This is a genomic window from Lentisphaera marina (assembly GCF_028745505.1).
GTDB lineage: Bacteria > Verrucomicrobiota > Lentisphaeria > Lentisphaerales > Lentisphaeraceae > Lentisphaera > Lentisphaera marina.
Map to the genome: position 1 here is coordinate 519,045 of NZ_JAQZZL010000001.1, position 115,343 is coordinate 634,387.

Below are 115,343 nucleotides of genomic sequence, written 5' to 3' on the forward strand. Positions count from 1 at the left end.
ATCCCGATCGCATTGCTGCAGGCGGAGGATCTGCAGGTGGTCATGTCGCCGCTGCGACTGCTACCACAACTAAGTTTGAGGATCCCAATGATGATCTCAGCGTAAGCTCTCAGCCTAACCTTCTTCTGCTCTTTAACCCAGTTGTCGATAATAGTGACAAGGGCTACGGTTATAGTCGTGTTAAAGATTACTGGCAAGACTTTTCTCCACTTCATAACATCCATAAAGACACCCCCGCGAGTATATTTTTCCTCGGCTCCAAAGACAAGCTTATTCCCGTATCAGTCGCCAAAGACTGGGACGCAAAAATAAAAGCCCAAGGCAAAGATTCTGAATACCATATTTGGGAAGGTGAGAAACATGCTTTTTTCAACTATAAAGGCAAGGATGGTGGGGAAATTTACGGCGAAATTATCGAAAAAATGGATGCCTTCCTCAAAAAGCATGAATATATCAAGTAGTGTATCAAATGTAATTTTCTCATTGAATTATATTTCCTAGTAAGCTTGAAGCTTGAAATCTATTTAAGTTCTTTAATAATTCTGTAACAATTTAGATTGACTATTGTTTTAAATAAAAACTTGGAGTTCTCAATGAAAAAATTACTTGCCTGCCTTATCGCACTTACATCCAGCTTATCGGCCCAGCATCAACTGATGGAAATTGGACCTAGCTACTACACAGAAGCCGAAAAAATCATGTTGGAAAAAGTTAAAGAGCAAAAATCTCTTTACCAAATTTGGCCCGATGATGGTACTCGCGCAGACGATCCCTCCAAGGAACTAAAGGAAGTCGGTGAAGTCAAAGGCATCCTTCGTATTAAAAATGTTAATCGTCCCACACTCACTTGGATTAAGCCCAAGAATCCAGATGGTCGAGCGGTTCTGATCTGTCCTGGTGGCGGCTATCATATTCTAGCAGCAACTCACGAAGGTTCAGATGTGGCTTCCTGGCTTGCGGCTCAAGGTATTACACCCTTCATCTTAAAGTACCGTGTGCCTCGCCGCAAGGGGCTTCCTAAGCACAAAGTCGCCTTAGAAGATGCGCAACGCGCCATGAGTCTCATTCGCTTCCATGCCAAAAGCTTTGGCATCCAAAAAAATAAAGTTGGTATCTTGGGCTTCTCTGCTGGGGGACACCTTTCCGCACTCACGGCTGTACAAGATCGCTCCTATAAAAATATTGACGAAGTTGACCAGCAAAGCTGCCTTCCTAATTTCGCTGTTCTCATTTATACGGCTTACACTGGAGATAAAAACACCCGTCAAATTGACCCTTTACTCAAGCCTACTAGAAAAATCCCCGTATATTCCGTCATTGGTGCCAAAGACACCAACTTCCTCCCAGGACTCGATATCTACATAAGACATTTACAGAAGAATAATGTTCCCGTTGAGCACAGTGTCTACGATGGCATCGGCCATGGCGTTGGCCTCGTGGGAAAAGCTTGGGAAAAAGATTGCGAGGCTTGGTTAAATAATCTAAAACTTCCTTAATTCATCCAAGCTTCGAAGTTTTACAGAATCTGAATCAGGGAAATCCTTTGGGATTTCCTTCAGTTCTAAATTAGATAAATACCTAAGGGCACGAATAAAAGAAGTCTGAAAGGCCACACAACGCACTCCCGCTGGATCTTGCTTTAAACCATGCCAATAATGCCCGTATGTGGAATTATAGATTTCTCCCTCGCCATATTTGACGAGCCAATCTATGGGAAAATCTTTACCCGTCTTTTCATCTTTACCATAAGATAAAACCCTTAGGTTTTTAGCGGGTCCCCTGGCGTAGCGATACACTTCCAAATCGGCCGCGCTCCAAGTTTGCGGATAGTCTCGATTAATCGGATGTGAGCTAAATTTATGCACCAAAACATCGCGACGTTTCCCATGCCCAGTATTTTCGCCTTCACCTTTGGGAATGTAAGTGAGTTGCTTGCCATCAACAATAATCGCTTTCCCAAAATTTTTATTTCTCCAGCCTAGACCAATCATTTCATTGTATGCTTTCCATTGCGGGAAGGCATTATTTGCCGAGTGAAATACCAACATCCGACCTCCCTCGAACATATATTTTTCAAAAGCTTTCTCCGCTGCTAAGGGCCAGCTTGATCCATTATTTATATCATTAGTATTTTGAATCACTAAAGTATATTTTTTGAAATCTGGTTTCCAACTTTTCCAAGCCTCACTCTCCTTCATTGGTATCGTTGACACAGTCAAGTCTATATCTTTTTCATTTTGTAATAAACGCTGAATTAAGTGAGTCGTTTTCTCCCAATCGTGGTTACTAAAACCATCCACAATTAAAACCTGTACTTTCTCCTGCGACTTATCACTCGTACACGAAAAGAAGCATGACAAAACCATTAAAGTAATCAACTGAAAAAGGCACTTCACCCTCTTCTCCCTAAAATTTAATTTCTTAATTGATGCGCTGCCTGAAAAAGTACCACTGCCGCGCAGTTTGATACATTAATGGAGTTTTTTAAGCCATGAGCACTGAGGCGAATAAAGTCATCACAAGCTGCGAGGGTTTCTTCTTGTATACCCAAGGCTTCATTACCAAATACAAAAGCACATTTCCCTGTGAATTTAGCCTCATGTATATCTATAGCCGTTTCTATTGTATCGACTCCGTAAACTCGAAAGCCATTAGCCTTCAAATCTTCAACGGCATCCACCGCGTGATCAAAGTGGCGACAATGAACAAACTGATCTGTTCCCATTGCGGTTTTCTCTAACTTGGGATGAGGAGGGCTGGCCGTATAACCACAGGTATATATGGCTTCAATATGACTCGCATCTGCCAAACGAAAGATATTGCCGACATTATGCGCTGATCGCAAACGGTCCAAGACAACGATAATTTCTACTTTTTCACTGGCGGCGGTTTCGCGGTCACCTGTCGTAATAGTGGGCATTAAAAAATCATCTTTCTTTTGGAAGCGGAAGAAAAACCTGCCGCTTCACGGTATTTTGCGACTGTACGACGGGCAATTTTTATCCCCATTTCTTCGAGTTCCTCTAAAATTTTTCCATCGCTAATAGGTTTTTCGGGATCTTCATCGTTAATGATCTCACGTATGATTTCCTGGATTCCTTCGGCCGTCATTTCCTCCCCTTCACTGACTTTAACCGCGTGATTAAAGAAAGAACGCATGGGGAAAATTCCTTTGGGGCTATCGAGGTACTTGCCTGCTACTGCTCGCGAGATTGTCGTTTCATGCAGTTCCAATTCACCCGAAATTTCACGCATAGTTACGGGAGTTAGACTAGATGACTTCCCTGTGAAAAAGTCCTTTTGGTCACGTGCCACCAAGCGACTAATGCGTAGCAAGGTACTTTCGCGCAAATCTAAACTCGCTAACAAAGAGCGACTCTCGGCTAACTTTTCCCGTAAATAAGTTTTTGTTTCTGGATCCGTCTTGGGGTCCTCTAACATTTGCATAAAATTATCTGACAAACGCAAGCGGGGGACAAAGTCTTTTGAACTGCTCACTTCTATTTCATCACCCTTCAAATCAAAAATCACATCGGGAGAAATAAAATCGGGGCGTTTATTACTGTAAGCTAAACCAGGGGCGGGATTTAACTTTTGAAGTTCATCAATTAAGTCTTGCACGTCTATAGGGCTAATTTTTAAAGCTTGTGCAATTTCTTTAATTTTATTTTTTTCAAGATTTTCGAGGTGCTTATCGACCAACTTATAAATCAAAGATTTCTTATCGACTTTGAGCTGCAGCAGGAGGCATTCTCGTAGATCCCTCGCAGCAATTCCGGGTGGATCAAAAGTTTGTAAAAGTGCTAAAACTCTCTCGGCATCTTCAAGCGAACACATGGCATTAAAAGCAACTTCTTCGATATTCGCATTTAAGTAGCCTCGATCGTTGAGTAAAGCAATTATAACGTTGGCGATCTCGATATCTGCTTCAGAGATCTCACCTTGGTGAATTTGCGAAAGCAGAAAACTCGATAAGTCCTGTTCACTACTCAATGAATCAAAATAATGCTGCCGTTTCTTATCTTGATCGGGGTTGAAGGCACTATCACCGTAGTAGGACTCGAGTTGTACCATGCCAATGAGTGATTCGTCTTTATCTACGGCACTCATTGCCTCACTACACATTTCCGTACTTTCACTCAGTGGATCGCCAGCAAGATTTTCCCCGAGGGCTTTGTCCAATTCTAGCGTGGGGTTTAAAGCCAATTCTTCATTAATTTTTTGCTGTAATTCCATCACGGGCAAACTCAATATTTCCAAAGACAGCAACTGATGGGGCGCGAGCGTTTGCTCTTGCCTCATTGACTGATTTTGAAAAAATGCGTGCTCCATTACAATACCTTAAATTGACATTAGTTAAGATGAACATGAACAGAACTAAATCAAGTAAATTAGTCTAATAAATCTTTTTACTTTTATACTTATAATATTTGGTTTTTCACTCTCGAAGAAATTCTTTAAGTTTAGAACAAGTAAATGAGGTTATATCCCTGTGCCCAAATGGCTCCAAGCTGGAGAAGCTAAAAAAATTTCTCCCCTAAGTACCCAACATGGTTTTTGCGATCAACGCAAAGATATTCTCCGCTTGAGCACCTTTAATATGGCTCATGGTCGAGGACGTTCGCTTAGTCATTTCACCATGAGACGCAAAAAAATTGAAGCCAACCTCATTTCTACCGCACAACAAATTCAAGTCTCCCCAGTGGATTTACTTGCCTTACAGGAAGCTGAAGCCGAAATGACCTGGCATAAAAATTTACATCAAAGTCAATTTCTCGCCGAACATGCAGGCTTCTCTCAAGTCGCACAAGGGGAACACGTTCGTGGGAAACGTTATTCCTATGGTACCGCGATTTTATCCAAACTGAAAATTGTCCACTCGGAATCCCATGTTTTCCCACGTTCAAAATTCACCTTCCCAAAAGGTTTTGTCTGTGCAGAAGTGATTAGTCACTGCCAAAAACATTTTCGCGTCATTTCCCTTCACTTGGACTTCCTGCACGAAAAAACTCGGCAGCGTCAAATCCATATGTTGTGTCAATACATACAAAAGCAAACCAAGTTACCGCTCATCATCATGGGCGACTTTAATTGCCAATATCGTAAAAATGGCGTCTTAGAAAAACTGGCCCAAGAACTCGAACTTCAAGTTTGGAACCCTCAAGAAAAAATCATCAGCTTTCCCAAGCTGGGCTTGCGATTGGATTGGATCCTTATTTCCAAAGAAATGCGTTTCAATAGCTACGAATTGTGGGATGATTTAGCGAGCGATCACCTCGCAGTTCGCGCCGAGCTCGAATTTATTTCATAAAAACTCATTAATTCCTCATTTTTAAAGTGGATGAAATGCTCGAAACGAGGTCATTTATTCCTCAATGAAAATAGGGAGTTAATCATTCATGCGTACAAAAGGCAATGAAAAGGCCGAGAGTTGGGACAAAATTTATCGTGAAGGCAAACCCGGTTGGGATATAAATAAGCCCGCACCTCCCTTCGAAGATCTTTTTCAGAACAAACACGATTGGCTCAAGACAGCTTCTTTAATCAGCTTTGGCTGTGGCGGTGGTCACGATGCCAACTTTTTTGCTCAGCAGGGCTTTGATGTCACCGCAGTTGATTTCGCTTCTGAAGCCATCAAATTAGCCAAAAATAATTACCCCGAACTCAAGCTCATTCAAAAGAACATTCTCGAGCTTAGCCCTGATTATGATCAGCAATTTGATTATGTCCTCGAGCACACTTGCTTTTGCGCTGTTCCCATCGAACATCGTAGATCCTATATGGAGAGTGCCCACAATTTATTAAAAGCTGATGGCTACCTCTTTGGGCTCTTTTATCGTTTTGATCCACCAGATCAAGATGGTCCCCCCTATGCACTCTCTATGGAAGAACTCGAAAAAGCTTACGAAGGCCTTTTCACTTTAGAGGACAATTACATACCCAAACGCTCACATGGGCGCCGCAAACAACGCGAACGCTTTATCTTACTCAAAAAAATATAAGGACCCCAAGATGAAAAAATTTCTTCTTCTCTTAATCACCCTCAGCTCCATTTGCTACGCTGAATTCTCTAATGATGACTTTGCCATCCAACTTCCACAAGCGAATAAAGCTGTAGCTCAAGGTGGGCCACAAGTCGCCATTTTTTTCCTACCTCCCATGGATAACTTCCAAGCCAATGTCAACGTTCAAAAGCAAGCCTTTAAAGGCACCATGGAGCAATACAAAAGTATCTCATTAGGGCAATTCGAAAAGATGAAGTTCACCCTTGTAAAAGAATCTCTCCTCAACGGAGTCTTAACTGTTGAGTACACAGGCAACATGCAAAATCGTGATTTCCATTGGTACGTCAAGGCCACAAAAAAAGGTGATTCCGTTTACCTCGTTACTGGTGTCGCACCTCAACGCACTTGGCAGTATCAAGGAGATACCTTAAAATCCTCCGTCGATAGCTTTAAACTAAAATAATTTAAGGAACTACATCTCGAGTAATCTTATAGGTCTTAAAAAATTAATCCTTGCTTAATCATGACCAAATTAGGCAAATATGACCTCATAAAGCCCCAGTAGTGAACTTGAATTATTGCATGCAAATTACACCTGTATTTTATGCAAAACATTTTTATTAGCCTTATTTTTTTCGTATTTTTGAGCTCTCCTTTGAGCTCAAAAGAAAACTATGGGGGCTTTATTGAAACAGATTTTCCCTTTGTTCAATCTGCTTTAATTGCGGATTCTAAAGCTCCTTTCCCTAAAATAAACACATCATCACGAGCTGTCCTGATTCAGCTTGGTGAGCAGTCTTGGGCTAGTTTCGATACCGAACTTATGCGTGTCTCTGCCATTTGGAATGGGGACTTCGAATTAAATTCTATGGCGCAAATATCCTACCCCTATACAGGGAAAAAATCTTCACAATTCCCCAAGCTAAAAGGTCACTTACTCTTTGCTAATGGGATGGCGCGAGGCATCAGTTTAAATTCCAAGCATATGGATAATAGATCAAAACCTTTAGGAGTCCATCCCGACTTAACTTGGAAAGGCTTATACACTAATGAACAGAAACTTATTTTATCGTATCAAATTCAAGATATTGAGATAAAGGAATGTCTCCATAAAAGTTCCAAGGATGTTTACACACGCAATTTTAAAACATCCCGCGCCCAAAATCTTTCTATCCTCTTGTTTCAAAAGCAATCTCTAAAAAAACTAAAGAAACATGGGCAAATTTACTTAATTGATGATGCTAAAAAGCAAATGGCTCTCCATAGCTCACATGGTGAATTTGTTCTTGATGAACAAGGCCGTGTCTTTTTGCGAAATCCGCAAGCAAAAGAATTTGTACTGAAGTTTTCATACAACAAAGATCAATTGTTAGAGGATCTACAGACCTCAAATGAAGCAAGCCCCTTTCTACTTTCGGAAAATTTGCGATGGCCACAAAAAGTTCATAGCAAGGCCAAGTTATCATCAAAAGACAAGGCCTATGTCGTCGATAAAATAGAACTTCCTTTAAAGAATCCATGGAATCGCGCCATTCGTTTAGCGAGTCTCGATTTTTTTACTGATGGCCGGGCCGCAGCAGTGACTTTTGATGGTGACGTATGGATCATTGATGGGCTAAAAGGCGACATGGAAAAGATCACTTGGAAGCGCTTTGCTTCTGGACTCTATGCACCTCTTTCTCTAAAGGTTTCTAAGGATCAAATTTATATCCTCGGTCGTGATCAAATTACGCGCCTGCATGATTCCGATGCTAATGGTGAAGCTGATTTCTACGAGAACTTTTCTAACATTTTCAATCATAGCTTAAACACCAGGAACTTTGCTATGGATATGCTTTTTGATCCAGAGGGAAATCTCTATATTGCTCGAGGAGGTATACCCAATAAAAAAAGTGGAAGTCTTCATAAAAGCTTCCAAGATTTAGAGCACGTAGGGACCATCTTAAAAATCAGTCCTGATGGTAAAAAAGTGAAGGTCTTTGCCGATGGCTTACGCGAACCTTTTTTAGCCTACAATCCACTAAGCAAACAGTTGTACGCTAATGATCAACAGGGGCACTTTGTTCCCTCTAGTCCCTTTATCAAAATTCAAGAATGCGATTTCTGTGGCTTTCAACCTGCAAACCACAAGAAAAAACTTGATCTTCGTCCCCCTTTTGTCTGGCTGCCACACAAAGTTGAACCTTCCTGCGCTGGAATGAATTTTGTTGATTCGAGTACGATGGGACCACTGAATCAGCGTATGATTAGTCACTCCTACAGCAAGAGTCAATCCTTTTTACTTTATGAAGGCACAGGCTTTGGTGCGGCGACCCCCCTGCCCTACCAAATGGATTTCCCTTTATTGAAGGGAGTACTCAATCCAATTGATGGTTCCCTCTTTCTCAGCGGTTTTAAAATTTACTCAAATAACCTCCCTCAAAACACCGGTCTTGCACGCGTACGGCATACACACCAAGCAGTGAATTTCCCCCTTGAAGTCAAAGTATTCAAAGAAGCTGTTGAACTCTCTTTTGATGAAGTACTCGATTCAAATTCTGCCGAAGAGCTCAAGTCTTTCACTATCAAGCGCTGGAAATACAAACGTAGTCCGAGGTATGGTTCTGGACATTTCCAACTTGATGGCAATCCTGGAGAAGAAAATTTATTAGCTTCTCGCGCCATCCTCAGCAAAAACAAAAAAAGTATCACACTCATCATTCCTGGCATGACAAGCGTAGATCAAATGGCCATTCAATACCGTTTACAAAAAGCTGGTAAAGCGGTCACAAATACCCTTTATCTAACGCTTGATAAATTACTGCCCATGGATTCAAATCATTATGCCTTCGCTGAGCTTAAAAATCACGATTTATCAGAAGCAAAATTTGCGATTAGCGCAAAGGGGAAAGTGAGTGCTAAATATGGCGAAGAACTCCTAAAAAAGAATGCCTGCATTGCCTGTCATTCTTTAGACGGAAGCCAAGAAGGTAAGTTGGGACCAAGTTTTAAAGGTATGTTTGGCTCAATAAGACAGTTCGAGAATTCCTCCGCCACAAAAGCGGATGAAAAGTTCATCCATGAATCATTAATCTTTCCCAATAAAAAGGTCGCCAAAGGTTACGCCGTGGCCATGGCTTCCTACGCAGGCGTCTTATCTAAGAGTGATATAGAATCTATTGTACTCTACTTAAAAAAGCTGAAATAACTTTCCTCTTGGCTTTCTACTACGCTCTAAAACTTTAGGGCATTCAACAAAAAAACCTAAGTTTTTGTCCCTCCCAAGTAGGCGTATCTTGTTTTAATTGATAATATCAAGACTAAGGAAAATCAGGAGGCCTTAGATGAAAATTATTTACTACACACTCAGCTTAATCATAAGCTTATCTCTTTTTGGAGAAAAACACCGCACGGGAAAATACTCTGTCACAGATAAAGCAATCCCAAGACCTTATTATGAGAGTGTACACAATCGTTGGCCAGGAACCAATGAAAAAATACCTGATGGCGAGCGCATTCCTGTGATGACCATTAAAGATAAAAAGTTTGATGAAGTCACTTGGGACATAGAGGTCCCCGAATCATATGATCCTAACATTCCTGCTGGAATCATTTCCTACATCACACCTGGATCTGGGAAAGCCTTCATTAGTTTACTGGAAAAGTATAATTTGATTTTGATTACGGCAAAAAACTCTGGAAATGATACCTATACCTATGCACGAATTTCCATGGCTTTATGGGGCGTCGATAAATTGAAAGAATCCTACAATATTGATAGTGACCGAATTTTCATTAGTGGCATGTCGGGCGGTGGTCGTGTTTCTAGCATAGCTGCAGCTCTGTTCCCTGAAGTCTACAAGGGTGCAATCTATCAATGTGGTTGTAACTTCGTGCACAATAACGAAAAAAGTCGATTGAATGAAATGAAAGAGAATTACTTTTATTTCTTAACTGGTGATGGCGATTTTAATTTAGAAGATACCCAAAGAGTACTTAAAAAATACACTGATGCAAAAATTCCAAATACAAAAATTCATGTACAAAAAAATCATAAGCACCGCACTTTACCTACTGACATTTTAGATAAAGCTCTCGCCTACATAGACACGCCTCGTGTCGCGAAGTTAGATGCACTTTACACTAAAGGCATGAGCGCTCTTAATAAAAAACAATTTCCCGAGGCCTTTAAATCTTTACAAATTGCCGCCTCAGCTGGCCATGAAAAAGCAATTAAAGAATTTGATAAATTGAAAAAATCTCATGACCAGCTCAAAGAAAAAATCACCCTATCCCACAAAGAAAATGATTATGTAGAGGCCTACAAATCTATTCAAGAATTTGTTTCTACTTATGGTAAAGAGATGGCCAAGGACGAGCTACTTATCATTGAGCAATACAAAAAGAATCCAGCTATCCTTAAAGAATTCAAAGCTGATGCCTACCTCCAAAAAATAAAAATCGCCATGAAAAAGAAGGGCTCTTCCAAAGATAAAATTGAAGCCGGACTCAAAAAGATTTTAGAGCAATGCCCCAATACAAAAACAGCTGAACGAGCCCAGGAATTACTAGATCAAAAAGTTAGTAGTTAAGATAAATCTGATCTTATTAACACTACTATTTCAGCTCCCCTGCTTTTATCCATTCAGGTTTATTTAAACGTCTATCAAATAAAAAGGGCGTCTCTTTATCCTCAGTAACAATTACCTGCATTGGGGGATAATAAGGTCCCTTTTTCTCTTCACTTTTTGAATGAATTAGATCTAACTGAACTCGAGTATAATTGGGTGGCCCATCAGAAGGTAAATACCGCCATTTATGTAAGTTCGCATTAATGTATAAAACGGGTTTTTTGTATGACTCTACCAAAGCAAAAATTTTCTCTTCGTGCAACTTATTACTCGTTCGCGCATGGGCAAGAATAACGGCTGCTTTGCTATTGGGGTACGTTTGAAATTGTTGTGCTATCCATATTTCAGCGTCTTTTCTAGTCTCCTTCCAATAGGCTTCTCCCCCATCTTTCCCTCCAATTTTATGAATGCCAATGATCAAGACATCATCTAGCACAAAAGAGAAATTTTCAGGTCTATGTTTTTGGCGGTTAATTTTAAATGCAAACACTTCGTTAGGCTCTAGAAGATGTTTCTGCCAAAAAGAAAACGCGCGCGCTGAATCTATCTGATCTCTAGTTTCATTATCCCCTATTAAGAAGAACGACGGGATGGTATTATTCTCATAGAGCAAAGAACGCATTTCACTAAATACACTTTCTCCTCCATCAGCTGCTTCATGCATTTGTTTGGCGTCTTTACCGGAACAAATATCTCCTAAATGAGCTATAAATTTGCTGGATTTCTCTTTGTTATCGAGTTCTACATACTGCTTGATAGCTTTTTTAACTTTGGGGTGATAGGGACCACAGCCCATTACCGTGAACTTTAGTAGGGGTTTTAGTTCATTGCCGAGCTTTGTTTCGTCTGGATAATCTGCTCCATAAAGTATCGAACAGACTGTAAATAAAGAGAGCCATTTAATCATATTTTCAGTCCTAGTCATTATTTAATAAGCTATTCGTTACAGAAGTAAAATCATGTCATGCCAAACATATAAAAGTCCCAAATTTTATTTATCATGCTTTTGGCTAGGGGATATTTGTTCCAAAGAATTGCTTTTTGAGCAAGACTTGGCATTGTAGGAAGGAATTTTTAATTAATGCAACTACTTAGGAGTCAACATGGCTGTAATCGGCGTCGAGCAACTTAAGAAAAACATCAAGCTCAAAATTGATGGTCAACCTCACACAGTAACAGATTTCACTTTCACTAAGCCAGGTAAAGGCCAAGCCGTTTACCGCTGTAAACTCAAAAACCTTATCACTGGCAATACTTTCGACCGCTCTTGGCGCTCAGGTGATAACGTTGAAAAAGCTGACCTCTCTACAAGACAGCTCATTTTTTCTTATATCGAAGACAACGCTTTTGTCTTCATGGATGGCGAAACTTATGATCAAGTCATGCTCAGCAAAGACGTCGTTGGCGATAACGCGCACTACCTCATCGATGATGGCGAAGTCGAAGTTCTCTTTTTCGAAGACAACGCTATTGATATCCAACTCCCTAACTTTGTGATCAAGCCTATCCATAAGTCTGATCCAGGCGTAAAAGGTGATACAGCCACAAACGTAACTAAGCCAGCTTATACTGACACAGGTCTTGAGCTTCACGTTCCTATCTTCATCAACGAAGGTGACCTCGTGAAGATTGATACGCGTAATGGCGAATACGTTGAGCGAGTTAACGCTAAGAAGTAGTTTGTCTCGTTTAAACTCACTCAAGCAGCGCAGTGACCTTCTACAGGCTCTGCGCCGTTTTTTTTGGCAGAGGGACTTTATCGAAGTCGAAACTCCCATTCGCCTCATTACCCCTGCACTCGAAGATTACATAGATGCGATTCCCGCAAATGGAAAGTTTTTGCGAACCTCGCCAGAACTGCACATGAAGCGTTTGCTCTGTGAAGGCGCAGAGAAAATCTTTCAAATTGGTGCCTGCTTCCGCGAACATGAACATGGTGAACGCCACCGCGAAGAATTCACTATGCTCGAATGGTATGAAGCTCATTGCGATTACCGCAAAATTGCCGGTGACTTACATGAACTCTTTAAATTCTGTTCAGTAGAACTGAATTCACGCCAAGAATATTTTTCTCAAGAATTAGAAGTTCTCAGCCTCGAAGACGCCTTTGCTAAGTACGCAAAAATCAGCCTAGAAGAAAGTATCGAAAACAATAATTTTGAAGAGACCCTCTGCTTTGAAGTTGAACCTCATTTGGGTAAGGAACGACCCACACTGATTAATGATTACCCAGCCTCCATGGCAGCGCTATCTCGTAAAAAGCAAAATGCACCGCATTTAGCTGAACGCTTTGAAGTATACGTAGATGGACTAGAACTCGCCAATGCTTACTCCGAGCTGACAAATGCCAATGAGCAGCGTCAACGCTTCCAAGAATGCCGTGATTTGCGGAAGTCGCAAAAACGCATCACTTATGATTTGGATGAAAATTTCCTGCAAGCTTTAGAAAATGGCATGCCCGAAGCAGGTGGAATTGCCCTCGGTGTCGATCGCTTAGCTATGGTCTTGTCTGGCGCGAAAGATATCAGCTCGGTTTTAGCTTTTGGCGATGAGTAATCGTTTCATGACCCATTATAAGTCATGCCCATTATTTATAGTTATAATTGATCACGCAGAGACGCTAAGACGCAGAGTTTTTTGCTGGGAGCGCAGGAATCCTTCCTGCTTTGAAAAAGTGAACAGTTACCCCTTGGCAATTTTATCTGTGTTAATCTATGGATGATTTTTTTCTCTATATCGTACCTTTATTTATAGTTATAATTGATCACGCAGAGACGCTAAGACACAGAGTTTTTTGCTGGATAAGGGTAGGGAAAGCTCCTTGCGGAGCCTCCCCTCCTTCCGAACCGTACGTGCGGATCTCCCGCATACGGCTCTCCGGTCAATGCTTACTCCGAAGAGACTGAGATTCCAGTAACCAGGCCTCTTCCAGTGAAAAGAACCCTAGTTCTACAAAGTATTTCTTGGTATATTTCTTGTTATCGATAATCCGATGAGTACCTCTCTTACGGTTGTACTTAGCGATGATACTGCGCAACCTTCTTCGAAAGAAAGCATCAACTTCGAGCATGGTCCAACGATTGGAATGCTTGAAGTACTCATACCAACCTTTGAGACTAGGCCTGAGGGCTTTAATAATTTCTTCTATGGATTGCCAATGACAACGCCTCGTACGCTTGCGTATAGTATCCTTAATTTTAGCCATACTCTGTTTTCGGGGCCACCTATTTATTCTGCCCGTCCTTTTCGAACGCTCAAAGTGATAACCTAGAAATTCAAAGTACTCATCTTGCTGATTCATGTCGGCAATTCGGGTTTTATCGGGGTGAAGATTCAGACCATGGGCCTTCATCCAACGCTTTATCTTGCGCAAGCCCCGTTTAGCCGATTTTGCATTATCGCACATCACCAGAAAGTCATCCGCATACCTCACTATTTCAAAACCAGCGTCTCTCATCCTATGGTCGAATTCATCGAGATAAATATTGGCGAGCAGTGGGCTAATTACGCCTCCTTGCGGAGTCCCTTTCTCGGGTTCCCACTCCTTGATTCCGTCGAATATCCCCGCTTTGAGGAAAGCTTCTATAAGGTCAAGGACCTTGCCATCACTTATTTTCTCTTTGACTCGTGCCATGAGTTTGTCGTGCGGTATCATATCAAAGTAACTTTGAATGTCCGCATCAACGACATAGAGCTGTCCTTGCGTAAGTAGATGATGAACCCGCCTAAGCGCGTCTTTACATCCCCGTTGCGGACGAAAACCAAAACTCTGTGCAGAAAATTCCGCATCATATATCGGTTCAATAACATTCTTGAGCGCAGTCTGAACAACTCTATCTCGCACGGTTGGTATTCCCAATGCACGCGTTTTACCGTCGGCTTTTGGGATCTCTACCCTGCGAACGCATTGCGGAAGGTAAGTCCCCGCCTGTAATTGCTTCATCAATTGTTCAGTATTGTGCTCTAACTCTGATTCATAACGATCCAAGCTCACCATATCCACCCCGTGACTCCCGCCGTTTGCACGAACAGATTCCCAGGCTTCTACAAGGTTCACTTCTCGCGCTACTTTATCTATTAAGCTATACCATTTCCTACCTTCAACTCTTGTTTCAAGAGTTCCCAGCATCTGATCTGTCCAGACTGAAGTTGAGGCCCACGCACGAATCTCTTCGGTGCGCCCTAACTGCTCCCATGAATGTTTAGTCGTCTCTGACAATTGTTTCATTCCTTCATTCTTTTCTTCTCAGTTTCATCTTCCTACTCTCCTTCGCTCTGACGGCTTTCACCGCCTTCTTTACTACTATGAGAGCTCTGACTTCTGCATGCCTTATTGCACTGCACATGCAGATCTCCCTGATTAACGTCACACAACCTTCACGGCATTCCGTCTCCAACCACCCTATAGACTTCCTCTACTGCTTTGCTACTCGCTGATATTCAGCATAGAGGATTTTCAGAACTACCTTTTTTTTTTTTCTTTCTGTTCCAAGCTTCGCCAAGCGCACGCAGGCTCGCCAGTACTATAAAGCCGAATCGAGTTCGTCATCCTACGGACTGCTGTTTCGTCTTGCCTTGCTCTCCACCCCGCCTCACGACAACGCAGTTAGGTTCGACTACAACATAATCAGCCTTTGTTGATGAGGACTTTCACCTCATTGATTGTGTGCGCTCTCAGGCGCACGAGCGCAGGAATCCTTCCTGCTTTGAAAAAGTGACCAGTTATCCCTTGGCAATTTTATCTGTGTTAATCTATGGATGATTTTTTTTCCTTCATTATGGCAAGGCCATTACACTTTAAATAGCCTGGGATGTCAATCCCAGGATTTATCCGTTAAAAATGATTTGCAATGCCGATAGGTTTTGTACCCAAGGGCACAATTAATTTTTCAACATATTCTATACCCACATTTACATGTGGGCCTAATTAAAGTGCCATCGCTTGGCGATGGAATTTGATGCAGCTTTTGCGAAGTCCGCAATTATTGTCGACTTAGCAGCTTTTGGCGATGAGTAATAAGCTCTGGATTAACGGCACTAATCGGATCCATGTGGACTAGGCAATCAGAATTTTCCCAGCGTGCTTGAACTTTGTCTTCAATGCGATCCGCCACTTCATGGGCATCCATGAGTAAAACATCATCCTCAAATTCTAAATGTACTTGAAAGAAAAGAGTTTTGCCCGAACGTCGCGTCCGTACATCATGAAAGCCTAAAATATTCTGTTCTGCTTGGATAATCGCCTCGAATTCTTTTACATCTTCTTCTGGAAGTTCATGATCCAATAACATTTCTAAGGCATGCTCAAAAACTTCCCATGCTGCTTTCACAATTAAAAGAGCCACAATAATTCCACCAATCGCATCTGCATAAGGAATGCCTAAGTAAGCTAGGATCAAAGCAACTACCGCCCCTACATTCGCCCAAATATCAGAAACAAAATGCGCACGATCAGCCTTTACTACTAAAGAGCCCGTGATATTATAAACTTTTTGCTGATAAGTAATGAGCGCTAAAGTTAAAGCCAAAGAAAAAAGCATAATCCCAATCGCCAAGCCCGTTTTCTCCATAGGTGCTGGATCAAATAGGCGTTCACCTGCTTGATATAAAACACTTAGCCCCGCAATCAATACAATGCCCGATTGGAATAGAGCCGCCAAGCCCTCGGCCTTTCCATGACCAAAACGATGATCATCATCTGCAGGTTTTAAGGAATAGCTTAGGATGGCAAAACTTAGGAGAGAAGCCAAGAAGTCTAAACTTGAGTCTGTTAAGGAGGAGAGTAGCGTGGCTGAACCCGTAAAATTCCAGGCTATAAATTTTGAGATAAGTAGAATAAGCCCCGTGGCCATCGAAAATTGAATCGCCCGCCGACTGAGTTTGCTATATTCATCATTTTTATCCATAAATGAATTTGGTCTTGCTAAGTAAATTTTACAAGCGAATAAATCATTCCTGTATTTTGAATACTCAAAAACGCTTAGTCCCATTGAAACAGCTTCCACCACCGATGGTGTAGAAGACTCCGAGAATTAATCCACAGATGACTCAGATTAATATCGAAGAAAGATTTAAGATTATACGATTATTTATGCGCCGTTCCGTCAGAACGAGATGTGACGTGAAATTAAGATCCTATGCTTAAAGAAGCTGTGTGAAAAATACATTTTTCAGGTGCTAGACACCGACATGGATTAGCCTGTGGCGTGAGCCACAGAATATGAGTTAAAATCTCAACAAGGGCTCACTTGTGAGTTCGGCATATAGTGTCGGACCCCAAATGGGGCCCTTGCTGATTATTGCGAACATGGTACATGCACCTCACGGTAGCATGCTAGAATTTGTCGGGCTTTCAGCCCTAATGTGGGCTGTTTTTCACACAGCCTCTATATCCATGGACTGAGTTATGCTTCGGCACGGTCACATTTTCATTCAAAATAAAGAACTACATCGTTAAATGGATAATAGAATAAGATTAAACTAAGTTCGCTAAATATTATTTATTAATCTGTGATTGTCTGCGAAATCTGTGGATAGAAACTCTTTCTATAGTGTGCTCAATAGCTAAGTCATGCTCTATGCCATGGCCTCGGCATTCTATACACATTTTCTAGCCAAACGAGGTACTTGCTTGATTAATAAACATTGGGATTCTTGAAGATGTGCCTCTAGCAAGTAAAGTGGGCGGAATAAAATAATTAATTAGGTCCTTATAGATGAAATTTCTTCACACTATGATTCGCGTCGGCAATCTCGAACGCTCCATCAAGTTTTACACTGAAAACTTCGGCATGAAACTCATTCGCCAAAAAGATTATCCCGGCGGAAAATTTACCCTCGCATTTATTGGCTATGGGGATGAAGCTGACAACACTGTAATCGAGCTCACTCATAACTGGGAAACTGAGTCCTACGATATTGGCGATGGCTTTGGTCACTTTGCTCTTGGCGTTGAAGATATTTATTCCGTTTGCGACAAGCTTCGCGAAGACGGCGTTATCATTACTCGTGAACCGGGCCCCATGAAGCATGGCACAACTGTGATTGCCTTTGTGAAAGATCCCGATGGTTATAGCATTGAATTGATTGAACGGAAAAGCCTTTAATGAGTTTTACCCTCCACAAAAAAGATGGTGAAGCACGCCTCGGCACCTTAAAAACTTCACACGGCGATGTTCCCACTCCCATTTTCATGCCCGTAGGTACTGTAGGTTCAGTCAAAACTATGGACTCCGAAGATATGATGGAGCTCGACGCAAAAATCATCCTCGGCAATACTTACCACCTCTACCTCCGTCCCGGCCTACGCATTATTGATGAAGCGGGAGATCTGCACAAATTCATCAATTGGGATCGTCCGATCTTAACTGACTCTGGTGGTTACCAAGTTTTTAGTTTGGCCAAATTGCGCAAGCTCAAGTATGATGGCGTTGAGTTTCGATCACACATTGATGGTGAAAAAATCTTTATCGGCCCAAAAGAGTCCATGGAAATCCAAAAGAGTCTAGGCTCAGATATTGTGATGATCTTTGACGAATGCACGCCTTACCCAGCAACTTATGAGCAAGCCAAAGAATCCCTAGAAATCACTCAGCGTTGGGGCGACGAATGTGCCAAAGTTGAATTGCACCCACATCAAATGCTCTTTGGTATTGTACAAGGATCAACCTTCGAAGATCTACGCATTGAATCGGCGCGTTATTTAGCTGATATGGATTTACCGGGCTACGCAATTGGCGGCCTCTCTGTGGGTGAGCCCGAAGAAGAAATGCTCAAAACACTTGATTGGGTTTTACCTGAACTTCCCGAAGATAAACCGCGCTACCTCATGGGAGTCGGCACACCCCCGCAGTTAGTGGAATCAGTGGCTCGTGGAGTCGATATGTTTGACTGCGTTCTCCCCACGCGTGTCGCTCGTCACGGAACGGCTTATACTTCTAGCGGACAAGTACAGATCAAAGCCTCTAAATGGCGCAATGATTTTGGTCCCATTGATGACGAATGTGACTGCAAAGTTTGTACGGGCTATAGCCGTGCCTATGTTCGTCACTTACTCAGTACCAACGAATTCTCTGGCATGCGTTTGATGACTTACCACAACTTGCACTTTTACCTGCGCCTTATGGAACGCATTCGCTTGGCCATTAAGGAAGATCGCTTCGAAGAGTTCCGTCAAGACTTTCACGCTCGTTACCAACGTGGACAGGGCGAACGCGAAGAACGCCAAGTCAAGCGTAACAAAGCTCTGGATAAAGAAATCCTTGAAGAGAAACGCGCCCGTAAAAAAATGCGTACTCAGCAAAAGAAGAAAGGGTGAAGACTCTATTTATCACCGGTACGGGAACTGGCGTGGGCAAAACCATTGCCAGTGCTTGGCTCTGCCGTGAACTCAGTGAGCAAGGCCATAAAGTTGCCTACGTAAAGCCTGTGCAAACCGGCGGTATTCCCTGTGGAGAAGTTTTACTCTCGGTTGATTTAGAATACGTCAAAGCCTCGGCACCCAAAATGGTGGGCACACTTTGTTGCATGAACTTTCATATCCCCGCCTCACCACACCTGGTTGCTCAAGAAGAAAATCGTCCCATCACCCTGGCTCACTTGATTGAAAAGATTGATAAGTTTGCCCAGGAATACGAGCCCGATTACTTAATCGTCGAAGGCGCGGGAGGCATTGCCGTCCCCCTAAATGATGAAGATGAAATGCACGACCTCTGTAAAGCTTTAAATGCGCAAGCCATTGTCGTCAGTTCCACTGCTTTAGGAACGCTTAATCATAGCAAGCTGACAATCAATTATCTCCAACAGCATGGCATTGATCAGATTTCGACTATCCTTATGAGGCCAGAAGAAGAATTAGAAGTCATTGAGAATGATAATCTTTTGCGACTTGCGCAAATGGCACCGAATCTCGCTTGTCTGCCCTACTACCCTGGGCTCGATTCGGAAAAAGGTTCTCTCCCTACTGATTTTCATGCGTCCGAAACCCACTTTGAGTTGATGCCATGGACTACTTAGTTTCGAAAAGCGTTAAAGTTTTGGTCAATATCGAGGGTTCCTTGCGTGAGCTGCCCGCTTCTTTACAATTTTACTCAAACTACCTACTTCTGGTCATGGCTGATCGCGATGTTCGCATTCCCTTGAGCGATATAGATACTCTTCAGCTGCAAAATAATGAATTGCGTATCCGCATCCATTCTCCCCAGGGTCCACAAACTTTTGCGATGGTCTTTGAAAGTAAGGAAGAAGCAAAGGACCTCATGTCTTACTTGCCTCTTCAAAAAGAGGCTCAAGAAAGCCAAGACTTCATGCAAAACCTTGATTACAGCGCAAAGAAAACACCTGTCACCACGGTAATCATTGCCCTCAATATTTTGGTTTTTGTCCTCATGTATGGAGGCGAAAAACTGAATATTATTAACCCTCAAAATCTAGATGTATTCATTAAATGGGGCAGTAACCGAATTTTTGAAACTATTGATCAGCCTTGGCGCCTCTTCACTTGTGCCTGGCTTCACTTCGGTATTTTGCATATTGCCTGCAACATGTATTTCCTGCACGCCATTGGCCGACTCAGCGAAAAACTACTTGGCCCAGTTTGCTACATCATCATTTACATCTTTTCGGCCTTTATGGGCAGTTTGGCGAGCCTCCTGTGGAATGCTGATGGCATCATAAGTGCAGGTGCCTCTGGAGCCGTATTTGGCGTAGTCGGTATGATTTGTGCATTCTTAGTGATGCGCCGCAACGAAGTTCCGACAACTGCCTTTAAAAGCCTTAAAAATAGCATGATGCAAATCGTTGTTCTCAACTTCTTATTCGGCATGTCAGTTCCTGGCATTGATAATGCGGCCCACTTTGGCGGCTTACTCGGCGGTTTTATCGGAGCTGCAATTATGAGCCGCTCGCTTGATCCCAAAAAACGCCGTGCACAATTTATGCCTAAAGTTTTCTTGGGGCTAACTTGTCTGCCACTCATCTGTATGGGTGTTTGGAAAAGCGGTTTGATTCACTCAAAACCAATAATTGTTTTTGAACAGCTCACTCAAAAAATAGCTGATAATCAAGATAAAGAATGGATAAATAGTGATCACTTAATCCAAGCCTACATTGATAAAGTCATCAGTGAGGAGGAGTTCAAAGATGAGGTTAATAAGGAGAAAGAGTTTTGGCAAGAACAATTGAATGCCATGACTAAAATTGAACTCGATAAAGAATCCCGTTTTTTAAATCATTATCAGAATATCCTAGCTCGTTGCCAATTCCAAATTGACTACCGCCAAGAACTCATTTCTAGAAAAAGAAACAAACAAGAATTAATCTTTTTCTATATGCAGAAAAAGTTAGAATGGAAGGAACTCATTAAGTAATTTCCCATGACTTATATCAATGAAATCATCTTTGCTTTAATTGGCCTTAGTCTTTTCATTGCTCTTGTTTATTTCATAAAAACTTCCACTCGTCGCAAACTCTTCAAATCCATAAAAACGAATGTCGCAAAAGGCGACTTGCGCCAAGCACTTATTTCTGTCTACCTCTTGCTGAAAGCAAAAAACTCTTCGCATGAGATTTATTCCCTTAAAATCCTCATGCGAGATAAACAAAATAAAGCACTCTGTAGTCAAATTTTAGCCCTTCAACATGCCATTATTAATGAGCGCACCTTCAATGCTGACTTGCTCTTGATTGAGCTCAAAAAGTTTAAATAAGGCAAAGAATGCCTCACTAGCTTTAGTTTATGTTAAAGAATGGTTAATTTCCTGTTTTTGAAGCACAAAACATTACTACTTCACTCGAGCTTCGGATACCTTTAGTAATCCTAAAATTAAACAAGGAATTATGGGTAAATGATCTCTTTAAAAAAATTCGTTGCTGCGGCAGCTCTCACAGTAGGCTCTGCTTACGCGGCTACTGAAAAGCCTAATATTCTCGTCATCTGGGGCGATGATATTGGCGTTCACAATATCAGTGCTTACAATCACGGTATCATGGGTTATCAAACACCTAATATTGATAGAATCGGTAATGAAGGCGCTCTCTTTACAGATGCTTATGGTGAGCAAACATGCACGGCAGGTCGCGCCGCTTTTATCTTGGGTCAATCTCCTTTTAGAACTGGCCTCCTCACTATTGGTATGCCCGGATCCGATCATGGCATACCCGATTGGGCTCCAACTATTGGTGACCTGCTCAAAAACCATGGTTACATGACTGCTCACTTTGGCAAAAACCATCTTGGTGATCAAGACAAGCATCTCCCCTCCAATCATGGTTTCGATGAATTCTATGGTAACCTCTATCACCTCAATGCAGAAGAAGAACCCGAAACTTATTATTATCCAAAAGATCCTGAATTCCGCAAGAAATACGGTCCTCGTGGCGTTATTAAATCGACTTCTGACGGCAAAATCGAAGACACTGGCCCAATGACTCGCAAACGCATGGAGACCTGTGATGAAGATTTCCTGGCCCACGGGCTCGACTTCATGGATCGTGCTCACAAAGCTGAAAAACCTTTCTTCTTATGGTTCAACTCCACTCGCATGCATGTTTGGACGCGCCTTAAAAAAGAATCCTATGGCAAAACAGGTGTCGGCATTTACGCTGATGGCATGGTTGAACACGATGGTCACGTTGGTCAATTACTCGACAAACTCGACGAATTAGGTATTGCAGACAATACAATTGTCATGTACTCAACTGATAATGGTGCTGAAACTTTTACTTGGCCTGATGGTGGGATAACTCCTTTTCATGGTGAAAAGGGAACTAACTTTGAGGGTGGGCACCGCGTACCTCTTCTCGTGAAATGGCCTGGCACAATTAAAGCTAACACCAAGTACAATGATATGATTTCTCACATGGATTGGATGCCTACTTTTTTAGCGGCTGCAGGTGAGCCTGATGTTAAGAAAAAACTTATGTCTAAAGCAGGCCATCAGGCCAATGGTAAAAACTGGCGCGTCAAGCTCGCTGGTTACAATTACCTCCCCTACTTTAAGGGAGAAGTCAAAGACGTCCCAAGAGAATCCTATATTTATTGGTCGGCTAATGGTGAATTAACAGCTATTCGCTGGACTGACTGGAAAGTCAGCTTTGCACAACTCATTGGCAACGTGGCGCAAGGCGTTCGCTTCGAAACCAACTGGCCTGAAATCACTCATCTTAAAGCTGATCCCTACGAAATGATGGCCAAACATTCGGATATGTATATCCGTTGGTATGGCGACCAAATGTGGCTCTTTGTTCCTATACAACAACAGATAGAACAAATGGCCGCAGGCTTCTTTGAATACCCTTACCAAAAGGGACAAATACTCAGTGTCGCAGATGTGGGTTATAACACAATAGACATGCTAGAGCTTCAAAAAAAGCTGAAAAACATGCAAAAACTCATCCCTAGCTCTCGTCAATAAAAAACACTGCTAAGCACCAGATTTATCTGGTGCTTTTTTATTTAAGTCGATTGCATTGAATACATAAACTGTGTGGAAATAGAAATGTCTCAAACTCTCCAAGAATTCAAGGCCTTACAAGGACGAATCGAATCCTCCATCATCGGCCAAAAAGATGTCGTAAAAGCCCTCATTATCGGCCTCCTTGCCGACGGCAACCTTCTCCTCGAAGGACTTCCTGGTCTTGCAAAGACACGTGCGGTAAAGAGTTTATCAAAAAATATAGAATCGGATTATAGTCGAGTTCAGTTTACCCCCGATTTACTTCCTTCCGATATCACTGGTGCCGAAGTTTATCTCGGTGAAAATAGCGATCAGCGCTTTAAATTTGAACCAGGTCCCATCTTTGCCAACCTCGTCCTCGCCGACGAAATCAACCGCGCCCCAGCCAAAGTCCAAGCAGCCCTTTTGGAGGCCATGGAAGAAAAACAAATCACTGTCGCGGGCAAAACTCATGCAATGCCAAAACTTTTCATGGTTCTAGCCACACAAAACCCCGTCGAACAAGAGGGAACCTACCCCCTTCCGGAAGCACAAATGGATCGCTTTATGATGCATATTTTAGTGCAATACGGTTCCGATGAAGACGAGTTAGAGATCATGCGTTTGGTTCGTGGAGAACAAAAACAAACGGCAACAATAAAAGCTGAAACAATGAGTCAAGACACCCTCTTCCAAGCACGTGATGATATTAAAGAGATTCATGTCTCTGAAAACGTTGAGCAATACATTGTTCGCCTCATAAGTGCTACGCGTAAGCCCTCACTTATTGGCTCTGAATACGCCGATTATGTTGCGGTTGGTGCAAGCCCACGTGGGACTCTGGCCCTCGATAAATCGGCTCGCGCTCATGCTTGGTTAGAAGATCGTGATCACGTCACACCCGATGATGTGAAAGCCATTCTCCATAACTGCCTTCGCCATCGTCTAGTGCTCAGCTATGAAGCGAGTGCCGAGGGGCTAAGTGTTGATGATTTCATCGATAAAATGATTGAAAAAGTACCCGTTATTTAGGCTTATATTTGAAGAAAAAATCAACAGTAGGGGTCTATATCCAAGTCGAGGATGTGATTCGTCTTCAGCATAAAGCCTCAGGTTTTCACTTCCTCCCAAGGCAGCCTTTACAGAGTTTGCTGGCTGGGCGTCAGGCGTCCCGCTTGAGGGGCAGAGGCCTCGACTTTGAAGAATTGCGTCTTTATCAAAAGGGCGATGATACGCGCACTATTGATTGGAAAGTGAGTAATCGCACTCGCAAGGCCTATGTTCGCGTTTATGGTGAAGAAAAAGAACGTGAAGTTATGTTTGTCTTAGACCAGCGTTTGAGTATGTTTTTTGGTTCAAAAAAGTCTTTTAAATCGGTAACGGCAGTAGAAGCTTTAGCCTTAGGCGCTTGGAAAGTTTTAGACACGGGGGATCGCGTTGGCGCCATTCTCTTCAATGATTCAGAAAGTCGTGAATTTAAGGCCCAACGCAGTCGCAAATCCACCATGGCAATCTTGAACGAAGCAGTAAAACTTAATCAGCAACTCGCTGTCGACAAGGATATTTCAGAGTCTCCAGGCATGCTGAACTCGAGTTTAGAAAAACTGCTCCACAAAGCTCGACACAATAATTTAATTATCGTCATATCTGATTTTCATGGGATGGATGAAAAAACCTATCATCATGTTCGCGCTCTACGCCAACACAATGATGTGGTGCTGGTTTTGATTTACGATGAATTAGCTAAGGAATTTCCCGAAAACCATTTCCCCATACGAGTGAGTGATGGCGTAGATCAAGTTGAACTCGATTTGAGTCAAGCCAAACTCAGGGAAGCTATCCCCGACCTACTGCAAGGTCGATTAAAGAGTCTAAGTGATGCTCTAGGAAAATTTGACGTTCCCGTTTTACCGCTCAATACAGATGAAGATGTCGCGGAGCAACTCCGCAAGAAGCTCGGTGGCCAACAACTCAAAAGAGCGCACAAACCCAATGTGATGAAGGGCTCGCGTTCATGAAAAAACTCACTAGTCTTAATGAACTTAAAGAAAATATTATCCCCCCTCTTGAAGCGGAAAATGCTCCTGGCTGGATTATTTTATTTAGCTTGCTCGGCATCCTTGTTTTTTATATTTTATTTTTCACGATTAAAGCCTATAAAAAAAATTCTTATCGTCGCGCTGGCTTGTGCGAAATACGCAAAATCGAAGATTTATGGCGCAATCAAAAAGATCAGAGTACTCTCAGACACATCCCCCTCACCCTCAAAAAAGTTGCCTATCAATTTGCCCCGCAATCCTTGAGTTTTAGTGGTACGACTTGGATTGAATTTCTTCACCACACTCAAAGTAAACTTGAACGAGATACCTTTAAACTACTTCCTGTTTTAGCCTACGATAGAGATGAAAGCATTGCTGCTATTAATGAGAACGAAATCGAAGCTCTCATTGCAAATTCTAAGCTCTGGATAAAAACTCATCAAATATGTGAGGCTTATAAGCCATGATTGCTTTTGCCTACCCAATTTTACTGAGTTTAGCCCTTTTGCCTCTGCTCTTAATTAAGTTTTTACCTGAGCACAAAGAGCACAAATCATCAGTTAAACTGCCCTTTTTTAGTGAGCTCATAAAACTCACTGGTTTTAATCCCAAACATGCTCATACCAAAGCTTCATCTTTTGCTCAAAAACTGACTGTTTACCTCGCGTGGTTACTATTAGTGATTGCCTTGGCGCGCCCTCAATTCATCGAAGCCCCCCTAACAAAAACCATTGCCTCTCGAGACCTATTACTTGCGGTCGACCTCTCTGGGTCAATGGACACTAAAGATTTTAAAAATAAGTCCGGTGAAAATGTTACACGCCTCGATTCAGTTAAAGAAGTCCTCAGTGATTTTCTGACTAAACGCGAAGGCGACCGCGTTGGTTTAGTTTTCTTTGGAAGCGCTGCCTTTATTCAAATGCCCTTTACCGAAGATCTAGAAATTTGCCAAGAACTGATGGATGAAGCACAAGTTCGCATGGCTGGTCCGCAGACTATGCTGGGTGATGCCATTGGTCTCTCTATCAGTATTTTTGATCAGAGTGATTTAGATGATAAAGTCCTTATCTTACTTACCGATGGCAATGATACCGGAAGTCTAGTTGCACCAGTGAAGGCAGCTCAGATTGCTCGCGATAAAGGCATTGTGATTCATACCGTTGCAGTTGGCGATCCCGCAGCTGCAGGGGAACAAGCGCTTGACGAAGTCACTCTAAAAGAAATTTCATCCTTAAGTCAGGGTCAGTACTTTTGGGCTGGAAATCGCCAGGAGCTCGAGGGTATTTATACGGAAATTGACAAAATTGGTGTTCGCGAACTCGAAACCGTCAGCCATCGCCCTAAACAAGAACTCTACCATATTCCCTTAGCCTGTTTTTTAGCTTTGATCATGTTTTATCATTTTTATAAACTCTATAAAATATCGCGGCACACCAAGCAAAGTAAGGTGGTGAAGCTTGACTGATTTCCATTTCATTCGCCCTTATTTTTTATTGGCCTTAATTCCCATGTTTTTGCTGAGCTATTTCTTGCTCAAACGTCACAATGTCCTAGAACTCTGGGGGAAAATCATAGCGCCTCATCTTCTCGAGCATCTCTTAATTAGTTCTGGAAAGAAGTCACGTATTCGACCTCATCACCTATTCATTTTTGCTGGATTCCTAAGCATATTCGCTTTAGCTGGCCCAACTTACGAAAAAGAAGCTTCTCCTTTCACTGAAGATCAGGCTGCCTTAGTCATTATCCTCAAAACAACCCCCTCTATGCTGGCACAAGATGTTCAGCCTAGTCGGCTGAGTAGAAGTGCCCAAAAAATTAAAGATCTTTTAGAGCTACGAAAAGGGACAAAAACTGCGCTCATTGCCTACGCGGGTAGTGCTCACCTCGTACTACCGCTTACTGAGGATCAAAAGATTTTGTCTCATTTTGCAGCCGAACTCGACCCAAGCCTTATGCCCAAGGAAGGAAGCTCGCTAGTCAAAGCCCTAGACCTTGCCAATAAAGTTCTCCAAGAAGGCAAAATCCCAGGTACAGTACTACTAATGACTGATGGCATTAATCCGCAAGAACAAAAAGAACTGAGTCAAATTAAGTACCCCTTTGCAGTGCAAGTTTATGCGAGTGCAGGCCCGCCGGGTGCCAAGACTCCCATTGGCAGCCCCCTAGTTCAGCCCGTGAATGAAGATGATTTAAAAAATATTGCGCAGCAGTTTGGTGGCAGGCTTATAAAAATGACTCTTGATGAAAAAGATTTAAAAGAACTAAATTCAAATATAGAAAGCAGTATGCAGGCTTCTATGAAAGAAGGAGGGGAGCGCTGGAAAGATTCGGGTTATGCCTTGGTTCCCATTTTACTGATGCTTTCTTTGCTCTGGTTCCGCAAAGGTTGGGAGCTAAATTATGAGTAAGAAGCTTCTATATCACATCGTTTTTATTAGTGCTGTTTTAGTCAGTGTTTCCTTCTATGCTATCAATCAACACGAGGTCAACAGTTTAAAAGATTTTTGGCAAACGAAAAACCAGCAAGGACAAACTGCTCTTGATAAAGGTGATTTTGCCAAGGCCGCAAAACTTTTTGAATCGCCAATGATGCGTGGGCAATCTCTCTACAAAGATGCTCAATTTGAAGATGCCGCCATTGCCTTTAATCAAAAGGGAACTGCCAAAGCCTATTTTAACTCTGCTAATGCACTAATTATGATGGGTAGATATGAGCTCGCGATTAAATCTTATGATCGGGCTATCGAACTCAATGCTCAATTCAACGAAGCAAAATTTAATCGAGCCATTGCTCTAAATCGCCAAAAAGTTTTAAACGATGCCAAAGACAAAATGGATGAGGGCACTGGGGGTATGCTCGGTGCCGATGAGATTGTCTTTAACGATCAGCCTGCCAATAATAATCAGAGTTCTGATGATGTCACCAGCGAAGAAGCGATGAACGAAGCCGAGATCAATGAATTATGGTTGCGCCGAGTGCAAACTAAGCCTGCTGACTTCATGAAAATCAAATTCTCGTATCAACTTAGTCGTGAAGGAAAAGCTAGTGAATAAACTACTTTATTACTTAGTGATTGTTCCCCTAATCATTTTTTCCCAGGAAAAGAATGAAGGCGCACCTTTTGTGAGTACGAGTTTTAAAAAGCTAGAACAACAATGGGTCGGTCAAAAGCTTGACCTTTATGTAGAACTTCATTCCCCGACTTGGTTTTCTGGTACTCCTCGTTTTGATATCCCCGAAATCAAAGAGGCAGTGATTTTTAAAATTCCGGGGTCACCGGTTCTCGGTAACTTAGAAAAGGATGGACAGACTTATACCAAACAAATACATACTTTTGCCATTTTTACTCGCAAAGCCGGCAGGGTCACGATCCCTGCTTTTCAGGTAGAGTATGGTATTGCGCGCGTGGGCAAAAAAGCCGAAAGAGTTACTCTCAAGTCTAAGCCCATAAGTATTGAAACTCAGCTTCCTAAAAGTCTAAGCCAAAAGTCCTTCATTGTCAGTGAAAACTATCAAGTTGATGAAAGCTGGGATAAAGATTTAGATAAACAGCTCTTCAAAGCCGGCGACTCCATAAAAAGAACGATTACTCAAACTGCCGACAATAATTTAGCGATGATTTTCAGCCCCATCATCATTGAGCCTCCAGCTAGTTTTTCTATCTACCCAGAGAAAGCCAAATTAAATGATTCCATGGTGCGAGGTGATTTTTCAGCGAAACGAATTGATGCTTTTACCTACCTCTTCAAAGAAGAAGGTAAGGTGACTTTACCCGCTATTAAATTCTACTCATTTAATCCGAATAACAAGCAAATCAAAGAACATCTTCTTGAGTCAAGAACATTAAAAATTGCCCCCAATCCACTCTACAAGCAAGAACAAATTCAAGAAGTAGCCTCACCTCAAAATAAATACCTGTATTGGCTCTTCAGTTTAGTTCCTATTCTAGCTCTATTGCTATTTAGAACTCAACTTAAAAAACGAGTTGAAGCTTGGAAACAGCAGAGGAAGCTTAGCGAAAAATATATCTTTTCTACTTTAAAGAAAAACTCTCCTCGACTTAGCGATGAAGAACTCTATATCCAAATAGATTTTTGGGTAAAAAAGTTCGGCTTTATCTCTTTAGAAGAATTTATACAAAAAAACTCTTTTCTAAATTTAGGGAAACAATACAGGGAGCTAAATCATACACTCTTCACCGTAAATGAAGCTCACTTTGATAAGACGAAGTTTATGAATGAATTATGCTTGGCGCGCCGCGAGTACCTCAAGAATAAAAAGTACTCCCAGAATGATAATATGAAATTTTTGGGCTTTGACTTTAGGTGATTGTTAACTTTTAGTTAAATTCTTAATAATTTCAGCTCATCTCCTTCTTTATATTTTGCGTATTCTTCTTTGGGCTTATTCCTTATGAAGATCCAAAATAGAGGAGATCAATATGAACTTAACAAAAGCCTTGGCACTTGGGAGTCTCTTTTCCCTTAGTATGGGTGCCGCAGCAGCAACAGAAAAGCCCAATATTCTTGTTATTTGGGGCGATGATATTGGCCAATCCAACATAAGTGCCTACACAATGGGTCTTATGGGATACCGCACTCCCAACATTGATAGCATTGCCAAAGACGGCATGATCTTTACTGATTATTATGGTGAGCAATCATGTACTGCTGGTCGTTCTTCATTTATCATGGGTCAATCTGTCTTTAGAACAGGCTTATCAAAAGTAGGTCTCCCTGGAGCTGAAATGGGGATGCACCCTGCAGACCCCACAATTGCCGGACTACTCAAGGCCCAAGGTTACGCAACTGGCCAATTTGGTAAAAATCACTTAGGTGACAAAGACGAGCACTTGCCGACTAATCATGGTTTCGATGAGTTCCTAGGTAATCTTTATCACCTTAATGCTGAAGAAGAACCAGAACTTCCAGACTATCCGAAAGATCCTGCTTTTAGAAAAAAATATGGTCCTCGTGGTGTTATCAAATCATCGGCTGATGGGAAAATTGAAGATACTGGACCGTTAACTAAAAAACGTATGGAAACAGTAGATGACGAAACCGTAGCAGCTGCTATAGATTTCATGGAGCGTCAAAACAAGGCCAAAAAACCTTTCTTTACTTGGTGGAATGGTACGCGTATGCACTTTAGAACTCACGTTAAAGAGGAACTGAAGGGAATTTCTGGCCAAGATGAGTATGGCGATGGCATGGTTGAGCACGACCGACATGTAGGTCAACTCCTAAAAGCATTAGATGATATGGGTATTGCTGATAATACTTTTGTATTCTATTCTACTGATAATGGTGTTCACATGAATACATGGCCCGATGCGGGAATGACTCCTTTCCAGAGTGAAAAAAACACCAACTGGGAAGGTGGATGGCGTGTGCCTGCCATGGTTAAATGGCCTGGTAAAATTAAGCCTGGTTCAGTTTCAAATGAAATTGTTCACCACATGGACTGGTTACCAACTTTCCTTGCAATCGCAGGTAATGAAACCATTAAAGAGGACCTTAAAAAAGGTGGTGTAAAAGCTATTGGTCGTGAGTATAAAGTTCACTTAGATGGTTACAATATCTTGCCTATGCTCACAGGGAAAACTGATAAATCAGGACGTAAAGAAATTTTCTATTTCTCTGATGACGGTGACCTCACAGCTCTTCGCTATAACGATTGGAAAGCTTTGTTCATGGAACAGAAAGCTCGTGGCACTCTTCGCGCTTGGATTGAGCCTTGGACTGAACTCCGTGTCCCACTCATCTTTAATTTACGTCGCGACCCTTATGAACGCGCCTACTTTACATCCAATACTTATTATGACTGGTTGATGGATCATGTATTCTTTCTCGTTCCTGCACAGGAATATGTTGCTGGTTTCCTCAGTACTTTTAAAGAATTCCCACCACGTCAAAAAGCTGCAAGTTTCTCGCTTGACCAAGTTATAGAAAAAATGCAGAAGTCGACTGGATCGAAATAAGTTTAAGCTCTAATAGCTCATACTAAAAAGCCCCCGTAAACTTGGTTTACGGGGGCTTTTTTTTCTGTTAAAATTTACTTAGAGAAACCTTTATCTTCAAGTTCATTAAGTAGCGCACTAAAAGGCTCACTCACTGAATCGATACGACTTTTTAGATCAGCTGATTTTTCTTTTGCCGCCATCTCAATACCATAGAATAGTGGGGGAAGAACTTCACTTCCTAAAATAGCCGTTAGGCCCTTCAAGGAATGAGCTAAAATATGGCAGTTTTCTATATCGTTTTCACTCAAATGCTGCAGCTGATTTAAAGCATCTTTATAGTCATTATAAAAATCAACTAAAATACGTTTATATAAATCTTCGTTATCATTGGTGTACGATACACCTTGTTCCACATTTAATGTCTCTAACTCAATCATATCTCATCCCATGTTTTCTATCATGCTAGTAAATCTGTAATCTTAAAGAGTCTTTGTAAAGTATTTTTAGTAAACTTTTGAAAATTACCTCTAATAATTTGTCTTATAAATTTCTGCGTTTTAAATTTATTTTAGAAATGGAGTTTGGATGAATAAGAAAATTAAAGATTTAGCTGAGTTTGACCGCCCGCGCGAACGCATGCTCAAACTTGGAGAAGAGCACTTAAGTGAATCAGAGTTATTAGCGCTCATTATCGGGAGCGGTACTCGCGAACAATCGGCGCTTGACCTCGCTCGTGAGATCTTAGCTCACTTTGATAACTCCCTCTTTCGATTCAGTCGTGCCACCCTTGAGGACCTCGAGACTATTCACGGCGTTGGACCAGCTAAGGCTACCAGTCTTCGGGCGGTCTTTGCCTTAGCACGCAAACTCATGGCGGAAGAAGCCATGGAGCAATTTTGTATTCATCGACCTGAATCAGCCGCTCCCTACCTCATTCAATTGCTCTCAGGAAAGAGCCAAGAGGAATTTCATATTTTATTGCTCGATACAAAAAATCGACTTTTGCGTTCTTCGCAAATCTCTGTGGGCTTACTCGATCGTTCCCATGTTCACCCACGCGAAGTTTTTCGTGAGGCACTGAGGTATGGAACCGCTAAAATAATTTTGGCACATAACCATCCATCAGGCGATCCTAGCCCTTCACCCCAAGATATTGAGTGTACCAAGAACTTAATTGATGCGGGGGAAATTTTAGGGATCAAAGTTGTCGATCACCTCATCATCGGCCATAAACTTCCAGGAGATAGCCGTCAATTTGTCAGCTTAAGGCAATTGGGCTTAATAGATTTTTAAAACAATAAGCCTCTTTCTCTAGCAATAAATAATTGATTCCTATTTCTCGGGACTTAAAGTTAGAAGTATTTATTCAAAAATAGGAGAGTTCACGGATGTTCAAATCACTTTTTAGCTTTGCCTTAGCCGCAAGTAGCCTTACTTGCTTCGCTATAGAGAAAAAGCCAAAACTCATTTTACAAATCACTGTCGATCAATTGCGTGCCGACTTACCTCTACGCTACATGGATAAGTTTCAAAAGGGTGGTTTTCGTTACTTATACGACGAAGGAACGGTATACACAGATGCACATCACCCCCATGCGAATACCGAAACAATTGTTGGCCATACGACTTTAGCTACTGGTGCCACGCCTTCTGTACATGGTATGATAGGCAATGTCTGGGTCGATCGCGCTACGGGAAAAACAACTTATAATATTGAAGATCCCAACTATCACCTACTCAGTAAAAATGCTGATGTTGATAAAAAAAATGAAATTGACCCCACTCAAAAAGCCGCCAGTACTGATGGTCGTTCGCCCTTGGGAATTCTTTCCACAACTTTTAGTGACGAACTCGCTGTGTTCACTAATGGTCAAGCTAAAATCTTTGGTGTTTCGGTCAAAGATCGCGGAGCCGTCTCAATGGCTGGTCACGCGGGAAAGGCCTATTGGTTCTCTAAAAAGGCGGGAAATTTTGTCACCTCAACGTACTACCAAGATAAGTACCCGAACTGGGTTGAGAATTGGAATGCTTCGGGATTACTCGATAAATATAAAGGGCAATCTTGGACTTTAAGTAAGGATAAAAGTGAGTATTCACTCGCTCAAATGGATGATGTCCCCTGGGAAACTGATTTAGCTGGCTTTGGCAAAAAATTTCCGCATCCTTGGAAGGATGGTAAGTACTTTACCACCCTGCTTACTCTTAGCCCCGCGGGTGATGAGATTACCTTAAACTTTGCTAAAGAACTCATGAAGCAAGAGAAAATTGGACAAGATGAGGTTACCGACTATTTATCCGTCAGCTTTTCTTCAACGGATTACGTGGGACACATCTTTGGTCCTTCCAGCTTAGAAATGGAAGATAACCTCTATCAACTCGATGGCTTTATTGCCAATTTACTTGAGTATGTTGACGCTACCGTAGGTCTCAAAAATACTCTTATTGTTTTCTCTGCCGATCACGGTGCCCCAGAAGTTCCTGGCTACCTACAGAGCCTCAAGATTCCCGCCAAGTTCATTCATCCCTGTGAATGGCCCAATGATCAAGCCATTAAAAGCCTAGAGGAAAAATTTGCCATTCAAACGAAACTCATTGAGAAGTACGAACATCCCTATGTCTATTTTTCTAAAGAAGTTATCGAGCGAAGTGCTGATGAACGCTTAGCTATAGAGAATGCAGCGGTTGACTACTTGAGAAATATCGACGGGGTCCACCTCGCTGTATCAAGCCGAGCCCTTGAAAAAAATGCCCTACCTGACACCGCGGTTAATAAGGCCGTACTCAATAATTTTCATCCTGAGCGCTCAGGAGATGTTTACATCGTTTTTGATTCCAATTGCTTCATCAATGACTTCGATGGTTTGGAAGTCGCCTGTACCCATGGTTCGCCTTGGGCCTATGATACACATGTCCCTCTCATTTTTGCTGGGGCAGACATAGAGGATCAACATGTGGCGCGCAAAGTCAGTACTTGTGATTTGGCCATGACTTTGTCCAATATCATAGGTTGCCGCCCCCCATCAGGTTCCGTTGCCAATGTTTTAGAAGAAGTCTTAGAAGATTAAGTTCTTATTACTTGTAGGGCTAAAGTTTATTTTTTTTACATTGCATATAAACTTAGTTAAAAATTAAGGTTCACTATGTACGATAAAATTAAAGATTCACTAGCTCGACTTGGGCTTCCCTTCTCTGAAAATGAGTTCCTCTCTGTAGCGGGACAAGCTGAGTCTGGTCATGTCATTCAAATACAATTCACTCCCCCTGCGGAGTTCGCAGAGCATCAAATCCTAGAAATTTGGGGTCTTGCCGATATCATTAGTGCTGAAGAAGCCTTAGAAGCTGAGCATTACGAAGAACTGCTCAAAGAAAACTTTACTTGGCCCCTTGGCTCATGGATGCTAAGACCTTTCCCCGAAGGCTTAGGTCTGTGCTTCAGCATCAAACTCATTTCAAAGGATTTTACTTTTGAAGATGAACAGATTGAAATGGCGATGCAAGGAATTCTCCACGTCGTTTCAAGCATGCAAGAAGACATGGGAATTTCAGCAGAATGAAAAAAACTCTTCCCGCCATCGCCCTAATTGCGATACTCGCAATTGCGTGGTTTTTACTTAAACCCAAGGGCGACCCTCACCAAGAAATTAAAGATCAATTTGAGCTCATTGCTCGGCAAGCAGAAGATACTCCTGAATTAAAAGGCATTCCCCTTTTCAGTCACATTCGTTCATTTAAGCAATACCTCACAGAAGATTTCTCTCTAAGTGTTCCCGAGCATAAAATGAACATGCCCAATCGTGAAGATTTTATCAATAAGGCCACGAGTATTGCCCCAATGGTGCCAAACTTCACAAGTTCGCTCTCTAATTACAAGATCACGGTCAATGATGATCAAGCCGAAGTCGAAGTCGTCTGCCAAGTCAAAGGGCATAATAAAAATTATAGCTTTAATGAAAGCCGTACCCTAAAAGTTTCTTTAGTCAAACCTTCTAGTACCTGGAAAATTCAATCCGTTAAAGTTCTGCCTCCTAGTAAATGATGCCTCAAGTAATCACAATATCAGGAACTCAACTCATCGTTCTTGCCATTGCGGTCCTCTACCTAGGTGAAGTCATTAACAAAAAATGGCACTTTCTAGAAAAAAATAGTATCCCTACCCCTGTTACTGGGGGACTAGTTTTTAGTCTATTGACTGCCGTCATACATTATCTTGGTGACTATCAGTTTAATTTTGTACTCGAATTACGCGATACGCTCCTACTTATTTTCTTCAGCACTATTGGCCTCAATGCAAAAGTAAAAAGTCTGATATCAGGAGGAAAGGGCCTCATACTCATGATTGTGGCCTGCTCCGCATTCTTAGTCGTTCAAGATCTACTCGGACTACTCATGGCCTACATCGCAGGAGCTCATCCAGGTTTTGGACTTCTAGGTGGAAGTATTTCCTTTGCTGGAGGTCACGGTACAGCTATTGCCTGGGGGGAAGAAGCCACTAAAGCCGGGCTTGAGGGTGCCGCGGAATTCGGCCTAGCTTGTGCTACTTTTGGTTTGGTTGTGGGAGGTTTAATTGGTAGCCCCATCGCTAGTCGTTTAATAAAAAAGTACCAGCTAAAACCCAAAGATGAAAGTCTAAATAAAACTAATGATTTTTCAGTCTCCACAAAGAACTCCTCTCCCCTTCATCAACTCTCAGTAAATGATGCAATTGGGACTATTTTCTCTTTAGGCTTATGTCTAGGCCTTGGAGATGCCGTCAACCGTTACCTTTTTACTCACGACATTAAATTACCCGGTTTTTTAACAGCCATGATTGTAGGAATTATGCTCACCAATGGGGCAGATCATTTTAAAATTAAATTTAGTCAGCCTGCGATTGATTTAATCAGTGGCCTCTCCCTACAGCTTTTTCTCACCATGAGCCTCATGAGTATGGATCTCTTATCACTTATGGAATCCGCTAGTTTTCTTTTGTTTGTCGTTCTTGGTCAAGCCATGCTCATTACCATATTTGCCGTACACATTGTTTTCCGTCTCATGGGTAAAGATTATGATGCCGCCGTCATTGCGGGTGGTTTTATGGGCTTAGGCTTGGGCGCAACCCCCGTCGCCATAGCGAATATGGATGCCATCACTAGGAAATTTGGCCCCTCACAAAAAGCCTTAATCATTATCCCCCTAACGGGTGCCTTTTTCATCGACATAATGAATGCCCTCATCATCAAATTTTTTATTGCCTTACCTATATTTCAGTAGTTTACCGCTTTATTAAGTACGAGCCCTTAGTTTAAACTATTAATCACTCAAACATTTACCAGGCTTTGGGATAAAAAGTACAAAAATTACTTAAAAATACTGTTCACAAAGTATATTAATCAAAATTATTATTTTTGTTTCTAATGGAGTCACAATGAACTTTAAATTCCCGAACTCATTTTGGGCTTTTTTAAGCTGCCTATTTTGTGTAAATCTTTCATTACTAGCTCAAAGCTCTAGTTTAAATGACATCAGTCAAGATTTGAAAAAATATGAAGAGCAAGTTTCTGCTCTCAAAGCGAAAAAAGATAGTTTAGACACCAACGACCAGCAGGACTTGCAAAATCTAGAGACTGTCCTTACTCTCATCAAAGATAGTTTGAGTTTAAATCAGCAGATTATTGATTTAGATGAAGAGGTCAAGCTCGCTCCAAAAGTACAAAAAGAGCTCGAAGAGAAACTGGCCAAATTTAAAGCTCTTCAAGTCGACAAAAAAACGCTCGATAAATTGCCTTTAGTTGAACTCGAAACCTCCTACAAGAATCACAAAGAATATGGATTCAAACTTAAAAAAGAACTTGACCTTAGTAAGCAAAATTTACTCAATAGTCAAAAACTGCGCGATTCGATTCAGGATAAAATCTTAAAGAATGTTGAACGTTTAAGTCTGCTCAACAAAAAAAGCTCAGAGCCAGGAAAAGAAACGGAATCACGCAAACTCATTAACAAATATGAAATTATCAAATTAGATACCGAAAACCAACTTTTTCGTCTTCAGCAGAACTCCTTCTCTACCCTTAATAAACGTCGTAACGCTCAAAAATCACTCTTAGAAAGTCAGTATGCCAACTTCATCGGAATAGATAAATTTTGGAGCTCCTACATCCTCAAGCGACGTTCGCAAGCAGTACGTAAACAAGAGAAAATTGCCATTTCTGAATCACAAAAAATGTTGAGTGAATCACCAGAAATAAAACTCGTTTTTGATAAAAATATTGAACTACTTAAAAAACTCAAAGAACTCAACCAGCTCCGCTCGACTGTTAACCAAGATCTCAAACTCAAGAATGAGAAGTTTGAGACTCTAAAAAACAATTTTACCGATACCAAAGACATGCTCTCTAGAAGAATACTCAACGAAGTTGTGGGAGTCGCCTTACGTCAAAAGTTTGCAAGATTAGACGATCTTAGTAAAGATGCGAATAGTGATGACGAAAGTTTAGTGATCATGTCTAACTTAGAACGCGACATGCTTGCTTGGAGAGAGGCTTTGAAAGAACTCAATAATATTCCTCAACTTGCCGATAAACTCCTAGAAAAATCCAAAAATTCGGACCTTAGACTTAAAGAAAAATTATTAAGTGCTTACTCTGATCAACAAAATTACATCATTCAAATTCAGGATGCGAGTCAACTTTATTTTGATAAAATTCATGCCTTACACGCTTTAAATGAACAAATAAATTTAGAAGTTGATACCTATAAAACTTATATCAAAGGTCATCTTTTTTGGATTCCTAGTTCACAAGAATTAAATTTAGCCAACTTGACTAAACTGGGTGAAGACTTTCAATCCGTTTCGCAAGTACTCACATGGGAACATATAAAAAAGCGCTATGCGAGCTCTTGGAATTCCCAACAAAACATTCATAGAGTTTTCATCTTTGCTTTTCTATCGCTAATCATTTTTAGAATTTACTACCTGAGAATTATCGAAGCTAAAATTACCGTATCTAAAAATAAAGTGAAAAAGTTTTCATACACACTGAAATCGTTTTTAATTACCGTAGCTCTCAGCCTTGTCATTCCGTGCCTTTTTTATTACCTCTCTTTTGCTTTGACACCCCTAAGTCTGACTAAAAATGAAGCAGCTGTAAATATTTCACATAGTTTTAAAGCCCTAGCTTTCTTTTATTTTTTCGCTATTTTCTTTGTTCATGCCCTTCGCCCCAAAGGCCTTGGTATTAGGACTTTTTCCTGGGATGCAAAACTTTGTGAAAAATACTATAAACTTATTCGTATCTGGCTTTATTCAGTCGCACCCTTTGTTTTTTTAGGTCAACTCTCCAATAAGGTCTATGATGAACATATCGATAATATTTCTAAATTAGGTATTATTGGTAACATTATGATTGTTCTCATTATGTTTATCTTTGTCTTTATAAAAAAGAACGACTACTTACCAAGTTCTTCAGATAATCCACGAGCCAATAAATTCATAAAGTTAGCTTATTTCTCTTCTATTATCTCGATGATCTCCATTTTAACGCTCGCTTTTCAAGGATATTTTTACTCCGCCTTCGTCCTGAAAAATCTCATTGTTCAAATGGGGGTTCATTGTATCATCGTCTTTTTCTTAAGTTCTATAATCAATAGCTACTTATTAAGCAAGAGACAAAAGCTGGCTGAAGGTAAAGTTCGTAAAACCTTAGCCATTAAAGAAACAGAAAAGCTCCAACTTCAGCATGAAGTTCTCATTGAGCAAGAAGAAAAAATTCTCGAAAATGAAATGTGTGAAACTCGTCGTGGTTTCTCGAGCCTAGTAAAAATCTTATTTATAGCTGGTACCTTTTACATATGGCAAGTGTTTTTTCCCGCCTTAAATATACTTGATCAATATCAGCTTTGGGATCATACAGTGATTGATAACGAGACCTCAACCATTGTTCAAATAACCGTTAAAAATCTTCTAATTGTATTTATTTTAGTTATTGCCACTTTTTATTGCTCAAGTGCCTTGCCCAATATTCTTAAAGTTTTCATCCTCAATAAATTATCTTTCGATCAAGGTCAGAAATTCACCATCGTCACCATCCTTCAGTACCTAATTTTTACTGCGGGACTTTTTTATGCTTTTGAAAAATTAGGCCTTAATTGGTCGGAGTTACAATGGTTGGTTGCTGCTCTTAGTGTTGGCTTAGGTTTTGGCCTCCAAGAAATTGTCGCTAATTTTGTTTCGGGACTCATAGTCTTATTTGAACGTCCTTATCGTGTGGGAGATATCGTCACAGTAGGTCAAACCAGCGGAACTGTATCAAAGATTCAAATACGTGCGACAACTATACGTGATTGGGATAGGCGCGAGCTAATTATCCCTAACAAGAGCTTCATTACAGGAGAGTTCATAAATTGGTCTTTATCCGACTCAATTAGTCGAGTGGTCATCGCCTTGTCCATTGCACTCGATTCGGATGTTCAACTTGTGCACAAAATCCTTAAAGATATTGGAGACCAACACGAAAATACTCTTGATGATCCGGCTCCTCAAGTTTTCATGACGAATATGTCTGTTGACGGCTTCGATTTTGACTTAAGAGTCTTTGTTCCTGCGAGTAAATACCGACTCAGTACTAAAGATCAACTTCTGGCTAGCATCTATCAAAAATTCAATGAACATGGAATTAAGCTAGCTAAGCCCGGGTATTCCATTGAATTACAAGAGAACAATAACTCTTCTCTCCCTATAGAAAAGCCCAGCTAGTTCATCCATAAAAAAGCCCTTAAGTCAAAAACTTAGGGGCTTAAACTAAGTAAAGTTTCACGATTATCCACTCAAGCGTGACAGCTTATTTATACGCCGTTCCTTCAAAAGGGTAAAACTTCTCAAATATAACTTTTATGGTTAAAACAATAGCCTAAGTTATGCTCAGTGCCTTTAGCACAATCAAATCACATCGTTAAGTGGATAATCGAATAAAGTTTTAATTATTTATCTTCAGCGATGTCTTCTGTTTTTTCTGTATTTGGCTCATCCTCTACTTCACTCTCGGCACATTCAATTTCTTTGTCTTGATCACAGTTGTCCGAACAAGAATAACAGGCTTTATTTGCTTCTGCTTCAGCCACTGCAATGGCTTCAATGGTTTGTAAACTTTTCTCAAAAAGCTCTTTATAGTCTTCTGTTGTCGCACCAGTATTAAAAGCCATTTCATTGATACGGTAATTCAGTTCACGTGCCAAGCGTAAATAGCCAGGAGAAGGCTCATGACTCACTCCCTGAACATTATCACCTAAAGTTCTTAACACACTCGATAACTGTGCTGAAGGTTCTGCAATAATCCAAAACTTACCACCGCGTTTGATAATATGAGGCCCATCATTTTTTTCGGGTAAACGTTGAACCTGACTCATTTCAATTTCATCATCTAAAACAACTGGTTCAGAGTTGATCACTTCTTGAGTCTCTGCTTTTTCTTGAGCGTCATCACTGGCTTGTGATTCTTCTACAATTACAGGACTTGCCTCTTCTACATTTGTTTCTTCATCTCCGCCAAACATTCCACATGAAGCCATGAAAAAAACAGAACTACTTAAACAGATTTTTCTTATTACTTGTTGCATTTTTTACCTCTTATTATTTAATCAGATTTAGAGTAATTAAATATAGTTTTTGAAAAATTTATTAGAAACTTAAATTTAATTTTAAGCTAAATAAGCACAAAAAAGCCCTCTATACAGAGAGCTTTTTTGAAAAACTTAAACGTTTTATTTTTTAGGTGCCATCATGGATACTTTAAATAGCTGCAGCATCTTTTTTGTTTCAGGACGTAAGTTGTGAATTCCTTCATAAGGAATACCATAAGTCGGCTTGTTATCAGGGTACTTCATCTTGCGCATCATGTGACGTTTTGCGATATTCGCAAACTGACCCCCAGCCCAAGGACCATATTGGATAGAGTCAATCGGACGTTCCTCTCTTGAGTCACGGTAGAGGTCGAAGATTTTAGCCGCGATTGGATTCTCTCCTGGAGGGGGTAAATGCATTTTATATTTATTCTTAACGATAGATTTTAATGCAATCCCTTCGTAAACAAATACATAATCGCGGCGACCATGAGTTTCGCCTAAGAGCAATACACCACTTTGATCAAAACCATCGATAATGCGATCGCGAGGAATGGCTTTTTCAGCACCTGCTAAACGCGCCAAAGTTGTGTACAAGTCAGAGACGTGAAACATATCTTGTGCACGTGAGCCTGGCTCTATAACACCTTTCCAACGCATGTATGCATTCACACGTACGCCACCTTCTAAATGATCAGCTTTACCACCACGGTAAATACGGTCATTTTGTCCAGAAGGTCCCGCGTATTGCATGAAAGGACCATTGTCGCCCATGACGATAACAAGTGTATTTTCTGCCAAGCCAAGCTTATCAATTTCATTAACAATATCGCCAATCCATTGATCACATTCAACAATTGTTTCGGCTACAGTACCACCATTTAAGGTTTTAAATTCTCTATTTTCTCTAACGAAAGATAAAGGGAATAAAGGCCAGTAATTGAGGAAGAATGGCTTGTCTTGCTTAGCTAAACGACGCAATTCCTTAATTGTGTTGGCTTGGTAACGCTCATTCATGGCGCGGTATTTCGCCTGACTCCACTGCTCACCCGCTTTAAGGTCCACTTCGTGAAGTTTGCCATCTTTACCTTGCTCAACCCCCGTAACCATATCGGAGGGGTCAGCCACAAAGCTACTATCTAAAGTAAAAGTTTGTGCCGCGCCATTGTGCTGAACACCTGTAATAATATGCTGGCGCTCACTATCTTTGTGCATAATTGCCAACTGACCCTGTTGGTGAATCGGGAACTCCGCATGTTCAAAACCTTGATTATTAGCATAAGATTGTTCAAGCTCACCAAGGTGCCATTTACCAACATGTGAAGTTGTATAACCTGCTTTCAATAAAAGCTCTGGAAGTAAAACTTCATCACCGGAAAGACCTTCACCTGAGATGGTTGCCTTAGCTTCCACCATACCTGTTCTCACTGGATGACGACCAGTCATCATCGCCACTCGAGTTGGAGTGCAAGACGGTTCGGTGTACATACGCTGAAGACTCAGACCTTCCGTAGCAAACTTGGAAATATGGGGTGTGCTATAGCCACGAACCACGTCCATATCAGGCATGCCTATTTCACCGAAGCCAAGGTCATCGAGAAGGATGTAGACAATATTGGGTGCCTTACCGCCATTTTTTTTCATGAAGGTTTCGAGTTTTTTCTCAATCTTCATGTCATCTTTGGCCCACTTCTCAGCATTTTGTGCTTCAAGTAAATAATATTCCGCATCGCGAACAATCGGCTCTTCTGCCTGTACGTTTGTACTTGTTGCAAAGATGGCGGAACAAGCCATCAAAGCAAACTTTCCAGCTTTTGTAAATTTCATCATCACTCCTAGTTTGATTTAAAATTATTTCTTAGCTTTTGGTGGCATTTTTGGCTGCCAAGAAGCAAATGTCGCAGCAGTCTCTTTACTCTCGGGACGTAAGTTCGCAATACCTGAATAAGGAACACCTTTGCCGAGTGGTCTATGGGGGTACTGCATTATTTTAATCATGTGACGTTTTGCCATATCCTGGAAACTAGCTCCTGACCATAATGGAATGCCCACATGTGGGTTTTCTTCTCTTGGATCACGCAAGACATTGTAAGTATTTGCGGCTGCACCAGGAACGCCTGGAGGTGGCAAATGCATTTTAAATTCTTGCTTAACGATTGAACGTAAAACTTCATTTTCGTAAATGTAAACGTAATCGCGACGGCCGTGGTGATTACCATTTAAAAGCAAAGCTGTTTGGTCAACACCATCAATAACGCGGTCACGGGGAATGTACTTTTTGGCATTTGCGACTCTCGCAAAAGTTGTGTACAAGTCGGAAACATGAACGATGTCACCAGCCTCACTCCCCGCTTTGATTCCTGCAGGCCAACGAACAAAAGCATCCACACGCACACCGCCTTCGAGGTGATCGGTTTTTCCGCCGCGATAAATCAATTGACTCAAGCCAGACATGGTTGATGAGTAATGACGCATAATACCATTATCTGCCATGAAGACAATCATGGTGTTATCAGCAATACCTAAATCATCAACTTTCTTAGTAATTTCGCCAAACCACACATCAATTTGCTGAAGCTTCTCAGCCATGGTTCCACCATTGCGAGATTTTGCTTGGCCATCGTGAGTGAAGTTTAAAGGCCATAGGGGCCAGTATTGAAAAAAGAAAGGTTTATCTTTTTTAGCGAGGGAATCGATCTGTTCAAGTGCTTGACGCTGGTAACGGTGATTCATTTTGATGTAGTGAGCCTGAGTCCATTGCTCACCAGCTTTGAGGTCAACTTCATAAGCCTGTCCACCACGTTTAGCTTCTACGCCAGTAACTAAACCGCTAGGACGAAACTTTTTGTCGAGTTCATATTCATTGGATTGTGTACTGCGATCGTAACCAAATAAGTTATTTGCACGTGCCGAATCTGGGCTCATCAAAGCTAATTGAACTTGTTGGTGTAAAGGGAAAGCCGCGTAATCAAAGCCTTGATTATGTGGATAGGCTTCTTCAATATCTCCCATGTGCCATTTACCCACGTGAGACGTATTATAACCCGCCGACTTTAGAACTTCGGCAATCGTGACTTCAGAGGTTCCTAAGCCTTCGCCTACTAGCGCTACTTTCACTTCCTTGAGGCCTGAACGAACTGGATGACGTCCCGTCATGAAAGCTGTTCGGGTTGGTGTGCATGAAGGTTCTGTATACATGCGGTGAAGGGTCATGCCCTGCTTGGCGAATTTATTAATGTTGGGAGTATCGATACCCGTCACAAAATTCATTGCACGGTTGCCCATCAGGCCATAGCTCACATCATCGATGAGCACATAAATAATATTGGGACTCTTACCCTTATTCGATTTCCGAATTTGATCCAGTTTATTGTCAAGTTGGATATCTTCTTTATCCCATTTTTCGCCGTATTGCATACGTAGAAAATCGTACTCACCATCGTAAACCAAGGCATCTTCTGCACTCAAGCTATTAGCACAAGCTAAGGCTCCTAAGCCCAGTACTAAATGTTTGAATTTTTTATAAGTTTTTTTCATGTCTTTATCTAAGTCCTATCTTCATTTTTCACTGCTTGTTAATTTTTTTAATTAATGAACAAATTAACCTAAAAAAAGCAGTTCATGGCTCGCAGGATCTATAACTCCTTGAATAATATGCCAATAGAACATTCAATAAAATCACCTTTTAGGTGAATGAAAAAATGCGATATTTGTCTGACAAAAATTAATCTCAAAAGGAGTTTAAATGACAAATATCGCACCCCAGTTAAATTCAATTGAAACGAGCGAAATTCAAGTGCTCGAAGAAGTAAAAGTGAGTGCCATGTGTGGAATCACCAAAGTTGAATGGGATAATGAAAAGCCAGTGACACCTGTAGGACAATTAGTCTTTTTTTCACAATATCTTAAGTGTAGTGAACTCTTTCGAAATTGGGTGACCAGCGCTCCGCTATCTTACACAAGTAATAATGCTCCCGCACCTAAAGATATTTTAGGAACAGTGCTGTTATCCGTGCTTCTTGGACATAAGCGATATTGTAATGTTGAACAAATTTTTGGAGATGAAGTGAGTGCAAAAGTTTTGGGAATCAATAAGATATGCAGCGATGATTCGACAAGACGTGGGATCAAAAGGCTGGATGAAACTGATGCACTTGAATGGTTAAATAATTGCTTGAAGCATAGTTGGGAACCCATGTTAGAGAGGGCTTGGATACTCGATATAGACAGTACGGTAAAACCAGTTTTTGGTAAACAAGAAGGGAGTGCAGTTGGTTATAATCCGAGTCGTCCAGGTCGACCAAGTTTTAGTTTTCATAGCTATTTTATTGCCAATACTCGAATAACTCTAGGCGTGGAAGTACACCCAGGGAATGAACATGCTGGTAGCCATGCTCTACCAGGGTTGTTTCAATTTATCGATCAACTCTCAATTGATCAACGGCCCAATTTCATTCGAGGAGATGTTTCCTATGGTAGTGAGTCCATGATACTTCAATGTGAAGCGAGGCAGCAGCCATATCTTTTCAAGATCAAAAAAAGCCCGAAAGTGAAAAGCCTTATCAAGTCCCTTGAAAGTTCAAATCCTGAATGGAAGAATGCAGGTCAAGGCTGGCAAGGTCATGTAACAGAACTGCAGCTAAGTGGCTGGAGTTGTAAGAGAAAGGTTTTGATTTTACGCCGACAACATAAAGAAAAACTTCCTACAGAAGTAAAAAAACTCACAAAAAATACTACGCAAGACCAAGTGCTATTTCCTGAGATGTTTAACAAAAATCTGCCTAAATGGGAGTATGCACCTCTCGTAACAGATCTAGAAGATTCAGTTATGGCCATTGCGCAACACTATCGAGACCGCGGCGATTGTGAAAACAATTATGACGAATTCAAAAACCAATGGGGCTGGGGAGGTTTTACCAGTAAAGATCTTAGTAGCACAAAAATAATGGCTTCCATTGTTGCTCTAGTTTCCAATTGGTGGAACATATATTCAAGGTTGATTATACCTCAAAAGCATGCCGAAGCTATCACTAGTCGACCTCTACTCTTAGATGCTGTCGGGGTTATGATTCGTGGCAAAAGGGAACGACGAATAAGGTTATCAACTAATAATAAGGCCGCTAAAAAAATCGCCTTAGCGACTCAAAATCTAGTTCATTTCTTAAACCGTGTAACTGCGGAGCAGTTCGAACCCCTAGAGCGCTTGAAAGCAATAATCAGGCAGGCTTTTATCACTTTTGAAATAGCTGAGTCGCTATCACCTCCAAGATTATTAGAATAAAGACTTCGACCTTCTAAAATCTCATTATACAGACACTATTTTGACAACCTTATCTTCATTCTGATTGAGGTTGAGGCGACCCTCTGCTCAAGTTCAACTGCTTTTTTTAGGATTAAATATTGATCCCCTGTGGGGCATAACAAAAAATTATGCTGTTCAATTTGCGCAATTCATGCCTTTTTTAAGCAGAATTTAATTTATTTAACGTAAATCATGAAAGTCCCTACTACTAAAGTGAAATTCTACTTCACTTTGGTAAAATGATGGGTGCAACAAGTTCACTCAACTTAATTGACACTTTGAACTAGAGTACTTAACTTATGAGTAGATTTCTTTTTTAACCCTAAGGTGCATGGAGTAAAGTAACTATCAAAAAATTATTATATATCTTACTCTTTTGTTCCCTTGTGATAGAAGCTCAAGAGGAAGAAAAAAACGATAGTTTTCTAGAAGGTATTTATAGAGATCTCAATATTTTTGACCGCTTAGAAGATGAATCGCGCCCGCAAATGATTAATCCGCGCGAAGCTGAGAACCCCTTCACTCATCTGGTCAATTTCCCCATTCAGTTTAATACACATCGAAATACGGGACAAAAAAATGAAATGATGAACGTGCTCAATATCAAGCCCCAAATTCCGTTCATTTTAAACGACGATTGGTATGTACTAACTAAGACAGATATTCCCATCACAACTCGTGGGACAGAAAATCGTGATCATGGTTTGGGAGATATCGTATTTACAACTTGGTTTTCCCCCATAAATGATAAGCATTGGGCTTGGGGAGCAGGCCCCTCCATCATTTTCCCCACAGCAACGGATACTAGCCTAGGATCTGATAAATGGTCAGCAGGCCCCTCCTTCGCATTTGGTTATATCGATGATACTTGGTTTGTAGGGAGTTCTTTTACTAACTTTTGGTCACTAGGCGGAGAAGGCGATAGAGAGGTTAATTTTACAAATATTCAGCCAGTTATCAGCTATAAACTCAACCCAAAATACTACCTAGTGAGTTCTCCCCTCATCACTTCTAACTGGCGCTTAGATGGAGAAACCTGGACGGTCCCATTAGGTGGTGGCCTTGGCCGGATGTTTAAATTTGATCGTCATGTTGTCAGCCTACAATTTCAAAGCTTCTATAATGTCATTCATCCCGACCACGAGGCCGAATGGAGCACTCGCTTCCAACTCCAGTACTTCTTCCCCAAAAAGCGTAAAGCCTTCTTCGAAAAGTAATTTAGTGATGTTAATTAATTTCCTAAAGTTTATAATTGACTGAAACAGTGTAGAAATTTATGTAGTTATCGTAATCGCCGCTGAGAGTATTTCCGCTATTAATACCATTTGTTTGGCTAATATTAGGAGAGCCTAGATCAACGTGCTCAAAAGCAAAACCTATGGTCATTTTTTCTGAATATTTATATTCCGTACCTATACCATAACGATGTATATTTCCCGTTGGTAAATCTGCCGTACGGTTGGAGGTATCCATCATTGCAGAGTCATAATGGTAACCACACATGAGCAACCAATCTGAATTTAAATTATATTCAAAGGCAATACCTGCTCCCCAAGTATCATCGAGCTCTTTATCAACACCAAGCCTATTACCGTTAATATCTGTGGGCATTTCACCAAAATCCGACCATTCCTGCCAATTAGCAGAACCTAAAATCGCTAAATCTTCATTTAATTGATGTCTCACACCAAATAAAACTTGTTGAGGCGTGTTAATTTCCACATCGACTTGAGGAGAAAAACTTGGTACAAAATTACTCGCTTTAATAGTATCATCAAAATCATGTTCAATTTTTGAACGATATGTCAAACCAAAACGTGTTTTATCGTCAGGTTCATACATGAGTGAGACTATGCTACCCACCGCTAAGTCTTCATCTTCAACTTCCAAAGTGCCATCTCCTGGCCCCAAAGTATTAACTTTCATTTCAATATCCACAGTCGCGTAATCAAAAACTATACCAAAACCCACGGACCATTTATCATTTATTTTAAAGGCTAAACTGGGAGTTAAATTTATACTCTGCAAAGAAATTTCCTGTATTTGATACCGTCCAGCCCAGCCCGTAGGGTAATCCAAACCCAAACCAAAATGGCTATTGAGAGTCAGACCAAATTTCACATCTTCATTAAGGCTGTGAACATAGCCCATAAATGGCACCCCAAACTGTCCCCCTGCATTGCTTGTATCAGATCCACCAGGAACTGAATTACCATCATCTTTAAACTCAAATCCTGCATCCATGAGACTTAGACCACCCGTGATATGATCTCCTTCTAAATTAGTCATTGCCGCCAAGTTCAGTGCAGATGTTGACGCATCTCGGTCATGAGTTTGATTAGCTACACCTGCTGAACCGACACTAGATGCCGTCGAAAACTCCGATAAATCCAATCCGCCAGCAAATGCTGTACTGGCACTTAAAAACAAAGTTGTTGCAATAAATTTTTTTAACACGTTTTTTCTCCTATTTGCAAATATCGCTAAAGTTAATGTGCCAAGAGGACTTAGACAATTTATTTGGGCTTTGTTTTAGAACTTATTTGTAAGCTTATTGAATCTCATCATAGATTAGTCTCTTGATTTACTCTTCTTCCTTATCCAAAGCTTTTAAAACCTGTAAACCAACTAGCCCAAAACCAATTTCTAGAATCATGTAAAGGGATAAAAGCCAATGGGGTATTCCATCCACAAGGATGCTGAGTAAGCGACCTGCAGCTAAACCAAACATAAAAACAATTAAACTATAAACTGCTGGGCGCGTGAATTTTTTATTTTTAACTCCCATAAACCAAAAGCATACCAATGCCAAGTATAAGCCCATTACAGCTCGAAAAATATGTACTCCATTTGGGGCCTCCACTTCTAAACCAAACATCATTTTCATCGTTTTAGCTGGCATTAAACCATAACCTAGTGCTATGGGAACTAAACCAACACAGGCTATCATTAAAAAGATCTTTGCAAATTTCATTTTATTTCTCCTTATTATTTTCTCTACTTTTTTGGTTAAAAAACTGTTTACATAATTTTATGTTTTCACTGTGATACACTTTAATTAATAAGCTTGAAATAAGGATGAACGCAATGCTTAAAGCATGACCCCAGCTTAGCTCATTATATAATGACAAGAAATTTATAAATAAAACACTATCCACGGCAATAGTTGCTAACAAATAAACATAGCTTTTCTCTAAGCTCTTAATAAGCATAACTTCATTTTTAGATAAGCTTATTCTATTATAATTTATAATGAAAACTTGCATTGCGAGACTTGTTAAAAGGGCGTATACAACTTGCTCTAACTTACCCATCGAAATCATTTGTGATATGATTACTAAAATAATGCACATAATGATAAGCAATTTGAGAATCAAGGAATTTTCATCCAAAAACCTCTTAGGTGGCATACCGTATTTGGCAATTTCTTGTGATTCTATCATTTCGATTTTATTTTTTTGATTAACTCTCTTTGCCATACAACGTGCAACAGAACTAACTTCCACGGGCTGCTGTTTTTTAAGAGCTGGGAATATCGCTGCAAGGGTTTTTAATACTACATAACCCAATTCTTCTGCTATTCTAAAATCTTGTCTATGGGCCCCACATAGTAAGGTGGGACGATAAATAGTTAAACGGTCAATGTCAATTTGCTTGACGGCTTCCTCAAGTTCTCCCTTAACTTTCATATAATTCATTTTTGCATGTGGATCTGCCCCCATCGAACTTTGCAGATGAACTTCAGGAATACTTTTGTTATTTGCCCACTGACAAATTTTAAAAATTAAATCAAAGTCAACTTTGCGAAAAGCTTCTACTGAACCAGCTTGCTTAACGGTTGTTCCAATACAGATGAAGGCTGCATCACAAGCTAAATCAAATGATTCCATGACTTCATTAAAGTCTATAACTTTTAATTTACTATGAGTCCAATCTAAGGGTCTACGACTTGGACAGTAAACTTCTGTCCAAAAGTCATCTTCGCACAATACTTGGGCAAGTTCTCGTCCTGTTGCACCGGTTACTCCAAAAAGTATGGCTCTCATTTTTCTTTGACCTTGATATCGTTGGAATGTTTTTCTTGAAACTCTTCGGCTTTCTCTAAGTATGAATCTATGTTTAAATATTTATCCAAATTAAATACAAGTGTAGCTAAATAAAAAACACTACACCACAAGAGTGTGAAGAAGGATAAATTCATAAATGTTCTTTTGAAATTTCCTCCTAATTTTTTTGCTAAAATTGCATAAGTAGGAATACCTATAAAAATGGGTGCTAACAATGCCGCATTACGCTCACCAAAACGAGTCCATAGTTCCTCAAATTTCATCATTTTTTTTGACATTGGCTTCTTTTTTGTGTTTAAAGAAAAAAACCATGATCCGGCATACCACACTTTGAGCCCCACTAAAATTGCCGGAACAAAGTTATATATCAACATTTCCAAAAATGAAAACCCCAAGACCGCTGCAATTATGGGGCCTGTGTATGTTTTCCATGTACTAAGTAGACACATTAATAAACTAAATAATATGTAGTTTTCTGTGTTAATTGGAACTCAAAAAAAAATGCCATCATTTCTGATGGCATAGCTTTATTTAATTTTTACTTTCAACTCGAATTGTATCATAACTCAAGCCTGCGGGATTATTACTCGCGCCTTTCTGTAGAGGGTATTTCCCAAGTGTCATTTGGAATTTCTTAATATGAGTGGCCGCTGGTGCTATTAACCACATATTATCCGCCATCCAGCGTACGTACATCCCCGCTTCTTTTGGGGCTGTTTCAAAAGGATCTGCATATAAGTTAATTATTTCAGGTAATGCAGAAACTGATCGAGTCGCAGTGAATTGATCGCCATCTTCTTTGGCAAAATTAAGTTTCCATTCTTTCCAGCGAATGGCGTTTAGTTGACCTGAAGATGAGAAGTAGAAGAAAGCTTCTCTAGGGGGTGTTTTAGTTTTTCCTGTTAAAAAGGGGAGAAAGTTAAAACCGTCAGGATGAATTCTCCAGGTTTTTCCATTGGCTTTATAACCACCCTTTAGCTTTTCAACAATTTTATCTTCACCTGCTGCTGCCAATAGAGTCGGCATCCAATCTTCATGAGACATCATTTTATTGATGCGAGTTCTCGCTTTAATTTTTCCAGGCCATCTAATTAAACATGGTCCCCTAAAGCCACCTTCATTTGTCGTTCCTTTTTCACCATTAAAGGGATTCGTTCCACCGTCAGGCCAAGCGACTTTTTGAGCTCCATTATCAGTGGAATAAATAACAATAGTATTATCCGCAATGTCCAAATCATCGAGTTTATCTAAAAATTTACCTATATGTAAATCGTGCTCAAACATCCCATCTGGATATATCCCTACACCTGTAGCTCCGATATATTTTTTTTGCTGACGAGTCCACACGTGCATTCTGGTTGAGTTATACCATATAAAAAACGGCTTCTTAGCTTTGTGTGCGCGATCAATAAAATCTAAAGAAGCATTTAGCAGGTCTTCATCCACTGTCTCCATTCTCTTACGAGTTAGTGGACCCGTATCTTCTACCTTGCCATCTGAATTAGATTTAATAACTCCCCTAGGTCCAAATTTTTTATGAAACTCTTTATCTTTTGGGTAATAATATGTCTCAGGTTCTTCTTCCGCATTTAAATGATATAGATTACCAAAGAACTCATCAAAACCATGATTAGTTGGTAAATGTTTGTCTTGATCTCCTAAGTGATTTTTACCAAACTGTGCCGTCACATAACCTTGTTCTTTGAGTAAATCGGCAATTGTGGGTGTCCAAGAAGGAATTCCATGTAAAGAGCCAGGTAAACCGATAGAAAGTAAGCCTGTACGAAAAGGTGATTGACCTAATATAAATGATGCACGACCGGCAGTACACGATTGCTGAGTGTAATAATGTGTGAACATAGCCCCTTCTTCAGCTATTCGGTCTATATTGGGTGTTTCATAGCCCATTATTCCATTTGAATAAGCACTTATATTCGTTTCTCCTACGTCATCACCCCACATGACCAATATATTTGGTTTTTCCTGTGCTGATATAACGGTAGTCAATAGACCACCACAAAGCAGTTTTAAACTAGATGAAAGCTTCATAAAATCCCTTTATTTTTGTTTGACTCAGATAAGGTATTACATCAGCATTAGAGAAACAAACGAAAAATAGTTCACAACTGATTTTTCTTGGATTTTTCTTGGATTTTTATTAAGTTAAACTCAAATCTAGCTTAGAATACTGTAATTATTTTTAGTAGTGACCTCTAATAATTATAGGTGAATTCTGTTAACGACTCTTAAGTGTTTGGCTCATGCTTTCGCCAAAATAGCGTTTATAAAATTGGCCAAAATGGGAGATGTGTAAATTTTCAAATTTTACTAAAACACTAGATATTTGCCTGTCTTTTAAATTTAAAATATCATGTCTTATTTTCATTAACTTCATTTTCTTAAAATAGGCTGCGGGAGAATTTCCAAAATATTTTCTAAAGCTATTTTCAAAACTTCTACGACTAACTTTAAACTTTTGACACATATCTGTAACTGCGAGGTCTAAATATATATTTTCTTTGAGATAGGGGAATACTTCTTTTACAAAAAAAACTTTTCATTAAAGCTGGTGACTCAGAGTTTCCTGAAATACTGTGAACTTGAAAAAATGTATCCATAAATTTTTTTAAAGCTTGGTCGACGCAAGTCGAGGGATCACTTAAAACCGAGTGCACCGTTTCTGACCAAAATTTTAAATCGTATTGATGATACAAGAATACTTTATCTTTTAGCAGAAGTTCATAAGCTTCATTTTTTTTTGCCATCATCGCAAAAGTTTCTACTTTAAAAACAAAATGTAATTCATCAAATTTTCGTGGAAAACAAACACTGGTTGAGGCCGTGGGTGTTATTAAAAACATTTTTGACGCCTCAGTCCCATTTAACCTATACTTATCACCATTTGTATTTAAAGGAATGCATAATTGATAGTCTTGGCTATTCAAATTTGCGACGGCATCTATCTCGTTAACCGTGTAATAAATATTTCCCAGCTTTCCCCCACGAAAATTCAAAAATGTGTTCCATTGAAGGTTCTTACCTGGAATTAAATCGAGCTGTAATAAGGATTGATTTTCTAATAAACTATCGACATCTGTAAGTGATATTTTCATCCAATGAATATGAATCAGCTGTGGGCTATTTAAAGTTTATAAGCATAAAATTGCGCAAATTGGATAATGTAAAAACGTTTGTATTAGCTCACAGTCTACTGTAGCTTTTGTGCTAACAATAAACTGAGGCGTGTATTTTGAAAAAATTAATAAGTCTATTTTCTTTATTGAGCCTATTGAATCTTCAAGCTAATGAAGAGGATCTAAAACTGGCAAAAGAGTCCCAAAACCCCATAGGTAACCTGATAAGTGTTCCTTTTGAGCTTAACGCTACACCTGATAATGGTACGGAAGATGGTGATATTTATACCCTCAATGTCAAGCCCGTATATCCCGTCGCCTTAGACGAAGACCTCACACTCATAAATCGCTTAACCATACCCTTCTCCTATCAAGAAAGCCTGTTCCCAGGGCAAGGATCCGACCAAGGCTTAGGAAATATTACCTATCAAGGTTTTTTTGCTCCCAAAACTGAAAGTGGCCTTCTTTGGGGTATAGGTCCTGCTTTTTTGTTCCCTACTTATAGCAATGATCGCTTTGGCGACGATGCTTGGGCAGCAGGTGCGGCTGCAGTTGTTTTGGCTCGACCTGGAAACTGGTTAGTCGGTGGCCTCGTTCAGCACCTGCAAGATTTCGCTGGTGATGATACTTTCAGTCAATCTCTCTTTCAGTACTTTATCAATTATAACTTTGAAGATTTCTACCTCACTTCGACTCCAACTATGATTTATGATTGGAATGCCGATAGTGATAATGCCGCAACCATTCCTGTGGGTGGTGGTATCGGCAAATTATTCCGCTTTGGAAAAATGCCAGTAGATATTAGATTTCAAACTTTCTGGAATGCCGAACGCCCTGAATATACGGGTGAATTCACTGCGCAATTACAAGTTAAATTCCTCTTCCCTAAATAACATAAGGCCTTTTTAGCTATGAAACTAAGATACTTAATCCCCCTCAGTTTTATGTTGACTTCACCTTTAATCGCCGAAGAGTATGACTCTGTAGAAAAAGCCCCCAAAGGCAAACATAAAATTGGCGTCTATGGCTGGGTTCCAAAGGTTGACGCCGACTCGACAGTCGACGGTGGTACCGCTCCTATTGATTTAAGTGCCAAAGATGTTCTCGATAATTTATCTGGTGCTTTTTCTGGTCGTTATGAATACCTTCGCCACGACAAGATCGGATATTAAGGTGATTTTCAATGGGTTAACATAGAGAAAAATGATGCTGATGTTGGCTCACTTGGACTCGACGTCGATATTGAACAAATAACAGCCGACCTTGGTATGTTCTATCGCCTCAATTTACGCAATGGAGCTTTTTTCGACACGATGCTTGGTATTCGTTATGTTGACCTCAAACAAAAAATTGACGTCACACCTCCTGGTCCCATCCCTACACAAAATTTAGGTGGGAGTGAAGACTGGGTCGAACCCGTAATTGGTGCTCGTATAGGTCTTCCGATGACCGAGACATTAACTTTTATTATGCGTGGCGACTACGGTGGCTTTGGTGTTGGCTCAGCAGCTGATAAAAATTACAATGTAATCGTTGCAACTGAATGGGCTTTCGATGAACAGTGGTCTACTATTCTAGGTTGGAAGTATAATTACCTTGACTACTCGAGGGGAAGTGGAGCAGACGAATTTGGCTTTGATGGTAGCTTCTCTGGTGTCATCGCCGCTTTAACTTATAGTTTTTAATTTAGTTATAGTTTTGTAACTGCATATTTTATCTCAAAAAAATAGCTTAGCCCTTGATAAAAATTTTAATAATTTCTATTGGTCATACATAGTATGTCAAAATAAAACTAGGAAAAACCAACAATGAAACAAATACTTACACTTTTAATCACTTCACTCTTATTCTTTTCTTGTAGTCAGACCGATCAATTTAAAATTGATGAAGACACCAAAAGATCTGGTTTTCTAGGATCTTATGATCAACTGACTCCAGGAGATGAAGATGAGGAAGAAATAAACTCACGCTACATCGCAAAAAATATTGATTGGAAAAAATATAAAAAAGTTAAAATCAATCCAATTGAAGTTTGGGCAGGAAAAGAATCTGAAATCAAAGAGATGGACAAAGAAGAACTTAAAAGCCTCCTTTCCTACATTCATGCAGAAATGCGCAAAGAACTTGTGAAAAGTTTTCAGTTAACTGAACAAGCAGGACCTGATGTTCTCGAAATTAGCGTCGCTATGACAGATGGGGACTCCTCTAATGTAGCTTTAGACACTGTATCCACTATTTTACCTATCGGTCTCGCTATTTCTTTTGTGAAAAAATTTGCGACTGGCACGCACATGCAAGTGGGTGAAGCTCACATGGAATTTGAAGTTAAGGACTCTCTTAGTCGTGAACGTTTAGCTGCAGGTATAGATGCACGTGCAGGTACAAAAGCACTCAAGGGAAAATTTGACAAATGGAATGACGTCAAAGAAGCTTTTGAATTCTGGTCTTATAAAATGAGATACGAGCTCGTTGAGCGCGGTGCAGGTAAAGCTACAGAAGAAGATCTTGAAGAAATGGAAGATAACAAAGAATAGGCCTTCAACACTCTGAATTTTAAAAGCCCTTCTCCATGAAGGGCTTTTTTTATGTCAAAAAGTAAAATATACTCAGATTTACCTAAGAGCTTCCTCGACATTTTATTTAGATATTAAGTCTATTTTTATTTTACTAGCTAAAGCTTTTTCCAATGCTATTTTCGGCTCAAATAAAATAACAGTATATGCTGAAACAATTTATATTATATTGACATATTCGAATGTATGCATATACTTCGGCAAAAATAAAGGATAAGTCTATAATGACTAGTAATCAAAAAATCAGATCCATTTTAAAAGATCGCATTATGGTCCTGGATGGTGCTATGGGCTCTATGCTTCAGGGTTACAAATTAAAAGAAGATGACTTTCGTGGAGAAAGGTTTAAAGATCACCATCTCCCACTTCAAGGTAACAACGACCTACTCTCAATCACACGTCCAGACGTCGTTCAAGAAATTCATGAAGCCTATTATGAAGCGGGCGCAGACTTCGCTACAACTAACTCTTTCTCAGGGACAACCATAGCACAAGCCGATTATGAACTGGAAAGTGCCGTCTATGAAATCAATTTTCAATCTGCACAATGTGCTCGTAAAGCCGCTGATAAATATACTGAACTAACCCCAGATCAACCACGTTTTGTCGTTGGCGGTATGGGACCAACTAACCGCACGGCATCAATTTCTCCTGATGTCAACGATCCGGGTATGAGACTTGTCACTTTTGACGACCTTAGAATTGCTTATTATGATCAGGCTAAAGGACTTCTCGATGGTGGTGCAGATGTACTAATGGTTGAAACTGTCTTCGATACCCTTAACTGCAAAGCGGCTATCATGGCTATCAAAGAGTTGGAGGAAGACATTAAAACAGACATTCCAATCATGGTTTCTGGGACGATTACCGATGCTTCAGGTCGCACCTTAACAGGTCAAACTGTTGAAGCATTTCATGCTTCGGTAAGACATGGTGATTTGCTCTCCGTAGGTTTAAACTGTGCTCTGGGTGCAAATGAAATGTACCCCTATATTAATCGTTTATCGAAGATTAGTAGTTTTGCTATCTCCGCACACCCCAATGCTGGCCTTCCTAACGAGTTTGGTCAATACGATGAAACGGCAGCAGTTATGGCACCTCAAGTAGAGGAGTTTATTAAAAATGGTCATGTGAACATTATTGGCGGTTGCTGTGGAACAACACCCGATCACATTACAGCTTTTAAAAAACTTGCTGATCAATACAAACCACGCCAAGCTCAAAGCTTAGTTTAAGGAGATTTATTTTGGAAAAACAAGTCCCAGATATGATTCTTTCCGGTTTAGAGCCGCTCGTTGTCGACAAGAACACAGGTTTTGTAAATGTCGGTGAGAGAACAAACGTTACAGGTTCACGTAAATTTGCCCGCTTAATTCTCAATGAAGAATACGAAGAGGCGATAGCTGTAGCTCGCCAACAAGTCGAAGGTGGAGCCCAAATCATTGATATCAATATGGATGAAGGTATGCTCGATGGTGAAAAAGCCATGGTTCGTTACCTCAACCTCATAGCTGCTGAACCCGACATTGCCCGTGTACCCTTTATGATTGACTCCTCCAAGTGGGAAATTATTGAGGCAGGTCTTAAATGCGTTCAAGGTAAATCTATCGTGAACTCTATCTCTTTGAAGGAAGGTAAAGAACCTTTCGTTGAATACGCCAAAAAGATAAAAATGTATGGTGCTGCAGTCGTTGTTATGGCCTTTGATGAAAAGGGCCAAGCCGATACTTATGATCGTCGTATTGAGATCTGTAAGAAATCTTACGATATCCTCGTCAATGAAATTGGCTTCCCCTGTGAGGACATTGTTTTTGACCCCAATATTTTCCCTGTTGGTACAGGTATAGATGAGCACAACAACTATGCTGTGGATTTTTTCGCTGCCACAAAATGGATTAAAGAAAACCTCCCTGGAGCTAAAGTTTCTGGTGGTCTTTCAAATGTAAGTTTCTCCTTCCGCGGTAATAATATTGTTCGTGAAGCCATGCACTCAGCTTTCCTTTATCACGGTATTCAAAATGGCCTTGATATGGCTATTGTGAACCCAGCTATGCTCGAAATTTACGACGATATTCCAAAAGACCTCCTCGAGTATGTAGAAGATGTTCTACTCAATCGTAGATCAGATGCAACTGAACGCCTTCTCGACTTCGCAGAAGGACTTAAAGGCAAAGACGGTAAAGTCAAAAAAGTTGCCACACTTGAGTGGCGTAAAGAAGATCTCCAAAGTCGAGTTACTCACGCATTGGTAAAAGGTATAACTGAATTTATTGAAGATGATGTAGAAGAAGCACGACAGGCAGTAAATAAACCTATTGAAGTTATTGAAGGCTACCTCATGAATGGCATGAATGTGGTTGGTGATCTTTTCGGTAGCGGAAAAATGTTCCTTCCACAAGTTGTGAAATCCGCTCGTGTTATGAAAAAAGCTGTAGCTTACCTGCTGCCCTACATTGAAGAAGAGAAAGCTGCTTCTGGTGATGTGTCCACTAATAATGGCACCATTATTATGGCGACCGTAAAAGGCGACGTTCACGATATTGGTAAAAATATTGTAGGTGTTGTTCTCTCCTGCAATAACTTCGAAATTATTGACATCGGCGTTATGGTCCCACCTGAAAAAATTCTTGATGCAGCAGAAAAACACAATGCCGACATCATCGGCCTCTCCGGTCTCATTACTCCATCATTAGACGAAATGGTGACACTTGCATCGATGATGCAGGAACGCAAAATGACTATCCCTCTGCTCATTGGCGGTGCTACTACTTCCCGTGTTCACACTGCAGTTAAAATTGATCCAGAGTACGACGGAACAGTTGTTCACGTTGTTGATGCATCTAAATCCGTTCCCGTAGCATCAAGCCTTCTTTCCGACGATTTACATGACGACTTTATTGCTGATATTAAAGTCAACTACGATAAGGTACGCGAAAATCACGCTAATAAGCACAATACCAAAGCTATTATGCCCCTGGAAACAGCTCGTGCAGGAGCCATACAAGTTGACTGGTCCGACTTCAAAGTTGAAAAACCAAGCTTCACTGGTGTGAAAGTTTTCGAAGATATAGAACTTAGCGAACTCCGCAAATACATCGATTGGTCACCATTTTTCAAGACATGGGATCTCCATGGTCGTTACCCAAAAATTCTCGAAGACGAAGTTGTGGGTGAAGAAGCTAAAAAATTATTTGCCGATGCCAACAAGATGCTCGACGAAATTATCGCCGAAGGCTGGCTCACGGCAAAAGCTGTTGTTGGTTTCTTCCCCGCTAATAAAAAGGGAACGGACGACACTGAACTCTATACCAGTGGTAGCCGTAGCGAAGTTCTCGAAACTCTTTGCCACATCCGTCAGCAAACAGAAAGACTCAAAGCTGAATCACCTTTCATGAGCCTAGCTGATTTCATCGCGCCAAAAGGTCATAAAGATTACATGGGTGCATTCTGTGTGACTGCAGGTATTGGCTGTGAGGAAAAAGCCAAAGAATTCGAAAAAGATCACGATGATTACAATTCGATAATGGTCAAAGCCCTCGCAGACCGTTTTGCTGAAGCCTACGCAGAGATGATGCACGAAAAAGTTCGTAAAGAACTTTGGGGCTACGATAGCTCTGAAAGCTTGAGTAATCAGGAGCTCATTCGCGAAAAGTACCGTGGTATTCGACCTGCCCCAGGCTACCCTGCCTGCCCAGAACATACTGAAAAAGCCAAACTCTTTAGACTACTTAATGTTACTGATAACATAGGTGTAGAGCTTACAGATTCTTTCGCCATGTTCCCTGCTGCATCTGTCAGTGGTTGGTACTTTGGTCATCCAGAATCTCGCTATTTTGCCGTAGGTAAAATTGGTGAAGATCAGGTTGCGGATTACGCAGAACGCAAAGGTATGGAACTCAAAGATGCTCAACGCTGGTTGAATCCATTACGGGGTTAAAAACAACTTTAATCTATTTAAGCCGAGTTTTACTCGGCTTTTTAACTATTAGATAATAATTCAAGTATAAGCAGTTTAGGGTTTATACTTACTTAGTAAGTAGATTATTGTATTTTTGAACACCATTTTCACGGATGAAAAATGAAAAAAATAAGTTTAATAATCATAATTTTTACAAGCTTTATCACAAAAGCGGAGGAGCTCGGCTATTTAAACTGGACCACCTTTTCTACTAAAGTGGACGATGTGAAACTGAGTTTATTTTTTGATAACCGCTTCCGCGATGGCGTGGATAAACATTATTTTCGCTTTGCTTCACTAAAAGTGGCTTACCCTATTCACGATAACTTTGATATCGGCTTTAATTACAGTCGATACGATTCAAAAGCTATTGATGGTGACTGGAAATATGGTCGTCGGTATGAGTTTGAACTCAACCCGCATTACACCTTTAAAAATGACTGGAAACTCAGCCTTAGGAATCGTTTAGAGTTACGTCGAATTGAAGATAAAGGTAGCGACAACACAAGATCCCGCCATCGACCAAGAGTTGACATCCCCATAGAAACTAGATGGAAAGCTTTCAAAGGTATCTTTATGAGCAATGAATTTTACATTGATTATAATGATTCAACGCGCTGGGTACAGAGTGATTTTCAACCTTTTGGACTTAATTTTCTCTTAGCAAATAATATATCTTTCTCTGTTTTTTACATGGATCAATATCAACGTTCCAGTGGAACTTCTAGCTGGGACTCTAATGCACTCATAGGCACTTCTTTAACAATAATCTTTTAAAAATGCACGAATTCCAAGAAAAAATCAAAACATCCAAGCAACAAATGAGCTCTCTAAAAGGCTTCCTTGTTGCGCTAATTATTTTTGTACTCCTTGTTGCAGGAGCCAACCCAATAAGCTCTTGGTTAGCTGAAAGTGGCTTTCATAAGAAGAATGTTAAACAAGTGTATTTTGCGGCGGGGGTTAAACGCAATTTGCTGAGTTACGAAAGCGCACAGGAGCTCTACAAACGCATCATTAAAGAATTTCCTGAGCAAAGCGAGGCCGCTTTTTATCAAATTGCTTTTTGTTTAGATCGACAAGGACATAAACAAGAAGCTAGAGAGGCTTATTCCAAATACCTCAATGATTATCCTTCGGGCCAATACTCAGAGAAAGCACAAAAAAACCTCAAAGAACTAATGTCTTTGAGGTAAATCTTAAGATTAATGATTCTGTTTAGGATTTATTAACCATCTTCATAATTTGATCTTTATATTGCCAACCGAAATAAATGATCGCCCCTATAATGGCCAACTTTATAACAAGCTTAATGAAGCCACCTTTTTCCTGCCCACGATAGACTTCCATATTAGCATTCGTTCTGGCATGTCCTTCGGCACAGCTAGTCGAACAAAAATGACTTCCTTCTAATGTAACAGTGCATTCATCACAAACAGGTTTACGACAACTTAAGCATAAAAAGGCAGCAGCCCTATCGGTGTGATTTAAACAAACTTTATCTGCAACTGACATGTGAACTCCTCGTTTGGTTTAAATATATGATAAAACGATAAATTCCTTGAAGCAAGATTTTTGTTAAAAACATTTTCTTAATAAAATAAATTTTGAAAATTTATTACAATGAAAAGAATAATTTTACTCCAAAATATGAATTAACCTAAAAGTTCTTTTGCTGCTTGGCTTATTTGATTTTCTAAATTGTTCATGCAGATCCATTCGTCGCAATGACGTTGGTAGCAGGCTAAACATTTAGCTTCTTGGGAACGAATCACTCGAGCATGATTTCCCCAAGGACCGACGCGAGTCGGCTGAGTGGGACCAAAAATAACGCATACGGGACGATCTAAGGCACTGGCAATATGGCCCACAGCTCCCTCACTCGCAATTGTGAGGTCGGCTAAACGTATGAGTTCTTGAAGTTCTTGAATATTCGTACAACCAGCTAAATTCCAAATACTCTTAGCAAATTCTGGTTCGAGTTTAAAGTCAATTATTTCACGATTAATGACATCTTTTTTATCAGGTGTACCAATAAAAATGAATTGCGCTTTTGGGAAATCTTCTTTTATCATTTGCGCTGATCGCAAATAGTTTTTTACTGGGTAATCCTTTGTCTCCCAAGAAGTGTAAGGACTCATGAGAATGACTGGCTGATTCTTATCTTCTAAGGCCTCATTTAATTTTTGTGGCAACTTTATTTTTAAAATTTCTTCACCACCCTCTTTCAAATAAATCTTTGGAAAGAACTTTTCTGCATCAATTCCCGCTAAATTGAGAGTTCCCTTGAGCTCGGCAATCGCATGATCATTTTTATCGGCGTTTTTGAAACCTTTGAGAAAGGGCTTTTTTCCTTTGACAAACTTCTCTTTGGCGCGACAAAAGTAGAGGAAAAATATACTGCGTTCAATTCCCTGTAAGTCGATAGCTAAATCATATTTCTCTTTGCGAACTTCGCGAAGAGAAGTCAAAAATTGTGCCATCACTGAGAAAATATAGAAAAAGGATTTTTTCATTTTCTGAGAAACGAGAACTTTGTCAAAAATAATCAACTTATCAATATGGGGATTGTGTTCCACTGCCAACTTACATGATTTATCTACCATGAAGTGAATTTCTGCTTCGGGATATTGAGCTCGAGTGGCTTCAACTGCGAGACTCGAATGAATCACATCTCCCAGAGAAGTTTGTTTTATTAAAAGGATTTTCATAAGGCACTATACAAAGCAAATTCTGTAGTTCAATTAGGTGTTGCCACAGGAAGTGTTGCCATACGGGATGCTGACACATAGGAGGTAGATATGGTTTAAGTAATTTAGGATAACAAATAATGAAGGTTTTTCACAAACGAGGGAGCACTGCCCCTCGAGCACCCCGTAAGGACTTGCCAGCCCTTAACCCGGCGGTTCGGTTTTTGCCACAAGGGACAGAGAGTGCATAGAACAAAAAAGTTGAAATAGACTCATCCACAGATGGACTCAGATTAACACAAAAGAAACTGCCAACTAATTTCTAAGCACTTTTTAAAATGCAGGAAGGATTCCTGCGCTCCTATAGTAGTCCAAGTAATTAAATAGATAAATATAATGAGGGGGTCTGGGGGAGAAATTTTAGAATTAAAAAAGGAACATATAAATTTAATTATTCTCGGTACGAATTGGCGCTCCTGTCTTTGAAAGACTTTCTGGGCACTTCGACCGGGAATGATTATCAGCAAGACGAATACTCAGAAAGCTTCCACCACGAATGCTATAGGAATTTCGCACGCTGACTTTTAAATCTATATATTCCTAAGGAGTAAAAATGTATTATACAAGAACTAAAAAGCCATCTGAATACTCAGTTATTATTGCGATTGACTGGGCTGATCAAAAGCATGATCTACGAATCCTTCGGGATTGTGAAGAAGAATGTAAAGTTATCAGTAGTGATTTACTTACGCTCAAAAAATTCTTTAATGAACTCATACTTGAATCTGTTAATGATCCCATCGCGGTTGTCATCGAAAGCTGCCAATCTGCACTGATGAATTTATTGATATCCATTAGTGAATTTGATGTCTATACAGTTCACCCGACCACTTCTTCGAAGTTTGCTAAAACATTCCATCTTAGTGGCGCGAAAAGTGACCGAGCAGATACCAAATCATTACTTGAACTATACTTAAAACACCCTGATAAAGTTAAAAGAGTAGACGAATCTTTTTCAAAAGGAAAACTGAAGCGACTGAATATAAAAAGGCGTGATTTAGTAAATGATAGAACTCGTTTAACTAATCAACTCACTGCATTGTTGAAGATCTATTATCCAAATGCACTCAAAGTCGTGGGGAATCATTTATATGCAGACATGTTTCTAGATTTTTTGGATAAATATCCAAGCCCGCAGGATATCATTAATGCTCATCAAATCGGCATTACTAAATTCTTTAACAAACGCAGTACAAGCCATACAAAAACAAAAGTGAGGGTTCAAATATTACGCGCTTCTGTTATTGTTGTTAATGATGAAGATGAGGTGGATTACTACATATTTGAGATACAACAATTCTGCCACAGAATCCGGAGTTTAAATAAGGTTATTAAAGCTTATGACGAAAAAATTGAGCAAGCTTATAGGGAAAATGAAGATCATGAAATATTCCAATCATTTCCAGGAGCAGGTCCTAGTATCGGACCACGTCTTATGGCCTTCTTTGGAAACGATCGAGAAAAATTTCAGTCTGTAAATGAGGCTCTTAAAATCAGTGAAATAGCTCCTGTGACAATTCAGAGTGGGAAAATGAATATTGTCCGAAGACGTTTTTTATGCGACAGGTTCACTCAACTTAGTTTTGTTGAGTTTGCCAATAATTCCATAAGGTCATCAATATGGGCACATGAATTTTATTATCATAAGAAAGCTCTAAACATACCTCACTTCACAATACTTAGAGCTTTGGCGTACAAATGGATTCGTATCATGTACAGTTGTTGGAAAACGAGAACTCCATATAATGAAAAGACCTATCTAGAAGTATTGGAGCAGAGGCGACCAGCATGGTTTCAGAAATTCGTTAATTAATCTCGAATTCTAGTTGTAAGTGCACTCAGAAAAGCCCAGCTAAAACCATTACTTATTTTAGGTAAGTTTTCTTTCAGTTTTTAAAAATGCAGGAAGGATTCCTGCGCTCCCAGCAAAAAAACTCAGCGCCACTGCGGCTCGGCGTGATAAACCCTAATCTAAAAGATGATAATTTTTAAAAATCTGCAGGGCGTGGTCCTATCTGCAGTGAGCCTGCGAAGGATCTGCAAACGAAGCAGACTTACTACTTCCAAAATTCTACCTGCTATCCTCTTAAGATTTACTAATAGACAAAAAATGTTAGGGACTTTTTAATCTGAGCTTTGGGCACGTTTGCGGAGATCGCAAAGTCATGTAGATTAGGAGATTTTTGAAACCCCTTTTATATTGGAAAATTTTTTATGGAAGAAAAGTTGATTCGCGGCAAAATCATTGCCGACGAAATTATTAGCGAACTTCGCGAAGAAGTTAATTCACTCAAAGAAAAGAGTGGCAAGGTTCCCGGTTTAGCAGTTGTATTGATTGGCGAAGACCCCGCTTCTAAAGTTTATGTAAATTCAAAAGAGAAAATGGCCAATTCACTTGGCTATCACTCAGTTAAAATAGTTTTGCCCATCGATGCGACACAAGAAGCTGTTTTAGCTGTTGTCGACGAACTCAATAATGACCCTGCTATACATGGCATTTTAGTTCAATCCCCTCCTCCTCCTCAAATTGATGAAGAACAAATAATTCTCAATATCAATCCAAAGAAAGATGTCGATGGTTTTCACCCTTCAAATGTCGGTCTTGTTTTCACTGGTGCCAAAGATGGTTTCCCTCCCTGCACTCCTTGGGGTTGCTTAGAACTTCTGAAACGCAGCAAAGTTGAAACTAAAGGCAAGCACGCCGTTATTGTCGGTCGCTCCAATATTGTTGGAAAGCCCATGGCATCTTTAATGATCCAAAAAGGCGTTGACTCAACTGTTACTATTTGTCACTCAAGAACCGCTGATCTAGGCGCAGAAATTCGCCGTGCAGACATTGTCATTGCTGCAGTTGGTATTCCTGAATTCATTACTGGTGACATGGTCAGTGAAGGTACAGTTGTTATTGACGTAGGAATCAACCGCGTTGATGATGAAAGTCGCCCACGTGGCTACCGTCTATGTGGTGATGTTGATTTTGATTCAGTTGCACCAAAAGCGGCGCTCATTACTCCTGTTCCAGGCGGCGTCGGTCCTATGACTATTGCCATGTTAATGAGCAATACTCTACTTGCCTTTAAACGGATAGAGAATATTGGGTAAAACTGATTTTAACCCACGATTGGACCGCGGCGCGGTTCAAATCATCAGTCGATTGCGAGATGCAGGCCACGAAACTTATTTAGTGGGTGGTGCGGTTCGCGATTTACTTGTGGGTGAAAACCCCAAAGATTTTGATATCTCTACAAGCGCAACTCCCGAAGAAGTCAGCTCAGTTTTTGGTAAACGAAAAGCTAGAATTATTGGTCGCCGTTTTAAAATTGTTCACGTTTATGAACGTGGCACGCTTTACGAAGTCTCAACTTTTCGTCGAACTCCCAATGAGAAAGAACGTTCAGCACGTCCAAGTGATGATGGTGAAATTGTTTGGCGCGATAATGTTTGGGGAAGTCCAGAGGAAGACGCCAATCGTCGAGACTTTACTGTAAATGCACTCTTTTTAGACCCCACAAATAAAAATAATATCATCGATTATTGCGGTGGTGTTAGTGATATAGAAGACAAAAAAGTTCGCTCACTTGGCGACCCCATGATTCGTTTTACAGAAGATCCTGTAAGGATGCTACGGGCCGTTAAACTTAAAGCTCAATATGGTTTTGAATTTGAAGCTGATGTTGCGCAAGCGATTCGTGAGCTAGCTCCAAAAATTACTCAAGTTTCTCAAAGAAGACTTTACGAAGAAATTTTAAAAATCACTTATAAGCCCTACATGGCGAAAACTATGGATGCTTGTCATGAAGCAGGTCTTTTAGAACATATCATGCCCAATATTTCCGACATCCTTTCCAGTGAAGATAAAAATACTTACCTCAACATTCTCAATGAAAGAGATTTTTTGATTACTAAAGGCGGAACTTTATCACGTGCTTATTCACTACCTATTTTAGCTTATCGTTATATTGAAAAGCGTTTGAACCCTGGTTCTAAGTTTGGTGATCATTGGGAACACCGTGATGGTATTGATAAAGAATTGCGCCAAGCAGTTAACGACTTTATGAAACCTCATAACATGACGCGCATTATTGCTGCTCGAGTAAAAGATGTGATGATGATGCAAGGTCGTATTTTAGCCAATAAAAATATTAATAAGATACGTCGCCACCCTGAATTCTTTTACGCTGCCCTACTCTACCGCACCATGGCTCCCCATTTAGGCTGGCCTGAAGCTGACTTTTTACCTGAACCACGCTTGAGTTCACATCATAAAGCAGGCCAACGACCAAAAGCAAAAAAGCGTCGCAATCCAAGAAGTAATAGAAAACCACGCGAACAATGAGTAAAATTCCGAAGCCAATTTTAATAACTTTGCCGATTTTAATTTTGGCTATTGCTATTTATTTTTCGGGTCAATATTTACAAAAAAAAGCTAATACTCAGTTTTCTAAGACGGAAGTTAAAAAGATTGCTCCGCTAAAAAAACCAGCTCCCTTCAAAAAAGTTGAAGTCGAAAAATTTAAACGTTTTAACATTGCTGATAAACATAAGAATGAAAAATCAGCTTATCGTTTTCCTTCGACAAGAAATGTTCGAGCCGGATTAGTTTTCGAAATGAATGCAGGTAAGACCTTGTGGTCAACAAATGCTAATAAATCCGTACCTATTGCATCTCTAACCAAGTGTTTAACTGTTTTAACTGTTTTAGATCATATTAAAGAAAACCCTCAATATAGCTTATTGGATCAAGTTCTGATCTCTAAAAGCTCAATGAAAACCTCTTCGAGTTCTTTCTTGAGGAAATACCCAAAAGATACCATTAGTGTAGAAGAATTGCTCGTTTCAGCCATGGTGAAGAGTGCTAATGATTCCTGCCAATTAATTGCTGAGCATTTTGGCAAGGGAGATCCTAAAGTTTTTATTGCTATGATGAATAAAAAGGCGCAGCAATTGGGGATGACTCAAACAAAAATGTCTAATGCTCATGGGCTCCCTTTTGATCGTAGTAGACCTGACTTAGATAATCACTCATCCATGAGTGACTTACTTCATCTCATAAGAAAAAGTATAAACGATTATCCTATTATCTTAAAATGGACTTCAAAACGAGAAGTTTTATTGCCTAGTAGCTCACATAAAGCTGTAAAATTAGGTAATACTAATCCCTTGTTAGCTGTAAAAGGCGTCAATGGCTATAAAACGGGTTTCACCTTGAACGCAGGCTGGTGTCAAATTTTAACGACTCGCGCAAATGGAAAGTTTTACTTCCTTGTTATTACGGGTTGTCCCAATAAAAATACTCGAGACGTCACCATGCGAGCTTTAATGAACTGGGCAGTGAGAGTTCCATGAATTACCAAACTTTTCTCGATGACAAAGTTTCATCTTATATTCTCAATTCTCTAAAATCTAATATGTCAGGACAAGCCTGGTTGGTTTCTGGGGCCGATATCGATTATTTGAATCAGTTTGTCGAAGGCTGGATAGATGTAATGATCTGCTTAGATAGAGCTGAAGATGGAACTCCCTGCGGTGTATGCGAAGCCTGTAAAAGGCGCCAATTGGGTATTTATAACTGCAATACCCTAAAACCTCTTTCACTATCACGATCTATCCTTACTGATCACTTACGTCAATTCCTTGGAAAATTTGCTTTTAAGCCTCTTCCTTGGGAAATTAAGATAGGAATCATCTACGAAGCAGACTGTATGCTTGAACAAGCACAAAATGCTTTTCTAAAGACTTTGGAAGAACCTCCACCACAAACATGTTTTTTTCTAATTTCTAATAAAGCTGATTCACTTCTCGATACCATCCGATCGCGCTGCCGTATTTTAAACTTAAATCGCGAAAGCTTTTCTTACCTCAATAAACCTTGGTTTTCTGAATTAGAGCAAATTTTACAATCAGTTAAGCCTGGAAGTGGAATTAATAATGCCTGGATTGGGGGAAATCAATTAAACAATTTGATTGCTTCTCTTCGCACTCAAGCTGAATTAGAAGTCATGAATGATTTAGAAGGTGAAGAAGAAAACGAAGACGAAAAAGCTGGCGATAGAAAAAAGCGTTTAGAACTCGCCATAAAGACAAAAAGTTTAGAAGAAAGAGAATCTTTAATAAATGCTTTGGAACTTTGGTTCTGTGATTTATTAAAGTTGAGTCAAAAGCTAAGTTCTAGTCAATGTTTTCAAATACCTTGGGCTGCAGATATTTGCTGGGATAGAGCACTAAAATCTTTTGAAGATTTTCAAGATTTAAAGAGTCATTTAAAGTCACCAATGGGCCAAAATGAGGCTATTATTAATTTTATGTCAAGATTATGCAAAGCTTAATTTTTCGATTTGATCAATTTAAATCCATAAGTTTTCAATAGTCTTATCAACAAGTTATTAACAGGCTTCTTTTTACTAGCATAAAATAAATAATTTTTCATAAACTAATAATAATAAACATCTTACAAAATATAATACATTAATGTAATAATCGAAAATTAAAATAATACAAAACTGTTAACAGTAATAAAGTACTTATTTATCAAGACTTTGTGACAATACAAATAATAATAAAAACAGACTAATTTTAAATAAAGCTTAACATAATGAAAAATAATAAATTAAAATTGCGTTCATCAGCTGAAAGAGGAAATAAAAAAGTTATTTTCATTGAGCGTGACCTATTGATAAACTATGAGGGTCCAGCCTGTTTCAGATCTGTAGATTATCAGTTAAATGATAGCCATTTAGAAAGTTTTTTATCTTCTGAATATGCTAACTTAGATATCATTATCATTCATCACGCTAAAGAATTAGCCTTAGCTCAACAAACTTTGGATCAATTAAATTCTATTGACCACTCTCTGAAAGAATCCATAATTAACAAGTACCCCAATTTACTTGATCAACTCAATTGTATTCATCATCAAGATGCCGATGGTAACGAAGCTTTATGCGTAAGTTGCTCCTGTCACCCTAGTAAAGGTGGTTTATTTTTAGATGCCGCCGTAAAATATTCTTTAAGCTTGAGCCAATCTTATTATTTATATATAAAAGAAGAATTTGCGGAAGTCGCAAAACGCTACGGAATAAGTACTTTAAAGATAGAAAATATTTGAAGGATAAACCATGAGTAATTCAAAAGAAGTTATTGACCCTTTAGACTGGGAAATTATTGAGAAACTCCGCGAAGATGGACGCTCATCGAATTCCGCTATTGCTCGTGAACTCAATATTACAGAAGGTACTGTAAGGCACCGAGTTAAACGCCTCACCGAAAAAGGTATTTTAAAAATATCCGGCGCCGTTAAACCTGGTTATGTTGAAAAAGAACTACTTGCCGTTTTGGGCGTAAGTATTTCTGAATCAAGTAAACTTCGCACTGCTTTTGAAAAAATTACTAAACTCCCCGAAGTACGCACAACTTTTATTACTTCAGGTCGTTATGACTTCATGATTGTCGTGGCTGTTCGTGGTAACCGCGGGCTCATTAATTTCTTAACGACTTCTATTGCAGGTGTAAAAGAAATTGTTAATACAGAAAGTTTTATCGTTTTAAAAACCGATAATTACTGGATTTAAGAAACTGAGTATTCAATAATTTAGTTTCTTTAATATGTCTGTTTTTATTCTCTAAACACAAGTTATAAACGACTTAGCAAAAACATCTTAAATTTATTTTTTTTGACTCGAAAAAAGCTGTTTTCTGTATATGATTCTGTACAGTAAAATTATATATTAAACGAGATCAATTAATGAATTACGACCCTCAGGTAAACAAGCGCGAAGCGGCTAAGCATTATATCCCTGCAAGTGACGCAGATATCCAAGCCATGTTAGATCATTTAGGCTGTGAAACTTTTGAAGATTTATACTCCCACATTCCAAAAGATGTTCGTTTTGAATCAGACATAAACATCCCAAAATCAAAGACTAGTGATGACATTATTTCCGAAATGTCTGCTATCGCCAATAAAAATAATATTCGTACTTCATTCATTGGTGATGGTTTAAAAGCTTATAAAGTTATGGATGTAGCAGGACCAGTCTTAAACATTCGTAGTCTCACAACTTCATACACACCTTATCAGCCTGAACGCTCACAAGGTACTTTAATGACCCACTGGATTTATCAGAGTCTTTTATCACAACTCACTGGTTTCGAAGCTGTCAATGCTTCAATGTATGACCGTGCTACAGCTTTATTTGAAGCCATTAAATGCTCAATGAGAATTTTAACCAAGCGCAATAAAGTTTTGGTTTTTGATAGTATCTATCCTGGCGACCGCGAAGTTCTTAATACTCATGCAGAGCACACTGGTTTAGAAATTATTTGGGTAAAAGGAAATAATTTCTCTAAAAATGGAAGTATTGGCTTAGACGAATTAAAGGCCGCTGCTGCTGGAATTGAAGATGATATTGTTTCTGTAGCTTTCCCACAAATTAATAATGTTGGTACAGTTGCTAAAGTTGATGACATTACTGACTACGTTCACGAAATCGGCGCACTCGCCATTGCTGTTATTGATCCTCTTCTCATTGCCACAGGTGGATTAAAAGCTCCTTCTAAATATGGTCAAGAGGGTGCTGACATATTTGTAGCCGAAGGTCAACACTTAGCTATTGGTCCCAATTTTGGTGGACCTGGACTCGGTATTTTCGGTATTCGTTACAACGACAAATGCAAAAAGTTTATCCGAGCTACGGCAGGACGTTTTGTAGGTGATGCTAAAGATATTAATGGTCGCGACTGCAAGCTCATTATTCTATCTACTCGTGAACAACATATTAAACGCGAAAAAGCTAACTCAAATATTTGTTCAAACGAAGCTTATATTGCCACTGTTTGTGGTGCTACCATTTTAAATCGTGGTGATAAAGGTCTTCAAGAAAGTGTTGAAATCAGCCGTAATTTAGCTCTTAAATCAGCCGAAGTTTTAAGTTCATTCAAAGGTGTTGAATTAGCTTTCCCTGAAGCTGCATTCATGAACGAATTCACACTTAAACTCGATACAAGTGTTTCTAAACTGATTTCTTCTGCTTTGGAAAGTGATTTACAAATTGGTGTTAATGTTTCAGATAGAATTGAAAAAGATTCTGATAGTTATCTCATGCTTTGTTTCACTGATTTACATAGTGAAAATGACATCAGTAAATTAGAAGAGTTCTTCTCTAATCATTTTGAAAAGGCTGACAACAATTTCAAACCAGTTGCTTTACCAGCATGCCAACTCAGAGAAGGAGAAGCGGGAATTGCTCATTATTCAGCTCAAGAAATCGAAGATTACTACAAGGAACTCGGTACACAAAATGTGAGTCCAGATAATGCTATTTATCCTCTTGGTTCTTGCACAATGAAGTACAATCCTTACCTAAATGATTACGTTGCGGCTTTCGATGGTTTTGCTAATGCTCACCCGCAAGCCCCAGAGAGTGATGTTCAGGGTTGTTTAGAAGTTATTTACGAAACTCAAGAATATTTTAAAGCCATTACTGGTTTACCCGGAGTAACAACTCAGCCACTTGCGGGTGCTCAAGGCGAACTTGTCGGAGTAAAACTTTTCCAAGCCTATCACCAAGATCGCGCTGAGAAGCGCGATATAATTCTCATTCCAAAAACGGCCCACGGAACTAACCCTGCGACTGCAGCTGTTGCTGGTCTAGTTACTAAAAAGTTTAATGGCATAGTTGAAATTGAATCAACTGAAGATGGCGAAATGGATTTCGACCGCCTTAAAGAATGTGTTGATGAATATGGCGAAAGAATTTTAGGTGTTATGGTTACTAATCCTAATACATCGGGAATCTTTGAAACCAAATTTGCCGCCATGTCAGAGCTCATTCACTCAGTTGGTGGTCTCGTTTATATGGATGGGGCTAATATGAATGCTATTGCCGCTTGGATTGACCTTGGCAAAATGGGTGTTGATGCCGTTCACAATAATACTCACAAAACTTGGTCCATTCCTCATGGTGGTGGTGGCCCTGGCGATGCTTTTGTAGCCGTTAGCGATAAATTAATCCCCTTCCTTCCTGGCATTCAGGCCGTAAAGAAAGCTGATGGACAATTTGAAATTGCTCACGCTCCTAAGTCTATTGGTTCTTTCCACCGTCACGAAGGTAACTTTGGTCATAAAGTTCGTTGCTTAACATATTTAAAAGCTCTTGGGCACGATGGTGTTAAACGCATGGCAGCTGTAGCTGTTTTATCTGCTCGCTACCTCTTTAGCCGCTTAGAAAATAAATTTTGCGTTCTCCCTACGGGCAATAAACGCGACAAAGTGATGCACGAGTTTATTCTAACTTTACCTCAATCTACTTTCGATAAAATTGTCGAAGCAGGTATTCCAAAAGCTCTAGTTATCTCACGCGTTGGTAAACTTTTCTTAGACTTTGGTTTCCACGCACCTACAGTTGCTTGGCCAGAGATGTATGGCCTTATGATTGAACCTACTGAATCATATACTAAAGACGAGCTCGATCGTTTTGCTGACGCAGTATTGGCCTTATTTGATCTAATTGATGAAAACCCCAGAGTTCTTTTAACAGCGCCACATTTTACGCCTATTGATCGTGTAGATGACTTAACTGCTAATAAAAGACCTGTGATGGCTGAAACTATTTCAGAACTACCAGAAGTTCTTCCTAACCGCTTTAATTTAGATAAAATTTGGGCCATGGATATACCAACGGTAAAAGAGACTATTTTAAAAGCACATGAAGATGCAAGAATTTAGAAACTAAACTATTAGTTATTATTAAAAAAGGCTCCTATATGGGGCCTTTTTTGTGTATGATATTATTGATTTTATTAAGTTTAGAAAGTTTATTAAAATATAAAATAAAAATGAGAGGAAAAATGAATCGTAAAAATTTTATATTTCTAAGTTTATTAGCTTTACCTCAAACAAGTATTTTGGCGGATCAAAATATTAAAAAGAAAATTAAACAAAAGATTAAGCAGAAGACGACAAAAAAAACTCCTGCTAATAAAAACAACAATAATAAGCATAAAAATCATAATAAGAACAAAAATAATCAGCACAATAAAAAAGACCAAAAACGAGATCTCAATCTTATAGGTAAGATAACTACCCATGAAGATAATGGCACAGTTAACTACCGACTTGTATCAAATAAAACTTATACAATATCACGAAGTCTAGAAGATAAAGTTGAAAATTTTTTAAATAAAAAAGTAAATCTATCTGCAACAGTTTACGATGATAGCATTGTTGAAATAAAACTTATTAAGGTCGTTCAAGAAAAAAATAAGTCTGAAAATAAGTAATAAGCTTTAGACTTCATAAAATAAGTAGTAAGTAAGCCTATTTGTATTCAAATAACTTATTAAAACTTACTCATGGGGAATCGGAGCAGTTAAATAGAAACGGCTTATTTCAGCCTGTATTAAGTCGCCATCCTCACGCTCTAGAATATAAAAACCTTCCATTGTTCCAAAGGGAGTGTCTAGTATTGAAAAGCTCGTGTATTTGTAGGACTCACCAGGAGCAATAAAAGGCATTTCACCTACAACACCTTCGCCGCGAATAATTTTTTCTTCACCATCAGAATTAATCACTTTCCACATTCTAGAACGCAGTGTCACACCTACTGCAGATTCATTTATAATTGTGATTTCATATGAAAATAAAAATCGTTTTTCTTTTTCAGATGAATGATAAGGCTGATACACAGGATCAGCTATTATTTTGATACCTTCTGTAATGTTTTCTGATGAGACCTTATTCACGATATTTTCCTTTGTTAAGCATGTATCAATATATGCCATAATAAATACTTTCTAAAAAGAAATCACTACTTATCTAAAAATAATAATAAGAAAGTTTATCTCTCCAAAATATGTCTTAAGTCTAATATATAAAAGTATTATGTTTATTTAATATTTAGTATATATAGGGTCTGTTTATAGTGTTGATAAGATTTTATCTTATTATAATTACAATACTTTATAAAATTTTTTGCTTGTTGATTAAGTTGTTAGTTACTGTTGTTTATTTCTGTTAGTAAGTCGCTTTCTTATTTCTCGACAAAGTTATCAATAGAGTTCTTAACATTATGAACAGCTATTATGGACAAGTTCTAAACAAGTACCTGTTAATAACTTTTTTGAGACTTATGAGCATTTATGCTCTTTAATTTATCTGTTAAGTTGAGCTTTTCCTCATGATTTATATACCATCTGATTTAGCTATATAAAAAGACTGCTGTAATTTTTGCTTAATATAATAATTTATTTTGATAAAAATTGGATAAAAAATGCTTTTAATTAAAGAATTAGATAAAAGTAAAATCGGTGAATCAATAAGTTTAGCTGGTTGGTTGAGAACTAAACGAGATTCTAAAGGTGGTTTTTCTTTTTTAGAAATTAACGATGGTTCATCCTTTAAAGGAATTCAGATAGTAGCAGATCAAAGTTTAAGTAATTATGAGGATATAAAATCTTTACATACGGGTGCGTCATTAAAGGTCACCGGAAAGCTCGTTGAATCACAAGGTAAAGAACAAGCTTTTGAACTTCAGGCTGATTCAGTGCTCATTTATGGCAATACGGATCAAACTTACCTCCTTCAAAAAGGCAGAATTAATTTCGAAACATTGAGAGAGTCAGCTCATTTGCGTTGTCGTACCAATAGTTTTGGTGCAGTGATGCGAGTTCGTAATCAATTGAGTAAAGCAACTCACGATTTTTTCCAGAGTCGTCATTTCTTAAATTTACATACACCTATTATAACTGCATCTGATTGTGAAGGTGCTGGACAAATGTTCCAGGTAACAAGTTTAGACCTAGAAAACTTACCAAAAACAGATTTAAATAAAGTTGATTACAAAAAAGATTTCTTTGCCAAGAAGACTCATTTAACTGTAAGTGGTCAGCTCAATGGTGAAACTTATGCCTGCGGTATGGGCAGAATTTATACTTTTGGCCCAACTTTTAGAGCTGAAAATTCCAATACCTCACGTCACCTAAGTGAGTTTTGGATGGTAGAACCCGAAGCCGCTTTTTTTGAATTAGAAGAAAATGCGGACCTCGCAAGAGATTACCTTAAGTATTGTTTTAAAAGTATTTTAGATACTTGTGAAGGTGACTTAGAGTTCTTTGATAAACGAATAGAGAAAGGCATTATTAGTAAATTAGAAACTTTATCCGAAGCTGAATTCACCAGAATTACTTATACAGAAGCTATAAAAATTCTAGAAAAATCCGGCGCTAAATTTGAGTTCCCTGTTTATTGGGGAGTTGACCTTCAGAGTGAGCACGAACGTTATATAACTGAGCAAGTTTTTAAACAACCAGTTATTGTTACTGATTATCCAAAAGATATAAAGGCTTTCTATATGAAGCTTAACGATGACGAAAAAACGGTGCGAGCAATGGATGTTCTTTGTCCACATATAGGAGAAATTATCGGCGGAAGTCAAAGAGAAGAAAATTTAGATTTACTCTTAGCTAGAATGAATGAATTAGACATTAATCCAGAGGATTATTCTTGGTACCTCGATTTACGTCGCTATGGATCTGTTCCTCATTCAGGTTTTGGTTTAGGATTCGAAAGGTTAGTTCAGTTCTGCACTGGAATGAGCAATATTCGTGACGTAATTCCCTTTCCTCGTACACCAAAAAATGCCAAATTTTAATGATATCAAAGAAAGTAAATTAAGGTAAACTATTTGAAAAATAATTTTATAGAAATGAAAGCTTGGATGAAAAAATACCCGCTCCAAGCGATTCTTTTTCTTTTAGCTTTTTTAGCTTATCCATTAGTTTTGATATCCCCTCAGGGAGTGACTTTATTCCGCGAAGTATTTATGTTTCGTCTGCCTATGGAATTACTCATGTCAGGGCTCAGTTTATGCTGGATCATAAAAAACAGTGATAAACTAAAATTAAATAAGTTTTCATCCTATTTAATTATGGCTTTTGTGGGATCTGCCTTACTTAGCTTTTTACTCAATAAGTCACATGCTGCCGATTTACTCATTAGTTTAAATTTTATTTCAGTCATGATTTGTGTGGCGGCAAGTTTTAGCAATGAAAAGTATCGACCTGGAGCGTTGTTTTTCACCTCCCTCTTCTTTTCTATTATCTTGTTGATTAACCTAATTCATTATTTTGCTTTCAACTCTGTTGTTGGAATAGCAGGAAATAGAAATTGGTTCTCGGCTATTTTATGTACTTGTCTCCCCTTCTTTCTTCATTTTTCTCTAACTTATATAAAAGATAAAAAATTAAAGTTTGGCTTAATACTTGTCGTCGCTCTACTGACCCTAAAAGCCCTTTTAGTGGCTTCGTCTAGAGCGAGTTTTTTGGCTTTAATTCTATTAATACTTTTCTTTATAATAAGAAAACTAAATGGGAAAACAAAATTAATCATTTTATTAGCTTTGTTCTCTGTACCTTTATTAGTGCCAAAATTATTTCCTGCAAAATATGAGAAGTTTCTACTTAATGATATTAGGAAAGAATTGTGGACGAGCAATGTACATTTAATAAAAAAGCCTCTTCGCACTTATCTGTAAAAGTTCACAAAATCTGCCGAGTTTTTAGATTAGGCAAATCAAATATTTTGAGTATGAGATATTCTTCATCTCGGTAACCATATGCCTGCCTTGTTAACCAGCCGATTTTATTATTAAATCCTTCCATAATGGCCGACGTTATTTTTGTTTTCCAAAAAGCTAAAATCCCCGTGGCATGCTTGCGGATTGTTTTTGCCATAGAAATTAGTTCAGGAACTTCACTGCAGTCAGCTTTTTCACACCAATATTGCAATGCATTTTCAACGAAAACCAAATCTTTGATACGATAAATCCTTCTCAACGCTTCTTTTAAAGCGTATGTAATACCCAGCTCTGAAAACAAGCTGCAACATTGTTTTATTTCAGCTTGAGCGGTTTCTTCAAGGTCTTCATTATTTCTGTTAAACTTCCATCTCAGGCCTTTGATTTCACCCCTGTCTTCATCTTCCAGTTCTCTGGAAATTCTTCTTCGAACTTTATTCAGCCTCTCATTCATAAGTTTGATGACATGAAAGTGATCATAAACAATTATAGAATGAGGTAAATTAGCCTTAATCCATGCTGTAAAAGATGGAGCTAGATCCACAGCGACAAACTCAATGTTCGCTTTACTGGATTTTAGTTTTTTCATAAAACCATCTAGGCACTCCCCCTTTTTTCCTTTGCCTACAAATAACGTAGCCCCACTTTTTAGATCTCGGACAATTGTCAAATAGCCTTTGTCGCCAATTCGTTTTCCCATATGGATTTCATCGATACCAATAGAACTGATATGTTTCAACGGGACTTTACTGTATTTCTTACTCAGATATGTTTTTTCAACCGCTTTAACTGTATGCCAATTTAGCTTGAAATATTTAGCTAAACTTTGAATACACATGTGCGCTCGTAGCTCTATGATATGCCTTTCTAATACTTTTGTGATTCTACTTTTAGAACTTGAAATGAACGAAAGCTTCTCCATTAAATATGAATCACAATCATGACAACGGACTCTATGCATTTGTACACAAAACAAAGTCTTTTTTGTGCCCACGGGTAATGATTTTATAAAACGAATACCTGTGGCAGTTGCGGTCACATCGGCACTGTTGCATTTGGAACAGTTAAAGGTCTTTTTTTTCGACATATATGAATAATCAGTTCATTGCCTTTGTATTCAAAGCGCTTGTGCTCGTATCCAATAATTCCGTGTGTATGTTGATGTAGACTGCTTGACATGTTTTCTCCTTTTTGTAGTAATTAAAGAGAGATGTGCAAGCAGTTTTTTGTATTTGAAACCTTTGGTTTCTGCCCGCTGGCGAAGCATTACGCCAGTAAAGCAACTGAAGATCAAATCTTTATCCGTATAAATAACGAGCTTGCGAGTGGCTTTATGCCGGAGCAAAGGTTTGAACGAAGGCGGTAGTTTTACAGATTTCTACGAAGAACCATAAAAAATAACTTATTGGGTGTAGGTCAGGGAAATTTTAAAAAGTCATTTCCGAATTACGCTCAAGAAGGCTATAAAAAGCATTTAATAAACTCTGATGAAACAACGCATCCACATAATCAATTTATGTTTATTACTATTGAAAATGGTATAATCTCTTGCTTATCACTTATTATTATTTGCTTACTATTATTAAATAAATCTAAGCTAGCTGATAGAGATGAATGGCCTTTTTTAGCTGCTTTTTTCATTCTTTTGATTCAAGGTTTTTTCGATAAAGTTTTAGAAATGCCACCAATGTCAATGACCCTTGGTTTATGTGCGGCTTATCTATGGAGAAATGAACTCAGTTTTAAAGTCTGTGATGGCTGTCCCAACAGGAAAAAATATTTAAGTTATGCATCAGCAATATTTGCTCTGCTTATATCCTTACTTTTTATTCGAGATACCCTAGCTCATTTAAAGTATAGAGAAGGCTTCATCATTTTTAAGAACCTTAAAAAAGAAAAATATGATGAGGGCCGTGCTTTATTAGAATCTGCTGTGAAGTATAAAGCGAGAGGTTTAGATTATAAATACACTCTGATGCGTGCTTATGGGCAATCTTTAAATTTACCCGAAGAAGCTTTAAAAGAAGCCTTAGAAATCAGTGAAATATCTCCGAGTTATAAGAGAATTAATCGTCACTTAGCTAATTTCTACACAGCCAAAGGTGACTTAAATAAAGTGGAGTTTTACAGAGAAAAGGATCTCTTTGATTTTCCTTGGGATATCAATACAATTATAGAGCTAATAAATAGTAAAGTTCGCCTGGGTAAAGTTCAAGAAATAGAGGCTTTAGTCAATGAATTAGATGAAGTTACCGAAGATAGATTTTTAGCTTATGCAAAATATTATTTTAGTGATTTAAATGAATTTAGGGATAAATGGCAAAAACAAGAGACTTACAAAAAATGGTATTTGTTAACAAAAGAACGACTTAGGGCTTTACAATTTAATGAAAGTGAGGACAAGTTTTTTAACTTATCCAATAAATACCCAGAACTTAAATCTTATTATACTTATGGTTTTAATAAATTGGATGCTGAATTCTGGTTAGAAATGCAGCAAATAAATAAAGTCTTTGCTCATAAAAATGTGGATCAAATTTTTGAGGATTTTAAAACCAAGTACTCAATAAATAATGAGCTTAAATACACTTCTCCAAAAATTTCATTAAAGCAGAAGCAATTATCTTCAGTCTCATATTACTCACTTATAGCTGTAGCCCTCAGACAAAAGGGCATTTTAAGCTCTTTGATGATGAAAGCTGATATGTGTGTTGGGCTAGTTTATATAAATGATCAGCAAACAAAGGTTTTTGATACTTCGATAAGATCTTTAAATGAAGAAGATAAAAAATTAGATCTGTATAGTTTTTATTATCCTCAGAATTGCTCTTTAAGAAATTATCTGTTATCAACAATTTTAAATAGTGATGGTCAATTTTATGAATTATCGCCCTGGCCTATTGTAGATATAATCAACTTTAATAAGGCTAGTGGTCTACGAGTAAAGTCAGTCATTCCCCATCCCTTTGCAGAAATGAATGAAAAACTAAAATAAGATGTTTTGGAAAAAACATCATTATTTATTGAGTGATGCTCATTGTCATTTATTGGATTTTGAGGAATTACCTGAAGTTGAGTTTCCTACTTTTTGTGTGACGACTCGGCCAGAGCAGTTTTGCGAGGCTCGCAAATTAGCTGAAAATAATCCTTTAATAAAAGCAGGCTTGGGTTTATTTCCCCTTTATATAAAGGATGAAAAAGCTGATTTATTGGCTTTTGAAAAGGAACTTAAAAATACCCGCTTCATTGGTGAAGTGGGCTTGGATTTTACTGTTGAAGAAAATTTGCAAAACTCGCAAATACGTGTCTTTCAAAAAATCCTCGATTTGACTGAAGAAAAAGACCATTGTGTTTTAAGTCTTCATTCTCGACGTTCAGCTGAAAAAGTCATGGAAATGATAAAAGGTAGAGAAGCTACTTTTATCCTGCATTGGTACTCGGGGCCTTTAGAATTATTAGATGATTTGAGTGAAAATATCTTTTTATCCCTAAATCCAGCGATGATAAAATCGCGTACGGGAAAGAAGATTTTGAGGAGCATTAGCTTAGAAAATATTCTCTTAGAATCAGATGCACCTTATGTAAAAATGAAAAATGGTGAATACGGCTCTTTTTTGACTTCTCGTGTGGTGGATTCACTAGCTTTAATTCGAGGTGTTTCTGCATTAGAAATCTTGCAAAAAATTAACGAAAATTACCATAAGGTTTTTGATTAATTTTCTTATATTTCAAAAAAGCTAAGGTTTTTTTGTGCTTAACTAACAAGTTTGAGCTTGTGTGCTAAATTACGCGCGAATTTTTTATAAGCTTAAGGAAACTAATATGTTGAGTTCAAAAGAGATTAGACAGAGTTATTTTGATTTTTTTAAATCAAAAGATCACACTTTGGTATCTTCGGCCAGTTTAATGCCAGATAGCCCCAACCTACTTTTTACTAATGCAGGAATGAATCAGTTTGTTCCCATTTTCTTGGGAGAAAAAAAGTGTCCCTATACTCCAGGTAGAGCCACAGATACACAAAAATGTATCCGTGCAGGTGGTAAGCACAATGACTTGGAAGATGTGGGAATGGATACTTATCACCACACTTTCTTCGAAATGTTGGGTAACTGGTCCTTTAATGACTACTTCAAAAATGAAGCTATTGAATACGCTTGGGAATACTTAACAAATATCTGTAAGATCCCAAAAGAACGTTTATATGCAACCGTTTATCAACCCGATAAATCTATTGGTGATCCCTCAGAATTTGACCAAGAAGCTTATGATATATGGGCTAAAATATTTAAGTCTGAGGGCTTAGACCCAGCTATTCATATTGTTAATGGCGACAAAAAAGACAATTTTTGGATGATGGGTGAAACTGGTCCCTGCGGTCCTTGTACTGAACTTCACATCGATTTGACTCCTGCGGGAGATACTAAAGGTTCTTTAGTAAATATGGATACAGATAAATGTATCGAAATTTGGAACCTCGTTTTCATTCAAATGAATGCCAATCCAGATGGGACTTTCTCAGATCTACCGACCAAGAATGTCGACACGGGAATGGGCTTCGAACGTTTAGCTTCTATCATTTTAAATACCAAAAATTTTACTGATTTCAACGGTATTATATCAAATTATGAAACGGATATTTTTACTCCTATTTTCGATAAATTAACTGAGATTTCTGGAAAAAAATACACTTCTACTCTACCAGAGAAAAATGAGCTAGGTGATTTTGTTGCAGCTAATGATCAAGAAATGGTGGATATAGCTTTCCGTGTAATAGCGGATCACATTCGCACACTTTCTTTCTCAATTGCGGATGGTATCCAACCAGGTAATGGTGATCGCAATTATGTATTGCGTCGTATTCTTCGTCGTGCAGTTCGTTATGGTAGAACTATTGGTTTAGAAAAGCCTTTCTTCTATGAATTAGTCGATACTTTAGCAGATCAAATGGGTGAAGTATTCCCTGAATTGGCCAAAGGTCGTCAACATGTTAAAACAGTAATTAAGAGTGAAGAAGAAGCTTTTAATAGAACTCTTGATCGCGGTATCAACCTTTTTGAAAGTGAAATATCAAAACTCAAAAAAGGTAATTCTATTTCAGGTGCTTTTGCTTTCCGTTTAGCTGATGAACAGGGTTTTCCTCTCGACTTAACTGAACTTATGGCTCGTGAACAGGGCTTTAAAGTTGATGTGGCTGGTTTTGAAAAACTGATGAATGAACAACGCGAACGTGCTCGTGCAGCTCAAAAGAAAGAAATAATTTCTCTTTCTGAAATCAAGACAACTGAGCCTACTGAGTTCATTGGTTATGATGAAGAAAACTCAAACGAAGCTCAAGTTAAAGAAGTCATCAAAATGAAAAATGGTTTAGCTGTTATTTTTGATTCTTCAGTTTGTTATCCAGAAATGGGTGGTCAAGTGGGTGATAGCGGAACAATCACTGCTGGCGGTAAACTTTACCAAATTAAAGATACGCAAAAAAATGGCGATGCAACACTTCATTACTTAGTAGGTGATGAAGCTCCTGAAGAAGGAGAAAAAGTTATTGTATCCTATGATATTGAGCGCCGTAATAAAATTAGAAAAAATCATACAGCAACTCACTTATTACACAAAGCTTTACAAGATCTATTAGGTGAGCACGTGGAACAGAAAGGTTCTTTAGTGGCTGCTGATTATTTGCGTTTTGACTTCTCTCATCATCAAGGTTTAAAAGCTGATGAAATAGAAAAATTAGAACTTTTAATCAATGAAAAAGTGATTAAAAACTCAGCAGTTGAAACTCATTTAAAGAATATTGATGATGCTAAAGCAATGGGAGCTATGGCACTCTTTGGAGAAAAATACGACGATGATGTACGAGTCGTTAAGATTGATGACTTCTCTTTAGAACTCTGTGGTGGAACTCACGTTAAGCGTACAGGTGATATTGGATTGTTTAAGATAACTTCAGAGGGTTCAGTTTCTGCCGGTATTCGCCGTATAGAAGCTATTACTGGAATGGATGCGGTTAAATACGCCCTAAATTCTAATAATTTACTTCAGAACTTAGCTGGGGACCTAAAGTGTAAAGTCGATTCGATTCCTGAGAGAGTCACAAAGCTTTCTAGCAATGCTAAAAGCCTTCAAAAAGAATTAGATGAGGCTAAATCTAAATTAGTTGCTTTAGAGGCAGATTCCCTATTAGAAAAGGCTGAGGATATAAATGGTATCAAAGTTCTTATGCTCAAAGTGGATAATGACGCAGCAACATTAAAAGACATGACTCATAGCCTTCGCAAGAAAATAGGTTCAGGTATAGTTGTTTTTGCATCTGCCGCAAATGGCAAGGTTGTCTTAACTAGTGGCGTATCTGATGATTTAACCAAGCTAGGGTTTAAAGCTGGGGAAATTGTCAGTGTGGCTGCCAAGCAAGTCGGTGGTGGAGGCGGTGGTGCCCCTACTTTTGCTCAGGCAGGTGGACGTATGCCAGAAGCTATTCCATCAGCTTTTAAAGCCGTTAAAGAGCTTATTGAAAGTAAATAATATTTACTTATAGAGCCAAAGAAAAAGCCGAGTTATTTAACTCGGCTTTTTTGTAGACTTGTGAAATGAATGACTAAGCTAACTCTTCAGCTTTATCATCGATCTTATCTATAAGTTTTTGATTTTGTTTTTCCAAAGTTTTTTCTTTGGTTTTAAAATCTTTTACGATGATGTCTACTTTTTCTAAGTTATCTATTCCCAATCTCTCTGAGACTTGTTGGAAAACAATATCATGAATCATTTTAACTGTCTCGGTTACATTGGCTCCAGGAGGAACGGATATGTAAACGGTAAGAAAGTGATTAGCTTTTTTACTATAAATAAAAACTTTTTGAACTTGAGCCTGAACTCGTCCAGAAAGAACTTTATTTATGAAGTCAGATATAGCTGTTTGATGAATGAGTACATCGCCCCTTTCACCCTTGATATAAACCCCTTTGGGTTTTCTAGATTTTTTCAAAAAGGAAAGGAATCTAACAAAAATAACAAAGAGGATTCCAACGAGAGTACCTAAATAAAATTTAATTGAGGGGTCGTTGGAATTAGCTATATCAGATAAGTGTTTGAGCAGATCTTGCAATTAAGCTTCTTCCTCAGCTGATTCTTCTACAATATCTTCAACTTTGACAATATTGTGAATGCGAACATTTACAGAGCTTACTGTTTGGCCCGTCATCTCTTTGATAGAAGTAGTTACTTTTTTCTGGATGTTCTCAACAACTTTTGGAATGAAAACACCATACTTAATAACTAAATTGATCGTAACAGTGATATCAGAGCTTTCTTCATCAATGTCTATGTGAATGGGGCTATCGCTCGTTTTTTTACCAATAAGGTTAGCAAGTCCACCGACAATGCCTGAATTAGCAAATTGAACAACTTCTTCGATTTCTAATACAGTGCTACTAACAATAGAGCTGTAAACATCTTCAGAAATGTGAATACCATTTACAACAGAATTATTTATATTTACATCATTTGATTCAGACATAAGAACTCCTTTACTTAACTTGGTTTAATTTTGATGATTGCTTGACCGTACTCTACCGGAGTTCCATTATCAACTAAAATTTCTACAACAGTACCATTTACTTCAGATTTAATTTCGTTCATTACCTTCATAGCTTCAACAATACAAAGAGTTGAATCCACAGTAACTTCGTCACCAACCTTGATGTATGGTGCTGAGTCTGGAGAAGCAGAAGCATAAAAAGTTCCAACTAATTCAGAAGTAACAATTTCTAAGCCTTCATCAGAACTAACCACAGGAGCGGATGCTGCAGGGGAAGCCGCAGGAGCAGAGGCTACAGGAGCTGCAATGGCTTGTACAGGAGCTGCAACAGCGCCTTTAAGAGTAATGCTAAAGGCATCACTTTCAGTATAATCGATTTCAGAAAGTTTGTATTTCTCTAAAATTTCTGCGAGTTTTTCGATATTTTCAAAGTTCAAAATAGGTCTCCCTTTTTAATAAATTTTCAGTTTAAAAACGGGTCTAATCTAATATGAAAATAAGTATTAATCAATCTAGGTGAATGTATTAATTAATCTAAATCTGAACTATAGGTTATTTTCTTGTTATTCCCTTCGTGTACATGCATGTAATAGCTCTTGTTTACATACTCCATAGCATGAGCATCATCAGTGACAGATAAGTCATTGTCAATAACATAATTTATAGCTTCTTTTAAGTCATTACAATAGAATATTTGTGGCGTTTCAGCAGCGGTTAACGTGTCTCGTTTTAAAGTCTTAATTCCTTGCTCACCTTTTATTTTGATGGTGTCACTAACTTTTTTACAAAGAATAGCACCGCCATGTTTAAAAGCGGATTCAAAAGTTTCTTTAATTAGATTGGAACTTATATAGGGTCTAGCTGCATCGTGTACGGCAACTAAAGCATTGCTAGGACACTGACTTAAACCATTTAAAACAGAGTGATAGCGCTCTTGACCACCTTTGGCTATTTTAACTTTATCGAATTGATTTTCTTTGAGTAAATCTAAAAATGTACTTTCCTCACTTTCAGATAAAACGACGACAATGTTTTCTTGATTGACGACTTGTGAGAATTTTTCTAAAGAATGTAAAAAGACTTCTTTACCATCGAGTTTAACCAAAAGTTTGTTAGCTCCGAAGCGAGATCCCGAACCTCCACATAATAAAACAACAGCTTTTTCCATTAGGGTTTAATTCCATATATGTTGCTTATGCTCTCGCAAAAAGAAGGATAATCTTTACTAAAGCAATAACGATACACATCGTATAATAAGCGGCGATCATAATAATTTTTTGGATCTAACTTGCTAGAAAATATTTTGTCTTCAATAAAATCAATCATGCTTTTTTCATCATTCTTTTCTCTCAAGCAGTTAAAAATTTTATACCTTAGTGAGGCCGCATAAATTTTATTTTTGGGCAAGTTTTTATAAATACTCAATGCTTGGTCTAAGTACTCATCTTTATTTTCCAGGCCATAAAGTAAAAAGAGAAAGTCAGCACATTTCCCAGCAATAAAGGGGTTGGGACTATTGGGGTCGAGTAAGTTTGCGGATTCCGCAAATTTAGCACTTTGACTTAGGTAAACGGAGCGTAAAAAGAGGTGTTGTTGATAAAGGTACTCATCTTCGGGAAATTCACTTTGCGTGTATTGGTAGTTATTATTGCGAAAGTTTAAAATACCTTCGAGTGCTAGGAGGTTTTTATTTTCCTTATCGCCATCTTCTAGTTTTATTTTATTTCCTTCATTAAAATCATGATATAAAACGTAGCGATGCGAAGAGCTGCTAGGATTTGATTTCCATATATCTAAAGCTTTTTGTTTATCATGCTTATAGATTAACCTTCCATAATTATTGACGACTTCGGGATCTTTTTTATCGACGTAAAAATCAAGCTTTTGAATATTTTCGTAGAGTTCTAAGTTTGTATATTGCAGGTAGTTTATGTAAGCAAGTAGAATCTTTCTTTCACTCAATAATTGATCTCGGTAAGAAAAGATTAAACTAAAACTATCTTTCTTTTGCAGACATGAAACAAACATATAATAAAGGTATTCCTCCTTATTATAATCTTTGTAGAGTTGTAGAAATAGCTCAGGATTTCTTTCTATGCTCGCTTTTATAAAACAAAAATTTTCTTTATTACTCGAGTTTAATGCTATGAGTTGATTTAAATCATTTTGACTTATTTTACCAGATTGACTCAAAGAAATTAACTTTTCAAAAGAATCGGTATTTGTAAAAGATTTATACATTTTTTTAGAATAAAGTTCGTATTTATCCTCTCTAAAATAATCGCCATTTACCATTTTTCTGATGTCTAAAATTTTACAGTTATGGACAATGAAATCTTTAATATCATCGGCAATCATTTCTTTGTGGCTCTTTAATATTTTATAAGCTTCGAGTAAAGACATCCATTGATAATGATTATTGGCACTTCGCAAATCTTGGAAGTTCTTGATTATGTGAGAATTTATTTTTATGATGTCTTTTTCTTGGACTAAAAAATAGAGTTGATAAAAAGGACTTTCTATAGAGTCAAAATCATCGAGATTGAGGAGTCGACTTAAATCGCTCTTTGGCGAGCTCTTTTTACCTTTTTTAACGTTGATATAATCAATTAATTCTTGGTTCTTTAAAGTATCATCTAAATGATCAAATTTACTAAGAGCCAAATGACAATAGTTCTTTAAGTAATTTACATAATCATCTTCAATTCGTGTAAGCTGAATAATTTCTAAGGATTTTTCATATTTATTCTGACGAATTAAAGTTTTGAGGTAAGATCTAAAATGTTCAATCTTTCCATCTTTTTCCCAATACTTCTTATAGAGTACTTCTGCTTCAGCATAGTTTTTATCATTGTAGGCATAATCACTTGTCCAAGCCTGTGCCGTGAATAACAAAATTATTGAGATAAATTTATTCAAAACCTAAAGCATCCATTTTTTCTTTAACAGAATTTTGCTGATTCTCATTCAAGCCATCAAATATAGTTTTATAAATGAAAAAACATTCTACATAGGCTATTGGATCTTTTTCCCCAATGCGGTCATAAGCTTCATAAAAATCACTAAGATTAAGTTCTTTGCTTTTTAAGCTCTCCACAAAGGCTTTGTGTGATAAGCTTTCATCAATGATTAAGTTTTGCTCTTGTAGGCGCTGTGAGAGTCTTTTATAGGGGCTCTGAACTTGATCTACATTTATGTCGAGCATTATTTTAATTTTATCTTGGAGCAGTTTAATATCTTCGTTTTTAGAAAATTTTTCTTCATCTGCATTTATTAATAGATAGGCTTTTCTAATTTCATTTATCAAAATAAACTGAATAGCTTTGTAGTAAATAAAACTCTCTTTAAAATTTTCATCACTTTCTGTCTCAGGCAAAATCTCATCAAAACTTTTGCTGTGATCATAAACAAGTTTTATGATCATATACCGCAAGTTATTTATCTTCTCTGGTTCTACTTTTTCTGCGAACTTCGCAAAGCTAGTTTGATCAATTTCACTGGCTTTCAAATTGATGATTTTTTGCACTAAATAAAAGCTTTTTTCTTGACTCAAAATTAGATCAATTTCTGCTAACATGGAAAAGTAATGTTCCTCTTTTTCATATAGGTCCAGAAGCATATATGAATACTCAATTTCGTACTCTAATTCATTGCGTTTTTCGAGCAACTTTATCTTTTCAGAAATACTCATTTTTACACCACTAGCAATGATCAAATCCATGAGCAATTTCTTGCCTTTTTCGGAGGCCTGATTAATCATTCTTTTTAAATAAATAATATTGCCTTTTTCGTAGTTATATTTAATGAATAATTTCTTTTGATTTTCACTACTTTTAAGCTTTAAAATGAATGGGTCCATATAGCTTTTATAATTGTGGAATGCTTGATAAATAAAATAATCATAGACGAATTGATTATTAATTTTATCCTTTAATAAATCCGTCATTACCTCCTCATTTGACAGGTTAAGAGAGAGCTCTTTTAATATTTTTAAATCCTCGTCAACATAGTACTGCTTGTCGAAATCTTTTTTGTTTTTTAAAAGATTCATAAACTGATAAAAATCTAAAATATCAATAAGTTTATTTTTTCGTAAATCTTTAATTTGTTCAATAATCGCTGATTTATCTTTTTGATAAATGTAAGCCCATATGACTTTTTCTTTTAGGACATCGCTCTTGGAACTCTGTAACTCAATGTCACTAAGCGTATAGATTTTTGCATAGCTACTAAAGCTAAGACAAATGATTATAATGAGACTTTTTAAATTCATTTTACCAAGATAATTTTTTTTACTAGTACATCATAAAAAAAGGACTTAAACCTCATTGGTTTAAGTCCTCTCATTTTTCTTGCGTTTAATGAATTTTTTGAGACTAAATTTTCCCTAATCTTTTTAGGATATTTTTGATCTCGCTGGCTTCAGTTCCCTCTTCTCTGGCAACTTCTTCAGCTTTAGTTTCCATGTTAACTGCTACCCTTTCCATCTTAGTATTTTGGTCTATAGATTTTTTGATTTTTTCACGTGTTGTTTCTTCAGCCACGCGGTTGTAATCATCTACCAATTCGGCAGGTTTTCTAGAGTATAAAAGCGACACAGTAATATGTGGTCTTTCCAAATTGGGGTTTCTTACGACGCTATAAATAGGCGTCACTTTTTGTGCATCAAAATGATCCAAAATATTGTAAAATACGGTGTGGTCATAATTTTCCGGTACTTCTAGTAGAAAGAGCGCTTCAATGGGAACATCGGGACGCAACATTAGTTCATTATAATTTTCTTCTAATTGCTCATCAAAATAACGATCAGGATTATAGTCGAAATCTGTAAAGTAGTTAAAGAATGATTTAGCCTTATAAGCTTCAAAATCTTCCCTATCAATGTGACCTTCTAACAATTCGTATTTATCACCTTTTTCAGGGATACTATCCAAAGTACTTAAGCTATTGCATATGAGTTCGTTGAAAGCTTTTTCAGCCATTCTACCTTCATACTTGCACTTATTACTAAAGAGGAATGTGTTACCAGTATTGGTACTATCAACGCCTTTCCACAATGGACCCTGGAGGAATTCTATAGTGTTGTTCACGTACTCACTAGGCTCTTTCTTGGCGTAAGGCAATATAATAATGAACTGGGTTCTATTTATATCACTCACTTTTTCAAGTGATGATATATAACTCAAAACTTGTGAAGTAATACCATTACCTGTACCACCACCAGAAGAAGTAATTATCGCATTACCTTTGATAATGTCTAAGAGTTGACCACGCACACTATTAAATGCGGTCTTACCTATGTTTGGATCCTTTTTAGAACCAACGAGCTGACCTTTTTCGTTGTTTGTGTACGCCAAAATGCTATTAGCTAGGCCTAGCTTGTGCATTTCGACTTCTGATACATTTATTACTGTCGCTTCTTTACTTAAGCCAGATGCAAGTTTGCCGCCGGCTCCACCGATTCCTATTATCATTTCACTGTCTCCAGGTAGTTGGATTTTAAAATATCAAATTTTTCACCTAATCGCATGAGAGCCTTGGCTCCATGTTCAGTTAAATATAAACTCTTGCGATTTCGTTGTTCTCTAAGTTCAATGAACTGTAGGTACTTTAAGGTCTCTACATACGACACAGCACTTTGCTTCGTTCTGGTCACACCCGATAACTTAAGGTCATCAAACACATTAGTTATATTATAACCAGCTCGTTTATCCTCCGCTACCATAGTCCAATAAAGAACCAGGAAGTGTTGGTAATCAAGACCTTCTATCTGCTGTCTGTAGAGTTCATCATTCATAATAGTCTTTAATTTAATGATCCTTATTAATAATTCAATTAAGTACTGTGATATAATATATTTAAGTATAGTGAAGTTTAATATAGTGTGGTGTAGTTAACTTTAGTGTAGTTTGTTTATATATTGTATATAACTAATTTTATTTAAGTGGTTTATGTTTATGTGTTGTTACTTGTTTGTTTAGTTGGTAGTTTTCTATTGTTTTGATTGTTTTGATTGTTTATAGTGTAGTGTACTATAAATAATTATCTTCTATTAATGTAATTTCTTTATTGTTAATTATTTATGTTTTTTAATCATGGTTTATGTTGTGTTGTATATATATAGTATAGTATACTACTATGGAAATATAAACATAAAGACTAGTGAAAAAACGAGGCTCAGAAAGGGGCCAAAAAGGCGATTTAAACCAATCCGTTGACAAGTTCTTTAAAAACAGAAGAAATAACATTCTAGGGCCTCTAAAAGGCGTTCTAGAGCAAGATCGATAAATGGTCACAAAGACGATCTTGGCTACTGGGAAAAGCGAAGTTTTCTATGCCATGATTCAGCTAGTTGTGCGAAGCAAAACTAAAAAACAATAAATTGTATAAATACGACAATTCCAGAATTAAGCAAAAACCGAAAAGATGCCTTGTCACAAGAAATCATTTTGATGAAATTGACTAAAGTGGAATACATCAAATTCAGGGCTAAAAAAGCGTCCTGGATAAACAGGCTGAAGAAAATTTCTAAGGTGAGTTTATAAAATTCAGGAACTCAGAAGAGAGAACTTAGAAATAAAAAATAGTGAGATTAGGAAAAGCAAAAGAATCAAGATTTAAAATCGCTTGCTTTTAAGCTAAATTTTCTCATTTTTCCCTGAAGCGTACTGGGGTGTAAACCAAGTAAGTTAGCTGCTCCATCATCACCGTAAACCTTGCCTTTACACTTGCGCAATGCCTTGATGATTTGTTGCTGAACAGACTGGTCTAAATTAGCTGGTGGGCGCCCTACTTTACTGAGTTTATCATTATCATCAAAACTTGGAATTTTTAGCGTTCTTCCACGACTAGAGATTAAAGCATTTGTTAGAAATTCGCGGATTTCGCTAAAGTCATTCGACCAAGTTTGCTGCATGATATGTTGAGTAAAATTAGGTGTGATTTCAAGAATGGGAACACCGATGTTGTTAGCGATTTCAGCAACGAGTTCACGGAGTAACCAGAGCCAATCATCACGTCTTTCATTGAAGTTTGGAAATGACAAATAGGAGTTTTGAAATGAGCTCTGAAGTTTGCTATCAAATTGAGTGCCATGTGACGAAATAATAATATTTTTTGCTTCGGTATTTAGGCGAATTTTATTGTCGACCTTTGATAAAATTTCCTTGCACGCATCACTTGCTAAAGACTCGATATTTTTGAGGTATAAACTACCGCCATTAAGCTTGTACCACAGGCCTGAATTTTCGTCTCCAAAGAGCTCAGAAAAATGCAGTTCTTCAGGGATATTAGAACAGTCAAATACTTCAAAGCGTTTGCTCGCAGATCCCGACCTAGCATGGATGTGACGAGCACAAAGTTCACGACCACTTCCAGGTGTTCCATCAATCCAAAACTCAGATAATCTAGGCGCTAAAACAGAGAGCTGAGTCCATAGCTCTTTCATGACAGAACTTTCGCGAATAAAGGGTTTTGCACCACGGAAAGAATTTTCGTTTTGACGGTCGCGTAATTCGCTCCAGGCACGTCGAGAAGCACTAGCAGTTTTGTCGAGTTTTTTGGCAAAAGAAAGTGTGCTAGAAGCTAGTGGACAAAGTTGAGAAAATAGCGTTTCCCAATAGGCTGCTTCAGTCTTTTCTGCGAGGTATAAATTGAGAAAGCCATTAACTCCTAAACGATCAAATAATGGCAGTACAATGACTTGTTCCGCGCCCATTAAAAAGGCTTTTCTAACTTCGATCATTTCATCATTTTCTTCACTAAAATCTTCGATGACAAAGGCCGTTTCATCTTCAATTAATTCACTAGCTAAAGAGTTGTCTAAGCGTCTATCAAAAAGGCTTGTGCTACCCTCCCCTTCTAGTTTTTGGTAGCAATAAACTTCGAAGTTTTGAGTCTTTCTAAAGCCCCAACTGAGCTCCATTAGAGGCATTGATAAGAGTCTATTTAAGGCTTCACCAACACTTAAAGCAAAGGCTTCTGGACGACTGTTGAACTGCAAGTTCTGCAGTATTTCCATGGGGATTATTTGGTTCTTTCTCATTTTTAAAACCTTTAATTTTAATTATTATATTACTTATATTAAGTGAAAAATACTTAAATACAAGTGTTTTTGTATTTAGTTACATATAATTGTAAACTCAAAATTAGACTTATATAGATAAATATAGTTTATTTTAATTATTTTTTTAATTATAATTAAAATTAAGTGTTTTTAAAAAATCTTTGTGATATAAACCTTTATCTTGAGTAAGTAAGAAAAAGCCCTAAGTTTTGAAAAAGAATTAATGAGATGAAAATGAAAATAGTAGCCGATGACAGAATCCCTTATTTACAGGGAGCTTTAGAAAAATTTGCCGAAGTTAAATATATTGCAGGAGCCAAAATCTCTGCCGAAGACATGCGTGATGCGGATGTACTTATCACCAGAACGAGGACGAAAGTCAACAGAGAACTTTTAGAAGGTTCACAAGTAAAACTCGTAGTAACTGCGACAATAGGACACGATCATATAGACAAAGATTATCTTAAAGAAAAGGGCATAATTTGGAAAAATTGTCCAGGTTGTAACTCTGGTTCAGTTGCCACTTTTATCGCTTCTTTATTAGCGACTATGATGAGTGATTATCAGTTTGAACCCAAGGGAAAAACATTCGGATTAATTGGCTGCGGAAACGTGGGAAAAAGAGTTAAAAGAGTTGCGGAAGCCATGGGCATGAAAGTCTTGGTAAATGATCCGCCTAGAGAAAGAGAAGAGGGCAGTGAACAATTTTGTGATTTATCAGATCTACTCGAACAATCCGATATAATTTCAATTCACGTTCCTTTTTATAAAGAGGGTGAATTTAAAACCTTAGAACTCATGGATGATGAGAACTTATCAAAAATGAAAAAAGATGCTTGGATAGTGAACTCATCGAGAGGTGGAATTATACTTGAGAAAGACCTTAAAAAATATCTCGATCAAGGAAAAATTAATGCTGTTTTAGATGTATGGGATGAGGAACCAAAGATAGATTTAGAACTCATGAAAATGTGTAAAGTAGTAAGCTCTCATATAGCGGGTTATTCGGTGGATGGAAAGGCAAACGGAACCTCTATGTCAGTGCGCCATATTGCAGAATTTTTTGATTTAGATTTAAAGACTTGGCAAGCAACCAATTTGCCGTTAGAAAACAAAAAAATACAAGTAAAGAGTGGGCGCGATGGCTTAATTGAAGCGCTTAAAGAAGCCTACGATATTAAAGAAGATGATGAAAAACTGCGTTTTACACCAGAGAATTTTGAAATGAATCGAGGTCAATATGAAGCCCATAGGGACTTGGCGAATTATGAATTTGTAGGTGATGAAATCAACTGTAAAATGATAAAAGCAATGATGCCAGAAGCGGTGATAAAAAGAAATGTTTAAAAGACTCAACTTATATATATTAATGATTTGTTTAGCTAGTCTGAGCCAATCTTGTTTAGTTATTACAGCAGGTGCAGCAGGGGGATCATATGCGTGGTTCAACGGTCGAGTAGAGGAAAAACTGTATCATGATAAAGAACATGCTTATGATATAGCAAAGGCCTATCTCGGTACAGAAGGCGCAGAAATCACAAGTGATGATCAGGCTAATTATAGATTGGAGGGGAAGCTTCAAAAAGAGAAGGATGGCAAAATAAATACCTACAAAATGAGTTTTATTTTTAAGGATTATGAAGCTTATAAACCTAAAGATTTATCGACAATGACGAAGTATCAAAAGGAAAAAATGGAGAAGGAAAAAGGCCTTAAAACTCTATTAATTTTTCAATATACTGATGGTATTAAACCACAATTGGATGAATCAAAGGCTCAATTAAATGCCTATTTAAACTTGCTTAATTAGTACGAAAAGAATAAAATAGTAAAAAAATTTAAGTGAACTAAACATGAATAAGCTTTTAATTATCGCGCTTTTACTTTGTCAGAATTTAGTATTTTCAGCGAGTAGTCGAGACATACAAATTAGTAGGAAAACGACTGACATACTTATCCACGGTATTAAATTTAGGAATTTTTATCGTGCCGAAGCGGTAACGAAAAAGCCTTTGAAATTGAATACTTTTACGCGAACTTCCTCAAATCCAGATGTTCCCGTGAAACGCATTGAAGCCTTTAATTTAAATGATTTGTGGTTGAGTGAACAATTACTTGCCATTTATAAAAATGAACAAGTTGATATAGAGATTTATCAATTGAAATCACTGCGGCCCAGTGAGGATCATACTTTTGAGGTTAACGGGAATAAATTCATTGAAAAGTCTATTTATGATCAAGTTATTAGTGATCAACAAAAAGATGAAAGTTTTGTCAATAAGTGGTTTATGAATCTTGAGGATAGGGAAGTATCGCTGTTTGGTAAATTCGCACGCAGTAACCTACCCACCGGAGCACAGTACATTTTATCAGATCAAGTTACTGGGCGTTATGGTTTTGTTATGACGAGCAAGGATAAACGTCAGTATTATATAAACATAAAATCTGTCTATGATGATTCGAGAAAATTAGAATCGGCAATCCTTACCTTTATGCGTTATTTTAAAATAAGTGAATCAAAGGAACTTAAGGCAAGTAATCAAAATTCTTCGACAAGACCTCGTGGTGATAAATCACCTCAATTTATGGAAACGGTTAATCGAGTAAAGAAAGAAGTTAGTGGCATGCCTGATTGGTGGTTTGCAGAAACTGATAATTATATAATCAAATCAAACTTAAGTTCCAGAAATCGTATACTCGCTAAAAAAATTCAGGTTCAGGTTGAGCTAATGCGTAAATCTTATGAATTATTTTTGCCGGCAAATAAAGAAATTCAAGAAGTCAGTGTGATTACAATTCCAGCAACAAGAGAAGAATATCAGAATTACGTAGGAAATGGCATGGAATGGTCAGGAGGCATTTGGAGTCCATCTCGTCGTGAATTAGTTCTTTCTACAATGAATAGTGAAGCAAAATCCTCAGCCAATAAAGACTGGATTCTCGATGTCCTTAATCACGAAGCCTTTCACCAGTATTTGTTTTATGCTTTAGAGAAGGTGAGGGCGCCAATGTGGTTTAATGAAGGTCATGCCGAACTTTTTGCACACTCTAGTTTTTCTGTAGGGAGAATAAAATTAGAAGAAGATAAAAGGGGCTTAGCTAAGCTTTCTTCTATGATTAAATCTGGACGCATCGATTTTAAATCACATATTTATGCCAATCACGAAGCTTACTACGCTGATAAGGACTTAAACTACCCCTTGGGCTGGGCCTTGTGTTATTATTTAAGAATGGCGGCGCCACTTTATAAAAACCGTAATTACGATCAGATAATACCCAAAACCATTCAAGCTTTACGTGAAGGTAAGAGTCCAGATGAAGCTACAAAACTGGGTTTTTATAATGTCGACTTCGATCAATTTACCAAAGACTTTTGCATTTTTTGGCAGAGTAAATCGATGCGCTCCAAGGCAAACCGCACAAAAATTCTCCCTCAAAAAGTGAAGTAGGGGAAGAAAATATTTATAGCGAAGTTCACGGAACCGTAGGCTGGTGTATAGCTGAACTTAGTGGTGGCGACAGAAAATTAAGGAAGTGGATCTTTTTAGCCGCTTTTTTACCTGACTTAGATGCCATTAGTTTTTTCTGAGGCTACCACATAGTATCTTCAAAAGATTTGGTTAAAAGATTTTTTTATTTAACCAAGTGTAGCTAAAGTTTTCTTATTTATGATAGTCGTAAAAAGAGCTCTAAGGTTACCCTTAGAGCTCAGACTGTTGATAAACCCCCGTTTTTGTAACAGGGGTTTTCTTTTTGTACAGAAAAGCAAATATTTTATAATTTCAACAAAAGGTTCTTACAGTATGTAGAAATGTCTTGCAGGAGCTTGTTGGTGTTTTCTTGAGTGAAATTCTGCGTTCATCAAGAAATGCAGTGCTCCTTTACGAAGCGATAGCAATTTTCTTCATATTTTGGCATGCGGCGGCTAAAAGACACTGCTCTTGAACCTTTTTAATTCCACGCAATTTCGCATAACGGTGACCGTGTAATTGCTTTGAGTCAGCGAAACTCCTCTCCACGGTTTCCTGCCTTCGTTTATATAGGATTTTACCTTCTGGTGTGAGTCGGTTTTTCTTGATGCACTCTTTTTGATCCTCCCAGATATGTCGTGTGACGATCTTTGTGTGATTCGCACTTTTTGTACACTGGCTTCGCAATGAGCAGTTGGTGCAGGTTTTAGGGTTTGAAGCATATTCGCGGAAGCCTTCGCGAGTGGTTGTTCGATAAGGAAGTACCTGCTCTGCCGGGCAGGTATAGCTATTGTCTGTAGAGTTGTAAATGAACTGACTTTTCCGGAAATAACCTTTAATATGGTTCGGGCGTCGATAGCTTATCACACCGAAAATATCTCGATCCACAAGTCCTTTGCAGATTCCCGCGGTGAAATAACCGGCATCTAAACCAACAGCTTCGACATTAAAATTAAACCGTTCAAGTTGGTGATCCAAGCGCTTGAGATACGGGATACTGTCGTGAACATTTCCCGCGGTGACAAAACTGTCAGTGATAATATTAAACTTCCCATCGACAGTCCTGTGATCTAGATAGAAAAAGCCTTTGGGTTTACCATCCCTGACCATATAACCACTGTCTGGATCAGTGGTGCTGATCTTCGTTTCTTTAATCACCGGGCTACTATCTTTTTTTTTGAGAGGCTTCTTATCATTTTGAGCTCGATCTTTCGCGATATCTTTATTGAGAACATCTAAATAATCTCGAGTCGACTTCTCAACGTCTTGCTTATCAAATTTATTCTTATTGGCATTAGCCTTTAAGTGAGTAGAGTCGGTATAAAGGTGCTTTCCATCGACAAGCTTACGCTCCATAGCTAAGAGAACGATCTCATCGAATATTTCTTGATAAACATTGCTCTCTTGAAAACGACGGCGACGGTTTTGGCTGATGGTTGAGTGGTGCGGAATTTTATCCTGTAAGTTATAACCAAGAAACCAGCGATAAGCCATATTCATTTCTATCTCACGAATGAGTTGACGCTCGCTGCGAATACCAAATAGATATCCAATAAAAAGCATCTTAAAAAGAACGACTGGATCAACGCCGGGACGACCATTTGTTGGGCAATAGAGGTGTGCCACCTTGTGGTGAATGAATTCAAAATCGACAATGGAGTCGATCTTCCGCAAAAGGTGGTCTTGCGGAACTAATTGCTCAAGGCAAACGAATTCAAACTCGGACTGTTTTGACTGTTTTTTAATCATTAGTCAATATAATTTAACCAATAAAAAAGTCCTCCACACGGGAGGACTTTGTCAACAGTCTGAGCTCTAAGGTTACCCTTAGAGCTCTTTTCTATTATTGGTATAAATATCAATAATGATATTGTTCAATAACTATATTTTTTTCAGCAATTTTCTCTTTAGCTTTTCGTATATCTTCTTTACTTTGAACGTTAACCCAAAATTGAGCTGAATTGCCAAAAAACATTGAAAACTTAACTGCAAATTCTGCTGTTATTCTGCTTTTATTATTTATAATATTCATTATTGCCGTTTGAGTTGAGCGAGTCTCTTTTGCCAAACGGTAGGGAGTTATTCCCATATCATCTAAAAAGCCTTCTTTTAACAATGTTCCTGGAGTTATTCCTTTTAATTGTTTAGGCATTTTAATTCTCCTTCGTTGTTTTGTTTTTATACTGGAGGTGGGTGTGCCTCCTCCAGTAATAAGTCAATGATAATCTGTTATTTGCACTTTTTTTGGTCCTGAATCAGTCCAAATAAATTTGATCCGCCATTGTTTGTTTATCCAAATTGCGTCGTACTCTTTGTCCTTACCGGTAAGGGCATGAAGTTTATTACTTGGAGGAAACCTTAAGTCATCATAAACAGCGGCATTATCTAAGATTTCCAGTTTAATTCGAGCTTTATCTTCGAATGGTCTAAACTCTTTTACTGATTCATCATTAAAGAGTTTCTCTGTTTTTTTGCAACCAAAACTTAATATCATAGTGTTGGTTCCTTATGTTTAAATTTTTAGGCATGTGCTTGATTCCTACTGTTTTTATTGGTTCAGTTTGTTCAGAAAAATAAATTATCTTACATAGCATTGGGTCTTTTCTGCAAACCTACTATCTAAGTATACAACTAAAAATATAGTATTCAAATAAAATACTATATAAAAAATATAGTGTTATATTTTTTAGTGCGAAATTCGAATTCAGTATAAAGCCCTTTACTAGACCCACTTTTGCTAAGTGGTGGGCTTCACTAGCGTATAGAAATCTAAAAGATTTGTACAGGAAACAATTATTGAACAATTCGAGGTGTTGCAATTGAGACTTAAATTTAAGAGTCAAAAAAATAAAACTTCCTTATCATCTTATTAACACGTATTTTAATACTATAAAACATCGATAAGGAGATGAAAAATGAGCGATCATACATATAAAAAAGTAGAAATTGTGGGTACTTCACAAACAAGTATAGAAGATGCGGTAAATACAGCCTTAAAGAAGGCTTCTGAATCAATTCACAGTATGCGTTGGTTTGAAGTTAAAGAACTACGTGGAAACATCGATAAAGACCATGTCGATCATTGGCAAGTTACCATGCTAGTAGGATTTACCTTGGATGACTAATTAAGCTATTTATCTATTTAAGAGGCCATCTAAACCATTTTTTCTCAGGCTTAATTTGATCCAGAATTGCCAAGAAAAATAAAAGACAAAACCGGCAAGAAAGAAGAGCACATTAGCCACAAGTATCTGCGAAGCTAGAAAGCCCTTGGGGATTTTTCCTTTTAGGGCCATGTCTATACTCGTATAGATAAAGTAGGCAGAGAAAGCAAACCATATGGCGGTTAACTTTAAGCCTAAACTCTTCAAAGTCTTAATTGTTTTTAATTTCATCCAAATCCTCTACATCAATGCTGTAGTATAATTTTAGATTTCTAAAATATAAAACTTAAAAGATGAAAAATTAATTAAATTTTAGGACTGAATACTATGTAAGTACTTGTCAGCTTGGTTAGATACAATGACGCCGTAGTTAGCTGCACCAAGCCAGCCAGACATGATAATACCCACTGAGCCAGCATGGTAGAGACCATCGATTTCTTTAGGCATTTGTGAGCTAATCTCAAGCCCCTCAAATTTAGTACCAAAAGAAGTGCCTTTTTCACTTAGCGTATAGTATTCTACTGTGCGAGGCGTACCGGCTTCGGCATAATCAATCTTTTCACGAATGCCAGGAACATACTTTTCTAAAACAGTAATGGTCTCATCAATCATTTTGTCTTTGGCAACTTGGTACTCTTCATCACTGAGGTCATTCCAGTCGTCAAAGCGGGCGTTCATTGAAGCCACAATCGTGTAGCGATTATCGCGATCGGGGCGAATTTCTGGGTAATATACCGAGAAAGTACGGCTAGTGATATTCATGTCTACGAGTGCATCTGCATCGTATTCTGGGTGAGTGGAAGTGAAAACTAAATCACCAAAGAAGGGGATAGACTCACCCTTGCGAACTCCAAGGTAAACTTGAGTCGATGAAGTATTAACTTTGACATCATCTAATTGCTGAACAAATTCAGGACTAAAGTTTTCGCGTCCGACAAGGCGGTTAATAGTTGGGTGAATACCTGCGTTAGAGATCACACAGTCAGTTGTAAAAGTCTTGCCATTGACAGTAACACTTTTTACTTTGCCGTCTTCAGTATTGATTTTTTGAACGAGTGCTGAAGTACAAATATCGACACCATTTTCATTCATAATGACTTCCATTTTATCAATCATGTCATCTGTGCCGCCATGATAGATATAAACGCCTTTACTCATAAAGTTTGAAAAGACAATACCGTAGGAAATAGCCGGCTCATCTAAAGTTGAACCATTGGCATAAGTAATGGGTTCCATGAGCAAACGCCAAACATCTGTTCTGTCGGGGAAGTACTTTTGGAAAAGGTCGCGGGTTGTCGAATTATCTTGGTCGTAGTAATTCATTTTTGCCAAGTGGTCATAGAAGGCAATAACTTGTTCGCGTTCAATTTTAAATTCTTCCACTAAGATACGAGTGAAATCTTCTCGTGTAAAAGTTGTGTCAATGGTGAACTGCGGATTGTCAAAACGAACTGATTTTACTTGATGAATATTGTCAGCTAATTCCTTGCTCCAATATTTGCGTAAAGTCTTTTTCATGCCAATGGGGAAGCCGTGAAGCGAGATATCAAAAATATGACCTGCACGCTTAAAGTACTGAGCTAAACCACCGAGGATGTAATGCTGTTCGAGTAAAAGAACTGAGTGTCCCTGACGCGCCATACAGTTAGCGGAAGTCATTCCCCCAAGACCAGAGCCAATAACGATGACGTCATAGTGATCTTTTGTGGCGTTTTTGAGGTGAGTTTCACGACCAACCTTAGTTTCGCGATGAGCGCGATCACGACGAAATTTGTGCGGTCTTGCACGACGAATATTTTCAGTATTCTCTTTATCTTCAGACATTAAGTTTTGACCTATTAAATTTTTTTGCTGAAGATAGGACAATTTTGTCAGTTTTCTATGGCACACTTTAAACAAGCTAAATAAAAAGGTGAAAGCGAATAAAAACTTTTCAAAAAAGCTTCTTTCGTTTAGCAATCATTGGCTTAAGTCGCTTTTTTAAACCCTTTTTTGAGCAAATAGCTCTCCCAAACTTTGCCATTCTTGCTTTATTTTATTGAAAATTTGATCTTCTAAAAAAACGTGTTTCTGTTCAAGGTAATCAGCTAAGAGGGGAGCAGGGTAGGGGCCGTGGTTTTGTCCATCGCGATAGATATAAAAGCTCTCTTGACCCCAACTGCGAATATTATCGCTGATGGAAGGCTCGGGACTTGCTTCAATTACGCGTTCTGCTGCTTTTTCAGGAAGCACTTCGTGAGCTTCTATTTTGCGTCCAGATTTTTTGTGGGCCTCAACTTTATTATGAAAGAAGCGCGAGACCGCAAGCCAGTCATTTTCAATGGGGTCGTAAATAAGATCTGTACCCTTAACATGCTTTGTTTGCATCATGCGATGCAGTAGATTTGCAGGAATGAGCTGCTCATCGAGCTCATTCACCTTAACTTTAAACTCTTTTGTTCCTAGACTGGCACAATAATCTTTCATTTCTTTAGTGAGATCATCAATCACAAAGCTTCCAAAGAAGTATTGAAACAAGTGGCTATTGTCTGCTCTTTGGAATTCAACGAGTTTAAGTTTTAAGAAAATAAAGGCTAAACTCATGCCACCAATGAAGCCCCCTAAATGGGCTCCATAAGCAATGCCACCACCTCCACTGATAGCACCATAAATATCTCCAGCTAACCAAAAGAGTATGACCCAATAACCTGTGATTTGAAAGGTTCCTGGACGCAGACCAAATAAATAAAACATTTTGATTTGATTCATGGGGTAGAGAGCAAAATAAAAACCGATGACACCATTGATGGCACCACTTGCACCGATGGCGCCACGATCACTCATAAGAAGGTGAAAAATTCCTGCAGTGAGTGTGAAAAATAGATAAAGCCCAATGTATCGTCCATTGCCAATTTTTGAGCAAATGGCATTACCAAAGACCCAGAGAAACATCATATTGAAAAACCAATGAAAAATATCTCCGTGGACTAATGCCGACGCAAACCAGCCTAAAGGTTCAGACCAAGATTGTAAAACAAACATTTTTTGAAGTTCTTCGGGGAATGATAACCACCAAAGAAAAGTAACAATTGTTGTTATTGCGATAATCGCATAATTCATCCACGGTATACGTGGGAAAAGTACATCTAAACGTACGGGTACTAATAACATCCTCAACCTCCTATAATTGATGATATAAGATGCCATAAAAACACTTAGATTGCAAGTGCTTACAATTCTGAAGTCCTCCAATACTCGAGTTTGTTTTCTAGAAAACATCTATAAATCACTGTAGGCCATGTCAATTATTGAACATGAGAAGTTATTAATAGAGCGAGTGAAAAAGGGTGGCCAAAAGATTTAAAGGAATGCTATGCAGCGATTTTTATTACTAGTTTTATTATCATTAAGCAGCTTTGCGAAAGACAAGCCAAATATCTTAATGATTTCAGTCGATGACCTTAAACCAATGTTAGGTTTTTATGGTGATCCAATGGTGCAGTCACCTAATATTGATAGATTGGCGGAAAAATCTGCAGTCTACGAAAAGGCTTATTGTCAGCAAGCGGTTTGTGGAGCTTCTCGAGCAAGCATAATGACTGGCCTAAGACCAGATAATTCCCGTGTTTGGGAATTTCGTCAGCTCATGCGTGAGCGAAATCCCCAAGCGATCACAATTCCAGAATACTTTAAATCGCAGGGTTATATGACCTGTTTTTCAGGAAAAATTTATGATTACCGCTGTGTTGCTGATGGCAAAAAACAGGATTTAAAATCTTGGTCGAGAAAAGAGCAGCCTAGAAGTTCAAAAGCAATGAAAAACTTAGGTTTTGCGGACCCCGCATTTCACGAGAAAGTTCGCCTGAAAGAAATCGAACTAAAGAAAGCGGGAAAGCCCCATACTTATGATGCTATCAAAAAAGCGATTGGCGGCAGTCCTTGTTATGAAGGTTCAATCGATGGCCCCGACGAAATGTATGAGGATGGCCTCATTGCTAAAGAGGGTGTTCGTCTCATTAAAGAACTAGGGCAGAAGGAAAAGCCATTTTTTATTGCCGTGGGATTTAAAAAACCTCACTTACCGTTTAACGCGCCTAAAAAATATTGGGACCTCTACAAAGAGACAGACTTTGTTTTGGAGCAATACCAAAAGCCAAGTGAAGGTGCGCCACATTATGCCTACCAAGATTCTTGGGAGTTTTCTAACTATAAAGTTCCTCGTGTGAATGGTGAAGTGCCCGAGAGTTTTCAGAGAAAACTCAAGCATGGTTACGCCGCCTGTGTTTCATATATTGATGCGCAGGTCGCAAAACTCTTGGAAGCCGTAAAAGACCAAGGTTTAGAAGAAAATACGATTATCGTTTTTTGGTCAGACCACGGTTTTCACTTGGGCGACCATGGCATGTGGTGTAAGCACAGTAATTATGAACAAGCCACACGAGTACCATTCTTCATTTATGATCCTCGTCAAAAATTAAAAATGGGCCGCTACAATCAGCCAGTAGAACTCATCGATATGTTCCCCACGCTTTGTCAGCTTAGTACTTTGCAAATACCAGAAATTCTCGATGGTAAAAGTCTTTTAAGTGAAGAAGCACAAAATGCGACTTTTGCCTTAAGTCAGTTTCCTCGTAATCAAGGTAAAGACAAGAAAATCATGGGCTATGGTTTTCGCTTCGAGCGTTACCGCTACATCGAGTGGGTCGATAATAATTACCAAAATGATAACAAGCAATTTGGCCCCTTGAAAGCCGTTGAACTCTATGATTATGAGAAAGACCCCTTAGAGCAAGTTAATTTGGCAAACAACCCCGAATACAAAAGTATATTGAAGCGCCTTCAACAAGAGGCAAAAGCGAGTGGTTTGAGCCGAGCTATTTACGAATGATTTAGTTTTTCCTGTCAAAAAACAGACCATTAAAGCTATTTCTAAATCATTACAACTCCCAATTTTCTAACACCTAAATCCGTGACTTTATTATGATGAAAAACCCTCTAGATCTGACCTTATTGAATGACAATGCCGCAACTTTATGTACGCCTGGAGCTGCAGCCGAATTTATCCAACCTTGGTACACGCCAATCGAAACGACTCCAGCCAATACAGGTATTGCAATTGGTGGCATTGGCTCTACTTACACAATGACGGCGAGTGCAACGACTCCCTTGATCAACTTTCTTCCAGGGCTTCATGTAGAGGGTGAAAAAACGGGTGATATTCGTCTTCAAAACTGGTTCGCTTCAGAAAGAGAACCCAATGATCAGGCACCACTTTTATTAGTTGATATCGATAAATTGCGTCTCTATGTGACTCTCTTTCCCATTTATCGCCCTGATGGTGCCGAATGGCTCAATGCAGAGATGAGTGAAGAACTGGTTCAATCCAAGATAAATGAAATGGCTGATTGCCTTTCCTTCTATGAAGATAACAAAGCTGGTTTTGAACTGTATAAAACGGAATTTAGCCCAAAGACTCAAGAGCAACTGGCTCAATCAAGCAATACAAAACTAGCGACGCAATTGGTCTTGCTCGACTACTTTAATGGTGCCGTTGTTACTTCTACGAATTGGCAGGCATCTTTGAGTGGTGACCTCGAAGAAGAGTCTATTTATGGCCAGCAAACTTATGCTCGTGAAAAAATTCAGAACCGCTTACTTTATCCCTATGCTGAACTCAAATATGAAGATGATTCACATGATGTTCGCATTGAGAAACTTCACTTCAGCCCCATTGTGCGCAATGATGAAAAGTCTTGTTCAGCTCCACTTAACTTCACCGAAATTAAGCTCACCAACACGAGTGATAAAGTCAAAATCTTGACTTTGGCTTGGGACCAAGAAAACCTTTCGGGTTTTAGTGTAGTCAAAAAGCGTCCAGCTAACCAGGACGCGGGTTTCCTTTTACAAAAGACGGTTCGTTACCAAGAGAATAACTTGTGCAATATTGAAACTCAGAATGGTTCATTCCAGGGTATTACACTTGGAAATAAAAAATCGCAGGAGAGTGGCGATATTAAAGGACAACTCACATTTGGTATCCTAAGTCAAAATGACCCCGATATTTGTATTTCGCGCCGCAGTTCGTATTACTCGGTAGAACGTGATAGCACTGTGAGAGAAGCACTGCAGGCTGGTCGCGTTAATAATACTTTTTTCGATAAAATTTATACCGGTCGCGAACACCTATCAGGGATTATCACGGTTCAGGTGACTCTACAGCCTGGTGCAGTTAAAAGAATTCCTTTCGTACAAATTTTAGATTACCCAGAAATCAGCCTCGGTGATTATCAATCTCAGAAGAAATACACCTCATTTTTCCCAGAAGAAACACGCACAGAAGATTTAGTATCATTTGCCTGCGATAACTTTCACTCCATTCGCGAGCGTATTGATGCAGATCAGAATGAATTACACGAGCTCCTAGTTAATAGCGATGTCTACAAGGGTAAACCTAAGTCAGCCGCTGAATTGACAACTATGGCGCAAAACACTTTGAGCTTCACGGCAGATGCAACCGTATGGGATATTGATGATAAATTCCTCGTACGTGAATGTTCAGATTACCCATTCTTTAACTCATTAGATGTTTATTTCTACGGCTCATTCTCCATGATGTGGTTACTTCCGCAGGTGGACACCAATACCATGAGATGTTTCCGCGACGCGATTATGGCGGAAAATGATGAGTTGCGCCGTTTCTATGTTTACCTCGAGCTTCCCAATGCGAAACTTCCTCATCCGAAGTACGAGGGTCCTCGCGCCCGCAAAGGTGCAGTGATTCACGATCTCGGCTCACCCTTTGACCCCAAACCAGATGCCTACAACTGGCATAATGTTGCGGAATGGAAGGATCTTGCACCAAAGTATATTCTTATGCTTTTGCGCAATTATCACTTCACTAAAGATGTCAATCTTCTCGAAGATTGCTGGGACTCCATAGAGGCTTCTTTACAGTACCTTAAAGACATGATTCTTGAGGGACATTCAATCCCTCTCACTAATGGAACAGATGATACTTTTGATAACCTATCTTCCTTCGGCATTACTCTCTACTGTGGTTCTCTATGGGTTGCAGGCCTAAAAGCTGCGGGTGAAATCGCTGACATTCTCAAAATTGAGGGAGTTACAAATGAACTCAAAGAACTAGAAGAAGCTGCTTCAGCAAGTTTTAATCAAGCTCTTTGGGACCAGGAAAATAATTATTTCCACTTCTATTCTTACCCCTTCGTGAAACACTATATCGAGGATGAAGCAAGTCTTTCAACAAAAGTGGGCGAGAAGATCGAGATCAATGAAAAAGAGCTCTTAAAATCACTGAACGATTTTGTTTACACGGATGAAAACTCTGATCAATACCTAACGGCTGAAGTTCAAAGCCTTTTAGATGAAGAGGGCGTTTCACTTGAGGGAACTAAATTCCGTCGCAATAAATTGATCCGCAAAGCTTTTATTATCACCACAGCAAAAGATTGCTTCAGTGATGAAGTCACAGCGATTCTTGTTCGTGAGAGTGATGATAGTTTTGGTGATCCACTGCTCGCCGATACTTATTTAGAAATGATGGGCTTGGAAACAGTCACCACTGCGGCTCAGCGCGAAGGCGTTCTAAAGAAAGCTTATGAGACGAACTTCAAAATCAATAGCCCTCATGTGGGGTATGCAAATCTAGTTGATAGTGTGGGCGCTCCCAAAGAAGCCTTCCAAGCACAAGATGTATGGATTGGTGTTCAGTACTCTAATGCGACTTCATTGCTCCTAGCAGGTGAATACGACAAGTTTGATGAGCTTATTCACACCCTTTATGATAACCTTTATTTGAAAGCCAAAATTCCTTTTGCTGCACCAGAAGGCTTTAACTGCTCATGTACTCTTGCGGCGACTGATTTGGAATCTTACACAGCTAAGCCTTCGGAGCTTTATAATAAGTTACTTGAGAAGGGCTGGGTCTTGGATGATGCGCGTATTTCTCCAAGTCTACCTGCGGAAGTCGATGAATTTGCGCAAATCGCAAAAGATTTTGTGGCTGCAGACAAGTTAGCTGAACTCTTCCGCTTTATTCAAATCACGGGACTCAAATACACTGCGGGCCGCTACTTCCGCCCGGGAATGGTATTTGCCCTGCCTATGCTCATTAAGTAGTAGCTTACAATAAATTAGTTAAATTAAGCGTAGGAGCAATGCGACAAGCGTTGGGATTCTTAAGGGTGCAAGTACCCTTAAGCGTGTCTTGGGCAGAGCCCAACTCTCACCAATAGTGGAAAGCTTGAGGAGACATAAGCTCCTCCTTTAGGTCCTAGGAAAAGTACTTACACATTAATAGCTTATTCATAAATAATTTTAGCCCATTAGCAGATTTGCTACTGGGCTTTTTATATTCTTCTAAGATGAATCATAAATTTATCAAAATATTAACTTTGCCAACGTATTATAAGAAAGAATATAAAATTTAAGGGTAAGAATTATGAGCAAAAAATTTCCTGAGAACTTTGTTTGGGGTTCGGCAACGGCGAGTTTCCAAATTGAAGGTGCAGCTAAGCAATATGGTCGTGGGCTTAGTATTTGGGACGCCTTCTGCGATACTCCGGGCAAAGTAGAAAGTGGACACAATGGTGACGTCGCATGCGATCATTATCACCGTTTTGAAGAAGACGTAAAAATGATGAAAGAGCTGGGACTTCAAGCTTACCGCTTCTCGATTGCTTGGCCACGAATTCAGCCAGATGGCAAAGGCGACATCAACCAGGAAGGAATTGACTTTTATAATCGCTTAATAGATTGTCTCCTGGAACATGGAATCGAGCCTTGGGTCACCTTATACCACTGGGATCTTCCCCTACCTTTACAAATTGAACATGACGGTTGGTTAAATAAAGAAATTGTGGAGCGTTTTGAAAAGTATTCACGTATTTGTTTTGAGCAATTTGGCGATCGTGTGAAAAATTGGATCACCCTCAATGAACCTTGGTGTGCCGCCGTATTGGGTCACGGCATTGGTGTTCACGCACCTGGCCGCATATCCACTTCTGAGCCCTACCTTGCGGCTCACAACATGCTTTTGAGCCACGCCCGTGCCTATCGAGTTTATAAGAGTGAGTTTGCTCATCAAAATGGCACCATTGGCATTACAAATAATTGCGATTTCCGCTACCCACTGACAGACAAAGCAGAAGATATTGCCGCGGCAGAGCGCAGTATGGAGTTTTTCTTGGCGTGGTTTGCTGACCCCATTTGGAAAGGCGATTACCCCGCAGTGATGAAAGAATATGTAGGAGAACGCTTGCCCGAGTTTAGCGCAGAAGAAAAACAAGAAATCTTTGGCTCAAGTGATTTCTTTGGGCTCAATCACTACACAAGTATGCTCGCCTCAGAACCTACTGAAGACGATAAACTCGTCAGTGATATAGCTGGAAACGGAGGCATGATTGATGATCAAAAAGTCGCCCTTTCCAATGATCCATCTTGGGACAAGTCTCACATGCAGTGGAATATTGTGCCAGAGGGTTGCCGAGACCTTTTAAAGTGGATTGATGCTCGTTATGATCGTCCTATTATCTACATTACCGAAAATGGCTGTGCTTGTGATGAACCTACTGAAGAAGCGGCCGATAATGATCTGATGCGTAAAAACTACTACGAGTCATATTTACGCGAATCCCGCAAAGCTATTGATGCGGGTGTCGATCTGCGTGGTTATTTCGCTTGGTCACTCATGGATAATTTCGAGTGGTCTTTCGGTTATAATCGCCGCTTTGGCATGTGCCGTGTGGATTACGAAACTCTAGAACGCAAGCCCAAGATGTCAGCGCGCTGGCTGAGCCAAACCATTGCTCAAAATGGCGAAAATATTTAAATAACTAGTCGACAGAATCAGCCCACTTGTTCCGTACCTTCTTTATAGCTTTAAAAAAGAGGGAATAGGGATGTTCACATTTTTGATGTGCGTGCAGGTGCTGGTGCTATTTTTGATCTTTGTGGATATGGTGAGGAAGAAGGAGTGAGCCATAGACGCGATATTAGTACTCTTAAAATTCACATGATTACATTTCAAAAGCCGAACTCACGAGTTCGGTTTTTTCGATTTATACTTAATTTCATCAAAAAAAATTGAGTTTAAAAGAGGCATGTTTTTATGTAATAAAGATAAGTAGTTTTTTATATATTCTTTAACTTTATCCTTAAAAAAAGACGTGAATTGTTACCTTTTAATTTTTTCATCACTTAGTTTAAAAGTCATAAAAAATTGACGTTTTTATGTAACAAAGCCAATCTTACCTTGTTTGATAGAGACATAACACAACATATCTAGGAATTGTATAAATGAAGAAATTATTATCTTTAACATCAAAATTTGCGATGACCGCAATGATGAGTTTACAGGTTGCCAATGCGGTACCTCAGGAAATTGTCGATACAGACATGGACAAACTTTGGGGCGAACGTTTAGAGTTAGATGCCGGTGAACGTGGAGCTTGGTTCAAAGAAGCTAAATACGCCATGTTTATTCACTGGGGCCTTTATTCAGGTTTAGCGGGTGACTGGAAAGGCAAAACGCATTTCGGTATTGGCGAATGGATAATGAACAAGCATTTGGCGGGTATTTCAGTGGATGAATACAGAGCCTTGGCAAAAGATTTTAACCCAGTCAAATTCGATGCAAAAGCTTGGGTAACTTTGGCTAAGCAGAGCGGTATGAAGTATATCGTTATTACGGCAAAGCACCACGATGGTTTTGCGATGTACGCATCAAAAGCATCAAAATATAATATCAAAGACGCGAGCCCATTTGGTCGTGACCCCCTCAAAGAATTGGCAGATGAATGCCGTAAGCAGGGCTTAGGTTTTGGTTTCTATTACTCGCAGTACCAAGACTGGAATGAAAAAGATGCTTTCGGTAATAGTTGGGATTTTAATCCTAAAGAAGCCAATTTCTCTAAGTACTTTAAAGAGAAGTGTGAACCACAAGTAAAAGAGCTCGTAACTCAGTATGGCGACCTCGCGGTATTATGGTTCGATACACCTGGTAAAATGACCAAAGAAGATTCAATGGCATTAGTAAATTTAGTTAAAAAGCATCAGCCTCGCTGCCTAATTAACAGCCGTATTGGTAATGGTGTTGGTGACTATTCATCACTAGGTGATATGGAGATTCCACCAGAGAACGTCGGTGGATTATGGGAATGTGTAGATACAACAAATAATTCTTGGTCTTATGCTTGGTACGATGAAAACTGGAAAAGTGGTGAGCAAATCGCTCAAAACGTGATCTCAGTTGTCGCTCGTGGCGGTACTTACATGCTCAACATTGGTCCTCGTGGCGACGGTTCAATTCCTACTGGTGCAAGCGATGAGTTAGTCATTGCAGGTCAGTGGATTAAAAAGCACGCAGGAACCATTTATGGTGCTGAAGCATCTCCTTGGCACAAAGCTTTCGCTTGGGGTGACGTAACTGTAAATCACGGTAATCTCTTTCTTCATATCTTTGATTGGCCCGCAAATGGTAAAATTTATCTTCCTGGTTTAAGCAACAAAATTTCTGGTGCAGCACTTCTCAACCTTAAAGGGCAAGTGAAAGTTACGAAAGAGGGTGACTGGACAGTTGTGAGTATTCCAAAAGTAAAACCTCAGGCGATTAATCCAGTCGTTCAACTTAAGTATGATGGTAAACTTAAAGTTGACCACGGTTTAGCTTTTGATGGTGAAACCAAGGCAAACTTATTCTCATTATTCTCAAAACAAAAAGATTGTGACGTCGTTCAACTCCGCTGGATGGAGAAATTTGGCGAGTGGAAGCACGCAGAAATGGTGAAAAATTGGACTCCAACAAGTGAAGCTACTTGGGATGTGAACATCCGTAAGCCAGGTAAATATGCTTTAGAAATGACTTATTCATGTAATGATAAAGCTGATTATAGTGAGTTCGAAGTTCTTGCAGGTAAGACTGCCATGACAATTCAAGCTTTAGATACAGGTGATCGCATGCCTTCCAAGCGTATGTTTGGCCGTGGTCTTTTACCTCGTGTAAGAACTTTGCGCTTAGGTGTTGTTGAGTTTGATAAAGCGGGTAAGCAAAAAGTCGTTTTCAAAACTAAGAAAGGCGAGTGGAAAGGTTTCAACCTCAAAGCACTTGAATTGAAAGCCTACAAATAAAATTACTTAACACCCTGTAATTTATAAAAAGCTGTACTTAGTTTAAGTACAGCTTTTTTGTTAACGGAGTTTATAAACATGAAAATTTTCACTTTACTTATTTCACTGCTTTTGTTCATATCTTGTGATCAAGCAGAGCCCTTAGAGAAAATTGAATCCTTAGAGAAAGTTGAGCCTCAAAGTCAGGCCAAAATAAGTAGCGAAGAAGTGAACAGGAAAATGCCAGAATTTTCATGGGAGACGCTACCTCTCTATATGCATGTCCGCAAAGCGACGGCCTTTAATGAGCAAGAGCTCAAATACCTTAGTCAGTTCCCTTTAATATGTTTAGAAAAAACCATGGGAATGAAAACTTACGGTTCCTCGGAAGAGGGCAGTATTCAGGCCGCTAAAGCGATAAAAGAACTCAACCCGAAGAGCAAAGTATTATATTACCGCAACGTCCTAGTTCATTATCCCTTTTACAAGAGTGATAGACAGTTAAAGAAGGTGAAGGACGCTTTTTTACAGAATAAGCAAGGCCAAGGCAAGCTAGTAAGAAATACCCAAGAAGCCTACGATTTAACGAATTTAAACTTGCGTAAGTGGTGGGTAAACAATGCCAAAACTGTACTTATGGATCCTGCCATAGATGGTTTATTTTTGGACGGCAATATAAAGGCTTTGGAAGAACAGTACCTACTTCGAGAGATAGGATCTGAAAAGAAGCAAGAAACGATAGAGGCGTATCAATTATTGATGAAGGAAACGCAGCAAGCACTGAGTGAAGATAAATTGATGATTGCCAATATGATTCGCGCCCGTTTTCAAGATAGTGGATTAGAATATATGAAGTATTTCGATGGTTCTTATTTAGAAAATTTTGAAAAACCCGTGAAGGGCTTGAGTCGTGAAGATTATATGGTGAAGGGCATAGAAGCCACACAACGAGCTGCTAAAGATGGGAAAATTATTGCCATGACTTTGGGCTTAGGTGAATCCGCAGGAAGCCACATGGGAATAGATGATACTCGTAAAGATTTAAAGAGTTTAGATAAAGCTCAAAGTCGTCTCGAATACTGTATAGGCTTGTTTTTGATCTGTGCTGAAAAATATAGTTATCTAAACATTCACGATGGTTATGATGTGAACACTAAAGCCGATGGTTCTTGCCATAGTAAACTTTGGCTCAAAGCTTTTCCTGAATATGAAAAAGCCTTAGGAAAACCATTGCAAGACGCGGTGAAAAAGGGCTATGTCTACACACGTAAATTTGAACACCTTGATGTAAAAGTTGATCTTCGCTCGCAAAAAGCAGAACTTAAGTGGCATTAGGCTTAAAAAACCTTCATGTGAATTTATTTAAAATTGGAAAATTTGAGTCTAGGAGCAATTATATATAAACTCAGAGGCCATTATTATGTCAGATGATAGTAACCAAACTCGCGTAACTCTCTTACAAAAGTTACAGACCAATCAAGATGATCACTCATGGGATGATTTTGTCCGCTATTATGAGGGTTACATTTATATCGTCATTCGCAATCTGGGTGTAGGCGTCGAAGATAGTAAAGACATCCTCCAAGAGATTTTACTCAAGATATGGAAAGCGCTGCCCAATTATAGTTACGATCGAGAAAAATGCCGTTTTCGTACTTGGCTTTGCGTCGTCATTCGCAATAAAGTTTATAGCTTTTTTAAATTGCGATCGAGCCGTAATAGTCGCTTGAATGTGAGCTATGATGATTTGTTGCAAAACCTCGACCTAATAAGTGATGCCGAGATTGATAAAATTGCCGAAACAGAATGGCAGAGTTATATATCGAATTTAGCTTGGGAAAACCTTCAAGATCAATTTCCAAAGCTAGCAAAAGAAGTTTTCGAAGCCTCCTTAGACGAGGAGAGTAACAGCGTATTAGCTGAACGTTTTAAAGTAGCAGAAAGCAGCGTGCGTGTTTATAAAATGCGAATTCGTAAAGCCATGCACAAGGAAATTATTAGGCTCAACCAAGAACTTGGTGGCTGAGGTCAATTGACGTGCGGAAAGAAGATAAATTTAATCGCAATTTTAGTCAACTTTTCGAAGAGGCTTATACGCCTGAGGAAAGTCCTTTAGAGGATGCCCTCAAACGACCTGGTGATCGTTATAAAGATTTTGAATTTTATCGCGAAGGTGGCATTAAAGAAATAAGTATTTGCCTTGATAGCCGAACGGGTCGCCAAGTGGCCATGGCGAGAATGAAAAAAAACTCGGATGTAGATCGCAAGGAACCTTTCATTCGCGAAGCTCGCATAAACGCCGCTTTACAGCATCCAAATATTGTGCCTGTGTATGATGTAGGCCTCACGAATAATGAGCCTTGGTTTACGATGAAATTTATTGATGGGCAATCCCTCAAAGAAATCATCCAAAAACTCAAGAATCAAGAAGAGAGTCGCTTTAATAATTTGGCCGATCGTTTAGAGCTCTTCCTAAAAGTTTGTGATGCGGTGGCTTATTCGCATTCCCGAGGCATCCTTCACCTCGATTTAAAACCAGATAACATACGTGTGAGTGAATACGGTGATGTCGTATTGTGTGACTGGGGTTTAGCTGATGTCATTCCCTCGGAATGTGATGAACCCCTTTTAGAAGTCTGTTCTAGCACGACAAAAGATTTTGATGAAATGACCTTGGATGGCACCGTAAAAGGAACACCAGGTTACATGGCACCCGAACAGACGGGCATGATCAAAGAGCGCAAAGGGAAGCATACCGATATTTTCTCTTTGGGTGCGGTGCTTTATAGTTTGTTAACTTACAAAAAAGCTTTTGATGGGGATGAGCTAGAAAGCATTTTAACAAAAACCGTGAATGCCGACTTTCTGAAGCCTTCCCAGGTAAGTGATAATCACATTCCCTTTTCATTAGAAGCCGTATGCCTAAAAGCCCTCTCAAAAAGACCAGAGGATCGCTATAGTTCAGTTAAAGAATTACAGCAAGAAATTCGCGATTTTATCAATGGTTTTACAACTGAAGCTGAAAATGCCTCAATCATGAAATCACTGCATTTTTGGGTCAAACGCAATCGCACCCTAAGTATAATCTCAGCTTTTGCTTTATTGCTTTTGTTGGGCTTGATGATCACCTCGATTATTAACCTCAAATTAGCGGAGACAAACGCTAAAGAAGTGGCCGATAAATTGCGCATTGAAAAAGAATACCACATGAGGATTAATAAGGGTGCGGCCCCAAAGTTCTACGACCGTGCTTATGTGGCCTATGAATCATTTCAGTTTGATGATGCCTTAAATTTTTGTAATAGTGCCGCGGAGCTCGATGAATCACTTCAAGAAGCTTGGAAGCTCAAAGCAAACTTGCATTTTATACGTCAGGAATTTAAGGCGGCAAAAGAAGCTTTTAAGCGGGCTAGAGAGGAGAGTATTCTTACTGAAATTAATAGTGAATATGTGCAAATTAAAGCCAATGACAAAAAGTCTTTGAGCACAAAGCAGTACCTAGAATTGATAACTCAATTGAGAGACAATGGTCTTTTGCGGGAGTTTACGAATTTGATTCATTACAAAATCTTTTCTGAGATCAGCTTAGATGAGCGCATCGAATTTTGTAAAGGAGCAGTGATAGTTCATAACCCCCATATGAAGTCATTAAAATTTAAATTTAATCGTGAGTTTAAACATTTGGATTTATCGGGCAATACAGATATGCAGGTGGCCTTGTGCCTGCAAAATTTTCCAGCAGCCAGTGCGGATTTTTCTTATACCGACATTAGTGACTTTATCGCTTTTAGAAAACAGAGTCTCAATGCGCTAAATGTGGCTCATACATCTATATATGAACTACATAGCTTAGAAAACCCAGAGTTGCGCAACTTAGATATTTCACATACGGGAATAGGTAACTTAAGGGGCTTGGCGGGAAGACCTCTGATAAAATTAAATATTAGTCATAACGCGGTTACTTCCATTGGTCATATTTTGCAAATACCTCAATTAGAAGAACTCACTA

The 115,343-nt window shown here is 38.8% G+C and carries 101 protein-coding genes (2 of these 101 cut by a window edge); 64 read left to right on the plus strand and 37 right to left on the minus strand.

Features of this window, described 5'->3' with window-relative positions:
* Together PQO01_RS02280 and PQO01_RS02285 are read left to right on the plus strand one after the other, a co-directional pair.
* Positions 1-461, plus strand: partial view of an alpha/beta hydrolase gene (locus PQO01_RS02280; RefSeq protein ID WP_274312420.1) — the 3' portion only. It extends 385 nt beyond the left edge of the window; the window shows 461 of its 846 coding nt (coding positions 386-846); its start codon lies beyond the left edge, outside the window; its stop codon occupies positions 459-461.
* 132 nt (positions 462-593) lie between these two features.
* The gene (locus PQO01_RS02285; protein WP_274312421.1) at positions 594-1,496 is read left to right on the plus strand and encodes an alpha/beta hydrolase; all 903 of its coding nucleotides are present in this window, start codon (positions 594-596) and stop codon (positions 1,494-1,496) included.
* Here PQO01_RS02285 and PQO01_RS02290 read toward each other — a convergent pair.
* Genes PQO01_RS02290 through rpoN form a run of 3 tightly spaced genes read right to left on the minus strand, consistent with a single transcriptional unit; the run spans position 1,482 to position 4,332 of the window.
* A complete protein-coding gene (locus PQO01_RS02290; RefSeq protein WP_274312422.1) occupies positions 1,482-2,396 on the minus strand; it encodes a ThuA domain-containing protein in 915 nt (304 codons plus the stop codon). The two genes, PQO01_RS02285 and PQO01_RS02290, sit on opposite strands and share 15 nt — an antisense overlap.
* Before the next feature lie 17 nt (positions 2,397-2,413).
* Entirely contained in the window at positions 2,414-2,920 is a 507-nt protein-coding gene (locus tag PQO01_RS02295; protein ID WP_274312423.1) for an RNA methyltransferase, read from the minus strand.
* Complete coding sequence (gene rpoN / locus PQO01_RS02300; RefSeq protein WP_274312424.1) at positions 2,920-4,332, minus strand: RNA polymerase factor sigma-54; 1,413 nt, start codon at positions 4,330-4,332, stop codon at positions 2,920-2,922. The genes PQO01_RS02295 and rpoN overlap by 1 nt, the downstream gene beginning before the upstream one ends.
* Before the next feature lie 160 nt (positions 4,333-4,492).
* Here rpoN and PQO01_RS02305 point away from each other — a divergent pair, with 160 nt between their 5' ends.
* The 5 genes from PQO01_RS02305 to PQO01_RS02325 all read left to right on the plus strand — a co-directional run bounded on the left by PQO01_RS02305 (position 4,493) and on the right by PQO01_RS02325 (position 10,576).
* On the plus strand, positions 4,493-5,311 hold the full coding sequence (locus tag PQO01_RS02305; protein ID WP_274312425.1) for an endonuclease/exonuclease/phosphatase family protein: 819 nt from the start codon (positions 4,493-4,495) through the stop codon (positions 5,309-5,311).
* Between the two features lie 88 nt (positions 5,312-5,399).
* Positions 5,400-6,002, plus strand: coding sequence for a class I SAM-dependent methyltransferase (locus tag PQO01_RS02310; RefSeq protein ID WP_274312426.1), 603 nt, complete (start codon positions 5,400-5,402; stop codon positions 6,000-6,002).
* Between the two features lie 10 nt (positions 6,003-6,012).
* A complete protein-coding gene (locus PQO01_RS02315; protein WP_274312427.1) occupies positions 6,013-6,468 on the plus strand; it encodes a hypothetical protein in 456 nt (151 codons plus the stop codon).
* Positions 6,469-6,660: 192 nt separating this feature from the next.
* A complete protein-coding gene (locus tag PQO01_RS02320; RefSeq protein WP_274312428.1) occupies positions 6,661-9,192 on the plus strand; it encodes a DUF6797 domain-containing protein in 2,532 nt (843 codons plus the stop codon).
* A 136-nt stretch (positions 9,193-9,328) separates the two neighbouring features.
* Positions 9,329-10,576, plus strand: coding sequence for a prolyl oligopeptidase family serine peptidase (locus PQO01_RS02325; RefSeq protein ID WP_274312429.1), 1,248 nt, complete (start codon positions 9,329-9,331; stop codon positions 10,574-10,576).
* Between the two features lie 25 nt (positions 10,577-10,601).
* On the opposite strand, the gene PQO01_RS02330 is transcribed toward PQO01_RS02325, so the two are convergent.
* Positions 10,602-11,522, minus strand: a complete 921-nt coding sequence (locus PQO01_RS02330) for a hypothetical protein (RefSeq protein ID WP_274312430.1) — start codon at positions 11,520-11,522, stop codon at positions 10,602-10,604.
* A gap of 196 nt (positions 11,523-11,718) precedes the next feature.
* Between PQO01_RS02330 and efp the strand changes: the two genes are divergently transcribed.
* Together efp and epmA are read left to right on the plus strand one after the other, a co-directional pair.
* On the plus strand, positions 11,719-12,294 hold the full coding sequence (gene efp, locus PQO01_RS02335; protein ID WP_274312431.1) for an elongation factor P: 576 nt from the start codon (positions 11,719-11,721) through the stop codon (positions 12,292-12,294).
* Position 12,295: 1 nt separating this feature from the next.
* Positions 12,296-13,171, plus strand: coding sequence for an EF-P lysine aminoacylase EpmA (gene epmA, locus PQO01_RS02340; protein ID WP_274312432.1), 876 nt, complete (start codon positions 12,296-12,298; stop codon positions 13,169-13,171).
* Positions 13,172-13,496: 325 nt separating this feature from the next.
* Here epmA and ltrA read toward each other — a convergent pair whose 3' ends face one another.
* Positions 13,497-14,843, minus strand: coding sequence for a group II intron reverse transcriptase/maturase (gene ltrA / locus PQO01_RS02345; protein WP_274312433.1), 1,347 nt, complete (start codon positions 14,841-14,843; stop codon positions 13,497-13,499).
* A gap of 754 nt (positions 14,844-15,597) precedes the next feature.
* Positions 15,598-16,521 carry a cation diffusion facilitator family transporter gene (locus tag PQO01_RS02350; protein WP_274312434.1) on the minus strand — a complete coding sequence of 308 codons (924 nt, stop codon included), beginning with the start codon at positions 16,519-16,521 and terminating at the stop codon, positions 15,598-15,600.
* A gap of 810 nt (positions 16,522-17,331) precedes the next feature.
* Here PQO01_RS02350 and gloA point away from each other — a divergent pair.
* The 14 genes from gloA to PQO01_RS02420 all read left to right on the plus strand — a co-directional run bounded on the left by gloA (position 17,332) and on the right by PQO01_RS02420 (position 31,069).
* Complete coding sequence (gene gloA / locus PQO01_RS02355) at positions 17,332-17,721, plus strand: lactoylglutathione lyase (RefSeq protein ID WP_274312435.1); 390 nt, start codon at positions 17,332-17,334, stop codon at positions 17,719-17,721.
* Positions 17,721-18,932: a tRNA guanosine(34) transglycosylase Tgt gene (gene tgt, locus PQO01_RS02360; RefSeq protein ID WP_274312436.1), complete on the plus strand. Its 1,212-nt coding sequence runs from the start codon at positions 17,721-17,723 to the stop codon at positions 18,930-18,932. Before gloA ends, tgt begins: the two co-directional genes overlap by 1 nt.
* Positions 18,929-19,630: a dethiobiotin synthase gene (gene bioD / locus PQO01_RS02365; RefSeq protein ID WP_274312437.1), complete on the plus strand. Its 702-nt coding sequence runs from the start codon at positions 18,929-18,931 to the stop codon at positions 19,628-19,630. The genes tgt and bioD overlap by 4 nt, the downstream gene beginning before the upstream one ends.
* Positions 19,618-20,982: a rhomboid family intramembrane serine protease gene (locus tag PQO01_RS02370; protein ID WP_274312438.1), complete on the plus strand. Its 1,365-nt coding sequence runs from the start codon at positions 19,618-19,620 to the stop codon at positions 20,980-20,982. Before bioD ends, PQO01_RS02370 begins: the two co-directional genes overlap by 13 nt.
* Before the next feature lie 6 nt (positions 20,983-20,988).
* On the plus strand, positions 20,989-21,321 hold the full coding sequence (locus PQO01_RS02375; RefSeq protein WP_274312439.1) for a hypothetical protein: 333 nt from the start codon (positions 20,989-20,991) through the stop codon (positions 21,319-21,321).
* A gap of 138 nt (positions 21,322-21,459) precedes the next feature.
* Complete coding sequence (locus PQO01_RS02380; protein WP_274312440.1) at positions 21,460-23,028, plus strand: arylsulfatase; 1,569 nt, start codon at positions 21,460-21,462, stop codon at positions 23,026-23,028.
* Positions 23,029-23,112: 84 nt separating this feature from the next.
* Positions 23,113-24,081: an AAA family ATPase gene (locus PQO01_RS02385; protein WP_274312441.1), complete on the plus strand. Its 969-nt coding sequence runs from the start codon at positions 23,113-23,115 to the stop codon at positions 24,079-24,081.
* An 8-nt stretch (positions 24,082-24,089) separates the two neighbouring features.
* Complete coding sequence (locus PQO01_RS02390; RefSeq protein WP_274312442.1) at positions 24,090-25,067, plus strand: DUF58 domain-containing protein; 978 nt, start codon at positions 24,090-24,092, stop codon at positions 25,065-25,067.
* Positions 25,064-25,555, plus strand: coding sequence for a DUF4381 family protein (locus tag PQO01_RS02395; protein WP_274312443.1), 492 nt, complete (start codon positions 25,064-25,066; stop codon positions 25,553-25,555). Before PQO01_RS02390 ends, PQO01_RS02395 begins: the two co-directional genes overlap by 4 nt.
* Positions 25,552-26,553, plus strand: a complete 1,002-nt coding sequence (locus PQO01_RS02400) for a VWA domain-containing protein (protein ID WP_274312444.1) — start codon at positions 25,552-25,554, stop codon at positions 26,551-26,553. The genes PQO01_RS02395 and PQO01_RS02400 overlap by 4 nt, the downstream gene beginning before the upstream one ends.
* Positions 26,546-27,496: a VWA domain-containing protein gene (locus tag PQO01_RS02405; protein WP_274312445.1), complete on the plus strand. Its 951-nt coding sequence runs from the start codon at positions 26,546-26,548 to the stop codon at positions 27,494-27,496. Before PQO01_RS02400 ends, PQO01_RS02405 begins: the two co-directional genes overlap by 8 nt.
* Positions 27,489-28,142, plus strand: a complete 654-nt coding sequence (locus PQO01_RS02410; protein ID WP_274312446.1) for a tetratricopeptide repeat protein — start codon at positions 27,489-27,491, stop codon at positions 28,140-28,142. The genes PQO01_RS02405 and PQO01_RS02410 overlap by 8 nt, the downstream gene beginning before the upstream one ends.
* Positions 28,135-29,418: a BatD family protein gene (locus PQO01_RS02415; RefSeq protein ID WP_274312447.1), complete on the plus strand. Its 1,284-nt coding sequence runs from the start codon at positions 28,135-28,137 to the stop codon at positions 29,416-29,418. Before PQO01_RS02410 ends, PQO01_RS02415 begins: the two co-directional genes overlap by 8 nt.
* Before the next feature lie 112 nt (positions 29,419-29,530).
* Positions 29,531-31,069, plus strand: a complete 1,539-nt coding sequence (locus PQO01_RS02420; protein ID WP_274312448.1) for an arylsulfatase — start codon at positions 29,531-29,533, stop codon at positions 31,067-31,069.
* A gap of 74 nt (positions 31,070-31,143) precedes the next feature.
* On the opposite strand, the gene PQO01_RS02425 is transcribed toward PQO01_RS02420, so the two are convergent.
* Positions 31,144-31,488: a hypothetical protein gene (locus tag PQO01_RS02425; RefSeq protein WP_274312449.1), complete on the minus strand. Its 345-nt coding sequence runs from the start codon at positions 31,486-31,488 to the stop codon at positions 31,144-31,146.
* A gap of 148 nt (positions 31,489-31,636) precedes the next feature.
* Between PQO01_RS02425 and radC the strand changes: the two genes are divergently transcribed.
* The 6 genes from radC (at position 31,637) to PQO01_RS02455 (ending at position 39,782) form a co-directional block, all read left to right on the plus strand.
* Entirely contained in the window at positions 31,637-32,344 is a 708-nt protein-coding gene (gene radC, locus PQO01_RS02430; RefSeq protein ID WP_274312450.1) for a RadC family protein, read from the plus strand.
* A 95-nt stretch (positions 32,345-32,439) separates the two neighbouring features.
* On the plus strand, positions 32,440-34,116 hold the full coding sequence (locus PQO01_RS02435) for an alkaline phosphatase family protein (protein WP_274312451.1): 1,677 nt from the start codon (positions 32,440-32,442) through the stop codon (positions 34,114-34,116).
* Between the two features lie 75 nt (positions 34,117-34,191).
* Complete coding sequence (locus PQO01_RS02440) at positions 34,192-34,605, plus strand: hypothetical protein (protein WP_274312452.1); 414 nt, start codon at positions 34,192-34,194, stop codon at positions 34,603-34,605.
* Positions 34,602-35,087, plus strand: coding sequence for a hypothetical protein (locus PQO01_RS02445; RefSeq protein ID WP_274312453.1), 486 nt, complete (start codon positions 34,602-34,604; stop codon positions 35,085-35,087). The genes PQO01_RS02440 and PQO01_RS02445 overlap by 4 nt, the downstream gene beginning before the upstream one ends.
* Positions 35,084-36,301 carry a sodium/glutamate symporter gene (gene gltS / locus PQO01_RS02450; RefSeq protein ID WP_274312454.1) on the plus strand — a complete coding sequence of 406 codons (1,218 nt, stop codon included), beginning with the start codon at positions 35,084-35,086 and terminating at the stop codon, positions 36,299-36,301. The genes PQO01_RS02445 and gltS overlap by 4 nt, the downstream gene beginning before the upstream one ends.
* Positions 36,302-36,455: 154 nt before the next feature.
* The gene (locus tag PQO01_RS02455; RefSeq protein ID WP_274312455.1) at positions 36,456-39,782 is read left to right on the plus strand and encodes a mechanosensitive ion channel domain-containing protein; all 3,327 of its coding nucleotides are present in this window, start codon (positions 36,456-36,458) and stop codon (positions 39,780-39,782) included.
* 224 nt (positions 39,783-40,006) lie between these two features.
* Here PQO01_RS02455 and PQO01_RS02460 read toward each other — a convergent pair whose 3' ends face one another.
* The 3 genes from PQO01_RS02460 to PQO01_RS02470 all read right to left on the minus strand — a co-directional run bounded on the left by PQO01_RS02460 (position 40,007) and on the right by PQO01_RS02470 (position 44,182).
* Positions 40,007-40,642: a hypothetical protein gene (locus PQO01_RS02460; RefSeq protein ID WP_274312456.1), complete on the minus strand. Its 636-nt coding sequence runs from the start codon at positions 40,640-40,642 to the stop codon at positions 40,007-40,009.
* A 144-nt stretch (positions 40,643-40,786) separates the two neighbouring features.
* Entirely contained in the window at positions 40,787-42,472 is a 1,686-nt protein-coding gene (locus tag PQO01_RS02465) for a sulfatase-like hydrolase/transferase (RefSeq protein WP_274312457.1), read from the minus strand.
* Positions 42,473-42,496: 24 nt separating this feature from the next.
* Complete coding sequence (locus tag PQO01_RS02470) at positions 42,497-44,182, minus strand: sulfatase-like hydrolase/transferase (RefSeq protein WP_274312458.1); 1,686 nt, start codon at positions 44,180-44,182, stop codon at positions 42,497-42,499.
* Positions 44,183-44,390: 208 nt separating this feature from the next.
* Here PQO01_RS02470 and PQO01_RS02475 point away from each other — a divergent pair, with 208 nt between their 5' ends.
* Positions 44,391-45,926, plus strand: a complete 1,536-nt coding sequence (locus PQO01_RS02475) for a transposase (protein WP_274312459.1) — start codon at positions 44,391-44,393, stop codon at positions 45,924-45,926.
* Between the two features lie 407 nt (positions 45,927-46,333).
* Positions 46,334-47,164: a transporter family protein gene (locus tag PQO01_RS02480; RefSeq protein WP_274312460.1), complete on the plus strand. Its 831-nt coding sequence runs from the start codon at positions 46,334-46,336 to the stop codon at positions 47,162-47,164.
* A gap of 22 nt (positions 47,165-47,186) precedes the next feature.
* On the opposite strand, the gene PQO01_RS02485 is transcribed toward PQO01_RS02480, so the two are convergent.
* The 7 genes from PQO01_RS02485 to PQO01_RS02510 form a co-directional block, all read right to left on the minus strand.
* Positions 47,187-48,404, minus strand: a complete 1,218-nt coding sequence (locus tag PQO01_RS02485) for an OmpP1/FadL family transporter (RefSeq protein ID WP_274312461.1) — start codon at positions 48,402-48,404, stop codon at positions 47,187-47,189.
* A 127-nt stretch (positions 48,405-48,531) separates the two neighbouring features.
* Entirely contained in the window at positions 48,532-48,921 is a 390-nt protein-coding gene (locus tag PQO01_RS02490) for a DUF4345 domain-containing protein (RefSeq protein WP_274312462.1), read from the minus strand.
* Between the two features lies 1 nt (position 48,922).
* The gene (locus tag PQO01_RS02495) at positions 48,923-49,993 is read right to left on the minus strand and encodes a Rossmann-fold NAD(P)-binding domain-containing protein (protein ID WP_274312463.1); all 1,071 of its coding nucleotides are present in this window, start codon (positions 49,991-49,993) and stop codon (positions 48,923-48,925) included.
* Positions 49,990-50,292, minus strand: a complete 303-nt coding sequence (locus tag PQO01_RS02500) for a hypothetical protein (protein ID WP_274312464.1) — start codon at positions 50,290-50,292, stop codon at positions 49,990-49,992. The genes PQO01_RS02495 and PQO01_RS02500 overlap by 4 nt, the downstream gene beginning before the upstream one ends.
* 253 nt (positions 50,293-50,545) lie before the next feature.
* Positions 50,546-52,063 (minus strand): arylsulfatase, encoded by a 1,518-nt coding sequence (locus tag PQO01_RS02505; protein WP_274312465.1) that lies wholly within the window; start codon positions 52,061-52,063, stop codon positions 50,546-50,548.
* Positions 52,064-52,250: 187 nt separating this feature from the next.
* Complete coding sequence (locus tag PQO01_RS21580) at positions 52,251-52,499, minus strand: helix-turn-helix domain-containing protein (protein ID WP_420792895.1); 249 nt, start codon at positions 52,497-52,499, stop codon at positions 52,251-52,253.
* Complete coding sequence (locus tag PQO01_RS02510) at positions 52,483-53,127, minus strand: hypothetical protein (protein ID WP_274312466.1); 645 nt, start codon at positions 53,125-53,127, stop codon at positions 52,483-52,485. Before PQO01_RS02510 ends, PQO01_RS21580 begins: the two co-directional genes overlap by 17 nt.
* Positions 53,128-53,264: 137 nt before the next feature.
* On the opposite strand from PQO01_RS02510, the gene PQO01_RS02515 reads away from it, so the two are divergent.
* The 8 genes from PQO01_RS02515 (at position 53,265) to PQO01_RS02550 (ending at position 60,872) form a co-directional block, all read left to right on the plus strand.
* Positions 53,265-54,041, plus strand: a complete 777-nt coding sequence (locus PQO01_RS02515) for a hypothetical protein (RefSeq protein WP_274312467.1) — start codon at positions 53,265-53,267, stop codon at positions 54,039-54,041.
* A gap of 18 nt (positions 54,042-54,059) precedes the next feature.
* Complete coding sequence (locus PQO01_RS02520) at positions 54,060-54,320, plus strand: hypothetical protein (RefSeq protein ID WP_274312468.1); 261 nt, start codon at positions 54,060-54,062, stop codon at positions 54,318-54,320.
* A gap of 96 nt (positions 54,321-54,416) precedes the next feature.
* Positions 54,417-54,833, plus strand: a complete 417-nt coding sequence (locus PQO01_RS02525) for a hypothetical protein (RefSeq protein ID WP_274312469.1) — start codon at positions 54,417-54,419, stop codon at positions 54,831-54,833.
* 123 nt (positions 54,834-54,956) lie between these two features.
* Positions 54,957-55,682 (plus strand): DUF3313 domain-containing protein, encoded by a 726-nt coding sequence (locus PQO01_RS02530; protein WP_274312470.1) that lies wholly within the window; start codon positions 54,957-54,959, stop codon positions 55,680-55,682.
* A 263-nt stretch (positions 55,683-55,945) separates the two neighbouring features.
* Entirely contained in the window at positions 55,946-56,956 is a 1,011-nt protein-coding gene (locus PQO01_RS02535) for a homocysteine S-methyltransferase family protein (protein ID WP_274312471.1), read from the plus strand.
* 32 nt (positions 56,957-56,988) lie between these two features.
* Positions 56,989-59,658 (plus strand): methionine synthase, encoded by a 2,670-nt coding sequence (gene metH / locus PQO01_RS02540; RefSeq protein WP_420792908.1) that lies wholly within the window; start codon positions 56,989-56,991, stop codon positions 59,656-59,658.
* Between the two features lie 141 nt (positions 59,659-59,799).
* Positions 59,800-60,456: a DUF2490 domain-containing protein gene (locus PQO01_RS02545; RefSeq protein WP_274312473.1), complete on the plus strand. Its 657-nt coding sequence runs from the start codon at positions 59,800-59,802 to the stop codon at positions 60,454-60,456.
* A gap of 44 nt (positions 60,457-60,500) precedes the next feature.
* Positions 60,501-60,872: a tetratricopeptide repeat protein gene (locus tag PQO01_RS02550; RefSeq protein ID WP_274312474.1), complete on the plus strand. Its 372-nt coding sequence runs from the start codon at positions 60,501-60,503 to the stop codon at positions 60,870-60,872.
* A 22-nt stretch (positions 60,873-60,894) separates the two neighbouring features.
* Here the strand turns inward: PQO01_RS02550 and PQO01_RS02555 are convergent, their stop codons facing one another.
* Positions 60,895-61,191: a B-box zinc finger protein gene (locus tag PQO01_RS02555; RefSeq protein WP_274312475.1), complete on the minus strand. Its 297-nt coding sequence runs from the start codon at positions 61,189-61,191 to the stop codon at positions 60,895-60,897.
* Between the two features lie 140 nt (positions 61,192-61,331).
* Positions 61,332-62,387, minus strand: coding sequence for a glycosyltransferase family 9 protein (locus PQO01_RS02560; protein WP_274312476.1), 1,056 nt, complete (start codon positions 62,385-62,387; stop codon positions 61,332-61,334).
* Positions 62,388-62,979: 592 nt separating this feature from the next.
* Here PQO01_RS02560 and PQO01_RS02565 point away from each other — a divergent pair.
* The 9 genes from PQO01_RS02565 (at position 62,980) to PQO01_RS02605 (ending at position 73,703) form a co-directional block, all read left to right on the plus strand.
* Positions 62,980-64,239: an IS110 family transposase gene (locus tag PQO01_RS02565; RefSeq protein ID WP_274312477.1), complete on the plus strand. Its 1,260-nt coding sequence runs from the start codon at positions 62,980-62,982 to the stop codon at positions 64,237-64,239.
* Positions 64,240-64,640: 401 nt separating this feature from the next.
* Complete coding sequence (locus PQO01_RS02570) at positions 64,641-65,528, plus strand: bifunctional 5,10-methylenetetrahydrofolate dehydrogenase/5,10-methenyltetrahydrofolate cyclohydrolase (RefSeq protein WP_274312478.1); 888 nt, start codon at positions 64,641-64,643, stop codon at positions 65,526-65,528.
* Complete coding sequence (gene pcnB / locus PQO01_RS02575; RefSeq protein ID WP_274312479.1) at positions 65,521-66,762, plus strand: polynucleotide adenylyltransferase PcnB; 1,242 nt, start codon at positions 65,521-65,523, stop codon at positions 66,760-66,762. The genes PQO01_RS02570 and pcnB overlap by 8 nt, the downstream gene beginning before the upstream one ends.
* Positions 66,759-67,772 carry a D-alanyl-D-alanine carboxypeptidase family protein gene (locus PQO01_RS02580; protein ID WP_274312480.1) on the plus strand — a complete coding sequence of 338 codons (1,014 nt, stop codon included), beginning with the start codon at positions 66,759-66,761 and terminating at the stop codon, positions 67,770-67,772. Before pcnB ends, PQO01_RS02580 begins: the two co-directional genes overlap by 4 nt.
* The gene (locus PQO01_RS02585; RefSeq protein ID WP_274312481.1) at positions 67,769-68,752 is read left to right on the plus strand and encodes a hypothetical protein; all 984 of its coding nucleotides are present in this window, start codon (positions 67,769-67,771) and stop codon (positions 68,750-68,752) included. Before PQO01_RS02580 ends, PQO01_RS02585 begins: the two co-directional genes overlap by 4 nt.
* A gap of 266 nt (positions 68,753-69,018) precedes the next feature.
* Entirely contained in the window at positions 69,019-69,531 is a 513-nt protein-coding gene (locus tag PQO01_RS02590; RefSeq protein WP_274312482.1) for an HAD family hydrolase, read from the plus strand.
* Between the two features lie 10 nt (positions 69,532-69,541).
* The gene (locus PQO01_RS02595) at positions 69,542-69,994 is read left to right on the plus strand and encodes an Lrp/AsnC family transcriptional regulator (protein ID WP_274312483.1); all 453 of its coding nucleotides are present in this window, start codon (positions 69,542-69,544) and stop codon (positions 69,992-69,994) included.
* A 173-nt stretch (positions 69,995-70,167) separates the two neighbouring features.
* A complete protein-coding gene (gene gcvPB / locus PQO01_RS02600; RefSeq protein WP_274312484.1) occupies positions 70,168-73,149 on the plus strand; it encodes an aminomethyl-transferring glycine dehydrogenase subunit GcvPB in 2,982 nt (993 codons plus the stop codon).
* A gap of 38 nt (positions 73,150-73,187) precedes the next feature.
* A complete protein-coding gene (locus PQO01_RS02605; RefSeq protein ID WP_274312485.1) occupies positions 73,188-73,703 on the plus strand; it encodes a hypothetical protein in 516 nt (171 codons plus the stop codon).
* 66 nt (positions 73,704-73,769) lie between these two features.
* Here PQO01_RS02605 and apaG read toward each other — a convergent pair whose 3' ends face one another.
* Positions 73,770-74,204, minus strand: coding sequence for a Co2+/Mg2+ efflux protein ApaG (apaG, locus tag PQO01_RS02610; RefSeq protein WP_274312486.1), 435 nt, complete (start codon positions 74,202-74,204; stop codon positions 73,770-73,772).
* Between the two features lie 488 nt (positions 74,205-74,692).
* Between apaG and asnS the strand changes: the two genes are divergently transcribed.
* A complete protein-coding gene (gene asnS / locus PQO01_RS02615; RefSeq protein ID WP_274312487.1) occupies positions 74,693-76,072 on the plus strand; it encodes an asparagine--tRNA ligase in 1,380 nt (459 codons plus the stop codon).
* Between the two features lie 33 nt (positions 76,073-76,105).
* Entirely contained in the window at positions 76,106-76,954 is an 849-nt protein-coding gene (locus PQO01_RS02620) for a hypothetical protein (RefSeq protein ID WP_274312488.1), read from the plus strand.
* 4 nt (positions 76,955-76,958) lie between these two features.
* Here PQO01_RS02620 and PQO01_RS02625 read toward each other — a convergent pair whose 3' ends face one another.
* Positions 76,959-78,083, minus strand: coding sequence for an ISL3 family transposase (locus tag PQO01_RS02625; protein WP_274312489.1), 1,125 nt, complete (start codon positions 78,081-78,083; stop codon positions 76,959-76,961).
* The gene (locus tag PQO01_RS02630; protein WP_274312490.1) at positions 78,032-78,175 is read right to left on the minus strand and encodes a hypothetical protein; all 144 of its coding nucleotides are present in this window, start codon (positions 78,173-78,175) and stop codon (positions 78,032-78,034) included. The genes PQO01_RS02625 and PQO01_RS02630 overlap by 52 nt, the downstream gene beginning before the upstream one ends.
* 226 nt (positions 78,176-78,401) lie before the next feature.
* Here PQO01_RS02630 and PQO01_RS02635 point away from each other — a divergent pair, with 226 nt between their 5' ends.
* From PQO01_RS02635 to alaS, 3 genes are all read left to right on the plus strand, one after another.
* Positions 78,402-79,991: a hypothetical protein gene (locus tag PQO01_RS02635; protein WP_274312491.1), complete on the plus strand. Its 1,590-nt coding sequence runs from the start codon at positions 78,402-78,404 to the stop codon at positions 79,989-79,991.
* Between the two features lies 1 nt (position 79,992).
* Positions 79,993-80,712: a TatD family hydrolase gene (locus tag PQO01_RS02640; RefSeq protein ID WP_274312492.1), complete on the plus strand. Its 720-nt coding sequence runs from the start codon at positions 79,993-79,995 to the stop codon at positions 80,710-80,712.
* A 106-nt stretch (positions 80,713-80,818) separates the two neighbouring features.
* Positions 80,819-83,518, plus strand: a complete 2,700-nt coding sequence (gene alaS, locus PQO01_RS02645) for an alanine--tRNA ligase (protein WP_274312493.1) — start codon at positions 80,819-80,821, stop codon at positions 83,516-83,518.
* Positions 83,519-83,591: 73 nt separating this feature from the next.
* Here alaS and PQO01_RS02650 read toward each other — a convergent pair whose 3' ends face one another.
* From PQO01_RS02650 to PQO01_RS02690, 9 genes are all read right to left on the minus strand, one after another.
* Positions 83,592-84,098: an Asp23/Gls24 family envelope stress response protein gene (locus tag PQO01_RS02650; RefSeq protein ID WP_274312494.1), complete on the minus strand. Its 507-nt coding sequence runs from the start codon at positions 84,096-84,098 to the stop codon at positions 83,592-83,594.
* A complete protein-coding gene (locus PQO01_RS02655) occupies positions 84,099-84,509 on the minus strand; it encodes an Asp23/Gls24 family envelope stress response protein (RefSeq protein ID WP_274312495.1) in 411 nt (136 codons plus the stop codon).
* Positions 84,510-84,523: 14 nt separating this feature from the next.
* Positions 84,524-84,967, minus strand: coding sequence for an acetyl-CoA carboxylase biotin carboxyl carrier protein (gene accB, locus PQO01_RS02660; protein WP_274312496.1), 444 nt, complete (start codon positions 84,965-84,967; stop codon positions 84,524-84,526).
* Between the two features lie 92 nt (positions 84,968-85,059).
* Positions 85,060-85,698, minus strand: coding sequence for an IspD/TarI family cytidylyltransferase (locus PQO01_RS02665; RefSeq protein ID WP_274312497.1), 639 nt, complete (start codon positions 85,696-85,698; stop codon positions 85,060-85,062).
* Positions 85,698-87,449, minus strand: coding sequence for a hypothetical protein (locus PQO01_RS02670; protein WP_274312498.1), 1,752 nt, complete (start codon positions 87,447-87,449; stop codon positions 85,698-85,700). The genes PQO01_RS02665 and PQO01_RS02670 overlap by 1 nt, the downstream gene beginning before the upstream one ends.
* Positions 87,442-88,803, minus strand: a complete 1,362-nt coding sequence (locus PQO01_RS02675) for a hypothetical protein (RefSeq protein WP_274312499.1) — start codon at positions 88,801-88,803, stop codon at positions 87,442-87,444. Before PQO01_RS02675 ends, PQO01_RS02670 begins: the two co-directional genes overlap by 8 nt.
* 103 nt (positions 88,804-88,906) lie before the next feature.
* Positions 88,907-90,004: a hypothetical protein gene (locus tag PQO01_RS02680; RefSeq protein ID WP_274312500.1), complete on the minus strand. Its 1,098-nt coding sequence runs from the start codon at positions 90,002-90,004 to the stop codon at positions 88,907-88,909.
* The gene (locus PQO01_RS02685) at positions 90,001-90,327 is read right to left on the minus strand and encodes a hypothetical protein (protein ID WP_274312501.1); all 327 of its coding nucleotides are present in this window, start codon (positions 90,325-90,327) and stop codon (positions 90,001-90,003) included. The genes PQO01_RS02680 and PQO01_RS02685 overlap by 4 nt, the downstream gene beginning before the upstream one ends.
* Before the next feature lie 813 nt (positions 90,328-91,140).
* Positions 91,141-92,574, minus strand: a complete 1,434-nt coding sequence (locus PQO01_RS02690) for a sigma 54-interacting transcriptional regulator (protein ID WP_274312502.1) — start codon at positions 92,572-92,574, stop codon at positions 91,141-91,143.
* A 249-nt stretch (positions 92,575-92,823) separates the two neighbouring features.
* On the opposite strand from PQO01_RS02690, the gene PQO01_RS02695 reads away from it, so the two are divergent.
* From PQO01_RS02695 to PQO01_RS02705, 3 genes are read left to right on the plus strand one after another with little or no spacing between them, the layout of a single operon-like run.
* On the plus strand, positions 92,824-93,942 hold the full coding sequence (locus PQO01_RS02695) for a 4-phosphoerythronate dehydrogenase (protein ID WP_274312503.1): 1,119 nt from the start codon (positions 92,824-92,826) through the stop codon (positions 93,940-93,942).
* Entirely contained in the window at positions 93,935-94,405 is a 471-nt protein-coding gene (locus PQO01_RS02700; protein ID WP_274312504.1) for a DUF3568 family protein, read from the plus strand. The genes PQO01_RS02695 and PQO01_RS02700 overlap by 8 nt, the downstream gene beginning before the upstream one ends.
* Positions 94,406-94,448: 43 nt before the next feature.
* Entirely contained in the window at positions 94,449-96,044 is a 1,596-nt protein-coding gene (locus PQO01_RS02705) for a hypothetical protein (protein WP_274312505.1), read from the plus strand.
* 432 nt (positions 96,045-96,476) lie between these two features.
* Here the strand turns inward: PQO01_RS02705 and PQO01_RS02710 are convergent, their stop codons facing one another.
* The 3 genes from PQO01_RS02710 to PQO01_RS02720 all read right to left on the minus strand — a co-directional run bounded on the left by PQO01_RS02710 (position 96,477) and on the right by PQO01_RS02720 (position 98,559).
* On the minus strand, positions 96,477-97,814 hold the full coding sequence (locus tag PQO01_RS02710; protein WP_274312506.1) for an IS1182 family transposase: 1,338 nt from the start codon (positions 97,812-97,814) through the stop codon (positions 96,477-96,479).
* A 109-nt stretch (positions 97,815-97,923) separates the two neighbouring features.
* On the minus strand, positions 97,924-98,217 hold the full coding sequence (locus PQO01_RS02715) for a HigA family addiction module antitoxin (protein WP_274312507.1): 294 nt from the start codon (positions 98,215-98,217) through the stop codon (positions 97,924-97,926).
* Positions 98,218-98,280: 63 nt separating this feature from the next.
* Positions 98,281-98,559, minus strand: coding sequence for a type II toxin-antitoxin system RelE/ParE family toxin (locus PQO01_RS02720; RefSeq protein ID WP_274312508.1), 279 nt, complete (start codon positions 98,557-98,559; stop codon positions 98,281-98,283).
* A gap of 421 nt (positions 98,560-98,980) precedes the next feature.
* Between PQO01_RS02720 and PQO01_RS02725 the strand changes: the two genes are divergently transcribed.
* A complete protein-coding gene (locus tag PQO01_RS02725; RefSeq protein WP_274312509.1) occupies positions 98,981-99,190 on the plus strand; it encodes a dodecin in 210 nt (69 codons plus the stop codon).
* Between the two features lie 9 nt (positions 99,191-99,199).
* Here PQO01_RS02725 and PQO01_RS02730 read toward each other — a convergent pair whose 3' ends face one another.
* From PQO01_RS02730 to PQO01_RS02740, 3 genes are all read right to left on the minus strand, one after another.
* Positions 99,200-99,460 (minus strand): hypothetical protein, encoded by a 261-nt coding sequence (locus PQO01_RS02730; RefSeq protein ID WP_274312510.1) that lies wholly within the window; start codon positions 99,458-99,460, stop codon positions 99,200-99,202.
* 81 nt (positions 99,461-99,541) lie between these two features.
* On the minus strand, positions 99,542-101,053 hold the full coding sequence (locus tag PQO01_RS02735; protein WP_274312511.1) for a phytoene desaturase family protein: 1,512 nt from the start codon (positions 101,051-101,053) through the stop codon (positions 99,542-99,544).
* 156 nt (positions 101,054-101,209) lie between these two features.
* Positions 101,210-102,379, minus strand: coding sequence for a rhomboid family intramembrane serine protease (locus tag PQO01_RS02740; protein WP_274312512.1), 1,170 nt, complete (start codon positions 102,377-102,379; stop codon positions 101,210-101,212).
* A gap of 202 nt (positions 102,380-102,581) precedes the next feature.
* On the opposite strand from PQO01_RS02740, the gene PQO01_RS02745 reads away from it, so the two are divergent.
* The 7 genes from PQO01_RS02745 to PQO01_RS02775 form a co-directional block, all read left to right on the plus strand.
* Positions 102,582-104,096, plus strand: coding sequence for a sulfatase (locus tag PQO01_RS02745; RefSeq protein ID WP_274312513.1), 1,515 nt, complete (start codon positions 102,582-102,584; stop codon positions 104,094-104,096).
* Positions 104,097-104,188: 92 nt separating this feature from the next.
* Positions 104,189-107,347: a GH116 family glycosyl hydrolase gene (locus tag PQO01_RS02750; protein ID WP_274312514.1), complete on the plus strand. Its 3,159-nt coding sequence runs from the start codon at positions 104,189-104,191 to the stop codon at positions 107,345-107,347.
* A 322-nt stretch (positions 107,348-107,669) separates the two neighbouring features.
* Positions 107,670-109,058 (plus strand): GH1 family beta-glucosidase, encoded by a 1,389-nt coding sequence (locus tag PQO01_RS02755; protein ID WP_274312515.1) that lies wholly within the window; start codon positions 107,670-107,672, stop codon positions 109,056-109,058.
* Between the two features lie 467 nt (positions 109,059-109,525).
* Positions 109,526-111,355, plus strand: a complete 1,830-nt coding sequence (locus PQO01_RS02760; protein WP_274312516.1) for an alpha-L-fucosidase — start codon at positions 109,526-109,528, stop codon at positions 111,353-111,355.
* A gap of 78 nt (positions 111,356-111,433) precedes the next feature.
* Entirely contained in the window at positions 111,434-112,669 is a 1,236-nt protein-coding gene (locus tag PQO01_RS02765; RefSeq protein ID WP_274312517.1) for a putative glycoside hydrolase, read from the plus strand.
* An 85-nt stretch (positions 112,670-112,754) separates the two neighbouring features.
* The gene (locus tag PQO01_RS02770) at positions 112,755-113,360 is read left to right on the plus strand and encodes an RNA polymerase sigma factor (protein WP_274312518.1); all 606 of its coding nucleotides are present in this window, start codon (positions 112,755-112,757) and stop codon (positions 113,358-113,360) included.
* Between the two features lie 11 nt (positions 113,361-113,371).
* A protein-coding gene (locus PQO01_RS02775; RefSeq protein WP_274312519.1) for a protein kinase domain-containing protein crosses the window boundary here: on the plus strand, positions 113,372-115,343 show its 5' portion. Its footprint extends 74 nt past the window's final position; the window shows 1,972 of its 2,046 coding nt (coding positions 1-1,972); it begins with the start codon at positions 113,372-113,374; the stop codon falls past the right edge of the window.

Bases quoted from the DNA above. Each gene is read 5' to 3' on its own strand.
- PQO01_RS02285 (WP_274312421.1), top strand. From the start codon at position 594: ATGAAAAAATTACTTGCCTGCCTTATCGCACTTACATCCAGCTTATCG.
- PQO01_RS02295 (WP_274312423.1), bottom strand. From the start codon at position 2,920: ATGCCCACTATTACGACAGGTGACCGCGAAACCGCCGCCAGTGAAAAA.
- rpoN (WP_274312424.1), bottom strand. From the start codon at position 4,332: ATGGAGCACGCATTTTTTCAAAATCAGTCAATGAGGCAAGAGCAAACG.
- PQO01_RS02310 (WP_274312426.1), top strand. From the start codon at position 5,400: ATGCGTACAAAAGGCAATGAAAAGGCCGAGAGTTGGGACAAAATTTAT.
- PQO01_RS02315 (WP_274312427.1), top strand. From the start codon at position 6,013: ATGAAAAAATTTCTTCTTCTCTTAATCACCCTCAGCTCCATTTGCTAC.
- PQO01_RS02325 (WP_274312429.1), top strand. From the start codon at position 9,329: ATGAAAATTATTTACTACACACTCAGCTTAATCATAAGCTTATCTCTT.
- PQO01_RS02330 (WP_274312430.1), bottom strand. From the start codon at position 11,522: ATGATTAAATGGCTCTCTTTATTTACAGTCTGTTCGATACTTTATGGA.
- efp (WP_274312431.1), top strand. From the start codon at position 11,719: ATGGCTGTAATCGGCGTCGAGCAACTTAAGAAAAACATCAAGCTCAAA.
- ltrA (WP_274312433.1), bottom strand. From the start codon at position 14,843: ATGAAACAATTGTCAGAGACGACTAAACATTCATGGGAGCAGTTAGGG.
- PQO01_RS02350 (WP_274312434.1), bottom strand. From the start codon at position 16,521: ATGGATAAAAATGATGAATATAGCAAACTCAGTCGGCGGGCGATTCAA.
- gloA (WP_274312435.1), top strand. From the start codon at position 17,332: ATGAAATTTCTTCACACTATGATTCGCGTCGGCAATCTCGAACGCTCC.
- tgt (WP_274312436.1), top strand. From the start codon at position 17,721: ATGAGTTTTACCCTCCACAAAAAAGATGGTGAAGCACGCCTCGGCACC.
- PQO01_RS02370 (WP_274312438.1), top strand. From the start codon at position 19,618: ATGGACTACTTAGTTTCGAAAAGCGTTAAAGTTTTGGTCAATATCGAG.
- PQO01_RS02375 (WP_274312439.1), top strand. From the start codon at position 20,989: ATGACTTATATCAATGAAATCATCTTTGCTTTAATTGGCCTTAGTCTT.
- PQO01_RS02380 (WP_274312440.1), top strand. From the start codon at position 21,460: ATGATCTCTTTAAAAAAATTCGTTGCTGCGGCAGCTCTCACAGTAGGC.
- PQO01_RS02385 (WP_274312441.1), top strand. From the start codon at position 23,113: ATGTCTCAAACTCTCCAAGAATTCAAGGCCTTACAAGGACGAATCGAA.
- PQO01_RS02395 (WP_274312443.1), top strand. From the start codon at position 25,064: ATGAAAAAACTCACTAGTCTTAATGAACTTAAAGAAAATATTATCCCC.
- PQO01_RS02400 (WP_274312444.1), top strand. From the start codon at position 25,552: ATGATTGCTTTTGCCTACCCAATTTTACTGAGTTTAGCCCTTTTGCCT.
- PQO01_RS02410 (WP_274312446.1), top strand. From the start codon at position 27,489: ATGAGTAAGAAGCTTCTATATCACATCGTTTTTATTAGTGCTGTTTTA.
- PQO01_RS02420 (WP_274312448.1), top strand. From the start codon at position 29,531: ATGAACTTAACAAAAGCCTTGGCACTTGGGAGTCTCTTTTCCCTTAGT.
- PQO01_RS02425 (WP_274312449.1), bottom strand. From the start codon at position 31,488: ATGATTGAGTTAGAGACATTAAATGTGGAACAAGGTGTATCGTACACC.
- radC (WP_274312450.1), top strand. From the start codon at position 31,637: ATGAATAAGAAAATTAAAGATTTAGCTGAGTTTGACCGCCCGCGCGAA.
- PQO01_RS02435 (WP_274312451.1), top strand. From the start codon at position 32,440: ATGTTCAAATCACTTTTTAGCTTTGCCTTAGCCGCAAGTAGCCTTACT.
- PQO01_RS02440 (WP_274312452.1), top strand. From the start codon at position 34,192: ATGTACGATAAAATTAAAGATTCACTAGCTCGACTTGGGCTTCCCTTC.
- PQO01_RS02445 (WP_274312453.1), top strand. From the start codon at position 34,602: ATGAAAAAAACTCTTCCCGCCATCGCCCTAATTGCGATACTCGCAATT.
- gltS (WP_274312454.1), top strand. From the start codon at position 35,084: ATGATGCCTCAAGTAATCACAATATCAGGAACTCAACTCATCGTTCTT.
- PQO01_RS02455 (WP_274312455.1), top strand. From the start codon at position 36,456: ATGAACTTTAAATTCCCGAACTCATTTTGGGCTTTTTTAAGCTGCCTA.
- PQO01_RS02460 (WP_274312456.1), bottom strand. From the start codon at position 40,642: ATGCAACAAGTAATAAGAAAAATCTGTTTAAGTAGTTCTGTTTTTTTC.
- PQO01_RS02465 (WP_274312457.1), bottom strand. From the start codon at position 42,472: ATGAAATTTACAAAAGCTGGAAAGTTTGCTTTGATGGCTTGTTCCGCC.
- PQO01_RS02470 (WP_274312458.1), bottom strand. From the start codon at position 44,182: ATGAAAAAAACTTATAAAAAATTCAAACATTTAGTACTGGGCTTAGGA.
- PQO01_RS02475 (WP_274312459.1), top strand. From the start codon at position 44,391: ATGACAAATATCGCACCCCAGTTAAATTCAATTGAAACGAGCGAAATT.
- PQO01_RS02490 (WP_274312462.1), bottom strand. From the start codon at position 48,921: ATGAAATTTGCAAAGATCTTTTTAATGATAGCCTGTGTTGGTTTAGTT.
- PQO01_RS02495 (WP_274312463.1), bottom strand. From the start codon at position 49,993: ATGAGAGCCATACTTTTTGGAGTAACCGGTGCAACAGGACGAGAACTT.
- PQO01_RS02500 (WP_274312464.1), bottom strand. From the start codon at position 50,292: ATGTCAAAAAAAATGATGAAATTTGAGGAACTATGGACTCGTTTTGGT.
- PQO01_RS02505 (WP_274312465.1), bottom strand. From the start codon at position 52,063: ATGAAGCTTTCATCTAGTTTAAAACTGCTTTGTGGTGGTCTATTGACT.
- PQO01_RS21580 (WP_420792895.1), bottom strand. From the start codon at position 52,499: ATGTGTCAAAAGTTTAAAGTTAGTCGTAGAAGTTTTGAAAATAGCTTT.
- PQO01_RS02510 (WP_274312466.1), bottom strand. From the start codon at position 53,127: ATGAAAATATCACTTACAGATGTCGATAGTTTATTAGAAAATCAATCC.
- PQO01_RS02520 (WP_274312468.1), top strand. From the start codon at position 54,060: ATGAAACTAAGATACTTAATCCCCCTCAGTTTTATGTTGACTTCACCT.
- PQO01_RS02525 (WP_274312469.1), top strand. From the start codon at position 54,417: ATGTTCTATCGCCTCAATTTACGCAATGGAGCTTTTTTCGACACGATG.
- PQO01_RS02530 (WP_274312470.1), top strand. From the start codon at position 54,957: ATGAAACAAATACTTACACTTTTAATCACTTCACTCTTATTCTTTTCT.
- PQO01_RS02535 (WP_274312471.1), top strand. From the start codon at position 55,946: ATGACTAGTAATCAAAAAATCAGATCCATTTTAAAAGATCGCATTATG.
- metH (WP_420792908.1), top strand. From the start codon at position 56,989: ATGATTCTTTCCGGTTTAGAGCCGCTCGTTGTCGACAAGAACACAGGT.
- PQO01_RS02545 (WP_274312473.1), top strand. From the start codon at position 59,800: ATGAAAAAAATAAGTTTAATAATCATAATTTTTACAAGCTTTATCACA.
- PQO01_RS02550 (WP_274312474.1), top strand. From the start codon at position 60,501: ATGAGCTCTCTAAAAGGCTTCCTTGTTGCGCTAATTATTTTTGTACTC.
- PQO01_RS02555 (WP_274312475.1), bottom strand. From the start codon at position 61,191: ATGTCAGTTGCAGATAAAGTTTGTTTAAATCACACCGATAGGGCTGCT.
- PQO01_RS02560 (WP_274312476.1), bottom strand. From the start codon at position 62,387: ATGAAAATCCTTTTAATAAAACAAACTTCTCTGGGAGATGTGATTCAT.
- PQO01_RS02565 (WP_274312477.1), top strand. From the start codon at position 62,980: ATGTATTATACAAGAACTAAAAAGCCATCTGAATACTCAGTTATTATT.
- PQO01_RS02570 (WP_274312478.1), top strand. From the start codon at position 64,641: ATGGAAGAAAAGTTGATTCGCGGCAAAATCATTGCCGACGAAATTATT.
- PQO01_RS02580 (WP_274312480.1), top strand. From the start codon at position 66,759: ATGAGTAAAATTCCGAAGCCAATTTTAATAACTTTGCCGATTTTAATT.
- PQO01_RS02585 (WP_274312481.1), top strand. From the start codon at position 67,769: ATGAATTACCAAACTTTTCTCGATGACAAAGTTTCATCTTATATTCTC.
- PQO01_RS02590 (WP_274312482.1), top strand. From the start codon at position 69,019: ATGAAAAATAATAAATTAAAATTGCGTTCATCAGCTGAAAGAGGAAAT.
- PQO01_RS02595 (WP_274312483.1), top strand. From the start codon at position 69,542: ATGAGTAATTCAAAAGAAGTTATTGACCCTTTAGACTGGGAAATTATT.
- gcvPB (WP_274312484.1), top strand. From the start codon at position 70,168: ATGAATTACGACCCTCAGGTAAACAAGCGCGAAGCGGCTAAGCATTAT.
- PQO01_RS02605 (WP_274312485.1), top strand. From the start codon at position 73,188: ATGGGGCCTTTTTTGTGTATGATATTATTGATTTTATTAAGTTTAGAA.
- apaG (WP_274312486.1), bottom strand. From the start codon at position 74,204: ATGGCATATATTGATACATGCTTAACAAAGGAAAATATCGTGAATAAG.
- asnS (WP_274312487.1), top strand. From the start codon at position 74,693: ATGCTTTTAATTAAAGAATTAGATAAAAGTAAAATCGGTGAATCAATA.
- PQO01_RS02625 (WP_274312489.1), bottom strand. From the start codon at position 78,083: ATGTCGAAAAAAAAGACCTTTAACTGTTCCAAATGCAACAGTGCCGAT.
- PQO01_RS02630 (WP_274312490.1), bottom strand. From the start codon at position 78,175: ATGTCAAGCAGTCTACATCAACATACACACGGAATTATTGGATACGAG.
- PQO01_RS02640 (WP_274312492.1), top strand. From the start codon at position 79,993: ATGTTTTGGAAAAAACATCATTATTTATTGAGTGATGCTCATTGTCAT.
- alaS (WP_274312493.1), top strand. From the start codon at position 80,819: ATGTTGAGTTCAAAAGAGATTAGACAGAGTTATTTTGATTTTTTTAAA.
- PQO01_RS02655 (WP_274312495.1), bottom strand. From the start codon at position 84,509: ATGTCTGAATCAAATGATGTAAATATAAATAATTCTGTTGTAAATGGT.
- PQO01_RS02665 (WP_274312497.1), bottom strand. From the start codon at position 85,698: ATGGAAAAAGCTGTTGTTTTATTATGTGGAGGTTCGGGATCTCGCTTC.
- PQO01_RS02675 (WP_274312499.1), bottom strand. From the start codon at position 88,803: ATGAATTTAAAAAGTCTCATTATAATCATTTGTCTTAGCTTTAGTAGC.
- PQO01_RS02680 (WP_274312500.1), bottom strand. From the start codon at position 90,004: ATGATAATAGGAATCGGTGGAGCCGGCGGCAAACTTGCATCTGGCTTA.
- PQO01_RS02685 (WP_274312501.1), bottom strand. From the start codon at position 90,327: ATGAATGATGAACTCTACAGACAGCAGATAGAAGGTCTTGATTACCAA.
- PQO01_RS02690 (WP_274312502.1), bottom strand. From the start codon at position 92,574: ATGAGAAAGAACCAAATAATCCCCATGGAAATACTGCAGAACTTGCAG.
- PQO01_RS02695 (WP_274312503.1), top strand. From the start codon at position 92,824: ATGAAAATGAAAATAGTAGCCGATGACAGAATCCCTTATTTACAGGGA.
- PQO01_RS02700 (WP_274312504.1), top strand. From the start codon at position 93,935: ATGTTTAAAAGACTCAACTTATATATATTAATGATTTGTTTAGCTAGT.
- PQO01_RS02705 (WP_274312505.1), top strand. From the start codon at position 94,449: ATGAATAAGCTTTTAATTATCGCGCTTTTACTTTGTCAGAATTTAGTA.
- PQO01_RS02710 (WP_274312506.1), bottom strand. From the start codon at position 97,814: ATGATTAAAAAACAGTCAAAACAGTCCGAGTTTGAATTCGTTTGCCTT.
- PQO01_RS02715 (WP_274312507.1), bottom strand. From the start codon at position 98,217: ATGCCTAAACAATTAAAAGGAATAACTCCAGGAACATTGTTAAAAGAA.
- PQO01_RS02720 (WP_274312508.1), bottom strand. From the start codon at position 98,559: ATGATATTAAGTTTTGGTTGCAAAAAAACAGAGAAACTCTTTAATGAT.
- PQO01_RS02725 (WP_274312509.1), top strand. From the start codon at position 98,981: ATGAGCGATCATACATATAAAAAAGTAGAAATTGTGGGTACTTCACAA.
- PQO01_RS02730 (WP_274312510.1), bottom strand. From the start codon at position 99,460: ATGAAATTAAAAACAATTAAGACTTTGAAGAGTTTAGGCTTAAAGTTA.
- PQO01_RS02735 (WP_274312511.1), bottom strand. From the start codon at position 101,053: ATGTCTGAAGATAAAGAGAATACTGAAAATATTCGTCGTGCAAGACCG.
- PQO01_RS02740 (WP_274312512.1), bottom strand. From the start codon at position 102,379: ATGTTATTAGTACCCGTACGTTTAGATGTACTTTTCCCACGTATACCG.
- PQO01_RS02745 (WP_274312513.1), top strand. From the start codon at position 102,582: ATGCAGCGATTTTTATTACTAGTTTTATTATCATTAAGCAGCTTTGCG.
- PQO01_RS02750 (WP_274312514.1), top strand. From the start codon at position 104,189: ATGATGAAAAACCCTCTAGATCTGACCTTATTGAATGACAATGCCGCA.
- PQO01_RS02755 (WP_274312515.1), top strand. From the start codon at position 107,670: ATGAGCAAAAAATTTCCTGAGAACTTTGTTTGGGGTTCGGCAACGGCG.
- PQO01_RS02760 (WP_274312516.1), top strand. From the start codon at position 109,526: ATGAAGAAATTATTATCTTTAACATCAAAATTTGCGATGACCGCAATG.
- PQO01_RS02765 (WP_274312517.1), top strand. From the start codon at position 111,434: ATGAAAATTTTCACTTTACTTATTTCACTGCTTTTGTTCATATCTTGT.
- PQO01_RS02770 (WP_274312518.1), top strand. From the start codon at position 112,755: ATGTCAGATGATAGTAACCAAACTCGCGTAACTCTCTTACAAAAGTTA.